Genomic DNA, 115,343 nt, shown 5'->3' with positions numbered 1-115,343 from the left:
CCATATTTATGATAAGAAACGATAAGCAACTTTTTAATTAGAAGTTAAACGTACAATGTGCAGCCAAACCATCTAAATATGCTATCACCGTTATCTAATCGTTTATGTTTTTCTATATAATAAAACAATTTTTCTCTTTTTCGACGCATTATGATGATATTATAGCATGTATTTCGGGTAACTCAAAAAAAAATTGTGAACAGATCTTGAAAGCCTATGCTATTATGTTGGTATTGCTTCTTTTTGGTTCATAATTAGGAAGTTTATGTAAGATATACTTTTTATAGTTTGTACTCATGCTTAATCCTTTATTCGGATTTTATTCATAGAAAAAGGTTGTTAGCCTTATTATGATTGTTTAGTATTAAAAAAGGGGGCGAAAGTATGAAAAGAAATGGAATCTTTCCAGGCATACTTCTAATCGGGGTTGGTTTATTCTTTTTATTACGGCAACTGAATCTTCCATATGTTAATCAACTCTTCACATGGCCATCTATCTTACTTGTCATCGGTATTGCCTTTTTAGTGCAAAGCTATGTTGGCAGAGAATCAAATAGCTTATTTCCAGGTTGGCTTTTATTTCTATTAGGACTACACTTTCACTTTCTCATCATGTTCTCATTTTGGCCAAATCACTGGGCAATGTTTACTGTTATTGTTGGTCTATCATTCCTTATGGTGTATAGTCGAACGAATAAAGATGGACTCATTCCGGCTATCATCCTGTTACTGATCTCAGCGCTTGGATTTTTTTATTCAGGCTTTATTGGTTGGTTTCAATCGTTCTTCCATGTCATAGAAGGCTTTTGGCCTATTGCTCTAATTGCTGTTGGTTTGTATTTAATTTTGAAAAAGAAATAGAGGATGTCTTAAAAGGTATATGGCCTTTTAAGACATCCTCTATATTTTTATTCTGGCGTTTCTGATTTCTTTTCGTTAATAAACTTTAAAATCGTATTCCATATTTGCTCTTTTCCTATAGCCGTTTCAGATGAAAAGATTAATAATGGATCATCTGGGTGTTTATTTAGGCAAGTACGAATCTCTTTTAGATGCTTTTCATACTTCCCTTTTGGAATCTTGTCTGCTTTTGTTGCTACAAGAATTACCGGCATTTCATAATGCTTTAACCACTCGTACATCATTTGGTCATCGGCAGAAGGTTTGTGACGGATATCAATGATCTGTACAACTGCTTTTAGCTGTTCTCTTTGCTGTATGTACGTCTCAATCATTTTCCCCCAAGCTTCTTTTTCTTTCTTCGGCACTTTTGCAAAACCATAACCAGGAACATCCACTAACATTACCATTTCATTAACCATGTAAAAATTTAATGTTTGCGTTTTACCTGGTCTCTGTGATGTACGAGCAAGTCCTTTTCGGTTAATCATCTTATTAATAAAAGAAGACTTCCCAACATTTGAACGTCCCGCAAGAGCTACTTCTGGTAACAGTGTTTTTGGGTATTGTTCAGGTTTTACTCCAACCGTATGGAGTTCTACATTTGTTACTTTCATTTTTTCTCTCCCAATGCATGCTTTAATACTTCATCTAAGTGTGATACTAAAATAAACTCTAGCTCATCGCGGACACTTTCTGGAATATCTTCTAAGTCTTTTTCATTATCCTTAGGCATGATTATTTTTGTAATACCTGCTCTATGAGCACTCATTGACTTTTCCTTTAAGCCTCCAATTGGTAGAACACGACCACGAAGTGTAATCTCTCCTGTCATACCAACCTCTTTTTTTACTACTCTTCCTGTAAGAGCAGAAATTAAGGCTGTTGCCATCGTTATCCCTGCAGAAGGACCATCTTTAGGTGTAGCCCCTTCTGGTACATGGATATGGATGTCACTTTTTTCATGAAAGTCAGGTTCTATATTAAACTCTTCTGAGCGAGAACGAATATAGCTAAATGCTGCTTGTGCAGACTCTTTCATTACATCGCCGAGCTTCCCAGTTAAAATCAATTTGCCTTTCCCTGGTGTTACTGATACTTCAATTGATAGTGTATCACCACCAGCTGTTGTATAGGCTAAGCCAGTTGCTGCTCCTACTTGATCTTCTTCCTCAGCTTGACCGTAACGGAATCTTGGTTTCCCAAGCATTTCATCTACCATTTTCGTTGTAAGAACAACTTTCTTCTTTTCACCAGAAACAATCATTTTGGCTGCTTTACGACAAAGTGTTGCCATTTGTCGTTCTAAGCTACGTACACCTGCTTCTCTCGTATGATAACGGATAACTTTAATTAATGCATCATCTTTCACTTGAAGCTTCCCTTTCGTCAGACCATGCTCCTTAACTTGCTTCGGTAGTAAATAGTCCTTAGAAATGTGTAGCTTTTCAAGCTCAGTATAGCCAGCAATTGAAATAATCTCCATACGGTCAAGTAAAGGCCCTGGAATAGTGCCGATATTATTGGCAGTCGTGACAAACATGACTTTTGAAAGGTCATAAGACTCTTCAATATAATGATCACTAAATGTATTGTTTTGTTCAGGGTCAAGGACCTCTAGCAACGCTGCAGCAGGGTCTCCTCTGAAATCATTTGCCATTTTATCAATTTCATCTAATAAAAATACAGGATTTATCGTTCCAGCCTTCTTCATTCCTTGAATAATTCGACCAGGCATTGCTCCTACATACGTACGACGGTGTCCTCGTATTTCTGCCTCATCACGAACACCACCAAGTGAGATTCGAACAAATTCCCTTTGTAATGAACGAGCAATCGAACGAGCTAGAGATGTCTTCCCTACCCCTGGAGGTCCAGCTAAGCATAGAATAGGCCCTTTTAACTCATTCGTTAATTGTTGTACTGCTAAATATTCAAGTACACGTTCTTTTACCTTTTCTAAACCATAGTGGTCCTCATTTAAAATTTCTTCTGCATGATTTACATCTAAGAAATCTTCTGTTTCCTTCGTCCACGGCAGATTAATAAGCCAGTCAATATAATTTCGGATAACGGAGCTTTCAGCTGAACTTGCTGGCATTTTTTCATAACGCTCAAGCTCTTTAATTGCCTTCTCTTTTACATTTTCAGGCATATTCGCTTCTTCAATACGCTCTTTTAATGTGGCAATCTCACCAGTTTTACCTTCTTTATCGCCTAGTTCTTTTTGAATTGCTTTCATCTGTTCACGCAAATAGTATTCCTTTTGCGTTTTTTCCATTGATTTTTTTACACGCTGACCAATCTTCTTCTCTAGACCAAGAACCTCTTTTTCATTATTTAAAATCTCAATTAATTTTAAAAGACGTTCTTTTACAATTGTCATCTCTAATATTTCCTGCTTTTCAGCAATCTTTAATGGTAGATGAGAAGAAATTACATCAGCTAATCTTCCTGGCTCTTCGATGTCAGCTACAGAAGCCAGTGTTTCTGCCGAAATCTTTTTCGATAGCTTAATGTATTGTTCAAATTGCTGGAGAAGACTTCTCATTAGTGCTTTCTCTTCAGTACCAGCCTCTACAATATCATCTTCTAGGATTGTCATTTCCACTTCAAACATATCTTCGTTGTCTTGAAAAGAATCAATTCTTGCTCTGCTTAATCCTTCTACTAAAACACGAATTGTGCCATTTGGTAGCTTCAGCATCTGTTTAACCTTAGCAAGTGTACCTATGGAAAAAATTTCTTCTTGTTTGGGCTCATCAATTGATATTTCTTTTTGTGTTGATAAAATAATTTCATGGTCTTCAACCATTACTTTTTCTAGGGCATTTACTGATTTACTACGCCCAACATCTAAATGAAGAACCATTGAAGGAAATACAAGTAATCCCCTTAACGGTAATAATGGTATTACCCGTGTTTTCTCATCAGTCATACGAAAAACACCTCCAAACAACCTAATACGTATCCTACAATATTGTTATAAATATATCGATCAAAATTATAGCATCTTGTACAATTTTATCCTATCAATGACTCTTTGTCTAATTCAAAACAGTGTTGCTTCCTTAATATCTATTACTTTTCTTATAATTTCGAAAATAAACAGGTTCTCTTTGGCTTACTTATTGAATTTTGAAGAATAAGAAAAACCGCAAAGCGGTCTTTTCTTATACTTGAGTAGCTGGAGATTGGAATGATTGGCTAGCCGGAATAACTTCCTCTTCTCCAACTTCTTCATAAATCGAATGCTCTAACACTTCTTCTAAACGAGTTACAGGAATAATTTCAATTCCTCCAATTTCTTTCAGAATTGCTTGCTCATTGTCTTTCGGTATAATAACTTTCGTTGCTCCAGCCTGTTTAGCTGCCTCTATTTTTGCTACGACACCACCAATTGGTTTTACCGTTCCATGAATACCAATTTCACCAGTCATTGCAACAGTATTAAGAACTTTTTCATTATTAATAGCTGAATATATACCTACCGCAATTGCAACACCTGCTGAAGGTCCATCAACTGGTGTACCACCAGGAAAATTAATATGGATATCAAAATCGGCTGTAGGTACGCCCATTTTTCTAAGTACTGTTACTACGTTTTCTACAGAGCCTTTAGCCATACTTTTTCTTCTTATTGAACGAGTTTGATTTCCTGTGCTTTCTTCTTCGGCAATCCCTGTTATATTTATCTGTCCTTTACCCTTTGTTGGGATAACATTAACCTCAATCTCTAATAAAGCCCCCATATTAGGTCCGTAGACAGCAAGCCCATTAACAATACCAACTTCAGACTTTTCACTAATGCTTCTTTCTGGACGTGGAGACAATTGACTAGAATGTATTACCCACTCGACATCTGAATTTGTGATTTTTTCTCTATCATCACCAGTTGCAATCCCAGCAGCAATTTGAACAACATTTACTGCTTCACGACCATTAGTAGCATATTTCGAAATTCTTTCTAATACTCCATCCTCTACAGCAAAATTTATTTTATCAGCTGCTTTTCTCGCGATTGAAATAATCTCTTCAGGCTGAAGTGCTCTAAAGAAAACTTCAAGACAGCGTGAGCGTATAGCTGGAGGAATTTCATCAGGCGTTCTTGTTGTAGCACCAATTAAACGAAAATCTGCCGGCAATCCTTTTTGAAAGATTTCATGAATATGTCTTGGAATCTGTGTATTTTCTTCATTATAATAAGCACTTTCTAAGAATACTTTACGGTCCTCAAGAACCTTTAGTAGTTTATTTAATTGGATCGAGTGAAGCTCACCAATTTCATCAATAAATAACACACCACCATGAGCTTTGGTAACAGCCCCTTGCTTCGGTTGTGGTATTCCAGCTTGTCCCATTGCACCAGCACCTTGATAAATCGGATCATGGACAGAACCTATTAACGGATCCGCAATCCCTCTTTCATCAAAACGAGCTGTTGTCCCATCTAACTCAACAAAAACGGCTCCAGGCTTAAATGGTGTTTTCTCATTTTTCTTTGCTTCTTCAAGTACCAATCTTGCAGCCGCTGTTTTACCAACGCCTGGAGGTCCATAAATAATCACATGCTGTGGGTTAGGTCCGCACAGTGCTGCACGTAAAGAGCGAATACCTTCTTGCTGACCTACAATCTCATCAAAGCCTGTTGGTCGGACTTTCTCCGATAAAGGCTCACTTAATGTAATTGAACGCAATTTACGAAGTTGGTCCATTTCTTTTCTTGACTCTCTGTCTACAGAGACCTTTTGAGTACGTTGATTTTTTAACAAGTTCCAAAAGTATAGACCAATAATCACACCGAAAAATAATTGAATGAACAAGGCAATCCCTGTTAAATTCATATGTGTCCCCCCTAAGATGTTTGTCATTTTCTCTTAGTATCTCCGAGAAAATCCCTAGTAAACAAAAAATCCCTAACCAACATATGTCAGTTAGGGACTTCTATTCACAACCTTAAGGTTATCGTAATGCTAAAAAACATTATCTTTTAAGCACTTTCCTTAGGTTCTTTTTCTAATTTAATTTCTTTACCATCTTCAGTTTTCAAGATAGGCATCTCATTGTCTGTTACGCACTTGTCATGGATGACACATGTAACAACATCTTCTCTTGATGGTAAGTCAAACATTACGTCTAACATGATACCTTCAATTATTGAACGTAGTCCACGAGCACCTGTTTTTCTTTCAATTGCCTTCTTAGAAATTTCTCGAAGGGCATCATCAGTAAACTCAAGCTCGACGCTATCAAGTTCTAATAATTTTTGATACTGCTTAACAAGCGCATTTTTTGGCGCTGTTAATATTTCAATTAACGCCTCTTCATCTAATGGCTCTAAGCTTGAAATAACTGGTAGACGTCCAATGAATTCAGGGATTAAACCGAAACGTAATAAATCTTCAGGTAGAACCTTTGCTAAGTATTCACCTGGCTTTAAGTCTTCCTGTTTCGTTTCAGAGCCAAAACCAATGACTTTTTTACCTAAACGGCGTTTAATAATTTGTTCAATTCCATCAAATGCTCCACCACAAATAAATAAAATATTTGTTGTATCAATTTGGATAAATTCTTGATGTGGATGTTTACGACCACCTTGAGGAGGAACGCTTGCTGTCGTTCCTTCAAGAATTTTCAGTAGTGCTTGCTGTACACCTTCACCTGATACATCACGAGTTATTGATGGATTCTCTGATTTACGTGCTACTTTATCAATTTCATCAATGTAGATAATTCCTTTTTCTGCCTTTTCTACGTCATAATCAGCTGCTTGGATTAGCTTTAATAAGATGTTTTCTACATCTTCCCCTACATAACCAGCTTCTGTTAATGAAGTTGCATCCGCAATCGCAAATGGTACATTAAGGATTCTTGCAAGTGTTTGTGCAAGTAACGTCTTACCACTACCTGTTGGACCAATCATAGCAATGTTACTTTTCGCAAGTTCAACATCATCTGATTTACTCAATGAATTGATACGTTTGTAATGGTTATAAACAGCGACTGAAAGTGATTTCTTCGCTTGCTCTTGACCTATTACGTAGTCATCAAGGATTTCTCTAATCTCTTGAGGCTTTGGAATTTCTTGAAATTCAACTTCTTCCTCTGTTCCAAGCTCCTCTTCAACGATTTCCGTGCAAAGTTCAATACACTCATCGCATATATAAACACCAGGTCCTGCGACCAGTTTACGTACTTGGTCTTGTGTTTTACCACAGAAAGAACATTTAAGCTGTCCTTTTTCATCGTTAAATTTAAACATTCTATCACCCCTTACAATTTTTGTGGAAAAGCTAAATTTGTATGCTTATGCCCATCACATTTTTTTACAAAACCAGATTTATGTATTGAATTGTATCACAGAATCCTTTTCGAGCGTTAATAGAACACTCATATTAATATGTATACAGTGAAGACACAGCAAACATACATGCTTTTACACGATAACAAAATAAAATCCTATTTCTTAGTAATTCAAGACGGAGTCGAAAAACTCCTTTTTTTACATTATGTAGTTTTTTACTAAACTTTTCCTTGAACTAAAAATTTATCCAAGCATTAAATTGATTATAAATGTTTCCATAAAAATAAACTTGTACTACATTTTATAAAAACCCTATGCGACTCATTTTGCACAAACTATGGAAACTTCATACTACCTAATTACAACCTAGTACAATCATTTAAAGAATGCTCTTTAATTATCCATAAAGGTGTAGAAAACAAGGCACGAATGATTCGCGCCTTGTTTTCATATAACATATTAAGCTACAGTAGCACTTTTGCTATTTTCTATTAAGAAATCCACTGCTTTTTGAATTTTAAGATCACCTTTGATTCCATCATATCCACCTTGTGCTGCGAAGATTTGCTTTAACTCTTCAACAGTACGTTGGTACATTTCAGCCATTTTTTCTAACTCAGCATCTACATCATCATCAGAAACTTCAATGTTCTCAGCTTCAGCGATTGCTTCTAGAGTTAGGTTAATGCGTACACGCTTTTCAGCATCTGTTTTGAACTGTTCACGCATACCATTTTCGTCTGTACCTGCAAATTGATAGTACATATCAAGGTTCATACCTTGCATTTGTAAACGTTGGCCGAACTCTTGAAGCATACGATCTGTTTCAGTTGTTACCATTGCTTCTGGAATATCAATCGTTGCGTTTTCAGCTGCTTTTTCAACAACTGTATCACGCTTGTTATGCTCAGCTTCTTGCTCTTTGTTTTTAACTAAATTGTCTTTAAGCTGTGTTTTAAGCTCGTCCAATGAAGCAACTTCTTCGTTTACATCTTTAGCAAACTCATCGTTGATTTCTGGAAGCTCTTTACGCTTAATGTCATGAATTTTCACTTTGAAAGTAGCAGGCTTACCAGCTAAATCTTCAGAATGATATTCTTCTGGGAAGTTAACCTCAACGTCTTTTTCTTCTCCAGATTTTAGACCTACTAATTGCTCTTCAAATCCAGGAATGAATTGACCTGAACCAATTTCAAGAGAATAGTTCTCAGCTTTTCCGCCTTCAAATGCTTCACCATTTACGATTCCTTCGAAGTCAAGTACAGCTGTATCTCCATTTTCGATAGTACCATCTTCAACAACAACTAGCTCAGCTTGTTTTTCTTGAAGTTGCTTTATTTCGTTATCAACATCTTCGTCAGTAACTGTTACGTCAACTTCTTCAACTTCGATTCCTTTGTAGTCACCAAGTTGTACAGCTGGCTTAACGATTACTTTCGCTTTGAAAATAAGGTTTGAACCTTTTTCCATTTGCTCAATATCGATATCAGGACGATCTACTGGCTCAATTCCAGTTTCGTCAATTGCACTTGCATATGCTTCTGGAAGTAAGATATCAAGAGCATCTTGGTATAAAGATTCTACACCGAAACGTTGCTCGAACATACCACGAGGAATTCTCCCTTTACGAAATCCAGGTACATTTACTTTATTCTTTACTTTGTTGAAAGCTTGGTCTAAAGCTGCGTTTACTTTTTCAGCATCAACGTCAACAGTTAAGACGCCTTCATTTCCTTCTAGTTTTTCCCATTTTGCAGTCATTTATTATTTCCCTCCACAATCTTTTAATTCTTACTTAATTAAGGTAAATTCCGATTTTGTATATCATTACATGATTGACAACCATTACATTATAACATATCAACCATTCATTTCAAGAAATTCTTATCTCTCAATCCCTTGAAATACTTGATGTTGGACATCCATTAACTGATTCATATTATGTAATACTTCTTTAAGAGGAACTTCATATGTGTTAGATATTTCGACTTCATCAAAATCAAATCCGTGACTTTCTAGCGCAGTTATGTGAACTGCTGCTGCCCAGACATCTGCATCATCAGTTGAAGACTCTATTGGATAAATAGCAAACAAGTAATGCCACCATATTTCTAGTGAATTCTCGAGTAAGGTTGGGTTTTCACTCTCTAACTCCATTCGAAGCTTTTGTTCAACACTCTCACCAAAGGAAGAATGTTCTAAATCCGATAAGTTAGAAGGGATAACTGAAATTGTTTGATTCAATTTCGTCACTAGAATAGGATCATCTACATTTCTATCCTTTAGTAACTGTAAAGCCATACTTTTTAATAGGATGTCATTTTTCTCCTCTTGTAAAAAAATAGAAATATTCTCAACTAATTGTGGATGTTCACTGTTTTTTAGTGTCTGAATACCTTTCCACTGACGAAGAGGATCATCTACCTTCAAAAGTTCAAATGCTTCATCTACTAATTGCTCATTAAAACTAGCCTCTCCAATTACGGCATCGTCTAAAAGGGGTTCTTCAATCATTTGACGACTAAAGTGTAATAAATGATAGAACGATTCAGCAAGATGAGATGGTATTCTGTCCTCAGCAATAACAGCCTCAAGCATTGTCACAACCTCTTGATATTGTCCTAATTGTACTAGTAAAGAGATATGGACTTGCAGGACATCATAGTAATCACCAATATCTTCTCTCAACATTGTTTCGCTAGCCTCAACTGCCTCCTGGAGTCGTCCAAGTTCAATATAACTTAGAACTATTCCAAGCCTTCCTTGAGGATGATCTGGCTCAAGCTTTAACGTTTCCTCAAAAGATTTAAGAGCCATGTGATAGCTTTTTTCTTTTAAGTAGCCCATTCCCTTGTCAACATACTTTGAGACGAGACCTGGGAACAAAATCACATTTTCTTTTTGGTTGTTTTGTTCGTCGCTCATGAAATCTCTCCAATTTTGACTAAGTCATCATAGTCAGTATAATCGGTCCTTCATATTAGTTTATCAGTTCGTATTTTGAAAAACAATGAATCTAAGTCGTTAGCCTATAGTTTTTTCAATTTAGTAACTAGATATTCTACAGTGTATAGAAAAAGGTAGCTACAAACTCTAGTCTACTTTCAATTATCTGAAAAAGAACGTCACGGAAAATTTTCCGTAGACGTTCTTTTTAATCTTACACGTGTACTTTTTCTTCATATTCTTTGATTTTATCTTGATAACGAAGAGTTAAACCAATCTCATCCCAACCATTTAATAACATTTCTTTCCAATAAGCATCAATTTCAAATGATGATTCAAAACCTTCACTATCAGAAATTTTTTGCTCTTTAAGGTCAACTGTACACTCATAAATATCTTTATCAGCCTTATCCATTAGTTCATAGACTTTTGCCTCATCTAAGCGAATTGGTAAAATCCCATTTTTAAAGCAGTTATTATAGAAGATATCTGCAAAGCTCGGGGAGATAATTACTCTAAATCCATAGTCCTGTAATGACCAAGGAGCATGCTCACGAGACGAACCACATCCAAAATTATGATCAGCAACTAAGATTGTAGAGCCCTGGTTGTGCGTTTGATTTAATTCAAATTCAGGGTTATCTGTCCCATCCGCATTATAGCGCCAGTCGAAAAATAAAAACTTTCCGAAACCAGTACGCTCAACACGCTTTAGAAACTGCTTTGGTATAATTTGGTCTGTATCTACGTTTACGCGGTTCATTGCCGCCACTTTCCCTGTATGAACAACAATTGGTTCCATCTATTCTACACCTTCTATCCTTTTTTATATTAAACTGGTGATTTTACAAATGTACGAACATCAACAAACTTACCTTCAATAGCTGCTGCCGCTGCCATCGCCGGACTGACTAAGTGAGTTCTTGCTCCTTTACCTTGACGACCTTCAAAGTTACGGTTTGAAGTAGAAGCACAGCGTTCTCCTTCTGGTACGAAGTCAGGATTCATACTTAAGCACATACTACAGCCAGATTCACGCCATTCAAATCCAGCTTCAGAGAAGATTTTATCCAAACCTTCACCTTCTGCACGCTTTTTAATCTTTTGTGAACCTGGTACAACGATTGCACGAACGCCTTCTTTTACTTTACGTCCTTTTGCTACCGCAGCTGCTGCTCTTAAATCACTCATACGTGAATTTGTACATGAACCGATGAACACATGGTTAATTTCAACATCTGTCATTTTCGTTCCTGGTTCAAAGCCCATATAATCTAAAGCTTGTTGAATCGCTTTAGTTTCTGAGCCAGTCTTTCCATCTTCAGGGCTTGGAATTGCTTCATCAATACCAATACCTTGTGATGGATTCGTTCCCCAAGTTACCATAGGTTGAATTTCATCCCCTGAGATTTCAACTGAACGGTCATATACAGCACCTTCATCAGTAGCTAATGCTTTCCATTCGGCAACAGCCTTATCAAAATTCTCGCCAGAAGGGACAAATTCTCTTCCTTTTAAGTAATCAAACGTTACTTGGTCAGGACTAATTAAGCCTGCTTTTGCACCCGCTTCAATTGACATATTACAAATTGTCATTCGCTCTTCCATCGTCATACCACGAATCGCATCTCCAGTAAATTCAATTACTGAACCAGTACCGAAATCTACTCCAAATTTAGCAATGATAGCAAGAACAACATCTTTTGCAGTGATTCCTTGCGAAAGTCTTCCTGTTACTTTAACTTCTAGCGTCTTAGGAGTTGATTGCCATAATGTTTGTGTAGCTAGAACATGCTCTACTTCACTCGTACCGATACCAAAAGCTAAAGCTCCGAAAGCTCCATGAGTAGAAGTATGACTATCACCACATACAATTGTTTTACCTGGCTGTGTTAATCCTAGCTCAGGCCCAATAACGTGAACAATTCCATTATCAGGACTATCTAAATCAGCAATTTTTATTCCGAATTCATTACAGTTTTGCGAAAGTGTATCCATTTGTTTTCTAGCAATTTCATCCGTAATATTATAACGGTCAACTGTTGGAACATTATGATCCATTGTTGCAAACGTTAAATCTGGACGACGTACTTTACGGTCACTAAGGCGAAGTCCTTCAAAAGCTTGCGGAGACGTAACTTCGTGTACCATGTGTAAGTCTATATAAAGTAAATTGGGTTTTCCCTCTTCTTCAAGAACGGTATGTTTTTCCCAAATTTTTTCAATAATCGTTTTTGGACTCATTCTCCTCTTCCTCCATCTGAAAACAATATAAGGCGCTACAACCATATTGCTTTCTAATATATTTAATATAAATTAGCTAACTGTCTTAGCTACGTTACTAGTAATTACTTCAATTACCTTTTCTGTCATTTCAGTTGTTGTAAGTACCTTCTCACCTGGTTTAGCGATATCTCCAGTACGATGTCCTTGCTCTAGTACTGTGTTAACTGCATTTCCAACAGATTCTGCTTCTTCTTGAAGACCAAATGAATATTTTAACATCATTGCTACAGAAGAAATCATCGCTAATGGATTGGCTTTGTTTTGACCTGCAATATCAGGTGCAGAACCATGAATCGGTTCAAATAATCCAGGACCGTCACTACTTAAGCTAGCTGAAGGAAGCATTCCAAGTGAGCCTGTAAGCATAGATGCTTCATCACTTAAAATATCACCAAACATATTTTCAGTTACCATTACGTCGAACTGTTTAGGATCGCGGATTAACTGCATAGCTGCGTTATCTACTAGCATGTGCTCTAGCTCAACATCTGGATAGTCTTTACCGATTTCAGTAGCTACTTCTCTCCATACTCGGCTTGACTCTAATACGTTTGCTTTATCAACAGATGTTACTTTTTTACGACGAACTCGTGCAAGTTCAAAAGCTTGTTTTACAATTCTCTCAATTTCACTACGTTTGTAGTAAAGTGTATCAACAACAGCTTCTCCGTCAGCTTCTTGACGACGTTCACTAGGCTGACCAAAGTAAATACCACTTGTTAATTCACGAAGGATCAATAAGTCAACCCCATCTATTACTTCCTTTTTTAGCGTAGAAGAATCAGATAAGCTAGAAAAAGCTACAACAGGACGTAAGTTATTAAATAATTCTAACTCCTTACGGATTCCGAGTAACCCTCTTTCAGGACGCATATGACCTGGTAGGTTATCCCACTTGTAGCCTCCTACTGCTCCTAAAAGTACACTATCACTTTCTTTACATACTTTTACTGTTTCTTCAGGTAATGGTGTGTTATATTCATCAATCGCAACCCCACCAAGTTTTGCGTAAGTATATTCAAATTCATGATTATATTTTTCAGCAATGACATCAAGTACAGATACTGCTGCTTTTGTTACTTCTGGACCAATCCCATCTCCTGGTAATACTGTAATTTTCTTTTTCATTTTAACCTTCCTTTCTTTGTATAAATAATTGAATGTTCAGTAAATAAAGAACGTAAGTATACGCGATTAAATGTATTTGTGGCAATGGCTCCGATCGCTGCGCGTCAACTATGAGAAACCCACTCATAGTTAACTTAAAAGATGGCAGCGTCTTTGCTCATTGCTTCGATTCAACTAAAAAAGGTAAAAGCGACCTTTTTTAGTTGAATCTTAAATATGCACTTCTGTTTCTGTTTCTTCTTCTCGCATTTTTCTGTTAACGATTCGGTTAACAGCGTTTATATAGGCTTTTGCTGACGCTTCTAAGACGTCATGTGCTGTGCCTCGGCCTGTGGATTCAGTACCATCGTAAAGTACTTTTACAAATACTTCTGCAAGGGCATCTCTTCCGCCAGTTATTGATTGAATTCGGTAGTCTAATAGTTTCACTGGAGAGTCTATAATACGCTCAAGTGTATTATAAATTGCTTCGACACTACCTGATCCAGTTGCAGCTTCTTCGACCACTTCATCATTCGGAGTACGCATTGTAATCGTTGCAGTAGGAATGTTTGTTGTTCCATAGTTAACTTGAAGTGTGTGCACTTCATAGTATTTAACTGCTGCGCCGATTTTTTCGTCTGTCATAAGAGCGAAAATATCGTCTTCCGTAATTTCCTTCTTTTTATCTGCAAGCTCTTTGAAAGCTTTGAATACTTTATTTAACTGCTCATCAGTTGCTGTATAGCCAAGTTCTTTAATTTTTTCTTTAAATGCATGACGACCAGAATGTTTTCCAAGTACCATACGATTTGATGAAACCCCAACTAGTTCAGGAGTAATAATTTCATACGTAGTCTTTTCTTTAAGAACTCCATCCTGATGGATTCCGGATTCATGAGCGAAGGCGTTATTACCAACAACAGCTTTATTATTAGGTACAATCATACCTGTTAATTTACTTACTAATGAACTCGTACGTTTAATTTCGTTTAACGTTAATCCAGTTTCTGCCTTGTAAGCATCGCCTCTAATTTTTAATGCAACAGCAATCTCTTCTAATGAAGCATTCCCTGCACGTTCACCGATTCCATTAACCGTACATTCAACTTGGTCAGCACCTGCTTCAATTGCTGCTAGTGAATTGGCAACAGCCAACCCTAAATCGTCATGGCAGTGGGCTGATAATTGCGCTTTGTGGATATTAGGTACATTTTCTCTTAAGTAAGTAAAAATGTGAGTGATTTCTTTCGGCGTAATATACCCTACTGTATCTGGAATGTTGATAACTGAAGCACCAGCATCAATTACCTGCTCAATAATACGGACTAGGAAGTCCAAGTCTGAGCGACACGCATCTTCAGCAGACCATTGAATAATTGGGAATCGTTTTGCTGCATATTTCACAGAAGCTACTGCTGTCTCAACAACCTCATCAGGAGTCATTCGTAATTTGTGTGTCATATGAATTGGAGATGTGGCTAGAAATACGTGAATTCTTGGCTCAGCTCCACCCTTTAATGCTTCCCAAGATATATCAATCTCTTTTTCAAGAGAACGAGATAGCCCAGTTACTGAGCTACCTTTCACTGTATCAGCTATTGCTTTAACAGCTCGAAAGTCCCCTTGGGACGAAGCTGGAAACCCAGCTTCGATGATATCGACACCAAGACGTTCTAATTGTTGTGCAATCTCTAATTTTTCTTCGAAATTAAGATTGACCCCAGCAGATTGCTCTCCGTCTCTTAAAGTAGTATCGAATACATTAATTTTTCGCACTACCTACCACTCCCTTTGATTTGGCTTTTACAAATGGCATCATTTCACGTAGTTCGCGACCAACAACTTCAATTGGGTGCTCACTTTCAGCTTTAGTAATAGCAGTAAATTCTGGACGGTTTGCTTGGTTTTCAAGAATCCACCCTTTAGCAAACTTACCTGTTTGAATGTCAGTTAAAATTTTCTTCATAGCCTTTTTCGTATCTTCAGTTACGATTTGTGGACCTGCTACATAATCGCCCCATTGTGCAGTATCTGAAATTGAGTAACGCATTCCTTCAAGTCCACCTTCATACATTAGGTCAACGATTAGCTTTAACTCATGTAAGCACTCAAAGTATGCAACTTCTGGTTGGTACCCAGCTTCTACAAGAGTTTCGAAACCAGCTTTTACAAGTGCTGAAGTTCCTCCACATAATACTGCTTGCTCTCCGAATAAGTCTGTTTCAGTTTCTTCTTGGAATGTAGTTTCAATAACTCCACCACGAGCAGAACCGATTTGCTTAGCATAAGCTAATGCAAGATCCTTTGCTTTACCAGTAGCATCTTGATATACAGCGATTAATCCAGGTACTCCAGCACCTTCAGTGTACGTACGGCGTACTAAGTGACCAGGCCCTTTAGGAGCTGCTAAAAATACGTCAACATCTGCAGGTGGTTTGATTTGGTTAAAATGAATGTTAAATCCATGAGCAAATACTAATGCTTTACCAGCAGTTAATTCAGGTGCGATAGACTCGTTATATACTTTTGGTTGGTGCTCATCTGGAAGTAGGATCATAATTAAGTCACCTTTAGCTGCTGCTTCACGTACAGGAAGTACTTCAAATCCGTCTGCTACTGCTTGATCCCAAGATGCACCAGGGCGTAATCCAACTACTACGTTTACTCCACTTTCACGTAAATTTAATGAATGCGCATGACCTTGTGAACCGTAACCGATTACTGCTACTGTTTTCCCTTGTAATAAACCTTCGTTGATATCTCCGTTATAATATACATTTGCCATAATAAATCTCTCCTCTAATTTAAATTATTTTTTATTTTGAATTTTTTTAATACACATGTTTAGTTATTTAAGTACTCGACTTGGTTATAATTTTTAGTTAATTAATGTAACACGGTTAGGGTCTATAACCGATTTCTTTGTTCCTCGCTTAAAGGCTGTTATACCTGTACGAGCGATTTCCCTAATTCCATATGGTTGTAACAAATCAATAAATGCTTCAACCTTTTGATGATCCCCAGTTACTTGAACAGTAATACTTTCTCTCCCTACATCGATGATCGTTGCACGGAAAGGATTAACCAACGCTGCAATTTCCCCTCGTTGTTGAGGATTTGCATTGACTTTTACTAAAGCCAATTCCCTAGCAACAATCGGTTCATCAGTTATGTCATGTACCTTCAATACATCAACTTGTTTATGAAGTTGCTTTAAAACTTGTTCTATATTTCTATGATTATCAACTACTACAACAAATGTCATTCTTGAAATAGCAGGATTTTCAGTAATACCAACAGTAATACTTTCAATGTTAAAATTTCTTCTAGCAAACATTCCTGTGATTCGATTTAAAACACCAGATGTATTATTTACAAGTGCTGTAATTGTACGTTTCACGGTTTTACTCCCTCCATTTCGTGATGACCTTTACCAGGAGCAATCATTGGGTACACATTTTCATCACGAGCAACTCGGAAATCCATTACTACTGGTCCTGGATAAGCAAGCGCTTCTTCTAAAGCTTGGTGAACCTCTTCTACTTTCTCAATTTTCATTGCCTTAATATCATAAGCATCTGCAAGCTTTACGAAATTAGGTTGAATTGGGAACAGCGAATTTGAATAACGCTCATCGTAGAAAAGTTGTTGCCATTGTCTAACCATTCCAAGTGCTGCATTGTTAACAATAATAACTTTTACCGGTAAATTAAGTTCTTGTAAGATTGATAGCTCTTGAGCTGTCATTTGAAAACCAGCGTCACCTACGATACTAATGACTGTGGATTCAGGCTCAGCAAATTGTGCTCCAATTGCAGCTGGGAAACCAAAGCCCATTGTACCAAGTCCACCTGATGTAACCCATCTGTTTGGTTTATTAAACTTATAGAACTGAGCCGACCACATTTGATGCTGACCTACATCGGTTGTAATAATTGCTTCACCTTTTGACACTTCATGAATCGCTTCGATTAGCATTTGAGGTTTGATTATTTCTCCCTCTTTTGAATACCATAAAGGATACTCTTGTTTCATTCCTTCAAGAGTTGCTATCCACTCTTTATGTTTTCCTTGCTCTCCAGCCTCTGCAAATAGCATGCTAAGTGCTAATTTCGCATCCCCTACAACCGGAATGTGTGTTTCAACATTTTTACCTATTTCTACAGGGTCAATGTCTATATGAACTACTTTTGCATTAGGAGCAAAGTATTCTAAATTCCCTGTTAATCGGTCATCGAAACGTGCTCCAATGTTAATAAGTAAATCCGTTTCATGAAGTGCCATATTAGCTGTATAGGTACCATGCATCCCAGCCATACCTAGACATAATTGGTGTTCACTCGGGAAGCCACCTATCCCTAATAAAGTAGTAGCAACAGGAATTTCTTGCTGCTCAACGTACTTCAGTAATTCGTCATACGCATGACCATGAAGTACACCAGCTCCAGCTAAAATCACTGGTTTTTTCGCTTGAGTTACCGCTTCTACGACTTTACGTATTTGTAATTTGTTTGGTTTAACAGTTGGTTGGTAGCCAGGTAATTCGATTTCCTTATCGTAATCAAAAATTCCAGTTTGAACTGAGATATCTTTGGGTAAATCAATTAATACTGGACCTGGACGCCCCGTTGTCGCAATATGAAATGCCTCTTTTACAATACGAGGTAAATCTTCAACTGAACGTACTTGATAATTATGTTTTGTTATCGGCATTGTAATTCCAATCATGTCTGCTTCTTGGAATGCATCTGTTCCTATTACTGATGTTGCTACTTGCCCAGTAATAACTACTAGAGGAAGAGAATCAATCATCGCATCAGCAATTCCAGTTACTACGTTCGTAGCTCCCGGACCCGATGTAACAACACAAACACCTGGCTTGCCTGATACTCTCGCATATCCTTCTGCTGCATGGATAGCACCTTGCTCATGCCTTGCTAAAATATGGCGAATCCCTGTTTTATAAATCTCGTCATAGGTTGGTAAAATAGCTCCTCCCGGATAACCGAAAATTACATCAACATTTTCCTTAGCTAATGCCTTAATTAACATACTAGACCCTGACATTACACTGTTCTCTTCAGTTACAACATTATCCACTTGTTTCAACTTGGTACTCACCTTTGTTTCCCCCTTATTACCAGTTGATGTATTAATAAGGAATCACTAAACAAATCGATTTTATCGAAATTTTTAGCTATCCAACAGCATTATAAATAGTAAGTTATTTATTTATGGAAGTATAAAAAAACCTTTCCACCCCAGAAGAAACCAAAATCTATTGGTCTTAAGGGGCGAAAAGATTTTCTTTCCACGGTACCACCCTTATTCATGAACTCTTTACAGAGATCATCTCGTGAACGACTTCCTAGGGTCGTTCTATTTTTAGTAACGAGTGCAGTGAACACCCGACCAACTCTACTCGAAAAATCTTTCAAGCTGATACTCAGAGGTGAGTTCATTAAAGGTGCATCGCCACTTCTCAGCAACAGTGACTCTCTGTACATGCATAAGCTTTAATTACTTTTCCTCATCGACGTTTTGGATATTAGATTTTCATTACTGCTCCAGTATTTGCAGAAGTAACTAGTTTTGAATATCTTGCTAGGTAGCCTTTCTTAACTTTTGGTTCAGGCTCAACCCAGTTTTCTTTTCTTTTCGCTAATTCTTCATCGGATACTAATAGGTTCATTGTTCTATTTGGCAAATCAATTAGAACACGGTCACCATTTTCAACAAAGGCAATTGGACCACCTTCTGCTGCTTCTGGTGAAATATGTCCGATTGAAATCCCTCTTGAAGCACCTGAGAAGCGGCCATCAGTGATTAGCGCAACATCTTTACCTAAGCCTCTACCCATAATAGAAGATGTTGGAGCAAGCATCTCAGGCATCCCTGGACCACCTTTAGGTCCTTCATAGCGTATAACTACTACATGACCTGCTTTTACTGTTCCTTCATCAATTCCTTTAAGAGCTTCATCTTGAGATTCAAAGACAATTGCTTCACCTTCGAATGTTTTAATTGATGGGTCTACCCCACCAACCTTTATTACAGCTCCATCTGGTGCAATGTTACCAAAAAGTATTGATAGACCACCAACAGGGCTATATGGATTATCTTTACGACGAATAACTTCATCATTTGTTATCTTTCCATGGCTTACATTTTCAGCGATAGTCTTACCGGTAATCGTTATTCTTTCAGGGTGAATTGCCCCTTCAATACCACATAATTCGTTAACAATTGCCGTAACACCACCCGCTTTATGAACGTCATCCATTGAATAATCCGATGCTGGACTAATCTTAGATAAATAAGGTACACGCTCAGCAACTTCATTAATTCTATTTAAGTCATATTCAATCTCAGCTTCATTTGCAATGGCAAGTAAGTGAAGTACTGTATTAGTTGAACCACCCATTGCCATATCTAACGCAAATGCGTCATCAATTGCTTCTTTCGTGATGATGTCACGAGGTTTAATGTCATTCTTTATTAAATTCATTAAATGCTTAGCAGCATCTTTAATCAAGTTATGGCGATCTTTTGATGTAGCAACTAATGTACCATTACCTTCTAAAGCCACTCCTAGCATTTCCATTATTGTATTCATTGAGTTAGCAGTGAACATTCCAGAACAAGAACCACATGTCGGACAAGCTGATTGTTCAATTTCTAGTAACTCTTCTCTACTCATTCGACCTGATGCAAATGCTCCAACACCTTCAAACACAGATGCTAGTGATAGACTTTTACCATCTTTCGTTCTTCCTGCTTCCATCGGGCCTCCTGATACGAAAACAGAAGGTACATTTGTACGAACAGCAGCCATTAACATTCCTGGTGTAATCTTGTCACAGTTAGGAATATAGAACACTCCGTCAAACCAGTGTGCATTAATTACAGTTTCTGCTGCATCACAGATTATTTCACGACTTGGAAGGGAATAACGCATTCCGATATGCCCCATCGCGATACCATCATCAACACCGATTGTATTGAACTCAAACGGAATTCCACCTGCTTCAATAATTGCTTCTTTAACAACTTCAGCAAATTTATTCAAATGTACATGACCGGGAATAATATCAATATAGGAGTTACATACACCAATGAATGGTTTATCCATATCCTCGTCTTTTACACCCGCGGCACGAAGTAAACTACGATGCGGGGCTCTGTCAATCCCTTTTTTAATCATATCGCTTCTCATATTCTCTCTACCCCTCTTTCTTCAATTGCTCTCTATGTTAGTTTGTCATTGGGTTATCTGCTACAAGTTTTATGCAACTAAAATTATTTAGATTGAATATTTCGACAAATATACACATAATCATTTGCTTCTTATAATAATTACGAGCCAATGGAGAGTGTTAAATCACCTTACAATATTCGCTAAAATTCTTGTTTCAATATTACTTATTTGAGCTTTATAATACGCCCATTCTATTAGATGGTCAACCACTTTTTCATAAATTATTCGACTATTTTGATTAGTAAGAAATGATGAATACGCTTACACTACTAGTAATATTGGATATTTTCAAAATAAAATAATTTTTTATTTTGTTTATTCTTTTTTTGTGAATAGTAATATTCCATGTAAAATTTGCAAATGCTACTGTATGGTGATGAATATATGGTAAAAGTAGAATGGTTTAACTATCAGTTGCATCGATTGGATATTTCAATTCCTTTTGTTCGCTTAAAAAAGTTTGCTAGACCTCATATTTGCTTAGTCAAAGAGGTGAATGATGAACAATGTAGTAACGAATGGGAGCGCAAGTTATACACTGCTCTTACGAAACAAAATATTTATGTCACGCCCAACTATAACTTCGGTAGACATAAAGTTAACTTGGTCCTCATTCCATTTCGCATTGCAATCATTGATAGTGACACGCTAAATGCAAACCGGATTAAGCGAAAGTTACTAAGAAAAGGATGGCAGGTTGTATGCTATTCTAAAAATGAGGTTAGTAATGATTTTTATGAAGTGATGAGAAGAATCAACCGAGTAATCAAAAAAACGTAGCCGTTCAAAGGTTTGAACTGGCTACGCTTTTTTTTTTGATTTGTACATCTGAAGAATTTTCACAAAATAAAAAACACCCTTCTATGGATGTTATACTTAAAAGCTATATGGCGTCCCAGGAGAGATTCGAACTCCCGACCCTGGCATTAGAAGTGCCATGCTCTATCCAGCTGAGCTACTGGGACTATTTGGAGCGGGTGATGGGAATCGAACCCACGACATCAGCTTGGAAGGCTGAGGTTTTACCATTAAACTACACCCGCATTTTAATTAATATATACCATAATTTCAAATCGCCACTAACATGTCTCTTCCTCTGCTAGTATCGCTCTGAAGTTTATCCGTCGAGACAACTCGAAGAATAATCATTGAAGTAACGCTCGTGGCTGAGGTTTTACCATTAAACTACACCCGCATTTATTACTTCTGTATGTTTTGACAGTTATTACTATACAATAACTACCCTCTATTGTCAACAACTTCCTTAGACTTTTTTCTAATTAATAATTGAGCATAGGGAACAGCTATTATAAGGGCTTCCATTCCTTATGCTCTTTAAACCAACTATTAAAATAAAAAAGTTTCTGATAATTCTTCTATTAAAGCTCCCGTCTCTCTTTCATGAAAAGAGACCTTTACTTCGTTAGTTGATAGCTCACAAATTACATATGTTTGCTCGCTCCTATTTCTCGGTAAACGAAGGCTACCTGGATTAATATACACAATCCCGTTTTCGGAAAAGGACGTCGCTACATGTGAATGCCCAAAGCAAACAATATTTGCCCCTACTTCCTCACCCTTGTAGCTTATCGGTACGTATGTCATTTTAACATTATAATGATGCCCATGTGTAACATATAATACGTAGTCACCTAGTTCTTTACGAATCTCTTCAGGAAATTGATCATGTTGGTAATCACAGTTACCTTCTACTACTGACACACCATCTAATTCTTTTGAGTTTGCTTCAAGTTCTGAATCTCCACAATGAATAATGAGATTGACCTCTTGACGATGGCGAGTAATTACATCAGATAATTCCTCTGTTTGACCATGACTATCACTTACTATTAAAACTCTCATTATTCATTACCTCCTAGGCCTATAAAATATCAGAAATTTCGTTTTCAAGCTTTTTAAGGGCTGCTTTACGATGGCTTATTTGGTTCTTCTCTTCTTGTGACAATTGTGCCATCGTTTTATTTAACTCAGATATGTACATAATTGGGTCATAGCCAAATCCATTTTCACCTACTGGAGTTTCCGTTATTATCCCTTCACACGTTCCATCCACAATAACTGTTTCCTTGTTAGGTGAAGCCACTGCTAAAGAACAGTGAAATCTCGCAGTCCTTCTTTCTGTTGGTACTCCACTTAATTCTTCTAATACCTTTTGATAATTCTTTTCATCGTCCTTTTCGATACCCGCATATCTAGCTGAATAAACACCAGGACGTCCATCTAGGGCATCAACGATTAAGCCCGAATCGTCTGAAATAACCATCTTTTGAAAATGTTTTGCGATCGTTTCTGCTTTTTTCGCAGCATTTTCTGCAAACGTTTCACCATCTTCTATTACATCAGGAACGTCAGGATAGTCTAATAGCGACTGAATAGTAATTCCCTTTTCAGAAAATAGCGCTTCAAACTCACGTACTTTTCCTTTATTCTTAGTCGCTATAATAATCTCCTTCTCCATCTCACTCTTCCTTTTCTTTTCCAACTATTTTTTTCGTGATCTCTTCACCTAGTACTTCCTTTTGAATCTTAACTAGTTCGTCTATTCCTATTTCAGCTAAATCCAATAGTTCATTTAACTGTTTTCTAGAAAACGTTGCTTCCTCTCCAGTGCCTTGTATTTCTACAAATTCCCCACTACCTGTCATAATAACGTTCATATCTACAAGTGCAGCCGCATCTTCTACATAACACAAGTCAAGAATTTCACCATGCTTTGGCTCAACCCCAACAGAAACAGCTGCAAGGAAGTCTTTAACTGGAATACTAGATAATTTCTTTTTTTCTAGACATCGATTTAACGCAATAACCATTGCAACGAAAGCACCTGTTATAGAGGCAGTTCTCGTTCCTCCATCTGCTTGAATGACATCGCAATCAATCCATAATGTGCGCTCACCTAATCGTTCTAAATCGATAACTGAACGCAATGCACGACCAATCAAACGTTGAATCTCCATCGTTCTTCCACTTACTTTTCCCTTTGAAGACTCTCTAATATTACGTTGCTCTGTTGCTCTTGGTAGCATTGAATATTCAGCTGTAATCCACCCTTTTCCTTGACCTCTCATAAACGGCGGAACACGTTCCTCCACACTAGCCGTACAGATTACTTTCGTATTCCCAACTGAAATTAATACTGACCCTTCCGGATGCTTTAAATAGTTAGTTTCTATTTGAACTGGTCTAAGCTGACCTTTCTTTCTTTCATCAACGCGCATAATTGAGCCTCCTTGTTTTTTTCACTTTATGTATTATCAACGTTTTTAAGTTAAACTATAACAATAACGGTATAGTCTGTTAGAATAGCACATCTTTAAAACACATTAACGATTATAGCAAAATATAGCTATTTTTCATAAAAATACGTAATCAATTTTATTATACGACTGTTGAAAATAATAAAAAGATAGCAACGAAACAAGTAAAGAATGCTTGTTCATTGCTATCCAAATCAAATTTAGACTGTAGAAAAAAGTCCAACTTCCTTAAAATTTACCAGTGTTCACTAGTGTTGGTCTTGAAACTGGTTCAGCTAAAAACTCACCTGACGTTTGCAAAATTTTACTGTCTCCATTTACTTGTACTGCCACTTGTTCAACACCTTCCTGTTCTGTTAAAGATAAAACAAGAAGATTTAATACGTCATTAGAAATTGCAGTACCTTGTAAATTATTTAATAGTGCCTCGTTGAAGTTTAGCGTGACGACACCATTTTCATACTGTGGGCTATCAAGTAATTGAACACCTTGACTAAAGTCAGTTAGTAAGTTTGAGTGCATTGAAGGGCCAGTTAGTAGTTGGTCAACTACTGTCTGGATAGCATCTTCACTTCTCTCAACACGTCTTGTTACTGGAACATAGTATGTGTTGTCCCCATTTTGGCTAAGAAAGTAAAGAGTCACCCCCTTACTATTTGACATATCAACGATTGAATCTGTTTCTAAGTTAATTCCATTGGCACGAGTTAATTTTTCACCAATTGGTGTATTGTTCACTGGCATTGTTTCTTGATCGTAACCATTAATGCGAATTTTGACACTTTCTACACTTTCAAACTGTGTTAACGTCCATGTAATTGCTTGTAAAATTTGTAGCTCTTGTTCTGGATTATAATTTTGGAATTCCTCAGAAAAATCAGCGATTGCTAATCCATCTTCAGTTAAATTTACATCTATTAATGTACCTGCAGGAAGTACAGCTTTGAATCCATTTGGTAGCATATTTGATACTGGTCCACCCTCCACAAGATACTCTAATGATTGCTTAATAACACCTTCAGTTTTCGGTAAATCAACTGTTTGTGGCACGACCATTCCATTCGAATCGATTAAGTATAACTCTCGTTGCACAGTTTCCGATATCATCTCTTGTTCCGTATCGACAGACGCATCAACCTCTTCTTCTAAATCAAACTCGATTGTTTCATTCTCGTCAACGTAATTTATCGGAGGTGCATCCATTTCCTTTGCAGCCTCCTCTGAATTCGATGAACACCCTGTAACAAGAAGTGTTAATACTAACATTGATGGCACTCCTACTCTAATAAATCTGCGCATGATTTTCCCTCCTAAGGTAGTTTGTACTAGTATGTATACGAGCTTTAAATAAAAATAGACCAAGTTTATTGAAACAATTATGAATTACGAGTTATGAGTTATGAATTTTAATGGCAAATTGCGAATTGCAAATTGAGAACAAAAACATTCGTAATTCATAACTCAGCATCCATAATTAAAAAAGCCTCCCTAAAAAAGGAAGACTAGTCGAGTTTGATTGTGTTGACGTGTTCAATTTCAATTTCTAACCATTTATTTGCTATGTTTTTGAATGTGTCACTTTGGCCTGTTGTATAGAAATAGTTCGTTGGGATTCTTTCCCCTGTATACAACATATTTTTATGGTATAAGAGAGCACTTACTTCGCGAGCCGTTTCATCACCAGAGCAAATTAATTCGATGTTTTCGCCTACTACTTGTTGAATTACATCTCGTAGTAGAGGGTAATGGGTACATCCAAGTATTAACGTATCATATGTCTTATCTAGTAACGGCTGTAATGAATCTGTTATTATCTCTTCTGCTTCTTCCCCATCAAAGATACCCTGTTCCACCAAAGGAACAAATCGTGGACATGCTAAGCTCTCAACAGCAACATCATTATTAATACTTTTTAAAGCCTTTTCATACGCTTTACTTTTAATCGTCCCTGTCGTTCCAATAACAGCTACATGGTCTTCTTTCGTCACCTTAAGAGCTGAGATAGCTCCTGGATGAATAACACCAATAACAGGAATAGGTAATGTCTTCTTTACCTCGTCAAGGACGACTGCTGTTGCTGTATTACAAGCTATGACCAACATCTTAATTCCCTTTTCCATTAGGCTATCAATCATTTGCCAAGTATATGTTCTTACTTCTTCACTAGGACGAGGCCCATACGGGCAACGTTCCGTATCACCAATATAAATAATTTCTTCCTTAGGTAGCTGTCTAAGTATTTCTTTCGCTACTGTTAAACCACCTAAACCCGAATCAATAACTCCAATAGGTTTATCCAAAAAAGTTCCCTCAATTTCTCTTTATCTCGTTACTTATCCTTTGATTTCTTCATTTCATCATAAAGAACATCTAGACTTCTCTCTAGGAAATTCACATCTTCTTTCGAGAAGTTAGTCAGAATTTCAGCTAAATAATCCTGTCGTTTACGAATAACCTCTTCAATGATCGTTTTTCCCTTTTCTAAAAGGTGAATGCGTACAACACGGCGGTCATTTTGGTCTTTTACACGCTCTAACAATTCATTTTTTTCCATACGGTCAATTAAGTCTGTTGTCGTACTACATGCTAAATACATTTTATTGGATAATTCACCAATGGTCATATCACCATATTCATTTAGCCATTGTAAGGCAACGAATTGAGGTGGGGTAATCGGAAATTGGGTTAAAATTTCTCTTCCCTTTTGTTTAATTATATCAGAAACCATTCTAAGTGATTTCTCAATCACCTCAACTTGGTCATGACTCTCGTTCATAACAAGCTCCCTCCCAATCTAGCAACCATCTATCACAACTGATTCTAAGAAAATTAGTGGATATACTGTATCCTTCTTATTTTCTCTTTTTTCAAAAGTAATTGCAAGAGTGAGTAGGTAATCCACAATAGTTTGTAAATTTATTTTTTTGAGCATACATAATAAAAGTCACCACATAGCGGTGACTTTTAAACGTTATCGACCTAAAAACTGCTCTACTTCTTGTTTCACTTCTTCTGCCGTTGATTTCGATAATAATTTTTCAGTAAAGTTTGAAAGCTCTTCTTGTGATAGATGACTAATTTGACTTCTAGCTGGTAAAATGGATGAGGCACTCATACTAAACTCATCTAGTCCTAGACCTAATAGGATTGGAATAGCTATTTCGTCTCCAGCCATTTCGCCACACATGCCAGCCCATTTCCCTTCTTTATGAGCAGCTTTTATGACCATATTTACTAAACGCAAAATGGACGGATGATACGGTTGATATAAGTAGGTGACACGTTCATTCATTCTATCTGCAGCCATTGTATATTGAATTAAATCATTCGTTCCAATACTAAAGAAGTCGACTTCCTGTATGTAAATATCAGCACATACAGCTGTAGACGGAATCTCTACCATTATGCCAACTTCAATTGTATCAGAGACCTTGGCATCCTCTTGAAGTAACTTATCTTTTTCATCTTGTAGTAACGCTTTTGCAGCACGCAGTTCCTCAAGAGTTGCAATCATTGGAAACATGATTTTTAAATTTCCATACACACTTGCTCGTAGCAATGCTCTTAGTTGGGTTCTGAAAATTGTTTCCTCTTCTAAGCACAAACGAATAGCCCGGAACCCTAAGAATGGATTTAATTCTTTCGGAAGATCAAGGTAAGATAATTCTTTATCTCCACCAATATCTAGTGTACGAATAACAACAGGTTTTCCATCCATTTTTTCAAGAACTTCTTTATATGCTTCAAATTGCTCTTCCTCTTGAGGCAATTCATTACGCCCCATATAGAGAAATTCAGTTCTATATAAACCAATACCTTCTGCTCCATTATTGATAACTCCAGTTAAATCCTTTGGTGTCCCAATATTTGCAGCTAACTCTACATGAACCTGATCCTTAGTTAACGTTTTAGCATGAACTAGCTTTGCCCATTCTTGTTTCTGTTGTTCATAGTTTTCTACTTTAAGCTTGTACTCAGCAATAAGTTCATCACTTGGATTCACAATCACATCACCAGTTAATCCGTTAACAATAACAGTCATTCCATTTTCAATCTTATTGGTTACTTCTTTCGTACCTACAACTGCAGGGATCTCCATTGAACGTGCCATAATTGCTGAATGAGACGTTCGCCCACCAATATTAGTCGCAAAGGCTTTTATCACCACAGGATTAAGCTGAGCTGTGTCAGAAGGTGTTAAATCATGAGCAATTACGATTGTTTCCTCTGTAATCTCTGCAAGCGACTTTGTTTCAATTCCTAATAAATGTCCAAGGACACGATTTGATACATCTCGAATATCAGCAGCTCGCTCCTTCATGTATTCATTATCCATCGACTCAAACATTGAAATAAACATATTTGAAACGTCCTGAACGGCACTTTCTACATTTAATTTTTCACCTTCAATTTTTTCACTAATTCCGTTAAGAAATTCCGGGTCACTTAGTACAAGAAGATGAGCAGCAAAAATCTCAGCCTTATCAGATCCTAGTTCTACTTCTGCTTTGTTTTTTATTTGCTCTAATTCTTTTTTGGATTTTTCCAATGCGCTAGTTAGTTTTTCTATCTCTTTATTCGTATCTTCAATTTTCCTAACTTCTATCGAATAATCTTGTTCTTCCATTACAAAAGCTTTCGCTATCGCAATCCCTGCTGAAGCTGGAATACCTGATAATTTTTCACTCATTACTCTCCAAGCCCTTCCTTAACTACTTCTTCAATTGCTTGTAATGCTCTATCCGCATCGTCACCCTCAGCCTTAATTGTAACTTCTGAGCCTTGACCAATTCCTAATGACATGACGCCCATGATCGATTTCAAATTTACCGATTTTCCTTTATACTCCAAAAATAAATTTGAAGAATACTGACTTGCTTTATTTACTAATTGTGTTGCTGGGCGTGCATGAATTCCAGTTTCACTTGTAATTTTAAATGTTTTTTCTGGCATAGATAATCAGCCTCTTTCTTTATTTTTTTATACATTAGATAAGTCATTCAGTAATTAAAATAGATGTAGGATAACACAAAAAGGCATGAATAAAGAAAGCTCGTAATTGAATTTGAACATTACTGTTAGAGTGTCCAAAGACGCTTACATTTACACTTTCTTTACTCATGCCTGATCGAATCAGTTACACGTACAATCTATTTATTTATCTAAAATATAGCATAAGGTTTTCCACTATTTCAACAAAAATGAGCTTCTTTTAGGGTAGACATTCTTGTCAAATTTATGACTTACATTTTTTAGAGAAAATAAATGAATAATTCCACTCCATTATTTTCATACTAAGATTGGTATTTATATGAAATAGAACTAGATTAAGGGGGTTTCCTATTTGAATACACCGATTGAAACGTCAGAAGTAAAAAAGGAAAAGAGTGTTTTATGGGACTGGCTCACAACTGTCGACCATAAAAAAATTGCAGTGCTTTATTTAGTTGCAGGTACTTTGTTTTTTGTTAAGGCTGGGGTTATGGCACTGCTCATCCGTATCCAGCTTATGTATCCTGAAATGACATTTCTAAGCGGACAAACCTATAATGAAATGTTATCAATGCATGGTACAATCATGCTATTTCTAGCAGCAACTCCTTTACTATTTGGATTTATGAATTATATTGTTCCCTTACAAATCGGAGCTAGGGACGTAGCTTTTCCTTTTCTCAATTCACTTGGGTTTTGGATTTTCTTCTTTGGAGGACTTTTAGTAAGTTTAAGTTGGTTTTTTGGTGGAGGTCCTGATGCGGGCTGGACAGCAAAAATACCTTTAGCAAGTCGAGACTGGGCAGGTCTTGGACTCGACTTCTATGTCATCGGTTTACAGGTAAGTGGTATCGGTACACTTGTAGCAGCTATTAATTTTTTAGTCACTATTGTTAATATGCGCGCACCTGGTATGACAATGATGAGACTACCACTGTTCGTGTGGACAACATTTGTTTCTTCAACTTTAATCTTATTCGCCTTTACTCCTTTAGCAGCCGGGCTTTTATTATTAATGTTGGATCGATTGTTTGGCGGACAAGTATTCATCCATGAACTGGGTGGAAATGTTTTAATCTGGCAACATATATTTTGGATTTTTGGTCACCCTGAAGTATACTTACTTGTTCTACCAGCATTTGGGATTATTTCAGAAGTTATCCCAGCTTTTACAAGAAAACGATTATTTGGTTATACTGCGATGGTATTTGCAACGATCGTCATTGCTTTCCTTGGTTTTATGGTATGGGCTCACCATATGTACACGGTCGGTATGGGACCAATAGCAAACTCAGTATTTGCTATCGCAACTATGACAATCGCTGTACCAACAGGTGTTAAAGTATTTAACTGGCTCTTTACTCTATGGGGTGGAAAAATAACCTTCAATACCGCAATGCTATTTGCTACATCTTTTATTCCAACCTTTGTATTAGGTGGTGTGACGGGTGTTATGATGGCGATGGCTCCAGTAGACCACCTTTATCATGATACGTACTTTATTGTTGCACATTTTCATTACATTATTGTTGGTGGAATTGTCTTAGCATTATTCTCAGGACTCTATTACTGGTACCCGAAAATCTTTGGACATAAGTTAAACGAAACGATTGGTAAGCTCATGTTTTGGGTTTTCTTTACTGGATTTCATTTAACATTTTTAATACAACATTTTTTAGGTTTGTACGGTATGCCAAGACATGTCTATACATATCTAGGTGACCAAGGGTTTGACGCCTTTAATTTCATTAGTACAATCGGAACATTCTTTATGTCTGTAGGTGTTATCTTACTAGTCATAAATATAATCTATTCTGCTTACAAAGGTGAGCGTGTAACTAATGGTGATCCTTGGGATGCAAGAACGTTAGAGTGGGCAACCGAAAATCCTGTACCAGAATATAACTTTGCTCAAACACCTTTAGTACGTTCATTAGATCCTCTTTACTACGAAAAGATTTATGGTGATGGGAAAATGCAGCCAAGTGAACCTATTAAAGATATTCACATGCCAAACAGCTCAATTATTCCACTATTTATCTCTATTGGTCTGTTTATAATGGGCTTTGGTTTTATAATGATGAATATGGATGGTACACTTTTATCACCACTATTAGTTATTTTTGTAGGTGCTATTGTGACATTTGGTGCGATGATAGCTCGTTCCGTAAAAGAAGACCACGGATTTTATATACCTAAAGAAAAAATACAAGCTGATGTAGATTCACAAAACAAATAAGAACAAAAATCGCAAAGAGGTCATTATCTAATTGTCTTCTTTGGATGTTCAATTTATCATCACATTCCATTCAGATAGAGCTAGTACCCAATAGACGAAATAAAAAAACGAACCAAAACCGACTTCCTTCAACGGAAGTCGGTTTTGTAATTGAAATGACTAAATCTCAAGTTCACCTAAACGAACAAGCTCGATAACAGCTTGAGAGCGCCCCTTTACCCCAAGCTTTTGCATTGTGTTGGAAATGTGATTTCGTACAGTTTTCTCACTTATAAATAGTTTCTGAGCAATTTCTCTCGTTGTTTTGTCTTGAACCAATAATTCAAATACTTCTCTCTCCCTTTTTGTAAGTAGAGCTTTTGGTCCATATTCTGCTCCCTTCAATGAGTTCACCCCTTCATGCTTGGGCTGTAGAGCTCGAGTCTTCTAAACTACAACGCTTCTTCAAGAATGAAGTATTGAAGCCCCTATCAGAAGGTATTTAGTCAAGATAGTATATGTAACCAACTAGCAGGGTGTGAATAGAAACGGACCTGATATTCTTTACTGATAATTAACAATTGCCTCTTGAAGTTTGTCTTTCATTACATCATTCCATGGCGATGATTTTCCTGTCCGCTTTGAAAGTTGAACAATTAATCCACGACCAGTGAGACATATATCTCCCTTTTCATCTTTTATCATGTAATGCAAATCTATGGAGGATTGACCAATAGTAGCCACTTTCACATATGCCTTTAATTTTTCGTCAAACATTATTTGCTTCGTATAATTGCATTGCATATCAGCAGTGACAATGATATGTTCACTATTTTCATCGGCCCATTCACTCATAAAACCCATCTCTTTAAAAAAGTCTATTCTTGCTTCTTCAAAGTAAACAAAGGAATTAGTATTATTCACGTGTCCAAATGCATCTGTTTCAGAAAATCGTACTTTAATCGGACAATAAAATGAAAATGATTGCTCCCACTCTTTTAGGTTATCAATATACGAAATTTTCGACATAAATTAGAGACCTCCAGATTTTTGGATTAGATATCTGTTTGACACTTCACAAAACTGAATACTCATTCATTATGCCATAATATGGTCTTTAAATCTACCAAAAAAAGAGACCTCCATAATAGAGATCTCCTTTAATAAAATATTAGTTTGTGCTACCGAAGAAGTTTTTAAACGATTGAATCGTTGTAGAACGGTTTAAAGCAGCAATTGAAGTTGTTAATGGAATCCCTTTTGGACAAGACTGCACACAGTTTTGAGAGTTACCACAGTTAGCAAGTCCACCGTCTCCCATAATTGTTTCAAGACGCTCAGCAGCATTCATTTCACCAGTTGGGTGAGCATTGAAAAGACGTACTTGCGAAAGTGGCGCTGGTCCAATGAAATCAGCATTGCTATTTACATTCGGACAAGACTCTAAACATACTCCACAAGTCATACATTTTGATAGCTCATAAGCCCATTGACGCTTTGATTCAGCCATACGTGGTCCAGGCCCTAAATCATACGTACCATCAATCGGAATCCATGCTTTAACCTTTTTCAATGAATCAAACATACGGCTACGATCGATCATTAAGTCACGAATAACCGGGAATGTCTTCATTGGCTCTAACTTAACCGGTTGTTCAAGCTGATCAATTAATGCTGTACAAGATTGACGTGGTTTACCATTAATAACCATTGAGCAGGCTCCACAAACTTCCTCTAGACAGTTCATATCCCAAGTAATAGGAGTTGTTTCTTTCCCTTGAGCATTAACAGGGTTACGACGAATTTCCATTAATGCAGAAATTACATTCATATTAGGGCGATATGGAATATCAAACTCTTCTGTATATGAAGCACTGTCAGTACTATCTTGACGTGTGATTACAAAACGAATTGTTTTATCGCTCATTATTTACCAGCTCCTTGCTTTTTTTGCGAGTAATCGCGCTTACGTGGCTCAATTAATGATACATCAACATCTTCATAGTAGAATTCTGGAGCTCCCTTAGAAGGATTGTACTTCGCCATAGTAGTCTTTAGGTAGTCCTCATCATTACGGTCTGGGAATTCAGGCTTATAATGAGCTCCACGACTTTCATTACGATTGTATGCACCTAATGTAATTACACGAGCAAGCTCTAACATACCTTTTAACTGACGTGTAAATGATGCACCTTGGTTGCTCCATTTAGCTGTATCAATAATGTTAATATCTTTATAACGTTCAAGTAGCTCTTGAATTTTGTTATCTGTAGCAAGAAGTTTATCATTATGACGAACAACTGTTACATTATCTGTCATCCACTCACCAAGCTCTTTATGAAGAACATATGCATTTTCTTTACCATCCATTTTCAGGATGTTATCATATTGCTCTTGCTCTTTCTTAACAGCTTGATCAAATGTAGATGAAGAAATAGCATCAGCAGATTTTTCAAGACCATTCATATATTCAACAGCATTAGGTCCAGCTACCATACCACCATAAATAGCAGATAATAATGAGTTAGCACCTAAACGGTTACCACCATGCTGTGAATAATCACACTCACCCGCAGCAAATAAACCAGGGATGTTCGTCATTTGGTTATAATCAACCCACATACCACCCATTGAGTAATGTACAGCAGGGAAGATTTTCATTGGTACTTTACGTGGATCGTCACCCATGAATTTCTCATAGATTTCAATGATACCACCTAATTTAATATCAAGTTCTTTCGGATCTTTATGAGAAAGGTCTAGATACACCATGTTCTCACCGTTAATACCAAGCTTCTGCTCAACACATACATCGAAAATTTCACGAGTAGCAATGTCACGAGGTACTAGGTTTCCATAAGCAGGATACTTCTCTTCAAGGAAGTACCAAGGCTTACCGTCTTTATAAGTCCAAACACGTCCACCTTCTCCACGAGCTGACTCACTCATTAAACGTAGCTTGTCATCACCTGGAATTGCCGTTGGATGAATTTGAATGAACTCACCATTTGAATAAATAACCCCTTGTTGGTAAAGACTAGAAGCAGCAAAACCAGTGTTAATAACAGAGTTTGTTGATTTACCGAAGATAATCCCAGGTCCACCAGTAGCCATAATAACAGCATCTGCAGCAAAATGCTGAACTTGCATTGTACGAAGATCCTGAGCTACGATACCACGACATACGCCTTCATCATCAACAATAGCAGATAGGAACTCCCATCCTTCATACTTAGTAACTAGACCTGACGTTTCGTGACGACGCACTTGCTCGTCTAGTGCATATAGTAATTGTTGTCCTGTAGTAGCCCCAGCAAATGCAGTTCTAGAATGCTGAGTACCTCCAAAACGACGGAAATCTAGTAACCCTTCAGGTGTACGGTTAAACATTACACCCATACGGTCCATTAAATGGATAATCCCAGGTGCAGCATCACACATTGCTTTAACTGGCGGTTGGTTCGCTAAGAAGTCTCCACCATATACTGTATCGTCAAAGTGCTCCCATGGAGAGTCACCTTCACCTTTTGTATTAACAGCGCCATTCATTCCACCTTGTGCACATACAGAGTGAGAACGTTTGACGGGAACAAGTGAAAATAAATCGACAGGTACGCCTTTTTCTGCAGCTTTAATTGTAGCCATAAGACCTGCTAAGCCACCACCGACTACAATAATTCTTCCTTTACTCATACTAAACTCACTCCTTAAAGATTAGCTAAATCTGGATTAATAAATGCTAAGATTGCGCGAATACCGATAAATGTTAACGCAAAGAAAATAGCCAATGTTACATATGTTGAAATCACTTGTGAACGAGGTGTTACAGTAAGACCCCAAGACACAGCAAATGACCATAAACCATTAGCAAAGTGGAACGTTGTAGAAACAACCCCAATAATATAGAAAGCTAGCATAAATGGACTACTTAAAATATCAGCCATCATGTTATACTCTACAGTTGCTCCAAAGAATACTTGTACACGTGTTTCCCATACATGCCAAACAACGAATATTAATGTGATAATACCTGTTACACGTTGTAAGAAAAACATCCAGTTTCTAAAGAAACCATAGCGCCCTGCATTATTTTTCGCTTGAAACGCAATATAAACACCATAGATTGCATGATAAAGTAATGGAATGTAGATTACAAAAATTTCCATAACATACTTAAATGGTAGGTTATCCATAAAGTTTGCTGCTTGGTTAAATGCACTTGCTCCTTGAGTAGCAAAGTAGTTAACTCCTAAATGCATAATTAAGAATAAACCTACTGGAATGACTCCTAATAATGAATGTAGTCTTCGATTCATAAATTCCCGGTTACCGGCCATACCAATTTTCCCCCCAGATATTAATTTTTTTTACACTTCTAGCAACTGCTCTCTTACTCTTTCTTTTAAACTTATAAATTTGAAACCTCCCCGTATTTATCTCGTTGCTACCAAATTAAGAATAATATGAAACTTAGGTTAAGTTTCTGTGAATAAAATCCGACAAATTTATTTTACTCCCATCCCTTAGTATCGTCAAGAAAACGTCTACAAAATTTAGTCGAAAAATTCCGATATATATAGGCACAAAAAAATGATAGTACACATTAAACCCTTATTTTAAAAGGGTCTCAAACCTTCAACTACTTTTATTCACTAAATAAATAAAGTGAGAAAAAGATTGTCTTTAGGTAATTAATGAGTAACTATCATTTTTACTTTCTATTAAATCTTTACCTAATTATTTACTACTAACCGATAATTATTCGCTCAGTTGGATATTTATAGTAACTCTTCGTCTCTTTACGACGTACTGAAAATAAGAAGACGATCAGTCCAACTCTCCCTATAAACATAAGAATCATTAGAATAAATTGACTCGGTAATGAAAGCTCTGATGTAATTCCCATCGATAAGCCACAAGTTCCAAATGCTGATGCAGTTTCAAAAATTATGGCTACTAATGGGATTTGGTTCCCCTGCTCAAATGCAGAAATTAATATGACAGCCGCAAAAAGCATGACGATAAACACTGAAATTACGATAAATGCCTTTTGACTATCCTCTGGATGTATTTCACGACCAAATACTTTTACATCGTTTTTTCCAAGAGCAAAGCTCTTTATTGTTAAGAACATAACCGCTAAAGTCGTCGTTCGAATTCCCCCACCTACACTTGATGGACTTGCCCCGATAATCATCAATCCTGATATAAATAATAGCGTTGCTAAGCTTAATTCGGAAACATCCATTATCGATAGACCACCACTTCTAGTTGTTGCTGAATTAAACAACGAATGGAATAACTGCTGATGCCATTCAAGACCTACATAATAATGGTTGAACTCCAATGCCCAAATTCCAACGATACCAATTGCAAACACAATAAAATAGGTAGTTGTTGTTATTTTTGTAAATAAAGAAAATCTAAAGTTTGGGTTTTCCTTTGAAAAATATTCTTTCAATTCTAATAATACAGGGAATCCAATTGCCCCTGCGAATATTAAAAGAATCGTTACTAACTGGACATAATAGTCATTTGCAAATGGTATGAGTGACTGTCCAGTAATGTCAAATCCAGCATTTGTAAAAGCACTTAACGAGGCAAAAGCCCCCTGATAATACGCTTCACCTACAGTATCAAAATAACGTATGTAATATGTACCTAAAATTGCAGCTCCAATTAATTCAATGATGATAGCTACAAGTAGAATACCTCTCATCAAATTAACTAACCCTGAAAAGGAATTCTGATTTTGGTCAACCATAATGAGCATGCGTTGTGAGAGGATAATTTTCTTACCAAACAACATCCATACAAATGTTCCTAATGTCATAATCCCAATTCCACCGAGCTGAATGGCTAGGGCCAGAAAGATAATTCCTATTGTGCTATATGTTTCAGAAACGTTCACAACCGTTAGACCAGTTACACTTACGGCACTAACAGACGTAAATAACGCTTCACTATATGATAAAGTTACCCCACTCTGTTGAGATATTGGTAAAAATAGCAACAAGCTAAAAAGAATCATTGCTACAATATAAGAAATGATAATGATACGAAATGGAGTTAAAAATTGATTTAATGATGATTTCATAATATTACCTCCAACTTAGTTCGGAGTTCAGTATATCACTTCCTAGATAACGAATCTATAGAGAAAAAAGTGCTTTGAGATTATAATTAACTTATATAGAGAGGGGTTACATGTATGGCAAAATCAAAAGATCCAATCTTGGAAAGTGAACAGACAGTGCCTGTTTATGGTTACCATCTTATTCGAAATGTATTACTAGAGGAATTTTTAGGTAAAGAACATGAACAGACTTTATACTGGGCTGGTAAATCACTAGCTCGTAAAAATAAAAAAGAAGCGATTGATGACATTATACTATTCTTTGATAAGGCAGGGTGGGGAACACTTACCTTTGTAAAAGAAAAAAGAAATGAAATGATGTTACAATTAACATCTTCCTTGCTAGAAGAAAAAATCCCTTTATGCTATCAATTAGAGGCAGGATTTCTTGCTGAACAAGTCCAGTATATAAAAGGATACATAACTGAGGCGGTCTATACGACGAAGAAGGATAAAGTTCTCTTTACTCTCCATTGGGATGAAAAGGACAGCATTAAATAAAATCAATAAAAAAGTCTGGGACAAAAGGTCCGTTTTTGACCTTTTGTCCCAGACTCTCATTTTTGCTTAAACTGTTAGTGCTACTTCTTCAAGCTCAAATGCACGATGAAGGGCTTCAACAGCTTGAATCATACTAGTCTCATTTACAACTGCAGATACTTTAATTTCTGATGTGCTAACCATTTTAACCATTACATCACTTTCAGATAACACTTGAAACATCGTTGCTGCTACACCAGGGTTAGATACCATACCCGAACCGATAATTGATACTTTTGCTAAATCCTCTTCGTGATATACATCCTCAAATTTCAAAGACTCTTGATTCATATTCAGTAACTGCAAAACTTCTTCTAGTGCTGCCCCATTAATAGAAAAAGAAATATTGGTTGTACCTTTACTACTTTGATTTTGAATAATGATATCTACATTAACCCCTGCTTCAGATAGAAGGGTAAAAACTGTTGATAGAGTTGTTAATTCATTTGGTAAGCCCGCAATTGTTACCTTCGTTACATCATTTTCAAACGCAATTCCTCTTACTATTAGATTTTTCTCCATCGATACTTCCTCCTCAATCAAAGTTCCTTCTTCTTCAACCATACTTGAAGCAACCATTAGCTTTACATGATGATTCTTTGCAAACTCAACAGCTCGAGGGTGTAGAACACCAGCTCCTAAGTTTGCCATTTCTAGCATTTCATCATAAGAAATTGATAATAGTTTTCTAGCATCTTTAACAAAACGAGGGTCTGTTGTGAAAACTCCCGTTACATCTGTATAAATATCACAGCGTTCTGCTGAAAGTCCCGCTGCTAATGCTACAGCTGTTGTATCTGAACCACCTCGACCAAGTGTTGTAATCTCACCTGTATCTGAAACCCCTTGGAACCCAGCAACAATAACAATTTTGCCAGATTCTAAATGCTTTTCGATTCGCTCTGGCTTTATTTCTGTAATACGAGCATTGCCATGAATTTCCTCAGTCATCATTCCTGCTTGCCAGCCTGTCAGTGATACTGCTTCATGACCTCGTTGCTGAAGTGCCATTGTTAATAACGAAATTGAGATTTGCTCACCTGTTGTTAATAGCATATCCATTTCTCTTTTACTCGGTTTTTTAGATATTTGTTGAGCAAGTTCTACCAATTGGTCCGTCGATTTCCCCATAGCTGAAACAACTGCCACCACTTGCTTCCCGCTGTTTACTGTTTTAATAATTCGGTCTGCGACATGCTGAATTCTTTCCACAGATCCAACTGATGTTCCACCGTACTTTTGAACGACTACTGACATCTTCTCCATCCTTTCATTTAGGTAAATAAGGACACAAAAAAACAACAGAAAAGAGAAACCCCCTCACTGTTGTTGTCATACCTATCCGGTACCACACTTGTTCCCTTACTCACGTGAGATAGTTCTCCACACAACTTTTAGGTTGGCTGTGTGACAGCCCTGCACTTATTTAATACAGGTCCAGCTCAAAGAGTATTGAGACTCTTATCACTTCGGCAAATTCCCCTTTCAATATTCTTCTTAGGTACTCAATCACCTCAGAACATTTACTAATGGTCTTCGCTCCTCTACCATCACTTCAAAATATGAAGCGCGGCTTATTAAGTTAGTTTTCATAATAACAAAATTTTATCTATCTGACAATAAGTTTTACTTATTTACTTTTCACTTAAATGTTTAATAATTTCTTCAGCTACTTTTTCAGGTATTTTAAGTTTTTTAAATTCCTCCATACCCGCTTCCTTCATTTTTTTCACTGATCCAAAATGCTTAAGTAGCTGTTGTTTTCGCTTTTGTCCAACTCCTGGAACTTCATCTAACACTGAGGATATCATCGACTTCCCTCTCGTTTGACGATGAAAGCTAATCGCAAATCGGTGAACTTCATCTTGAATGCGCTGTAATAAATAAAACTCATGACTATCTCTTTTTAACGGGACTTCCTCTGGTGGATTACCTATCAATAGTTGTGACGTTCGGTGCTTTTCATCTTTTGCTAGTCCACATACTGGAATCGAAAGACCAAGCTCATCCTCAATAATACTTTGAGCTGAAGAAATTTGACCTTTACCACCATCAATGACAATTAAATCAGGTAGTGGAGCACCCTCTTTTAATAGACGAAAGTAGCGTCGTCGAACAACTTCACGCATCGATGCGTAGTCATCAGGACCTTCTACATCTTTGATTTTATATTTTCGATAATCTTTTTTACTTGGCTTTCCATCTAAAAAGGACACCATTGCCGATACTGGATCGGTTCCTTGGATATTAGAATTATCAAATGCTTCTATTCTATACGGAGGGCTAATTTGCAGAACTTTTCCTAGGTTTTCTACAGCCTTTACCGTGCGCTGTTCATCTCTTTCAATTAAAGAAAATTTTTCTTTAAGAGCAATTTCAGCATTTTTATGAGCTAATTCAAGAAGCTCTTTCTTTTTCCCTCTCTTTGGCTGTAGCACTTTCACTTGTAACAATTCGCTTAGTAAGTCGCTATCGATATTATCAGGTAAAAGAATTTCGGAAGGTTTAATATGCTCCTTTTTCATATAAAACTGTCCAATAAACGTTAATAAATCTTCTTCCGGCTCTTTATAAAAAGGAAATATCGAGACATCCCTTTCAATTAACTTCCCTTGTCTAATAAAAAAGACCTGTACACACATCCACCCTTTATCATAGGCAAATGCGAACACATCTCGATTCACTTGATCATTTATTGTCATTTTTTGCTTTTGCATGACCATATCGATATGCTGAATTTGGTCTCGGAGCTCTTTTGCTCTCTCAAAATTTAAATCTTCAGAAGCTTTAAGCATTTTTTCTGTTAACTCTTTTTTTACTTCCTCGTGTCCCTGGTTTAAAAAGCGAGTAATTTCTTGGACCATCTGTTTATTTTCATCTTGATTGACTTCATTAACACACGGGGCCAAGCATTGATTAATATGATAATAGAGACAAACACGATCAGGGATCGTACTACACTTTCTTAATGGATATAATCGGTCTAATAATTTCTTCGTCTCTGTAGCAGCACCTGCATTAGGATATGGACCGAAATATTTCCCTCCATCTTTCTTTACTTTTCTAGTCGTAATTAGACGAGGTTGTTCTTCAGATGTAATTTTCAAATACGGATAAGATTTATCGTCTTTCAACATGACGTTGTACTTAGGGTCATGCTTTTTAATTAAATTCATCTCTAGGATTAATGCTTCGATATTAGAGGATGTAATTATATATTCAAAGTCAGTGATTTCACTAACTAATCTCTGTGTTTTTCCATCATGGGATCCTGTGAAATACGATCGAACGCGATTTTTTAAAACCTTAGCTTTTCCTACATAAATAATCGTACCTTGATTATCCTTCATTAAATAACAACCAGGTTGGTCTGGTAATACAGCCAACTTTTGTTTTAGTGACATAGCCCTTCCTCCCCTCACTTTTAATTATGAGTTATGGGTTATGAGTTATCAATAATAAGTAAATGTAAATGTCTCTTATTAATATCATATCAAAAGTTAAGTATATTATAGTTTCCATTCAAACAGAAAAAAAGTCTGTTACCAGAAGTAACAGACTTTTCATATTATAGATGTTTGTTAAGTAACTCTGCAAGTGCTTCTTTTGGTTGGAAACCTACCACTTGGTCTACTTTTTCACCATTTTTGAAAACCATTAGTGTAGGGATACTCATTACACCATATTTACCAGCTACTTCTTGGTTTTCATCTACATCAAGCTTAACTATTTTTACTTTTTCTCCCATTTCACCATCTAATTCTTCAAGTACAGGAGCAATCATTTTGCAAGGTCCGCACCAAGGTGCCCAGAAATCTGCAAGAACTACACCTTCACTTGTTTCGTTTTGGAATGTTTGGTCTGTTACATTTACAATCGCCATTGGAAAATCCTCCTTAATTTGTCGTGCTTTACTTCATATTGAATTATACCACCTGAAAAATACGCATGCTAATATCTTGCTCATTGATACCAGATCTCACAAACAGTATGTATGATTTAACAATGTAGGTAATAATTAATGAAGAAAGCTGTATTTAATTAGTATATTCGTCATAAAATATTCCTTTTCCTTCTTATTAATTAAGAAAAAGTAAAGCGACTCTTATTAGATTTACTTTTTCTTATACTTTCTTATATAAAATAAGATAAGCACGGAATATTCCATGCTTATCTTTTCCCATTATACCTTAAGATACAACTACTTTTTTCAATTCTTCTGTTAAAATTGGCAATACATCAAACAAGTCTCCAACAATACCATAATCAGCTACTTCAAAAATTGGAGCTTCTGGGTCTTTGTTAATTGCAACGATTACCTTAGAGTTACTCATTCCAGCTAAATGCTGAATAGCTCCTGATAAACCTACTGCAATATATAAGTCAGGTGTTACAACCTTACCAGTTTGACCAATTTGAAGTGAGTAATCACAATACTCAGCGTCACACGCGCCACGTGAAGCACCAACTGCTCCACCAAGAAGTTCAGCAAGCTCTTCTAATGGTTTAAAGCCATCTTCACTTTTGACACCACGGCCACCAGCAACAATAATCTTTGCTTCTGATAAGTCTACACCACCAGTTGTCTTACGAACGATTTCTTTAATTTGTGTACGTAAATCTTTAATATCAACGTTTACACTACTAACATCACCTGAACGAGACTCATCTTTATCTAGTGCAGGAACGTTATTTGGACGAATTGTAGCTAGGACTTTCCCAGCTTCAATAGTCTTCTTTTCAAAAGCTTTACCTGAGTAAATTGGGCGCGTAAATACTACTTGGTCTCCCTCAACCTCAACTTGTATTGCATCTGAAATAAGGCCAGCCTCAAGTTTCATTGCAAGACGTGGAGAAAGGTCCTTCCCTAGTGCAGTATGTCCCATAATAATGCTATCTGGATTTTCAACATCTGCCACTTGTAATAGTGCTTGCTGGTATGCATCTGTTCTATAATCTTTTAAGTCACCGTGCTCTACAGTAATAACACGATCTGCTCCATATTGAATCATTTGTTCTGCTAATGCAGAAACACTTTCACCAAATAATGCTGCAACTACTTCTCCACCTTCAGATACTACCTTTGCTGCTGCAATTGCTTCAAATGATACATTACGTAATTCTCCGTCACGAACTTCACCTAGAACTAATACTTTTTTAGACATATTGATCCCCCCAATTTATATGACTTTTGCTTCTGATTTTAGCAATGAAACAAGCTCTTGAACTTGAGCATCTAATTCACCTTCAAGGATTTTTCCTGCTCCCTTTTGTGGCGGTAAAAAGATATCAATTGTTTTTGTTTTTGCTTCAACATCATCTTCATCAATATCAAGATCATCTAAATCTAATGTTTCTAACGGCTTCTTCTTCGCTTTCATAATCCCTGGAAGTGAAGGATAACGTGGCTCATTTAAACCTTGTTGAGCTGTTACTAGAACTGGTAAAGAAACTTCTACTGTTTCTTGGTCCCCTTCAACATCTCGAACGATAGTAGCGGTTCCACCATCAATTTCAATATTTGTAATTGTAGTTACTTGTGGAATTCCTAGAGCTTCTGCCACTCGTGGACCAACTTGTCCAGAACCGCCATCAACTGCTACATTCCCTCCAATAATTAGGTCATACTCTTGCCCTTTCAAATATGTAGCAAGTAGTGAAGCTGTAGTGAATTGGTCTAACTCATCAAGTTCTTCGCTATCGATTAGAACTGCTTTATCTGCTCCCATCGCTAATGCAGTACGTAATTCTTTTTCTGCATCCTCTTCACCTACAGTTACTACCGTTACTTCTCCACCATGCTCGTCACGTAATGTGATAGCTTCCTCAATTGCATACTCATCATATGGATTAATAATAAACTCAGCGCCACTATCATCTATCTGACCATTACTTATAGCAATCTTTTCTTCAGTGTCAAATGTACGCTTCATAATAACAAAAATATTCATCATATTCCCTCCCAATAATAGTAAAACTGTTTATAATTTCAGAATTAAATTTATTTATTTTTAAATTCTGGTTTTCTTTTTTCTATAAATGCATTGATACCTTCTTTACCGTCATGAGAATCAAATGCTACTCCAAATGCTTCTGCTTCCTTCGCAACACCTTCAAGGTAGTTTTTATCCTTTGAATATGAAAGAAGGTTTAAAGCTAGTTTCATAGTTAATGAGCTCTTTTGAGCGATTTTCTCCGCTAGCTTAGTAGTTTCTTCTAACATCACTTCTTGATTTGGATAAGCGTAATTTAGTAAACCTAAGGAAACTGCTTCTGTACCTGTAATTGGATCACTAGTTAACAGCATCTCAGTCGCTTTTGCTTGCCCTACTAATCTTGGTAAACGCTGGCTTCCTGCAAATCCTGGTACTAATCCAAGTTGCAATTCTGGTAAACCAAGCTTTGTATCTTCAGTTGCAATTCGTATGTGACAAGCCATTGCTAGTTCTAGTCCACCACCAAGTGCTGCTCCATGAATCGCAGCAATAACTGGTTTAGGAAAATGTTCAATACGTTCAAATAAATCTTGACCGTATTTTGCTAGTTCAGCAAACTGCTCACCACTCTCAACTGTTGTAAATTCCTTTATGTCAGCACCAGCTGCAAAAAAGCGTCCTTCTCCTTGTAATACAATGACCTTTACTTGCTCGTCTTGTTCGACTTGGTCTAGTGCACTCGACAGTTCTTTAAGAACAGTAGAAGATAGAGCATTTGCTGGTGGACGATTTAAAAGAATCGTTGCAATGTGATTTTCTGTCTTTACTACGAGGTTTTCCATTATTCTCAATCACTCCTCTCAAATTCAGAAATCTTGTTAGTTCGTTGCTAAATTTTATAGTTGATTGCGAAAACCATTTAATAATGTGTTATGTAATGGTTTTGCAAGTGCTACCAAATCATATTTACACTCTTTCATGACCCAGTTAGTAACTACTTCATCCAGAGTACCAAAGACCATCTGTCTAGCTAAGCGAACATCTAGTGTTCCAGAAAAGTAACCGCTTTCTTTTCCTTCTAATAAAATATTATCCATTAAAGCTAAATATCCTTTAAGAACATCATTAATTTTAAATCTTAGCTTGGTATTTGATTGTCGTAACTCTAATTGAGTTACGATTGCTAGTGGTTTATCAACTGATAGTTGTCGCAAGTGCATAGTTACTAGTACTCCTAGCTTTTCATCGACTGACATTTCATCAGTTAGTTCGCTCTGAATACTTTCTACAAACTTACCCATCTTCTCTTCAAAGAGTGAGACTAAAATATCCTCTTTGTTCTTAAAGTAAAGATAGATTGTTCCATCAGCTACACCAGCTTGTTTCGCAATCTTTGAAACTTGAGCTTGATGATAGCCATTGTCAGCAATTACTTTTACAGCAGCTTCAATTATCTGGTCATATTTAGGTCCTTTTTTCTTTCCCACAACATTCTTCCTTTCAACTCAATCAATAATGAATGAGCATTCACTCGTATTTCATATTTTAAAGGAAGACAATTAAATTGTCAATGTGTTAAAATCGGAACTGTTTGAAAATTTAGACCACTCTACATTGATATGCCCTATGCTTGTATCATATAACGAACAAGAGAATAAAGCAAATATTTTCAAAAGTCCCTCTTTTGTCCCCCAGAGAAATACTGTCGGTAGAATTCTTACACCTAACTTACCACTGAAATCTCTTTACTAGTAAGTAAGGTGTAAGTCCATTAATGATGTTAACTTGATTTTCTCTGTTCATTTTTTGACTTTTTTTCCTCTTCTTCTATTAAAACTCTTTTTAATATTTTTCCTACCATTGTCTTCGGTAGCTCTTCACGGAACTCATACAATCTAGGTACTTTATAAGCTGCTAAATGTTGACGACAATATTGGTTTAGTTCTTTCTCTGCTAATGTCTTTCCTTCTTTTAATACAACAAATACTTTTACAGTTTCTCCGCGGTATGTATCAGGTACACCAATTGCTACCGCCTCTTGTATACTTTCATGTTCATATAGCACTTCTTCAATTTCTCTTGGATATATATTAAATCCACCTGCTATAATCATATCCTTTTTACGATCAACAACATAAAAATATCCGTCCTCATCCATGTATCCCATGTCGCCTGTTAATAACCAGTCTTGATGAAAAGATGCTTGTGTTTCTTCAGGTCTGTTCCAGTAGCCTTTCATTACTTGTGGACCACGAACAACAAGTTCACCTACTTGATTAATCTCAGCTTCTTCACCAGTTTCAGCAGATAAAATCATTGCTTCTGTATTTGGCCATGGTAATCCAATGCTTCCTTGACGTCGATCACCCCAAATTAAATTACAATGAGTCACTGGTGACGCTTCTGTTAATCCATACCCTTCTACTAATCGTCCACCTGTAATTTCCTCAAACATTTGTTGAACTTCTTGAGGTAAGGATGCAGAGCCACTTATACAAGCTTCAATTGATGATAAATCATATTTTTGAATATCTGGATGATTAATAAGAGCAATATACATTGTCGGTGCTCCAGGAAAAATCGTTATTTTATGCTTATCAATGATTTTTAGTATTTCTTTAGGGTCAAACTTAGGTACGATGTACATCTTAGAACCATTGATAACAGAAAGATTCATAGAAACAGTCATCCCATACACATGGAAGAATGGAAGCGCTGCCAATGTTCTCTCTTCTCCACCTCTCATTTTATACATCCAATGTCTACACATAATCGTATTTGATAATAAATTATGGTGAGTAAGCATAACACCTTTAGCTAAGCCAGTTGTTCCCCCTGTATATTGTAGTAATGCAATATCATCTTTTGGTGAAATTTCTACCTCGATATGATTTGTATTACCTTCAGCAATAAAGTTTTGGAATAATGTCGTTAGCTTATCTTCCTTTACGTCAACTTTAATTCCTGTATTCTTTTTTTGAATAAATGGGTAAATTAAATTCTTAGGGAATGGTAAATAATCTTTGATAGCGGTTACAATTATATGTTCAAGACTTGTCTTACTCTTTACTTTCATAACACGTGGATACAGTAACTCGAGGCAAATAATCATCTTCGCTCCTGAATCACTCATTTGATGCTCTAATTCTCTTTCCACATACAATGGATTTGTCTGTACAACAATTCCACCTGCCATTAAGATACCATAATAACTTATAACAGCCTGCGGACAATTTGGTAGCATAATAGCTACACGATCCCCTTTTTCTAACCCTCTTTGCTTTAATGCATTGGCGAACTTGTGAACTAATGTATATAGCTCAGTATAGCTTAATGTCTTTCCAAAAAAATCAAGTACGTCATTTGTTGGATACTTTTCCGTTGTTTCCTTTAGCATTTGATGTAATGTCTTTTCTTGATAATCAATTGAATGTGGAATTTCTTCTGAATATTTATTGAACCATTTCTTCTCTAATACAGAGCTCAAACAAAATTCCTCCTTGTGTTCTCCCCTTTCGCATTAGCCTCTCTCTCTACCTCTATTGTAATGAATGTTGATTCATTTTTAAAGACATTTTTTAAAAATTAAAAAAATTCCTATTAAACATTATATGTTTAATAGGAATTTTTCTTTGATTTCATAAAAAGTATAAGGGATTTATCCAGCGCCTTGATGCCACTTTAACTGCTTTCTTTCTCCTCTACTTCTGTATACTTTCTCTTTTCCTCTTCTACTAATACTCTACGTAACACTTTTCCTACCAATGTTTTTGGTAATTCATCACGGAACTCATATATTCTTGGTACTTTGAAAGCTGCTAAATTCTTTCTACAAAAAGCTTCGATTTCTTTTTCAGTAACATGAGAACCCTCTTTGCGTACGATATATGCCTTCACAGTTTCTCCACGGTACTCATCTGGCACACCGAGGACGACAGCCTCTTGAATACCTTCATGTTCAAAGAGAACTTCTTCTACTTCCCTCGGATAAATATTAAATCCTCCTGCAATAATCATATCTTTCTTCCTATCCACAATATAGAAATATCCTTCTTCGTCCATATAACCCATATCACCGGTAACAAACCAGTCTTCTTTGAAACATGCGGCATTCTCTTCAGGACGATTCCAGTATCCTTTCATAACCTGTGGCCCTCGAATCACTATTTCTCCAACTTCATGAGGCTCAGCAAGTTCACCTGTTTCCTGTGATAAAACCGCGACTTCAGTATCCGGCCATGGAATACCAATACTACCTGATTTTCGTCTATCCCAAATTGGATTCGCAACTGCTACAGGAGAAGTTTCAGTTAATCCATACCCTTCTACTAACCTTCCACCTGATAGCTCTTCAAACTTCTGTTGTACTTCTAATGGCAAAGGAGCTGCTCCACTAATACATGCCTTAATAGAAGATAAATCATAATCATGAATGTTAGGATTATTAATTAATGCAATATACATCGTTGGTGCACCTGGAAACAGGGTAATTCTTTGTTTCTGTATAGTTTTTAGTACATCTTTTGGATCAAATTTCGGTAAGATAATTAGCTGAGAATGATACATAATAGCTACATTCATCGCTGTTGTCATTCCATACACATGGAAGAATGGGAGCGCGGCAAGTATCTTTTCCTTCCCCTTCTCCATTTTGTACATCCAGTTTAAACACTGTGTTGTATTAACAACTAAATTGTAATGAGTGAGCATAACACCTTTTGCAGGGCCTGTCGTACCACCTGTATATTGAAGAAGTGCAAGATCTTCTTTAGGCGACACTGACACTGAAGGCTCACTATCACTACCTTCTTTTAAAAAGTTCATAAACGGAAGTGTCTTGTTATCATATGTGATTTCAACTTTAATTCCTGTTTGCTTTTTCTGGATAAATGGATAGATAAGGTTTTTTGGAAATGGTAAATAGTCTTTAATACCGGTGACGATAACATGAGTTAATTCTGTCTTATTCCGGACCTTTGCAACTCTCGGATAAACTAAATCCAAACAAACAATAACTTTTGCCTGTGAATCAACTAATTGGTGCTCTAATTCTCTTTCAACATAAAGGGGATTCGTTTGAACAGCAATTGCCCCAGCCATTAGTACTCCATAATAAGAAATCACTGCTTGCGGGCAATTAGCTAACATAATTGCAACTCTATCACCTTTTTTTACTCCAATTTCTTGCAACTGATTAGCAAACTTCTTTGCTGACGCATATAGCTCTCCAAAAGATACTTCTTTCCCTATGAAATGAAGCGCAGACTTCTCAGGACTTTCTTCAGCAGCTTCCTTTAAATACGAATGCAATGTACGTTCAGGATATTGTAAAGTTGTCGGTACTGATTCTGGATAACTGCCTAACCACCTTTTTTCAATAGTAATCGTCAAGGCTATTACCTCCCTTTTTCTTCCTCTCCTTTCTTAAGCAAACATTCTCCTCTAAACCTATTGTATTGTAAACGCTTTCAAATTTGAACACTTTTTTTATTTTTTTCAGAATTTTTATTTTATTTCAATTTGAAAGAGGGTATTCCAAGTTAAAAAACTTAGAATACCCTCTCCTTTTAGCTCGCTGCAAAAAATAACATATAAACGATTCCCGCTATTACAAAACCACCACAACATGCATATAATACTTTCCATAGGGTTTCCAAAACAAACCTCTCCCATAAAAAAATTCTCCAAAACAATGGTGAGCCCATTGCGTTTATCTACTAAAGTTAAATGTAACTGACTATCTTAAGAAATACTACTGCCGACAATAAATGAGATACTAATAGAAATAATCATAGCGATAAAGCCAACTGCTCTATTATCATTAGCTATTTCTTCATCTACACGAAACTTAGGAGTGAGAAACTCAAACATAAAATAACAAAATAATAAAAGGAAAAATCCGAATACACCCCACCCAAGCATCTCTAAAAGAGAGTCATGAGATTGTATTGAGAAACGAAAAATATTAGCTACTCCAAATATTTTCCCCCCAGTTGCCATTGCAACTGAAAGATTCCCTTTCTTTATCTCATCCCAATTATTATACTTCGTTAGCAGTTCAAATACAGCTAAAAAGATAATAATGGCAAGAACTGACACACTGTAATAAGCGGCAGTCTGGACAAATTCATACTCAAACAATCGTGCCATAAACATACCGCCTCTCTTTACTTGAATTCAACTACAGTGTTTCCAAGCCCACCTTCTCTTGCTCCTGCATCCTTCGCACTTTTCACATGGCGATGCTTCTTTAATAATTCTTTAACACCTTTTTTTAATGCTCCAGTACCCATCCCATGGATAATTGAAACTTGGTGATAGCCAGCAAGCAATGCATCATCTAAATATTTTTCCACCATTAGCATTGCATCCTCAAATCGCTCTCCACGTAAATCAAGCTCTGGTTTCACGTGGTGACTACTTCCTTTGACTGTTGCAAGTGGTTTTTTCTCTATCTGTTTTGGTCGATCGATATATTGTAAATCATCAACATGTACTTTCATTTTCATAACACCAATTTGAATTTGAAACTCTTTTTCGCTAATTCTATCAACAATATGACCTTTTTGTCCAAAGCTAATTACCTTAACTTCATCACCAGGACGAAGCTCATGCTTTGTTGCAACTGCTTTTTTCTTTGATTTTTTCTTTTTCTGTAGATTCGGCGTTGCTTCCTCTAAACGCTTCTTCGCATCTATTAACTCATGCTCTTTCACTACAGCCTGCGACTCTTTTTGCATATGACGAAGATTTTTAATGATACTTTCAGCTTCAGCTTTTGCCTTTTTAACAGCTTCTTCTGCCTTCTTTTCCGCTTCTGCAAGAACTGCTTCTTTTTCTTCTTCTAATTGCTCAAGCTTTGCTACAAAATCATCTCTCAGTAGTTCTGCCTCTTTCCTCAAAGAAAGAGTTTGTTCCCATTCAGCTGCTGATGATTTCTGTGTTTCTTCTAATGATGCAATCATATTTTCAACTTGCGTATTATCACTACTAATTTGACCTTTTGCTTTTTCTATAATCGTTTCATTCAGACCTAACCTTCTAGAAATTGCAAAGGCATTACTTCGACCTGGTACACCAATAAGAAGACGATATGTTGGACTTAATGTCTCGACATCAAATTCAACACTCGCGTTTAATGCTCCTTCATGGTTATAGGCATACCCTTTTAGCTCACTATAGTGGGTCGTTGCAACAACTCTTGCCCCTCTTTGATAAACATCATCTAATATTGCAATCGCTAACGCTGCCCCTTCTGTTGGGTCAGTACCAGCTCCTAACTCATCAAAAAGTACGAGACTTTCGTGGTCAACTTTATCAAGAATACCGACTATGTTTGTCATATGGGATGAAAATGTACTTAAACTCTGCTCAATGGATTGTTCATCTCCAATATCAGCAAATACATTTTTAAATACTGCCATTTCAGACTCTTCTTCAGCTGGTATATGAAGTCCAGACTGAGCCATTAAAGTTAATAGCCCAATTGTTTTCAGAGTTACCGTTTTCCCCCCTGTATTAGGACCAGTAATAATTAGAGAAGAAAAGCTTTTTCCTAAATCGACATCAATAGGGACAACCTCTTCTCCAGGAATTAACGGGTGACGAGCCTTTGTTAATGAAATTTCTCCATCTCCATTTAGAATTGGCTGTGTTCCTTTTATCTTCTGACTATACAGTGCCTTGGCGAAAAGAAAATCAATTTCCGCTAGTACATCTACATTTTCTAATAATTCTTCTACATGTTCAGCAACTTGTTCGGTTAGTTCTGCAAGGATTCGCTCTATTTCCTGAGCTTCCTTGACTCTCGCCTCACGCAATTGGTTGTTCATTAAGACAACCGCTTGTGGCTCAATGAACAACGTTGCTCCGGAAGATGATTGATCGTGAACGATACCACCAAATGAATGGCGATATTCCTGTTTCACTGGTACAACAAATCGGTCATTTCGAATTGTAATAATTGAATCCGATAGCATCTTACTTGAAGAACGAGTAATATTTTCAAGCTTTGAACGAATACCTGATTCATAGCTACGAATTTGGTGACGGAGTGTTCGCAGTGCTGGACTTGCTGAATCGAGTACTTCTCCATTGTCATCAATACATTGCTTAATTGCTCTCTCTAAATCTGTAAATGGGATAATTCCTTCAACCATTTCCTCTAAGTGAGGTATTTCTACTTCTTCTTCAACCATTGTATCAATGAACTTTTTAAATTGTCGTCCACCATATATTGTACTCGCAACTTCTAATAGCTCCGAGGAATTTAACATTCCACCAATTTTTGCTCTTTTCAAACTTGCTCGTATATCAAAAATTCCACCTAATGGAGCTCTTCCTCTTAGTCGAAGGACTTTTGCCCCTTCATAGGTTTGCTCTTGCCATAATTGGATTTTCTCTAGGTCTGTTGATGGAACTAATCGCTCTATCTTATTTCTTCCTAATGATGATGCAACATGCTGAACTAATTGCTTCTTCATCTTGTCATACTCTAATACCCTTAATACTCTGTCCTGCAAGCTTTTCGCTCCCTTCCAGTAGCGCCTAACATTTGATTCTATTAGTGCGTTAAGACCATTTCAAAAGAGAGTTTCTCTCTTTGAAATATCCTCTATTGTTTTCGCTTTAGCCAATTACTTAATTCTTCACTTGTCCATGTATTAATAACAGTTTCTTTTTTTATCATTCCTTTTTTTGCAACTCCGATACCGATTCCCATATAGTCTAGCATATCATCTCTATGTGCATCAGTATTTATCGACAGCTTCACTCCAGCATCTTGTGCTTTTTTAAGCCAAGTAGGAGATAAATCAAGTCGATGTGGGTTCGCATTCAGCTCTAATGCTGTGTCTGTTTCTTTTGCCACTTCTATTAGCATGTCCAGATCAACATCATAGCCTTCCCTTCTCCCAATTAGCCTTCCTGTTGGATGAGCAATCAAATTCACATGATGGTTAGTCAGAGCATTCTTCAACCTCTTCATGATTGTTTCTCTATCTTGACTAAAAGAAGAATGAATTGACGCAATGACAAAATCCACTTCTTCTAATATCGAGTCATCATAATCAAGCGTTCCATCTGGGAGAATGTCCATTTCAATACCAGTAAAAATCGTAAAATCATCCATCGTTTCATTTAATCGCTTAATCTCTTCATGTTGCTCCTTCAGTCTTTCTTCGGTTAATCCATTAGCAACTCGAAGAAATTTTGAATGATCAGTAATTGCGATGTAAGAGTATCCACGCTCTTTCGCTGCTTCCACCATTTCAATAATTGAATTTGCACCGTCACTCCATGTCGTATGCATGTGCAAATCCCCTTTTACATCTTCCATCTCAATTAATTGAAGACTTTCTGAAGCTGCTTCTACTTCTCCTTGATCTTCCCTTGCTTCAGGAGGTATAAAGGCAAGCCCGAAATGCTCAAAGAATTCTGCTTCGGATTCAAAAGTTTTCACTTCACCTGTCTCGGTATTTTCGACTCCATACTCGCTAATCTTTTCTCCTCTTTGCTTTGCAAGCTGTCTCAGCTTTACATTATGGTCCTTTGACCCAGTAAAATGATGTAATGTAGTTGCAAACGCCTTTTCTTCTATCAGACGGAAATCGACACTTATTGGGTAATCATAAGCTAGCTCAACAGATACCTTTGTTTCTCCGTTCGCTATTATTTGTGATACTCGATCTAGGTTAACGAGTTGTTCTCTTACTTCATCAATATTGTTCGTCGCAATGATAAAGTCTAAGTCCTTTACCGTCTCTCTCATTCGACGCAGACTTCCAGCTCTAGAATAGCGAATTATACCTTCCATTTGAGACAGTTGAGCTTCTACTTCTTCTGCAATCGGTAAAACAAACGCAATTGGTAAACGCTCAGGCCTTGTTTCAACTTCATCTATCGCTGCTAAAATTTTTTCTTCTGATTTTTTACCAAATCCAGCTAACTCTCGAATTTTTTCGTCTTGACAGGCTTGCTTTAACGAAGCTAAATCTGTGACATTCAATTCTTGATAAAGTTTACCGATTTTTTTACCACCTAGACCAGGAAGCTTTAATAATGGTAAAAGTCCGGACGGTAGCTCCTCTTGAAGCTCTTCTAGTAACGAAGACTTTCCTTCCTGACGAAGTTCGTTAATCACTTCAGCAGTCCCTTTACCAATACCTTTTAGCTTTTCAGGCTCCTCAATTTCATTCATCGTTCGATTATCAGATTCAAGAGCTGCCGCTGCTTTCCTGTAGGCAGATATTTTAAATGGATTTTCTCCTTTTATTTCAAAATAAATAGCAATAAGCTCTAGTGTTTTAATGACATCCTTTTTATTCATTCCGCACGTTCCTTTCTACTTTCCATACTGCTTATGATCATAACGATATTTCCTAGAAAAAATCAACTAAGGTCCTCTAGTACAATCAAAAAGTTTAACGATGTAAAGAAGGTGCCCTAAAAGGTCATTACTTACCTTTTGGACACCCTCCTACGAAAATTTATCTTTTATTTAAAACTTATTTTGAATCCATAAATCTTTCAGCCAATCTGATAAAAATGGAGTATGATTTATTATGAGTTGGGCTAGTAATGACCGGTTCAGCATTGATTGTATAAACTCAATTGGAATAAGTGCAGCTACATTTAATAAGACAAAAATAATCAGATACACTTCTAGAAAACCTAGCACTCCACCCGTCCAGCGATTAAATGTCCGTAAAATCGGAAGTCGAGCTAAGAAATCAAGCATAGAACCTATAATTTGCATAAAAATTTTCGTTGCAATAAATAATATTGCAAAGGCAATACCAGAGTAATAAACCGTTTCAAAGTTGAGTGCTTCTATTAACATAGTAACTGGACTATCTGGTGATAGCTGAGGATATGGAATCCATAGTCTAATATAGAATGCTAAATCCTTATAAAAAACATATGCTACTATAAGAGCGGCAATGAATCCTACTAAATGGACCAGCTGTAAGATAAGACCTCTACGTAACCCTATAAAGTAGCTACTAATTAATAAGATAAGTATAAGTAAACTGAGCATGTTAATCGTCGTCCTCTTCAGTTTCTTGTTTGTTTGTAATCTCTTCTAACTGATTTTTTAACTTAATATAGTCATCGACAATATTAAGTGCTGTTAATACAGCTAATCTCGTTGTATCGAGATACGGATTCAATTTCTTTATTTCATTCATTTTTTTATCAACTAAGTTAGCTACTTCTTTTACATGCGTCGGTTTCTCATAGCCAACAATCGTATACTGTTGTCCATAGATGGAAACTGTCGTCCGTTTTTTCTCTATCTGGTCTGCCACCAAAAAGCCCCCTAACATAAGAAAACCGACTTTGTCGATTTTTCTAAAACACTCCTATATTTTATCATACCATGAACCTGACATTAAGAAAATATGTGGAAGTGGTGGAATTTGGGTACCCACTTTATTATCAATTATATTGAGTACTTACTTGTCTCATGATAATGTTAGCCTCAGTCAACTTACATCTGTTATGCTATAAGAAAAAGGCAACCTAATTTTTTCTAAAATTTCTACATAAGGAGTTGGATATATGGCTACTGCAGTACTAAAGGTTTCACCAAAAATAATGGATACTATGAAGCAAAAATACGCAACTCACATCCAACCAAAAGTTCCACAAGGTGGCGTATTCGCGGCTAAACCACCTGGGTGTACAATTACTGCCTACAAATCAGGCAAGGTTCTTTTCCAGGGGCAGAATGCAGAAATTGAAGCAGCAAAATGGGGAACTGTCGAGGAGAAAAAATCTTCACCTAAGAAAGCAGCTAGTAGTGCATTTTTGCCTACAAACGTATCCAAACTTTCACTAATAGGTTCTGATGAAGTAGGCACTGGTGATTATTTCGGTCCGATGACCGTCGTCGCAGCTTATGTACAATCAGAGCAAATCGAGCATGTAAAAGCGTTAGGGGTTCAAGATTCAAAGAACTTAAAGGACCCACAAATTGTCTCTATTGCTCAAAGACTTATTAAAGAAATCCCTTATGCCCTTTATGTACTTCATAATGAAAAATATAATGAACTACAAGCACAAGGAATGTCTCAAGGGAAAATGAAAGCTATCCTACATAACAGAGCATTGTTAAAGGTGATCGGTAAAATTGATAATGATACATGTGAGGGAATTCTCATTGACCAATTTGCACTTCCCCAAACCTATTTTAACTATTTAAAAGGGGAAAAGAATGTTGTAAAGGACCGAGTATACTTTAGCACAAAGGGAGAAAGCGTTCATTTATCTGTTGCGGCAGCCTCAATTATTGCAAGATACGCCTTTTTAATGGAATGGGATAAGCTAAGTCAATTAGCAGGCGTTCAACTTCCAAAAGGAGCTGGCTCGAAAGTTGATGATGTAGCAGCACTATTAATAAAGCAGCATGGAATTGACTTCGTTAAGAAACTAACAAAATTCCACTTTGCCAATACGGAAAAAGCAAAGAAACTTGCTAGATAATGCATGAAAGGGACTGAAAAAGTGAATACCACACTTTTTCAGTCCCCTCGATTGTACTCACTCTGGGTTTTGATTTTGATTAAATAATTGTACCCACTCTTTTTTGTTATTTACATATTGGATTTGCTCAAAGCTAAAATCATCCTCAGAACTAGCTAACACATTATCTCGAAATTGTTTACTAGCCAATACGCTTGGCATAATTTCATTATGGTGCTTACTTGCTACCGTACAACTAATTCTATCATCTTCACATAGAGGACAAGTTTGTTGCTCCAGTAAACTTGTTAATTCATGTGGAATCATTTTCGTACAAATCCATGTCTGTGTTTCCTTCACATATAATAAATCCGTCATATAACCAAAAGATTTATTATTAAGTTCAAACACAATACTCCAAACAAGTGGCTGAACTTCTTTCATTTGACGTATATTGCTTACTTGAAACGTCATTATCTCCCACCGTTAGGCACGTAAAGTCGCACCAATTGTTTCTTGTAATTGCGTTAGTACTTGTTCATGAACTTTCGTCACTTCTTCATCTGTTAGTGTTTTCTCTGGGTCAAAATATGTTAAAGAAAATGCAAGGGATTTCTTCCCTGCTTCCATATGCTCTCCTTGATACAAATCAAACAGGTGAACATTCTTAAGTAATTCTCCTCCTGCTTTTACAATAACTTCTTGAACTGCTCCTGCCTGAACATCTTCGTTCACAACTAGTGCAATATCTCTAGTAATTGCTGGATGGCGTGGTATTGCTTGATAGAAAACATCACTAACTTCATACCCTAGTAATACCTCTAAATCCAATTGGAACACATACGTTTCATTTAGGTCATTATCTTTTTCAACAGTTGGATGGAGCTGACCGATGTATCCAATTTCTTTCCCAGCTAGTAATACAACGGCTGCTCTTCCAGGATGCATACCTATTTTGTTCCCTTGTTGATAAGTAATAACATCCGTTAATCCTAATTCAGCGAACAGGCCTTCTAATACTCCTTTAGCTACATAGAAGTCAACTGCTTTCTTTTCACCTTGCCACGCATGCTGTAACCATTGTCCTGTGAACAGACCAGCTACCATTTCTTTTTCAGTCGGTTGCTTTGTAATTTGATCTTCCTCTGATAAGAAGATTGAACCTACTTCATAAGCAAAAACATCAGCCACTTTACGATTTATGTTATGCGTCGCTAAATCCAGAAGATGTGGAATTAGACTAGTACGAAGTGTACTTCTATCCTCACTCATAGGCATTGAAAGTTGTACAGGGTTTATATTCGTTTGCTCATCACCAAATCCCTTTGCCTTTTCAGGGCTCGTTAGTGAATAAGTAACCGTTTGAGCTAGTCCAGCTTTTTCTAAATAACGACGTACTTTGCGTCGTTTGGCTTGATATGGTGTTAACGCACCAGGTGTTGTTAAACCAATAGGTAATGTTGTAGGGATTGCATCATATCCATACAGTCTAGCTACCTCTTCAATGACATCCTCTTCGATACGAATATCAGCTCTTCTAGTTGGTGCTGTAATCTCAAATTGATTTCCGTCTTGTTTATATGAGAATTGTAGACGCTCAATGATTGAAGCAACTTCCGAACCATCAATCGCTGTACCAAGCACTTGGTTAATACGTTCTACTGAAATTGATACTACGTTTTCTTGTATATCTATTGTTTTATGCTCAACGATACCATCAACAACAGTACCACCAGCTAATTCAACAATTAGAGATGCTGCACGTTCTGCTGCTTCTGAAGCACGTTTAGGATCAACACCTTTTTCATAACGAAGACTAGCTTCACTTCTTAACCCTAAATCTCTTGAAGCTATCCGTACTCTTGTCCCTTCGAAATAAGCTGCCTCTAACAAAATAGTTGTAGTATCATCATTTACTTCTGAGCTTGCTCCACCCATAACACCAGCAACTGCTACAGGTTCTTTACCATTTGTAATAACAAGATGCTCTGAAGAAAGCTTTCTTGTTACGTCATCTAATGTAACAACCTCTTCCCCTTCAGTTGCCCGGCGTACTAGTACTTCCTTCGAACCAAAACGGTCGTAGTCAAAGGCATGAAGAGGTTGTCCGTATTCAAGTAGTACATAGTTTGTTACGTCAACAACATTGCTAATTGGACGAATTCCAGCTGCCATTAGACGATTTTGTAGCCATAATGGTGATGGACCTATTTTTACCCCTTTAATCATTTTTGCTCCATAGTATGGGTTGTCCTCTGTCGCTTCTACTTTTACAGATACATAATCAGATGCTGTTTCACTAGAAGTTTCCGTTTGGATTTGTGGAAGCTTCACATCTTGTCCAAGAAGGGCAGCTACCTCATAAGCAACACCCATCATATTTAAGCAGTCTGCACGGTTTGGTGTTAAATCTAACTCTAGTACTTCATCGTTAAGCCCTAATAGTTCTAGAGCATCTGTTCCTACTTCTGCATCAGTTGGAAAAACATAAATCCCTTCAGAGTATTCCTTCGCTACAAGCTTACCTTCAATTCCTAACTCTTGTAGTGAACAGATCATTCCATGAGATGCTTCACCACGAAGCTTAGCTTTTTTAATTTTAAAATTACCAGGTAATACTGCTCCAACTTTCGCCACTGCTACCTTCTGTCCTGCTCCAACATTCTTCGCACCACAGATAATTTGAACTGGCTCTTCTTCACCAATATCCACCTTACAAACATTTAATTTATCTGCATTTGGATGTTGATTACATTCTAGAATATGTCCAACAACTACACCTGTAATTCCTTTATTTAAGTTATGGATGATATCTACCTCGATACCACCTCGTGTTAATTTTTCTGCGATATCATTAGCAGTTAAACCTTTTAAATCTACGTACTCTTGTAACCAGCGGTATGATACTAACATGAACTCTTCCTCCTTTACGCTCGTTTAAATTGATTTAAGAATCGGAAATCGTTTGTATAGAAATGACGAATATCATCTACTCCGTATTTAAGCATTGCTAGACGTTCTACACCCATTCCAAATGCAAATCCACTGTATTTCTTCGGATCAAATCCACCCATTTCAAGAACTCGAGGATGAACCATTCCTGCTCCTAATACTTCGATCCAGCCTGATTGCTTACAAACTCGACATCCTTCTCCCTCACACATAACACATGTTAAATCAACCTCTACAGACGGCTCTGTGAATGGAAAGAAGCTTGGACGTAGGCGAATTTTTTGATTTGGACCAAAGAATTTTTTTGCAAATGTCTCCAAAATTCCTTTTAAATCACTCATTCTTACGTTTTCGTCTATGTAAAGACCTTCAATTTGCATAAATTGATGTGAATGTGTTGCATCATCATCATCACGACGGAATACTTTTCCGGGACAAATAATTTTTACTGGACCTTGGCCTTTATACTTCTCCATAGTTCTTGCTTGTACTGGTGATGTATGTGTACGGAGTAATAACTCATTTGTAATATAAAACGAATCCTGCATATCACGTGCTGGATGATCCTTAGGTAGATTTAATGCTTCAAAATTATAATAATCTGTCTCTACTTCAGGGCCTTCTGCTACTGTAAAGCCCATTCCAATGAATACATCCTCCAAGTGTTCTACAACACTAGTTAACGGATGACGGCTTCCTAGTTGAACTGGACGTCCTGGAAGAGTTACATCAATACTTTCTTCAGCTAGCTTACGCTCCACTTCAGCCCTCTCAAGCACTATTTCCTTTGCTTCAAGACTTACTGTAATTGCCTCACGAACATCATTTGCGATTTGCCCTACTACTGGACGTTCTTCAGCAGAAAGCTTCCCCATACCACGAAGTACTTCAGTAATCGGACCCTTTTTACCTAAATAAGCAACGCGAACATCTTGTATTGCCTTCAAGTCTGATGCTTTTTCAACTTTTGCTAAAGCTTCATTTTTCAACTCGTTTAAACGCTCTTGCATCTTCAAATCCCTCCAGTTTTAAAATTAATAATGAATTATGAGTTATAGATATTAATTATGAATTACGAGTTATGAGTTATAAATTGATGGAAGGTGCTATATTTAAGTTCTTCTCGCTGTTCACTTTTTTCCATTTAATTCATCACTCATTATTCAGCACTTAGCAAAGTACTAGCTCATTTAATTCATCACTTATCATTCATAACTCAGTATTACAAAAAGAGCCTTCTTCCCAGAAAGGGACGAAGACTCGCGGTACCACCCTAATTAGCAACAGATCTGTTGCTCACTCGTGTATTGATAACGGCTTTATTGCCGGTTCATCCTTAATAAGGAAATCCTTATTATCCGGTGACAGCTCCAGAGTGAATTCATCTGCTCCTACTATAGAAATGCTTTCAATCTAAGACATTTCCTCCCTACATAGCGGTATTCAGGCTACTACTCTCTTTCATCGCTTCAAATTCTTTTTAGTTATAGTTTACTCAAAAAGGGAAAAACGACCTTTTTCAACAAACAAATTCTATTATAGAAAAAAAAACTAATCAGTGCAAGTGTATCAAGTTTGATTACGCTAACTAATTGGATGTTTAAAGTAAAGCTCCAAGGTTGAGTGGAGTAATTACAATGTCTCTGCTCATTACTTCATTTGAACAATAAAGTAATGAGCACATTATAGTTCAAACTCTATCCGCGCAAATAGTAAAGTAAGATTCCTGTTGCTACTGCCACATTTAATGATTCTGCCTTACCATAAATCGGGATGTAAATGTTCTGGTCAGTTTGCTGTAATATATCTTGCTTCACTCCTTCACCTTCATTACCAACAATTAAAGCAAAATGTTCTTGTGGTTGAATCGCTGTATAAGTGCTTGCTTCTGTAAGAGATGTGCCAAAGACAGGGACCTTATTTGATTTAAACGACGTAATCCATTCCGTCAAATTCCCTTTTACAATTGGTAAATGAAAAAGGGAACCTTGAGTCGCTCTTATTACTTTACTATTATAAACATCAACTGAACCCTCACCTAGAATTACTGCGCTAATACCGGCGCTATCTGCGGTACGAATCATCGTACCGACATTCCCTGGATCCTGTACCCCATCTAATAAGAGAAATTTACCTTCTTCCGTTCCAATTTCTGTACTTTTCAATTGGTGACAGATCGCAATATAGCCTTGTGGTGTTTCTGTTTCAGATATTTCTTTAAACACTCTTTCTGTAACTTGTATGACTGACTTAGAATCTATTTGCCATTCGTTAGGAATTTCAACTGATTCCTCGACGATTAACTCTTTGAGCTTCACCTCTGACTTGAGGACTTCTTCGACAAGATGCAGGCCTTCTACAATAAACAAGCCTTCCTTGTCACGACCTTTTTTAGAGTGAAGCTTTTTCCATACCTTCACTTTAGGGTTTTGTACTGATTCAATTCGATTCATATGGTTCTCCTTCTTACGGTCCATTTACTTTCAAATAGTTAAGTCATGAAAAGGTAAAGTTCGACCTTTTCATCTTACCCATGTTTCTTGCAATGGCTTCTCTCGTTGCGCGCCGTTATAAGAAGACCACTTAAAACGGACTTAAAACATGCAACGGTTCCGCTCATTGCCTAGTTAAGTCATGAAAAGGTAAAGTTCGACCTTTTCATGACTTAACTAGTATACTAACGTTTTTTCACAATTGCACCAGTTCTAATCATATATACATGTATTTTTTTCTTTTTATTTAGTAAAAGGTGTAATGTTCTTACATAAAATGTCCTTCTACTCTACATACTATTAGTACAAGGGATGGATATAACTTCGTTCATCACCTATACATAAGTAGTGAAAGAGAGGTGTTAAGAATGAGTTTCAACCTTCGTGGTGCTGTCTTATCAAATGTTGCTGGGAGTAACGAGCAACAGGTCGAGTCAACTATTGTAGATGCTGTTCAGAGTGGTGAAGAAAAAATGTTACCCGGATTAGGGGTATTATTCGAAGTTTGCTGGAATCAAGCTAGTGAACAAGATAAAAAGCAAATGGTTTCTCAAATTACACAAGGGTTAAAGGGTTAATTAAGAAAAACGCATAGCATTTTTCTTGTAAGTAATGTGCTAAGCCATTGCCCCTCTTGGAATATGCTATCAATTACCCCCATTACAGTATTTATTTTTAAAGCAAAAAAACCGATGAACATTTCATCGGTTTTTTGAGTTAGTTAATTTACTCACTTAGTCAAAAGTGATTTCTTTTACAGTATCCTTGTCTAACTTCTTAATTACTTCGACAATTAGCTTAACTGCATTTTCAAAGTCATCACGATGTAAAATTGCAGCGTGTGTATGAATGTAACGTGTAGCAATAGTAATTGAAAGCGCTGGTACACCGTTAGCTGTTAAGTGAATTGCACCTGAATCTGTTCCTCCACCTGCTACAAAGTCAAATTGATATGGAATACCTGCTTCATCTGCTGTAGTCGTTACAAAGTCACGTAGACCTTTGTGAGAAACCATTGATGCATCATACATGATGATTTGAGGTCCTTCTCCTATTTTTGCAAGTGCTTCTTTTTCAGTAACACCTGGAGTATCTCCTGCAATACCAACATCAACTGCAAATCCAATATCAGGCTTAATTTGATGAGCGGACGTTCTTGCCCCACGAAGCCCAACCTCTTCTTGAACTGTACCTACACCGTAAACTGTGTTAGGGTGGTCAGCTTCTTTCAATTGACGTAACACCTCGATAGCAATCGCACATCCAATACGATTATCCCAAGCCTTTGCCATTAAATATTTTTCATTTTTCATTACTGTAAAATCACATACTGGTACGACTGAATCTCCGGGTCTTACACCAAATTCCATTGCTTCTTCTTTGCTTGACGCACCAATATCAATAAACATATCTTTTTTATCTACTGATTTTTTGCGTGCCTCTGGAGCTAAAATATGTGGTGGCTTTGAACCAATGACACCAGGAACGTTTCCTTCCTTTGTCATAATCGTTACGCGCTGAGCAAGCATTACTTGCTCCCACCAGCCACCAACTGTTTGGAATTTCAAGAATCCTTTATCATCAATATTCGTTACCATAAACCCTATTTCATCTAAGTGACCAGCTACCATTATTTTTGGACCATCTTCTACTGAGCCAGTCTTTTTAGCAATTAAGCTACCTAAGTTATCTGTCGTTACCTCATCAGCAAATGGAGCTATGTATTTCTTCATTACCTCTCTTGGTTCCTTCTCATTACCAGGAACACCATTTGCATCAGTTAAATCTTTCAACATTTGTAATGTTGCATCTAGCTTTGTCATGTAATAACCTCCTTCAAATACTTTTTAAAACACTATCTTAGTATAAGCCAAATATGTTTAGATACTCAAACGATCCACTTAAACCGTAGTAGTAGGTAGTAATAACACTATTACATTCATATAGCTTTTAATACCCTTCGTCCTGACGTTGATGATTGATCTCATTCTTCTTATAATATGCTTCTTCAATATCATTAGTCGTAAATCCTAGTATTTCACCTAACACTAGGTACTCATTGAATAGATCTTCAAATGTTTCAATTGTAGATTGGTGAACAAATGCACTAATTTTAGAAAACACTACTTGAAACTGCTCTACAAGATTCGTACTTTTATGCTCCCGTTGAATATCATTAATAGTGCCTGTGTAATTCAACGACAATCCTATAGAAAGGATAAAATGAACACCATCAACATACTCCTCTAGTATTTTTTCATGAGGAGCTGCTGATTTATGGCTCCAATACTTAAAGCAACGTGTTTCATTCGCAAGCTCTCCTACCTCCACTTGCAATGCGAGGATTTTTTCTTTAAATACGTTCCGTCCCTCTAATCGATGCTCCTCGATAATTCGGTTGTCCAATTCAAGCTGAAGTGAAAATAGTTTTTTTAGGTTCATTGTAATTCTCCTATGTATCCTTTATTCTCATGTTTGAGAGTGGGATGTGTTGATTTGTCTTATCTATAAAATATTATAACAAATGCAACCTCAACACGTCTTATTTCGTATAGAATAAGAGAAAGTTAATTGAACTATTGTGAATGACTAAGAAACAATTGTAAAATATATATATAAGGAGGCATCGTATGGTTATTATGTTTCGGCTTTTGTTGATTGTCGCTATTATTGTTCTTATTTACAGTGTTATCAAATACATCCTTAATCCTAAGCGGAAGCTCGAGCTTGCCCATGAGAAAAAAGAATTCTACTTCCATGATGAGAAACAAAATGTGAGAAAGAACTTTTTAATCACTTATAAAGGTGTAATGTTTGAGGGAGAGAAATACCTTGGAACGACGGAGCAATCTTTTGAGGTCGTTTCTGTTTATATGTGGGCAAAGAACACACAACTGCTTCAAGGTCTAGATCGTCAGGACTTTTACTTTATTGAGCAAGAAGTTCTAATCCACTACCCAAATGCAACGATTGAATGGAAGAGCCCTGTTAAAGAATTTTTGAAAAATTAAACAAAAAAGCAATGACCTAATACAAATAGTACCCACACTCATTGCTAAAAAGCCGGGAAGATTAAACCTTTCCGGCTTCTTGATTATGTTGATTTAGTTTCAAAAAATTCATTCCACTTATACTGTGTTTCCTTTTTTCCAACAAAGTAAAACAATGCTGCTAGCATACATACAAAAGCAAGACCTACTTGTAATGGCAGTTCAGAAATAATATGTCCAAAAGCAGTGTACGCTAATGCTGGAGGAATACAAGCATAAAAGGAATACTTACAATACTCTCTAAAATCTTTCGTCGTCTCTATTAAATAAAGAGAGACTAAGTGAAAATGAATAAGGGGCATTAATCGTAAAATCATGATTTGCGCTAGATTTAATTGCTCACGTTCCCCTAACCATTTATTCTTCATTTTTGATAATTTCTCAAGCCAACTTGGAAAGGCTTTAACAATATAATAGAATACAATACTGACAGCAGTTAATCCAATTATAGAATATATCGTACCGTAAACAATGCCAAACAAGTAGCCACCTAATAAACAAATAATTACAACAGGTATAAAGAATACTTGTCTAAATACGTGTAGAAAAATAAATAATAACGGGGCAAGCCAGCCACTATTCTCGATGACAGGAACCATTCCTTCGACAACATGTTCCATTTTCGATTCCCCCTTTGTCTATGTTTATGACATAATGAGTGAAAGGATGTTAGAGAAATAGAGAAAAAGGACAATTAATTGAGCCCAAATTATTAAAGGAACTCCAATCTTAAATAGACGACGTTTCGTCTTATGTCTAAACTGCTTCATCCCAAGAAAAATCCCTATAGAACCGCCTATTAAAGCGACATACATTAGTGTTTTTTCAGCAATACGCCACTCATTCTTCCTTGCTCGTCTTTTGTCTATTCCCATTAAGCTAAAAGCTAAAGCATTTACAACTATAAAATATATTAGTAACATTGTAAACTCCTACACGGTTATTTTTTCATTACTGATTTGGTATAATATACCAAGATTTTTTTTGCTGAACGAGCTCCTTACAATCTCTCTCACTGATCCTTCTTTTAAGAATTATATAGTTTCCAAGCAAAAAAAAGAATGTAGTCGTTAGTGACTACACTCTTTATTTCAACTTATTTTAAGTTTGATTTTGCTTGTTCAGCTAATTGTGCAAACGCTGCTTCGTCGTTTACAGCTAAGTCAGCTAGCATTTTACGGTTTACGTTAACACCAGCAACTTTTAATCCGTGCATCATACGGCTGTATGATAGTCCGTTAATACGAGCTGCCGCGTTGATACGAGTGATCCATAATTTACGGAAATCACGTTTCTTTTGACGACGGTCACGGTATGCATAAAGTAATGATTTCATTACCTGACCTTGTGCTGTTTTAAATAAACGGTGCTTCGAACCACGGTAACCTTTAGCTAATTTTAATACTTTCTTACGACGACGACGAGCGACATATCCGCCTTTTACTCTTGGCATCGTTAAACCCTCCTTTTAACTTTCCCTTAGTGTTATTACTTTTTCTTGTACGTTAACATTTCACGAATACGCTTGAAATCTCCTGAAGTAACCACTGCAGCCTTACGTAATTTACGTTTTTGCTTTTGTGATTTGTTTCCGAATAAGTGACTAGTAAAAGCGTGTGCACGCTTTAATTTTCCACTTCCTGTTTTCTTGAAACGCTTTGCAGCGCCTCTGTGAGTTTTCATTTTAGGCATTTGTCATTTCCTCCTTTAAGAAGTTATTCGAACTTTTCATTGGCTGATATTATTTTTCAGCTTTAGGAGCTAGTACCAAAAACATACTACGACCTTCCATTTTTGGTTTTGCTTCTATTGTAGCAATATCTTCGCATTCCTTTGCTAGACGCTCAAGAACAACTTTACCAATCTGTGAATGAGTAATCGCACGTCCACGGAAACGAATTGCAGCTTTCACCTTGTCTCCTTTAGAAAGAAACTTTCTTGCGTTGCGAAGCTTTGTATTAAAGTCATTGTCCTCAATTGTCGGGCTTAAACGAACTTCCTTAATATTGATAACTTTTTGATTTTTACGAGCTTCTTTATCTTTCTTTTGTTGCTCATATCTAAACTTTCCGTAGTCCATAATACGACATACTGGCGGTTTAGCTGTCGGTGCAACCATAACTAAGTCTAGATTCGCATTCTGAGCCATTTCTAAAGCTTCTTGACGAGACTTGACTCCAATTTGATCTCCATTGGCACCTACGAGACGTACTTCACGGGCACGAATGCCCTCGTTCACTAACATGTCCTTACTAATAATGAGCCACCTCCATGGTTTTTTAAAACGGATCAAAGCATTATTTAGCGCTGCTACTCAATCATTAACGATATAACGATAACATTTGAATACCGGAATATCAGTTTAAGATTATCACTTTATTTATCAAAAAAACACCTGTTTTTTTGACAACAACATAAAAAGCGTCGGCATACTTCGCCCACACTACTCCCATTAAAAAATGTCAACCTGTCAACTACACTATTGCGTCAATCAGGTGAGAAGCGGGCGCTCCTGCTTGCTTTATATCCTATTAATTTACTTACTAAATTTATCATACTTCATTGGAGGTGTCAAATTATTTTTTTTGACTTTACTATCGTAACTAAATTTATTGTTTTATGCAATGGTTATTTTTTCATAAAGTAAACAATTCCTACAGCAAACGACAAAACAAAAAGGTCGACTTACATGCAACACTAACATAATAAGTCGACCTTTACTCACTATTCTTGCTATATCGCATTCACTTTTTTTATAAATGGAATTAAATCCTCTTCCTGCAATGGCTTACTAAATAAATACCCCTGCATTTCATGACACCCTTCACTTCTCAAAAATTGGAGGGTTTCTTCTGTTTCAACTCCCTCAGCGATTACCTTCATCCTAAGATTTTTTGCTAAATTAATAATCGTTGTTACAATTGCGCGATCATCTGAATCCTTTACTAAATCACGTACAAATGATTGATCTATTTTAAGAGTTGTAATTGGAAATGACTTCAGGTAACCAAGAGAAGAGTATCCTGTTCCGAAATCATCAATCGAAATATCAATACCAACTTCCTTCAATCGTTTCAGTACCTTCGCTGAGGATTCTGTATTTTCCATCAAACTATTTTCTGTAATTTCTAATTCTAAACTACGGCTCTCAAGACCTGTTTCTTTCAATACACGTAAAATCATCTCGACGAAATCTGGTCGTTGAAAATGACTTGTAGCAATGTTAACAGACACTTTAATATCTTGAATACCATCTGTCTTCCATTGCTTCATTTGCTGACAAGCTCGTTTTAATACCCATTCCCCTAAAGGAATAACTAACCCTGTATCTTCCGCAACAGGAATAAACTCTCCAGGTGAAACAAAGCCTCTAGTAGGGTGAATCCAACGAATCAATGCTTCTACACCTACAATTTTATTTGATTGCAAATCAATTTGAGGTTGATAAAATAATACAAATTCATCTTCCTTCGTTAACGCTTTTCTTAATTCGGTTTCTATTTGAAGCTTCTTTAAAAGGTTTTTATTCATCTCTGGACTATAAAGTCGATACGTATTTCTACCGTTATACTTTGCTTCAAACAAAGCTGTATCTGCGTTTTTCAGAAGTTCTTCTGCACTATCTCCATTTAAAGGGTACATACTGACTCCGGCACTTACCGAAAGATAAAATTCAATATCTTTGTACGTAAATGGAACCTCAAAGACGGATAAGATATTTTTAACTATTTTATCAATATCCTTCTGTTTAAACTCTTGTAATAGAATAATAAATTCGTCGCCACCTAAATGATAGACAGCAGATTGTCCTACTTTAAGCTTAAGGAAGTCTATTTGCTCTAGACGTTTAGCGATCTTCAGTAGAATTGCATCACCAACAGAGTGTCCTGAAGAATCATTAATATGCTTAAAGTGATCCAAATCAAGCATAACAATCGACATTGACTGCTTAAATTTACGGACTGACTCTAAACTACCAACTAAATCTTCATCAAACATCTGACGATTAGGTAGATTCGTTAATTGGTTGTGATACGCCATATGTTTAATTTTTAGCTCTGATTTCTTTAAATCACTTATATCACTTACCGAACCAACAACCGATACAACCTCTTCTCCCTTTTTTATTGGTGATAAAGTTGTATGAAAAAATCGACCTTTAAAAGAATTTTCAAATCGTACCGATTCACCTAGATAAGCTTGTTCAATACTAAGGTTTAGCTGTTCAGCCAGTTCCTTATGCAGAATTTCAAAAGGTGTTTTACTAAAAACAATTTTTGTATTTAAACCAATTTCTTCAGCCAATTTCCCTTCAAACAATGTAAAAATGAATTTACCATCAGAGTTCTTTTTTACTTTAAAGACAAAGTTTTGGAGACTCTTGACAATGGTAGTGAAGTCATTTTTTAGCGCAGTACGCAACCGTTCCTCATAGCGTTTTCCTCGAGTAATATCTGAACGAACGGAAATATATTTATAGGGCACTCCATTTTCATTAAAGAAAGGATAGATTTTTGTCTTAACCCAATAGTAGCTACCATCTTTCGCCTTGTTTTTTATTTCACCTTCCCAAACTTCCCCACTAGAAATCGTATCCCATAAATTTTTATAAAACTCATTGGAATGATATCCTGATTTAAGAAGGCTATGTTTTTGTCCAATTAACTCTTCACGTGTATATTTAGAAATCTCACTAAATGTTTCATTAACATCAATGATAATTCCGCACGTATCTGTTACAGCAAGAATGGAGGAATTATCTAATGCTAAAATATAATCTTCAAGTTCATTTAACAATGGTTTCAATACGACTTTATCTTTGCTTTCAACCGTTTCTATCAGTTGCTTAAGTTCTTGAAAACTACTGATTAGTCCATCTTTGGTTGGCTGCCAACTCATAATCCCCCTCCTCATTTTCATTAATGAGGCAATAGTTATATCTGTATCTTACACATTAGCTTTTCAGTTTTTAGTTATAAGATTTTCTATTTTCTCATGTTTTATTTTATTGTTGTCTTTCTCTTAATTTTACTTGTTTTGGTTAGAACTAGCAACGATATTCTCTTTTTTTCAATGAATATCACTAGTACTAATTTCAAATGAAAAAAGTCGCACATTTAGTATAGTAATCACTAAATGTACGACTTTCCTGTGGTCAAAGTACTATTTAACGCTTTCTAGTTTTAATTTCTTCCGTCATTGTTTCAATAAATGATTCTAAACCTAGTGATTGTGAATCTTGCTCACCATATTTACGAACATTAACACCGGCAGCTTCGATTTCTTTATCTCCTAGTACAAGCATGTAAGGAATTTTTTGCATTTGCGCTTCACGAATCTTATAGCCGATTTTCTCATTTCTTGTATCTAAATGCACTCGAATATCAGCTTGCTGAAGCTTCTTCTTCACTTCTTTTGCGTACTCTAAATGAACGTCTGATACTGGAATAACTTCAACTTGGATTGGAGCTAACCATGTTGGGAATGCCCCCGCAAAATGCTCAACTAAAATACCGAAGAAGCGATCAATTGAACCATAAATCGCACGGTGAATTACTACCGGACGAACCTTTTGATTGTTTTCATCAACGTATGTTAAATCAAACTTCTCTGGCATTTGGAAGTCTAACTGAATCGTTGCACATTGGTGTGAACGTTTCAGTGCATCTTTGATGTGGAAGTCAATTTTCGGACCGTAGAATGCTCCGTCTCCTTCATTTAGATGATAATCAATTTGAAGGTCAGTTAACACATTACGTAACGCATTTTCTGCTTGTTCCCATAGATTTTCGTCTCCCATAGAATCTTCCGGACGAGTAGATAGCTCAACTGAATATTCGAAGCCAAATGTGCTATAAATTTCATCAATTAACTTAAATACATCCTTAATTTCTGCCTCAATTTGTTGTGGTGTAACAAAGATATGAGCATCATCTTGAGTAAATGTACGTACACGAAGCATACCATTCAGTGCACCACTTAGCTCATGTCGATGAACTTGTCCAAATTCAGCCATACGAATTGGAAGATCACGATAAGAATGTAGCTCATTTTTGAATACCATCATGTGACCAGGACAGTTCATTGGCTTCATCGCAAATTTTGTTTCATCTACATCTGAGAAGTACATGTTTTCATGGTAGTGATCCCAGTGTCCAGATTGCTCCCATAAACGTTGGTTCATCATTAGCGGCGTACGAACTTCATCATAGCCTGCTTTTCTCTGTAGGCCACGCGAGAAGTTTTCAAGCTCTGTACGGATGATTTGTCCTTTTGGTAAATAGAACGGCATACCAGGAGCCTCTTCTGAGAACATAAATAATTGTAATTCTTTTCCTAACTTACGGTGGTCACGCTTTTGTGCTTCTTCAATGAAATGTAAATGCTCATCAAGCTGTGCTTGCTTAGGAAATGATGTACCGTAAATACGTTGAAGCATTTGGTTGTCACTGTTTCCACGCCAGTAAGCACCAGCAATACTTAGTAGTTTTATCGCTTTAATTTTTCCTGTAGAAGGTAGATGTGGTCCACGACATAAATCAAAGAACTCTCCTTGGTCATAAATCGTAATAGACTCACCCTCAGGTAACTCACGAATTAACTCAAGCTTTAAATGATCACCAAGCTCTTCATAAATTGCTAACGCCTCTTCACGAGTTACTTCTCTACGCTTAATTTCATGATTTTCGTTGATGATTTTCTTCATTTCTTTTTCAATCTTTGGTAAGTCTTCTGGTGTTAATGTATGTGGCATCTCAATATCATAATAGAAGCCATCTTCAATAATTGGACCAATTCCAAGCTTTACTTCTGGATAAAGACGCTTAATCGCCTGTGCCATTAAGTGAGCTGTACTGTGACGGTACACTTCTAGACCTTCCTTATTATCTAACGTTACAAGTTCAATCGATGCATCCTCTTCTATTCCACGAGTTACATCGATAACTTTTCCGTTCACTTTCCCTGCAATTGTTTTCTTTCTTAATCCTGGACTAATAGACCCTGCAATCTCTTCTGGAGTTACACCTTGTTCAAACTCCTTAACTGCTCCGTCTGGAAATGTAATTTGTACTTGTCCCATCTGTTTTCCACTCCTCTTGTGTTTGTAAATGCATAAAAAAACACTCGATCCCTGCTACAAATATAGCAAAGGGACGAGTGTTATCTCTCGTGGTTCCACCCTTGTTTCCAATAAATCGCTAAATAAACATAGCTCACCTATTGGCTCATGGTTCAAGAATAACGGTCTGTAGCCGTCAGCAGATACTACAAGTTGGTTCCCTGCTGAAGTTCAGAGGTGGTAAGTCCATTTCTCGTATTAGGAAGCTCTCAGCCATGACTTCCCTTTCTGTAAAACCGTAAAAAAAGACTATTGTCCTCATCGACACTTTGTACAGTTATTTTCACTAACTATGTAGTATTATAGAAATTTCGACTAAGAAAATCAACCCTAATACAAAAACAATATTTTCATATTACATTTTATAAAGAAAAGCCTTTATAAAAGTTGAGATTTTATTCGAAAGGCCTCTAACGGTTGCAGGACAACTCGTTCTTCAAATAACGCTTGAATCGTCAGTAAGATTCCATGATCAACGTCATCACTATACACATTTAAATGAGAAGGAAGCATGCTTACTAGCGGACTTATAACCATTTCACTTACTTCCAAATCCTCTTCAAACACCAGCTCTTCTCTCAAATGTTTCGCTAATTCGTTTACATGAATTTGTTTGTATACCTTATCGTAAAAAGTAAATTGCTCCCCATCGTAAACTAAATGCAATGTATCATGAATCGATGGTGTTATTCTTAAAAATTGACGTAAATTTTCGATCATATTTTGGTATTCTTGTTCTAGAAAGTATTCATCAATCGCAATTTCTACACAGTCAATAAGCATTTCGCCATAATCCTTTAGACGAAATGTTAAAAATGGCTCATAATAGAACGTTGTATTGTGATCAAGGCTTGATGAAAATGCATCATAAATAAACGTATCTCGTTTAAAGAACGGTGTAATATTTGGTAAGTCCTCTCGGTCGCCTTCTAAAATAGAACGGGCGATTATCAAAATTTGTTCTTGCTCCTCAGGATCTGTAAAATAAAACATATTCTCAATAATTTCAGTTAACCACTCGCTTTCTTTTGTAGCAATTACATGATTGGTCAAAATCGATACTAGGAGCGGCTGGAATGAATTATAAAATACATATTCGTCTGTATAGTTAATTGTAATGACATCGATATCATTACAAATGACCTCTCCTTTCAAACCAAGGTGTTTATACTTCTCTAAGTACGACATAATTTTTTTGAATAATTGCTGGCAATCTTGCTCTTCTTCAAAATGTATTGAAATCAACAGATATTCCCCCTTGTCCATAAAGTGAAACTTCAGTAGGCTCTTGCCTATTGATGGAATGATTTGCTGCATCCTCTATATGCGATTTCTTAATTCCGTTTGTCGTTCTATACCATTCCTATGACAAGCTAGAGGCAATTATGAATTATGAGTTAGGAATTATTAATTAAATAGACAAAAAAGGAGAAATAGCAGTGCAAAAGCGCACACTATTTCTCCTTACATTTGCAATTCTACATTTATCCCTAGTTTTGCATAATAAAGTCTTTATCAGTTGTTTCTTCATCTGCGAAGTTCCGGACGATATTATACTTCGTATTACGTTGAGCTGGTATCTTCCCAGCTTCACGTATAAGTTGTAAAATTTGATTCGTGTTAACCTTATGTGTCGTCCCCGCCGCAGAAACTACATTTTCTTCCATCATTGTGCTTCCAAAATCGTTACATCCATAAGAGAGAGATTCCTTACCTACTTCAGGTCCCATTGTAACCCAAGAAGATTGAAAGTTTGCAATATTATCTAAGAATATTCTTGAAATAGCAACATTCTTTAAATACTCTCTAGGAGATGTTTTCTCACCTTTAAGATTCGTATTTTCAGGCTGGAATGTCCAAGAAATAAAGGCTAAGAAGCATTCTGTTTCGTCTTGTGCATCACGAACACGTTGTAAGTGAAGAGCACGTTCCTCTATCGTTTCTCCTAATCCAATCACCATTGTGGCAGTCCCATGCATTCCAACTTTCTTTACCATCTTCATACAGTCCATCCACTCAGTCCATGAACTCTTAATACGACTGACACGATTACGTGTTTTATCAGTTAGAATTTCTGCTCCTCCACCTGGTACAGAATCTAAGCCCGCCTCTTTTAACTCTATCAATACTTCTTCTAGAGTTTTTCCTGACACTTCAACTATTTTCCAGATTTCCGCAGGGGAAAATGAATGCATTGTTATATTAAAACGTGTTTTAATATTACGTAGTAAATCAGTATAGTAGCTTAATGGAAGGTCGGGATTTGTTCCACCTTGCATTAAGATTTCTGTACCACCTACATCTACAGTTTCTTGAATCTTATTATATACTTCTTCATCACTTAATACGTAACCATCCTTGTGTCCAGGTGGGCGGTAAAAAGCACAAAATTTGCAATAAGTGTCACAAAAGTTTGTATAGTTCACATTTCGTCCAATAACAAACGTTGTTATTGGTTCTGGGTGCCACTTTTGCATAATTATATTTGCTACTTCCCCCATTTTCTCTACTTCATCACTTTCATATAATTTGATAGCATCTTCCATAGAGATACGTTCACCTTGAATAGCCCGTTCGAGAATTAGATCTATGCTCATTGAGATTCCTCCAAAATTGTAAACTAGTTTAATACTAACATAGATTCAAAATCTTTTCTTGCACTACGCTGATTACTTTCGACGATTATGGCCACCAACATTTACGCATGTAGCATAGTGACGTATTCTTTCCATAATTCGCTTAGCTTTAAGTTCTTCAATTCCACCCTTATCGGAATAAGCCAGATGCTCTTCTAGCTCATCTTGATCGTAATTTGATGTAAATAACGTAGGTAATTTCTCTAACATACGATACTGTAAAATAACCCCGAGAATTTCATCCCTTACCCAGCTAGACATATTTTCCGCTCCTATGTCGTCTAGAATAAGTACTTGTGCTCGTTTGATTCTATCTAATTTTTCATGGAAACTTCCGTCGGAAATACCTTGTTTCATTTCACGGAAGAAATCTGGTGTATAGACGAGATGCGTTTCGATATTACGGTCTTTTAATTCGTTAGCAACGGCTCCCATAATATATGTTTTACCAACACCAAATTTCCCATATAGATAAAGCCCACGACTTTCTTCACCTGGCTTAATTGAAGTAGCAAATTGAAAGGCGATGTGAATTGCTTCTAGTCTTACTTCGTTATCAGTTTCAATCTGATCAAAACGTGCATCCAAAATCTCCTTTGGAATGTACAAACTCTTAACTAACTCTTGTTCTTTCTTCCGTTCATCATAAGCCTGTTTTAAAGAACAAGGTGTATAATTTGTGCTCAAACGATTCCCATCAATAAATAATGATGGCTGGTAACCAGATATCATGTTTGAACACTTCTCAAGTCCAGGACATTGTTCACAATTTCGAATCTCACTTCGATATTCAAACATTTTGGCCATGCTACGCTCGATCATGTCATTTGTTACATTTGTGTTCTTTTGCAAAAATTCTTGTATTCTTACATCACTAAGTAATTCTCTCTGCATATCTTCAAGCTTGTTACCAAGCTTTCGACCATTCATTAATTCCCCAAAAGCTGATTGAATAGATTCCATAGGTTACTCCTCCCTCTTTTGCTTCTCCTCCATACGTTGCTTCAACATCATTTCAAATTGAAGCTTCTTCTCTGCAAAGTCTTTACTAGTTTTTTGACTTTTTTCTTCTTTTTTCTCTATCGTCTGCTTTTTATTTTCTTCTATTAACCATTTAGGTAATTTGTCTTTTTTTACATTTTTAGGTTTAGGTGTCCATGTACCTTTAGGTTTCTCTTTTCCCTGTTTATATTCTTGTTGTTTTTTATTTTCAAGCCTTGCTAATTCCATTGCTTCCTTCACTGTTTTCACATTCTTCCTTGACCAATGACCAGCAATTTTATCAACTAGTGGTTTTGAAAGTTTCATATCATTCACTGTTAAGATGTAATCAATTAATACGTTCACAACACCTGCTGGCAATTGAAAGTCTAATAAAAGAACTTCTACAATCTTCACATCAGGTAGAGGTACCATTGCACCAGCTGAGCGACTCTCTAATAATTCTAAAGGGGATTTCGTTTCAAAGTGCTTAATCATCTTTTCTTCAGCTGTTACTGGCTCTTTATCAATCATAGTTTGATACTCAAGCGGTTGTTTTCTAAGAGCCAAAGAGGGTGGCTCACTACCATGTTCAATTTTGTACCACTCTTGAACCCTCTTACGAAGAAGGGCTAAATCAACTTCATCGTCATGAATAATCGATTGCTGTAAAATACGACTCATTTCTAATGGGTCAATTCGATACACAAACGAAAGTCGAATTATTGCCTCTCTTACTTCCTCTGTTATCATTTCCTTCGTCACAACAAAAGAAGATAAATCATGTAGCATCAAATCAAAATCAAACTGACTGTTTTCAATTGTAATGTCGTCTTCTGCCGTTCTTTGAATAACTTCCTTTTGCTTATCTAATTCTAATCCTTGCATCAATTCAGATTGATGGTTTGCTACAATTTCTGAATGATGAAGTGACGAAAACACCTCATCGAACGAACGGGTTACAGCACTATATTCTTCTTTATCAATTTTCTCTATCATAAATCGATCACGTATTTGTCGAAATTTGTTTTTCCCTAATCGATTATACAAATAAACACTCAATACGTCATTGTTAAAAAATGCTTGTGATGACATCGGTGGCTGCAATTCATACAAATAGACAGTCGACTCATCTTCTTTTTTCTTAAACGTTTTTAACAGACCTATAGCTTCTAGCTTATTTCTTTCTTGATAAATAAGATCTAATGGAGCATCCATCATCGTCATAAGATAGCGATGATTGTTCTCATCACTCCAATAACTATCCTTTTCAAGTTCACTCCATAAAGTCATGTACAAGCTATATGCAAATGCCCCGATTAACGGTTGATATAAAAGGGTTAATACTTTTTGATCCATTTCATGCAAATAATCCCCTGTACGAACAGTATAACGATCTACAGGAAGTAATTCTTTCCAATGCCAGTTCATTTTGCCTCACCTTTTACCTATTAGAGGATTGTTAAATATCAGTCATCAATAAAAAACACAAGCGAGTAGTCAAAAAAAGAGCTTTAAGCAGATTGCCTTAAGCTCAACATTACGATTGTTTTGAACGATTTCTATTAATTAATTCCTTTAATTCACTAATAAATACATTGATATCCTTAAATTGTCGATACACAGATGCAAAACGAACATAAGCAACATCATCTATAGTAGCTAAACGCTCCATTACAAGCTCCCCAACATCCTGACTATTAACCTCACTCGTTCCTTTATTACGTAATTGGCTCTCTACTTCATTCACTATCGTTTCTAACGTTTCAATTGAAACAGGTCGTTTTTCACAAGCTCGAATTAAACCTCTTAATATCTTCTCACGACTAAACTCTTGTCTCGTACCGTCTTTCTTGACAACAATTAAAGGGATTTCTTCTACAGTTTCAAATGTTGTAAAGCGATAATGACAAGACTCGCATTCTCTTCTCCGACGAATTGAACGGCCTTCGTGACTTGGTCTAGAATCAAGAACTTTAGAGCCATTATATTGACATGCAGGACAACGCATAATATCATCTCCGATAAGCATCTGATCTTATCTTAATAATAAAGAAAATTGTCGATAAAAACAAGGAAGAAAGAAAATAGTCTACTTCTTTCATAGAGTAAGACCTATGTTTATTGTCCACAAGAAAAGGTGGGACTATTCATATCGAATATCGCCCCACCTTTTTACTCTTTTTTCAATTAAGCGTTACAAGTTGATTTTTCAATAATTTCTTTACCTACTAAGCTCACTAGGTCTAAAACTCTGCAAGAATAACCCCACTCATTGTCATACCAAGCTAATACTTTAATTTGTCTTTCTCCCATTACCATTGTTGATAAACCATCAACGATTGAAGAGTGTTCATCACCATTAAAGTCAATAGATACTAATGGAGAAGTAGTGAATCCTAGAATTCCTTTTAACTTACCGTTAGCTGCTTTTTCAAGAGCTCCATTTACTTCTTCTACTGTTACATCACGCTTAACGTTAACTACTAAGTCAACAAGTGATACATTTGGGGTTGGAACACGTAGTGCCATACCATTTAATTTACCTTTAAGAGTAGGTAATACTTTTGCAATCGCTTTCGCAGCACCTGTTGAAGTTGGAATAATAGACTGACCACACGCTCTTGCACGACGTAAGTCTTTATGTGGGTTATCAATATTCTTTTGGTCGTTTGTATATGAATGAACTGTTGTCATTAATCCTGTTTCAATTCCGAATTCATTTTCAATTACTTTTGCTACTGGAGCTAAGCAGTTTGTCGTACAAGAAGCATTTGAAATAACATCATGTTTCTCATGGATATACTCTTCCTCATTAACACCCATAACGATTGTTACATCCTCATCTTTACCTGGTGCTGTAATTACTACCTTCTTAGCACCAGCTTCGATGTGGTATCCAGCTGTTTCTTTTGATGTAAATTTTCCTGTTGCTTCGATTACAACATCGATACCCATTTCTTTCCAAGGTAAAGTCTTAGGATCACGAGAGTGTAATAATTTAACGACCTTTTCCCCAATTACAATCTCGTCATCCCCAGGTGTAACGTCCTCAGAGAACGTACCGTGGATACTATCATACTTAATTAGGTGAGCTAGTGTTTCTGCAGGATAGCTTGCATTGATTGCAACTACATCCAATTTATCATCAAGAATTGCTTTTCTAAATACCATTCTACCAATACGACCAAAGCCGTTAATCGCTACTTTTACTTTCATTTTAAAATTCCCCTCTCATCATTTGTGCTATACTAAATGACCTTATATGAGAAATAGTATAACATATAATATGCAAAGCGGACGAATAAATTTAATAAAATATTAAAATAAAAATAATTCAACTATTCAATCAAAGATAAAGGTTTAATTAGTGGGAAATTGTCAATGGTTAATGGATCATTAAAGTTCAAAAAAGCGCCATAGTAAGCCCGTTTTTTACGGCTTTCTTTGGCGCCTTATTATTCAATCATCATTAAATCATTAACTAATTTATGCTTTTATAATAATGTTCCATTTCTTTAAAATTGCTTGCAGCTGGGCTTCTGTTTGTTCAATTGTTCCATTGTTGTCGATAACCTCATCTGCCAAGCTCTTTTTTTCTGTTAGTGGCATTTGTGAATTAATTCGACTTTGTGCTTCTTCTTTTGTTGTTTGATCACGGTGAAGGAGTCGTTCAAATTGAACATTGTCATCAACATACACAAGTAGAGTTTTGTCTACCATATGCCTCAAATCACTTTCAAATAAAAGTGGTATGTCATAAACAACGACTTCTTCTCCTTCTTCAAAATAACGGTCCTTTTCATCCCTCATTTTCTGTCTTATCGCAGGATGGACAATTCCATTTAACGTTTTGCGCTCTTTAGGATCATTAAAAATAACCGTTCCTAGCTTCTTTCTAGCAATGGTTCCATCAGTTTCTAGTATTTCCGTTCCAAAATGCTCTACAATTTGTTTATAAGCATCGTTTCCTGGCTCTACTACATCTCTTGCAATTTGATCTGCATCAATTACTGCAATGCCATAGGTTTTGAGTAAATTAGAAATAGTGCTCTTACCACTGGCAATGCCACCTGTTAACCCTATTATCATGATTATTTACCTCATTTACAATAACTTTACAAACTCCATATCCCAAGCAATATCAATAACACACCTGGAATAAATGAAAATTTCTGCATTAAATATGAATCAGAGAACTTAAATCCACTCTTCATTCCTAGAGTTACGAAGGAAGCACTCATAATCGCAACCGTAATCGCCATCCATATTGGTGAAAATCCGATCAGAGCTGCCCCAATCCCTGCTCCAAATGCATCTAGTGAAAGGGCAACACCTAATAAAAAAGCCTCTCTACCTGTAATTGTACCAGATTTATCAAAATCTGCATCCATCGGTTTACGTAAAATACGAATCACTAACCCAAACATTTTGATTTCAAAATTTACAAGAAGTTTCTTTTCCGTTTCTTTCGCTTCTTCATTTATCCTTTCTTGTTTAACCGCTTCTTCTAGTACTTCTTCAGACTTACTATCTCGTCTAAATACTTGGTACAAAGCCCATGAACCAATTAGGATTAGGATAATCCCACCAAGTGACTCAGCAAAAGAGGGAGAGATATAATTCTGAATTAGAGTACCAAAACCCATAGCAACTAATATCGAGATAGCGGAACAAGAGGCTATGAACATTAAAGACATGAAAGGTAACTTCATCTTACGTAATCCATACGTTAAGCCAACCCCAAAACTATCAAGGCTAACTGCTAAAGCTAAAAGGAGTAAAGATAATATTTCAACCATAGTGAAAAGCTCCTCCCACTTACTGATACGATAGTATATGGGAGGAGCCTATCCAATGTACTTTATTTTTGGCATTTCGGACAAAAATGAGTCCCTCTTCCACCTACTACTGTCTTTTCAATTTCCGTCCCACACCTTGTACAATGCTCCCCTTTTCGTCCGTAAACAAGGAGTTGTTGTTGAAACATTCCCATTTCTCCTTGTCCATTAACATATGATTTAATTGAGCTACCACCTAGATTGACTGCTTGCTCTAGTGTGTTTACGATAGCATCTCTTAAAGCAACAATTTGCTTCTTCTTTAACTCATTTGCTTTTGTCTCAGGATGGATTTTCGCTTGAAATAATGCTTCATCTACATAGATATTTCCTAAACCTACAACATATTTTTGATCAAGCAGTACAACCTTTATCTTCCGGTTTGTTTTCTTTAGTATTTTTTCAAGAAAATCTGCTGTAAATTCATTTGCGAACGGCTCTAGACCTAATTGGGACAAAGGTAAGGAGCTATCCTCTTCTCCTTTATGAAACAAATGCATTGTCCCAAACTTTCTTACATCTTGGTACCTAAGCTCTGTACCATCTGTAAAACGAAACACAACATGTGTATGTTTGTTGGATTCTTCACCTTGCTCAAACAATCCATAACGCCCTTCCATTCTTAAGTGAGACACAAGAACATCTTCAGATAACACAAACTTTAAAAATTTGGCGCGTCTTTCAACAGCTTCAATTCTTTGGCCTTGTAAACGTTGTTGAAATTGAATCACATCATCCGGTTTTTTTATCATTTTCGGCCAAGAGACTTCAACTTCTTTAATTACTTTACTAACTACTAATGTTTCAAGGGTCCTCTTGACCGTTTCCACCTCAGGTAATTCAGGCATACTATTCTCTCCTTATTTCGCGTCATACCAGGTTTGTCCAACTGAAACATCAGCCTTAAGAGGAACATCTAGTTTAACTGCCTGCTCCATAACCTCTGGTACTAGTTTTTCCATTACACTAATTTCATGCTCGGGTACTTCAAAGATTAATTCATCGTGTACCTGTAAAAGCAGTCGACTTTCTAACCCCTCTTCTTCCATTCTCATTGCCATATCTACCATTGCCTTTTTTATAATATCAGCTGCTGTCCCTTGAATAGGTGTATTCATCGCTGTTCTTTCAGCAAAGCTCCTTAAATTAAAGTTACGACTTGTAATTTCAGGTAAGTACCTGCGACGATTTAGTAAGGTCGTCACATATCCTTGCTCCCGTGCAGTATCAACTATTTTTTCCATATATTCTTTTACTCGAGGATAACTATCCAAATAACGCTCAATGAATTGACCGGCTTCTTTACGTGTAATATTTAAGCTCTGTGATAAACCGTAATCACTAATCCCGTAGACAATTCCAAAGTTTACAGCCTTTGCACTTCTTCTCATCAATGATGTCACTTCATCTTTAGCTACATGGAATACATCCATCGCTGTTTTCGTATGAACATCCATATCCTTATTAAAGGCTTCTAATAATTTTTCATCACCCGAAATATGAGCCAATACTCGAAGCTCTACTTGAGAATAATCTGCTGCAAGGATGACCCAATCCTTCTTTTCAGCAACAAAAGCATGACGAATTTTTCTCCCTTCCTCTAAACGAATTGGGATGTTTTGAAGATTTGGCTCCGTTGAGCTTAGACGCCCTGTTTGAGTAATCGCTTGATTAAACATCGTATGAATCTTATTTGTATCTGGATGAACGACTTTTAATAATCCATCTATATACGTTGATTTTAATTTGCCTAGTTGACGATAGTGGAGTATTTTTTCAATAATTTCATGGTCATCCTTTAGCTTATCTAATACTTCAGCAGATGTGGAATAACCAGTCTTCGTCTTCTTCACAACAGGGAGCTCTAATTTGACAAATAAGATTTCTCCTAGTTGCTTAGGTGAGTTAATGTTAAAGCTTACTCCAGCTAGTTCATGGATCTCCTTTTCTAAAATGGATAGCTTGTCATTAAGACCTTCTCCCATCTGCTTTAACTCTTCTACATCTACTTTAATCCCTGTTGTCTCCATTTTTGCAAGGATTAATGACAATGGCATTTCTAATCCATTACATAGCTCTGCTTGCTCATTTTCCCTTAGTTCTGTTTCTAACTCTGGCTTCAACTGATATAAAGCATCTGCCTTCCGGATAAGGTGAGCTGCAAGGATTTCTTCATCAGGAACCCTTTGTTTAGCCCCTTTTCCGTATATTATCTCATCATCCTCTACAAGTTGCTTTCCTTTTCGTTTTGAGATGTCCGCTAAATCATGCGAAGATAGTGATGGATCAATTAAATAAGAAGCAATCAAAGCATCAAATATTATCCCGTTAATCGCTACATCTTTCCACTTAAGAGCAACTGCTGCTCTCTTTGCATCAAATACCCACTTTTCTTTTGCTGAGTCTGTAAGCCATTGAGTAAAACTATCTGATGCTAAGCCAACCTCTGTTGGTATATAAAATCGTCCTGCATTATTTACCAATGCAAACCCAGTTACGTCTGCTTCGTGGTAGTTTTCAGCTAGTACCTCTACAACTAATGCTGATGGAGAAATAAGCATGCCTTCCTTGATGTCTGTTACAACGTCGAACTCTACTTTTTCTAGTTCGACAGGGGCAGTAGATTCCCCATTACCACCAAACCTATTTAATAGTGAATTAAATTCTAATTCCTTAAAAAGAGTTATTATTTTTTCGTTATCATAGTTTCCAAATGATAAGTCTTCAATCGAAAGTGTAACAGGAACTTCACGAAAGATAGTCGCTAGTTTCTTACTCATTGTTGCTTGTTCTTTATTTTCCTCTAGACGTTCTTTCATCTTCTTCCCAGACACTTTATCAATTGAATTCAATACTTCCTCTACTGAACCAAAGTCCTTCAATAGCTTTAATGCCGTCTTTTCTCCGATACCAGGAACCCCAGGGATATTATCTGATTTATCTCCCATTAGCCCCTTCATATCAATGATTTGTTCTGCCGTTATGCCATATTTATCAGCGATGGCTTTTTCATCGTATGTATCTACATTCGTTATACCCTTCTTCGTAAGAGCTACAGTTACTTTATCTGAAACAAGTTGGAGTAAGTCATGATCACCTGAGAATACTTTCACATCCCAGTTACCATCTTCCTCTGCTTTTTTTGTTAGAGTGCCAATAATATCATCAGCTTCATAGTTTTGAACCTCAAATCTACGAATGCTAAACGCATCTAATAACTCACGAATTAAAGGGAACTGCTCCGATAATTCTGACGGTGTCTTTTGTCGACCACTTTTATATTCTCCATATGTTTCATGTCGAAATGTTGTTTTACCAGCATCAAAGGCAACAAGCATATGTGTCGGCTTTTCTTCTTCAATAATCTTTAAAAGCATAGTTGTAAAACCATACACCGCATTTGTATAAACACCTTTATCATTATTAAGTAACGGCAATGCAAAAAAAGCACGATACGCGATACTGTTCCCATCAATTAATACTAATTTATTCACAGAGTTACCCCTCTCTCTACTACATATATGTTCCTTATTTTAGCATAACGGCAATTGGAAGAACAAAATTCTAAAATAAAAACAGCTATACCACAATTATGGCATAGCTGTTTCTCACTTAATCAATATATCCCATTAAAATACGTGCGTATGGTGAATCTGCGGGGAGTACAATAACTGTTTTCTCATCAATTGTTTTCTCATACGTTTGAAGTGTTCTATAAAGGTTATAGAACTCTGGGTCACGACTGAACGCTTCATTATAAATTTGAGCTGCTGCACCTTCACCTTCACCCATAATTTCATTAGCATCTGCATTAGCAGTTGCTAATATCTCCTGAACTTCACGGTCAGTATTTGCTTTAATACGGTTCGCTTCCGCATCCCCTTGCGAAAGATAATCTTGAGCTGTTGACTGACGCTCTGAAATCATACGGCGATATACCGCCTGCTCATTTTCCTCTGGTAAATCTGTTCTCTTCATTCGAACATCTGTTAATGAAATACCATAGTTATCACGTTCAAGTAGCATATTTACATGCTCTAGCACTCGGTCATTAAAGCTTCCTCTTGTTGCTTGCTCATCATTAATAATTTCATCATAGTCTAATTGACCTAACTCAGAACGAATTGTCGAGAAAATAAAGTTTGCCATAATTGTCTCTGCATTTCCTATTGTTCTAGCATTAGAAATCATTAACCTAGGGTCATCAACTTTCCAGATAGCAAAATTATCAACAAGCATACGTTTTTTATCACGAGTATTAATTTCCGCTGGAGTTACATCGTAAACCATCTGATATTTCGGTACAGATGTTACTGATTGAATAAACGGAATTTTATAGCTTAATCCAGGTTGGTCTTCAATTCGAACAACTTCACCAAATTGACGGACAACCTTATATTCACCTTGTTCAACAATAAAAAGATTACTAATAATCGTACCAAGAATAACTAAGAAAAGGACAATTCCTATAGCAAGTCGTGTATATTTCTTCCACTCATCACTAGGACGACGTTCATTGAAATCTACGATGTTATCATCACTCATTGACTAGTACCTCCTTCTGCAGTCTCAGGACGTCTTTCCAATGGACGTATTGGTAAATAACTAACTGAGTCGTTGTTACTATCCATAATATAAATTTCTGTGCCAGGAAGAACATTTTCAATAGTTTCTAATACTAAACGCTGACGCGTTACTTCTGGGCTTGAAATATATTCATCATAAAGAGCTGTAAATTTAGATACGTCACCACGCGCTAACTCAACACGTTCAGTTCTTGTACCTTCTGCTCTAGATATAATCGCATCCTTTTCCCCTTCAGCTTCGTTTATCAACTGATTACGGTATCTGTTTGCTTCATTTATTTTTGTTAAACGCTCTTCACGGGCATCTGTTACTTCTGTAAATGCACGACGTACTTCGTCATTTGGAAGCTCTACGTTTTGCAACTTAACATCCATAACCGTAATTCCAATATTATATGAATCAATTAATTCTAATAAATACTCCCTGACTCTCGCTTCAATTTCAGGACGCTGATCTGTAAGTGCATCATCAATTCTTGAGCTACCGATGACACCACGTAATGATGCAGATGTAGCATTGAATAACATTTCCTGAGGGTCATTAGAATTAAATAAATACTCTTCTGGATTTGTAATTCTATACTGTACAATTAAATCTGCTAATAAAATATTCTCATCACCAGTAATCATTTTTGCTTCATCTGTATAATTTGTTACTTCCCCATCATTTTCTTCATAGCCTACTCGGAGACTATAAGTTTGTCTCGAAAGAATCTCTACTCTTTGAATTGGCCAAGGTAGTTTAAATTTCAACCCAGGCTCTACAACCGTTTCTTCGACTTTACCAAATGTAATTAATGCCGCTTGTTCCGATTCATCGACAATGTACCAACCAGTGGCTAAAAATAACGCTAAAATACCAATACCAATAATAGAAATAAATCCGATAATCATTTGTTTAATTGTTATCATGACATCCCCCTTCTTTCTCGTTACAATTAGTTACGAAACCCACGAGAAAAGGTTTCATAATTTTTCTAACTTGTTCTATTAAAAAAAAACTGTTAAAGAAAGTATATGAAGCAATGATGTAGAATAATAGGGTAAAATAAGGAGAGCAAAAAAAGAGTAACAGACAACTAATATTATAATATAGATCGCTTGAGGATTATAGCCATTTGATTTAATTTCCTAACTTTCACTAATACAAAAAAAAATAGACGAAAGCAAATGCTTCGTCTATCAAGGGGATAGTAACAATTAGGTAAACTACCTACTTGTGATGAAATACTAATAGGCTGGTTACCATTGCACGATGAAACCGTTCTAATTTATTATAACTTTATATTGTTAACGTAAAATAAAGCTAATATGAAGTTATTGTAAAGGTCCATCCTACACTCTTTTTTTATTAAAGATAATTGTAAAAGTTGTTCCTTCCCCTACCGTACTCGTTACTAAAATTCTTCCATCATGTGCTTCTACCAAATGCTTAACGATCGCAAGTCCTAATCCTGTTCCACCTGAATTTCTACTTCTTGCTCTATCTACTCGGTAAAATCGTTCAAATATTCGCGGTAGCTCTGTTTCACTAATTCCAATCCCGGTATCTTCAACTTTGACGATTACTTTATTACTACTTTCTTTAACCGACACAGCCACTTTCCCTCTCGCAGGAGTATACATAATACTATTATTGATTAAGTTTATTGCTATCTGCTTTATTCGAACTGAATCTCCATCAACTATTGTTTCACCTTCTGAATTATAGGATAAAGCTATCTCTTTCTCCTCTGATTTATGCTGAAGTACTTGGACTGCCTCTTCCACAATTTTAGCTAAATTCGTCGGTTGCCAATTCAAAGTAAAATACTGCTGTTCGATTCGAGATAATTCTAATAAATCGCTAATTAAACTCTCCAACCGTTCACTTTCCTTCGAAATAATCGTAAGGAATTTATTACTTAAATCAGGACTGTCCTTCGCACCATCTAGTAAAGTTTCCGTGAAACCTTTAATCGAAGTGACTGGTGTTTTCAGTTCGTGCGAAACATTCGCAACAAAATCTTTACGTACTTGTTCAAGTTTTTTCAATTCAGTGATGTCATGAAAAACTAAGGCGATGCCTTTTAATTTTTCATTTCTAATAATTGGTGCACCATGAACGTCAAAATAACGTATCTCGATATTAATAGGCAGTTTTATTTGTCTGCGCTGTCCTTTTTCAGTAATAAATATATCTTGAACAATTTTCGTAACTTCTTTATATTGAAGCACATCATGATAAATATGATTTAACCATAGATCTGTATTTTCTTGAAAAATCTCTTTACAATAACGGTTAATTAACGTAATTTCTCCACGAGTACTAATGAGAATTAGTCCACTTCCCATGTTTTCTATTAATGTTTCTAATCTTTCTTTTTGAACTTGATTGCGCTTTGTCACTTGGTCTAGGTTTTTCGCCAAGACATTAATTGAACGACTTAACTGCCCAACTTCATCTTTCCGTCCAACTATTGTTCGAGCATGGAAATTTCCTTCAGCTAATTCATTTGCAACCTTTGTTGCTTCCTCAATTGGACGGACCATCTGATTAGCAACTCGATAAGTCACCAGTACGATTACACCGAAGGCAATAGTGAAACTGAAGATTAACAATCCCCAAATTTTTTGACTCATGTGATTTAATTCTTCTATTGGAATTCCTAAACGTAAATATCCGTATAAGTCTCCTACACTATTTATCAAAGGAACAGCAATATAAAGTAACTCAGCTTTTACTGTTTCACTATATCTAATCGAAAGCTCTTTTTTACCATCTAATACCGCTTTTATTTCTGGACGATCGAGATGATTATCAAGCAAGTCTGGATCTTTAGCAGATTCCCCAATGACCGTACCATCTTCTAAAATAATCGTTACTCTTGCATCTAGTTTTTCACTAATAACCAACGTTTGCTCTTGTATAGCTAGATGGTCATTTAAATGGTCAATCACTGTATAGCCTGCTAATTTAGCTTCTTTGTCCATTCTATTTGTTAACTGTTCAAAATAAAAATCCTTAAATAGTTGTCCTATAATTAATCCGAGTCCGCTTAAAACTAATAATGTAATTGATAGTACGGAAGCAATTAATCTAAAGCGGTATTTAGACATCTAGATTAGGCTCCTCCAACTTATACCCTAATCCTCGTACCGTTTTAATATAAATAGGCTTTCTTGTATTCGGTTCTATTTTTTCTCGAAGATGGCTTATATGAACATCAACTATTCTTGTATCACCAACAAATTCATAATTCCAAACAGCATTTAATAGTTGGTCCCTAGTTAATACTCTCCCTTTATGATTCGCTAGATAAAGAAGCAACTCAAATTCCTTTGGTGTTAAATCAAGGGCTTGATTTTTATACAATACTTCATAGTTATCAGCATGAATTATTACTTCCCCTATTTGAAGTAATGAGCTTGTAATTTCTTTTTCTTTATCTACTTGTTGAGCTTGTCCAACTCGGCGTAATATAGCTCGAATTCTAGCAACTACTTCTCTTGGACTAAATGGTTTAGTCATATAATCATCTGCACCTAGCTCTAGACCTAGTACTTTGTCAAACTCTTCATCCTTAGCTGTTAACATTAATATAGGAGTCATGACTTTGTTTAAACGCAATTGTTTACATACATCTAATCCATCCATTTCTGGAATCATTAAATCTAACACAATTAAGTCAAAGCCTTTCGTTTGAGCCAAGTTCAAAGCAGTAACTCCATCCATTGCTGTTGTTACGTCATAGCCTGCCTGTTCTAAATTGAATTGAATTAAGGTTACAATTGATTCTTCGTCATCTACCACTAAAATCCTTTGAGACATAAACATCCTCCATTGTTGCTTTGAAAATAAATTTTTCAAAGATAATATTTGAACGGTTACAACAATGTTTTTCCCCAATTTGTCTAATTTCTACGTATAGTTAGCCTAACATACTATATGTAGTTCTTTTTTTGTTATTATAGCACATTGCTTTGAACAGAAATACAGAGTCTATCACCTACAGAAAAGAATAAACCATTTTTATTAGCTTTAGTTGACGATTTATATCAAACTAAGATGTCTATACTATAAGACCATATTAATAAGTTTCTTAACACAGAAAAGAACAGAGGATGAGTTTCTCATCATCCTCTGTTCTTTATTATACGTCTTATGGTAATGCACTCATCACACTACGAACTGATTCTACAGATTTAGCTAATTCAGTTTTTTCTGACTCAGTTAAGTCAAGCTCGATTACTTTTTCAATACCATCTCCACCAAGGATTGTTGGTACTCCAACATAGATATCATTGTAACCATATTCTCCTTCTAAGTAAGCGATAGTTGGAAGAATACGCTTCTTATCTTTAAGAATAGCTTCAGCCATTTGTGTTAGGGCAGCTGCTGGCGCATAATAGGCACTTCCGTTTCCAAGAAGTCCAACTATTTCACCGCCACCTTTACGAGTACGTTCCACAATTGCATCTAAACGTTCTTGTGGAATTAGCTTTTCTAATGGTATTCCTCCAGCATATGAATAGCGTACTAGAGGTACCATGTCATCGCCATGTCCACCTAATACGAAACCAGTTATATCTTCAACTGATATATTAAGCTCTTGAGCAACAAACGTACGGAAACGAGCAGAATCTAGAACTCCCGATTGTCCGATTACACGGTTCTTCGGGAATCCAGACTCCTTGAATACTGTATACGTCATTGCATCTGCAGGGTTTGTAAGTACGATGATGTAACAATCAGGCGAGTGTTTAACGATTTCATTCGTTACAGCCTTCATAATTCCGGCATTTGTGTTTACTAAATCATCACGGCTCATTCCAGGCTTACGAGCAATACCTGCTGTAATGATAACAACATCAGAACCAGCAGTATCCTCATAGCTAGAAGTACCAATGATGGTAGAGTCGACGCCTTGTATAGGTGCTGATTCAAGCATATCTAACGCTTTACCTTTAGTAGGACCTTCCATTTGTGGAATATCAACAAGTACTACGTCACCAAGCTCTTTTTGAGCTACCATTAATGCTGTAGTAGCACCAGTGAATCCTCCACCAATAACAGATACTTTTCTACGTTTAATTGCCACCTTCATCCACTCCCACTGCAAGTTTTAGAAAATTATAGGTTTTTAATTAGTTCATCAGCGAATTCTGAACATTTAACTTCTGTCGCGTTGTCCATAAGACGAGCGAAATCATAAGTTACAACCTTGCTAGCGATCGTTTTATCCATTGAACCCATAATTAGGTCAGCAGCTTCAATCCAACCAAGGTGACGAAGTAATAACTCACCAGATAGTAATACTGATGAAGGATTTACTTTATCAAGTCCAGCATACTTTGGTGCTGTACCATGAGTTGCTTCAAAGATAGCATGTCCTGTATCATAGTTAATGTTTGCTCCTGGAGCAATTCCAATACCACCAACTTGTGCAGCAAGAGCATCAGAAATATAATCACCATTTAAGTTCATAGTAGCAACTACATCGAACTCATTGGGACGAGTTAAGATTTGTTGTAAGAAGATATCAGCAATTGAATCTTTGATGATGATTTTACCAGCTGCTTCAGCATCAGCTTGTGCTTTGTTAGCTGCATCTTTACCATCACGTTCAACCATTTCATCATACTGAGCCCAAGTAAATACTTTTTCGCCAAACTCACGCTCTGCTAATTCATAACCCCAGTTCTTGAAAGCACCTTCAGTAAATTTCATGATGTTTCCTTTGTGAACAAGAGTTACGCTCTTACGCCCGTTGTCAATTGCATACTGAATAGCAGCACGAACAAGACGCTCAGTACCTTCTTTAGAAATTGGCTTAATTCCTAATCCAGAAGTTTCAGGGAAACGGATGTTTTTAACTCCCATTTCATTTTGAAGGAAAGCGATCAATTTCTTAGCTTCATCAGATCCTTCTTGATACTCAATACCAGCATAAATATCTTCAGTATTTTCACGGAAAATAACCATATCAGTATCTTCTGGTTTTTTTACTGGAGATGGAACACCAGTGAAATAACGTACAGGACGTAAGCAAGTGTATAGATCAAGCTTTTGACGTAATGCTACGTTTAAAGAACGAATTCCTCCACCGATTGGTGTAGTTAAAGGTCCTTTAATTGCGATTAAATATTCGCGGATAGCGTCTAAAGATTCTTCTGGTAACCACTCACCTGTTTGGTTAAATGCTTTTTCACCAACAAGAATTTCTTTCCACTCGATTTTCTTCTCACCATTATATGCTTTTTCTACTGCAGCATCTAATACGCGTGAAGCAGCTGCCCAAATATCAGGACCAATTCCGTCACCTTCAATATAAGGAATCACCGGGTTGTTGGGTACATCAAGTACTCCATTGTTAACTTTAATAACTTCTGCATTTGCCATACTAAAATTCCTCCCTAACTAAGAATGAATAAATAAGAAAAATATGTACAAGGAGGGTTTCCCCTCCTTAGCACTCAATTATTATTATCTTTGCTCGATTGGTACATACACTTGCTTATCAGGACCAACATACTCAGCACGTGGTCTGATTAAACGGTTGTTGCTATATTGTTCTAGAATATGAGCTAACCAACCTGATGTACGACTTACAGCAAAAATAGGTGTGAATAGGTCATGCTTGATACCTAAACTATGGTATACGCTAGCAGAATAGAAATCAACATTTGGTAATAAACCTTTTTCACCTGATACCATCTCATCAATTTTGATAGACATATCATACCACTTAGGTTCACCAGTAATTGTTGTTAACTGCTTAGACATTTCACGTAAGTGTTTTGCACGTGGGTCTCCATCTTTGTACACACGATGACCGAAGCCCATGATTTTTACTTTATTATCCAGTGCACGACGAATGTATGAATCAACATTGTCAACATCACCGATATCCATAAGCATTGCCATAACAGCTTCATTAGCACCACCATGTAATGGTCCTTTTAATGCACCAATAGCCGCTGTGATTCCAGAATACATATCAGATAAAGTAGCCACACAGACGCGAGCAGTAAATGTAGATGCATTTAACTCATGGTCAGCATGTAATACTAACGCCTTGTCAATTGCATTTACAGAAATCTCGTCCGGCTCTTCACCATTAAGCATGTATAAAAAGTTTGCTGCTACTCCTAAGTCACTGCGAGGTGCTACTGGTTCTTTCCCTTCACGAATGCGAGAGAAACCAGCTACAATTGTAGGCATTTTCGCTTGTAGGCGAATTGCTTTACTCTTGTTTTCCTCTTCATTTAACTCATCAGCATTTTCATCATATAACGCTAAGCTAGAAACAGCTGTACGAAGAGCTGCCATTGGGTGAACCTTATCGTTTGGATACGATTTCATTTGTTCAAAGATTTCTTTTGGAACCTCTGAATTAACTGCTAATTGCTTTGTTAATTCAGTTAGTTCATCTTGCTTAGGAAGACGACCATTCCATAGTAAGAAAATAACCTCTTCAAAGCTAGCATTATCAGCTAAGTCATCAATGTTGTATCCTTGGTACGTTAAAACACTATCAATAATCGAACTAACACTTGATGTAGTTGCTACGATACCCTCAAGACCTTTAGTTGTACTCATTTCAACCTCTCCTTTACCCAATTAATAATAATAATATCATTTCAACAAAAAAGAAAAGAAAATGCTTACATTTCTCTCTAAAAGACACGTTATGTAGGAAGGATGTTTCAATCAACTTAATTATAAACATATTTTAAACTTTTGTGAACGTTTTTAAGAATAAACATTCTAAAGTAGAAAAAATGCAACTACTCATAATTTTCAGAAAAATTAGTGCTGGATGGTTACTTATCCACCCATTGAACTTATAAATTGAACAACTCTCATTGATAAATAGGCAATTCCTGCCCCAATTAACGGACCTACGGCTACACCGTTAAACAGTGCTACTGCTAATATTGTCCCGAAAACGAGTGCAGCTGTAATATGCGGGTCATTTTGTAATAAATCAATCCCATTTGCAGCAATTATCGCAACTAAAATCCCCGATGCCAGGGCAATCCAAGCATAAGAGGATTTCATTGCTTCAGTAAGGTGTTTTAAACCGATATCTCCAGTAACAATAGGTACGAGAACAGCTATTGTAATGATAGTAACTCCCCAATTTATTCCTTTTTGTTGAATTAAAGGGAACAACTTATCTCCAATACCTACCCATTTAATAACCAATAAGACAAGTACCGCGACCATAAGGGATTGATTCTTTGCAAGTAAACTGATCGCTAAAAGAATTAACATAAACACTGTCGCACTAGAGATCAAGTTAAAAGTCCTTTCCTTCCACATATGCATTTAGTTACTGTAATCATACCATACTTTATCATATTAATCTATGTTTCATAATAGAATAGAGTTTTCAAAAACTATTATACAACAGTTAATTATAACAATTTATTAACTCATCTTTTTTCTCATCCATCATAGAGTAATACTAAGGAGTTTGTCCTTTCTTATTACTTAGGAGGTGAAAAATGAATAAAGAAGCTCTGATGATTTTTATAAGAATTACACTTATGCTTGCCATAATTAGTATACTCATTCTAACTTCCTATTATGTGACAGCAGTTATATACCCTTTTATATTAGGACTTGCATTAGCGTTTTTAATAAACCCTATCGTGAACTTTTTAGAAAACTCATTTAAACTGAAACGGGCGATAGCTGTTCTTTTGACACTAGCAATTGCTTTTACCGTGTTAACAGCTCTAGTAACACTACTCATTGCAGAAGTGATTTCCGGTTCTAATTATTTAGCTACCACTCTACCTCTTCATATAAAAAAACTCATGAATTACTTAGACGTGTTTTTCATCACGACTCTTATGCCATTGTATGAACAGTTCATTCGAGTTTTTAACAATCTTGAAGTAGAGCAACAATCGACTATTATGAATTATGTTCAAACGTTCAGCTCACAATTAGCTTCTAACATCGGTACAGGGATCCAACATTTATTTAATGGCCTTTCAGATTTATTGCTTTCCTTGCCGAACCTTGCAACAGTGATTATCTTTTCCTTTATGGCGACGTTTTTTATTAGTAAAGATTGGTATCGTCTAAGAGGTTATTTAATTAAAGTAACTCCTGAAAAAGTAGCTACAAGTATTTCACGTGTGATGCATGATTTAAAGAGAGCTATGTTTGGCTATATGTTTGCACAACTTACACTCATTTCAATCACTTGTGTCATCGTACTTAGTGGATTGCTAATCATAGGTGTAGATTATCCAATTACAATTGCTATTAGTATTGCGGTTGTTGATTTAATTCCCTATTTAGGGACTGGCTTAATCTTTATACCTTGGATTATTTATACGTTTTTTGCAGAACAGCATACACTGACAATTGGGTTATCGATTTTATACGGCATCGTTGTCATCCAAAGACAAGTAATGGAGCCTAAGATATTATCTCAAAATATTGGTGTAGACCCCTTAGCAATGCTACTAGCTCTTTTTGTTGGCTTTCAACTATTTGGACTTTTAGGATTAATGTTAGGACCTGCCTTTCTCGTTTTCCTTCGAACACTTTACAGAGCTAAGGTCTTTCACGATATGAGAGACTTTATATTGAAAAAATAATTTTCTCCTCAGAATAAGTCCGAAGCATTTTTGGAGAAGCTACTTGTTAAAAGTATTCCTAAATAGTACTTCCAATGTAGGAGTAGTAGAGTACGTCCTGTTGAGATAGCTCCGAATAGAAAAGCCTGGACATTTATGTCCAGGCTACATTCATTATTAACGACGTGAAACATAAACAAAATTACCCTTTTGTATTATTTTCTCTAAAATCTTTTTCATCAGAGCTTTCACAGTCCCTCTAGTCTGAGGAATTAACAGATAGAACCCTATGAAGTCAGTTATAAATCCAGGAGTTAGTAAGACAACTCCCCCGATAAGAATACAAATACCATCAAGGATAACACCACTTGGTAATTCTCCTTGTTGTGTCTGAAGCTGAGCGACACGAAGCGCATTCAAGCCTTCCCTTTTCGCTAACCACGCTCCTAGAACACCAGTAAAAACAACTAGAAATATAGTAGGCCACACGCCAATTACATTTCCCGCTAAGATTAAAACAAGCATCTCAACAGCAGGAACAATAATAATTAATAATAACAGAATACGGAACATTTAATTCTCCTTCACTGCGTTATTAAAATAAAATTACAAAAAAGAAGGGAGTCATCTCCCTTCTTTATATTAAAACATAAACATATCTATTAGCAAAAGTGAAATATACAAATTAACAAGAAGTAATACTCTCATTAATACTATAATACACTCGCATGTCCACGATAAATATCGCCACGAGTACTGTCTACAGTAACCTCTTCTCCATCCTCGAATAGCTCTAGAGCTTGCTCAACCCCAACAATTACTGGTTTTCCTAAATTTAAGCCAACGACTGCCGCATGAGAAGTAAGCCCACCTTCAACAGTAATGACAGCTGCAGCCCTTTCAAATGCAGGGACCATATCTTTATCAGTACTATACGTAACTAGAACATCCCCTTCTTCTACTTTCGAGTTAGCTTCCTCTGCTGTTTTACCAATAACAACTTTCCCAGTCGCTGTTCTTCTTCCTATACCTTGTCCTCTTGCAATAACTTCTCCAATAACATGTACTTTCAGTAAGTTTGTGGTACCTGTTTCACCTACTGGTACACCTGCAGTAATGACAATTAAATCACCATGCTTAACATGACCAGATTTAAGAGATGACGATACAGCTACTTCTAACATTTCATCGGTAGTTGTCGCTTCCATTCCTAGTTCAGGAATAACACCCCAGACGAGCATTAATTGACGAATAACTTTCTCAGAACTTGTCACAGCAAGTACCGGTGACTTAGGGCGGTATTTAGCAGTAACACGCGCTGTATAACCACTTTCAGTCGCTGTCACTATAGCAGCTGCATGTAAATTAAAGGCTGTGTGTGCAACTGCTTGACTAATCGAATTTGTAATCGATGTTCTGCTCTCTTTTGTATGCTTGGACAAAATTTCTTTATAATTTAAAGCCTGCTCTGTACGAGCAGCAATGTTACTCATTGTTTGAACAGCCTCAATTGGGTAATCCCCTGCCGCAGTTTCACCAGATAGCATGATAGCATCAGTTCCATCGAAGATCGCATTGGCTACATCACTAGCTTCTGCTCTAGTCGGTCTAGGGTTACGTTGCATTGAATCAAGCATTTGTGTAGCTGTAATGACAGGCTTAGCCGCTGTGTTACACTTTTTAATTAAATCCTTTTGTACAAGCGGAACCTCTTCTGCAGGGATTTCCACTCCTAAGTCTCCTCTTGCTACCATTAAACCATCAGAAACTTCTAGAATTTCGTCGATATTATCGACACCTTCTTGATTTTCAATTTTAGGGATAATGTGAATAGAAGCTCCGTTATTACTATCTAATAACTCACGTATTTCTAGTACATCAGTCGCTCTTCTAACAAAGGATGCAGCAATAAAGTCCACTCCTTGCTCAATCCCAAATTTAATATCTTCTGCATCTTTATCTGTAATCCCAGGAAGATTAACAATAACATTTGGGATATTAACACCTTTTTTATCTTTAAGTGTGCCACTATTTAAAATTTTCGTTCTAAGTTGCTTGTCTTCTATTTCAATTACTTCTAGCCCAATTAAGCCATCATCTAATAAAATTTTTGAGCCAACTTGAACGTCATTTACAAGTCCTGGATATGTAACAGATATTCTTTCTTTATCACCGATTACCTCTTCCATAGAAATAATTAGCTCTTCGCCCTGTTGTAGTTCTATCGCACCTTCCTTTAGCGTTTGCGTGCGAATTTCAGGACCTTTCGTATCAAGAAGGATCGCTACAGGCTTACCTGTTTTTCTTGATGCTTCTCTAATATTAATTATTCTTTTCCCATGCTCTTCAAAGTTACCGTGAGAGAAGTTAAGTCTAGCAACATTCATACCTGCCTCAATTAACTCCACTAAAATCTCTGGTGTTTCACTTGCCGGCCCGATTGTACATACAATTTTTGTCTTTCTCATCATTTCCTCCTAATGTCATACATTCCTGTATTAACTACTACTTTTATAATACCTTATTATATTGAAAGTTCTTGTGAAAGTTGGTACATTTTCTTATCAATCGTATGATTAACATTTAAAATTTCATCTATATCATGATCCACTAGTTTGTTACATTCAATTCCTACTGTTCTTCCAGCTTTCCCTTCAAGTAAAAGCTCTACCGCTTTTGCCCCTAGTCTACTTGCAAGAACTCGGTCAAACGCTGTTGGAGAACCTCCACGTTGAATGTGCCCTAGTACAGTAACTCTTGTATCTAGACCGGTTGCATCTTGTATTTTCTTACTGAATTCAAATCCACTTTCTACACCTTCTGCAACAACAATAATACTGTGTTTCTTACCACGTTTATGTCCACGTTCTAATCTACTTATAATTTGCTCCATGTCATAGCTTTCCTCTGGAACTAAAATCGTCTCAGCACCATCAGCAAGTCCAGCCCAAAGTGCTAGATCACCCGCATCACGCCCCATTACCTCTACGACACATGTTCTTTCATGCGAAGTTGCTGTATCACGAATTTTATCAATCGCATCGATAATCGTATTTAGTGCTGTATCAAAGCCGATTGTAAAATCTGTTCCAGGTATATCATTATCTATTGTTCCCGGTACACCTATAGTAGGGAAACCATGTTGAGTAAGCTTCTCTGCTCCACGGAATGATCCATCGCCACCGATAACGACTAACCCTTCTATACCGAATTTATTTAACTGTTGAATTGCTTTTTCTTGACCTTCTTCCGTTCTAAATTCTTCACATCGAGCTGTATATAGCATCGTTCCACCACGATGAATAATATCACCTACAGAACCTATTTCAAGCTTTTTGATATCACCAGAAATTAAACCAGAGTAACCATAGTAGATACCATACACCTCAATATCATGGAATATCGCTTTACGAACAACCGCACGAATAGCAGCATTCATCCCTGGGGAATCTCCACCACTCGTTAAAACGCCTATACGCTTCATAAATAAGTCCTCCTCTAATGATTATGTATTATTCAAAGTACCACTTTATAAGCATGAAAACAATATTTAGTACCAATTCATATTTAATGAAGAATACTCTTACTTATTGTTAGATTCCCGATAAAAAATATTCTAAAGCGAGAGAAAAAGTGCTTCCTTAATTAAAAGAAAGCACTTTTGTTAATTGACTCCAATGGAATCGTTTACAAACGAATATTGGCCTATACTTTTGTATTTTTCATATCGCTGTTCAACTAACTCTTCCTCAGACATATCAGAAAGTTTTTTTAACGAATTAGTTATCGCTTCATCAATAGCATTGGCTTGTTCCAATACATCTCGATGTGCTCCACCCTTTACTTCTGGAATGATCTCATCAATAATGCCTAATTCCTTCAAATCTGGCGCTGTAATTTTCATCGTTTCAGCCGCACGTTGCGCTAGACTTGCATCCTTCCACAACAAAGCTGCAGCCCCTTCAGGAGAAATAACAGAGTATGTAGAGTTTTCAAGCATATGAATATGATTTCCGACACCAAGAGCAAGTGCACCACCGCTTCCACCTTCTCCAATTACAATACAAACTACAGGAACAGTAAGACCAGCCATCTCGAGTAAATTACGAGCAATTGCTTCACTTTGTCCACGTTCCTCCGCTGCTTTACCTGGGAAGGCACCCTTAGTATCAATAAAACAAATAATTGGACGATTGAACTTCTCCGCCTGATACATTAAACGTAATGCCTTACGGTACCCTTCTGGATGAGGCATTCCGAAGTTACGACGAATATTTTCTTTCGTATCTTTTCCTCTTTGGTGACCAATTACAGTAACTGGTTTCCCTTTATATTTTGCTATTCCACCAACGATTGCTTCGTCATCACCATATAAACGGTCTCCATGCATTTCAAGAAAGTCTGTAAATAGATGCTCTATGTAATCAAGAGTTGTAGGTCTATTCGTATGTCTAGCAATTTGCACTCGTTCCCAAGGCTGTAGGTTTCCATAAATATCTGATTCTAGTTGATGAAGTCTTGTTTCTAACTTCACAATCTCATCAGAAAGGTCAATATCTTTTTCTTCTGTAAATGCCTTTAGTTCAGCAATCTTGTTACGTAATTCAATAATCGGTTTCTCAAAACTTAAGTCTGCCATTGAATTCACCTCCAACCATGTTTAGCTTTGGTGTATATCTAATATTGTTGTTAACTCGTCTTTCATTTCTAAACGATTTATAACTCTATCTAATTGACCATGTTTAAGAAGAAATTCTGCAGTCTGAAAGTCTTCTGGGAGCTCCTCGCGAATTGTCTGCTCAATAATTCGACGTCCAGCAAATCCAATAAGAGCTTTTGGTTCAGCAAAATTATAATCTCCTAATGATGCGAAACTAGCTGATACTCCACCAGTCGTTGGATGAGTCATAATTGAAATAAAGAGACCACCTTGGTTACTAAGCTTTTTCAATGCTGCACTCGTTTTTGCCATTTGCATTAAGCTTAATACACCCTCTTGCATCCTAGCTCCACCAGAAGCAGAAAACAAGATAAATGGCTTTTTCTGTTCAATTGCTCGCTCAATTGCTCTAGTAATTTTTTCACCAACTACTGAACCCATACTGCCCATACGGAACCTAGAATCCATAATACCAATAACAGTAGATAAGCCATTGATGAAACCTTCTCCTGTTACGACAGCTTCGTTAAGGTTAGACTTCTTACGATCAGCTTCTAGCTTCTCCATGTAAGTCGGGAAACCTAACGGGTCAGCTCCGATCATGTCATGATCATATTCTACGAATGTTCCTTCATCTAATAGACTGTCAATCCGTTCAAATGCAGTCATCCTGTGATGATGTCCACATGATGCACAGACCATCAAGTTCTTTTTTAATTCTTTTGTATACATAATAGTTCGGCATGAAGGACATTTGGTCATTAGACCTTCTGGTACCTCCTGCTTTGCACGCTCAGAAGGTATCGTTGCATATTTTTTCTTTTTCGGAAAAAAGTTTCTTAACACAATCACACCTCTTTAACCTTAAGATGAGTTCCTCATATTATTTCTATCAAAATTTATCCTATCATATCATATTACAGTTGCTAGTATCAATAAACTGGGGAATAGCATCGTATAAGAAAAATCGATTAAAATCGACTATTTTCTAAGTGTTTACGAAGGGCTGAGACTGCTCTTTGAACATCTCTTTCTACTAGCCCCATATATATTTCTTCATGCTCTGCAATTGACTCTAGCGGGCGCCCTTCTCTAGCTAACGACTCTTTGATTGCCACCTTGTTATACGCTACTAGTGGAACCCATATATTTAATAGTAGGCGATTTTGACAAGCTTCTACAATTGTTTTATGGAATAAATAGTCTTCTTCGACAGGAAAATCTCCATGGCTCCACTCTTTTTTTGACCGTTCTATTAATCCTTCTAGCTTATTCAGTTGTTCACTAGTAATACGCTCACTAGCTAGCTTTAATGCTTCTACTTCCACTATCCATCTAGTTTCAGTTAAATCTTGCCTTGCACCATCATCATTTAAAATAAATCCAAGGATGACTTCAACTAAGCGATGACTCCCGGCTTTTTGAATAAAAGTACCTTCACCACGTCTAGTTTCAATTAAATCGAGAAGCTCTAACGCACGAAGAGCTTCTCGAACAGAAGAACGCCCCACCTGAAGGCGTTCACTAAGTTCGCGTTCAGATGGGAGCTTGTCTCCACTTTTTAAATTATCAGCTTGAATGATATACCGTATCTCTTTGACAATTTCAATATACATTTTAGACGGCTTTTCTGACATAAGGTACGTCACCTTCTCTCCTCATGTTCCAGCTGTACTTTATTACTCAATAATTGCCAACCTTCTTGTTTTTTCAGCCACTTCTTCTGGATCTACATTTCTTCTTGCCACTCCAGTTTCCATAGCAGCCTTTGCTACTGCAGCTGCTACAGCTGGTGCTACTCTAGAGTCAAATGGTGCTGGGATTACATAATCAGCATTTAATTCATCATCAGATACTAAGCTCGCAATTGCATAAACAGCAGCTACCTTCATCTCTTCGTTAATATGAGTCGCACGTACGTCTAGAGCACCACGGAAAATACCAGGGAACGCTAACACATTATTAACTTGGTTAGGGAAATCAGAGCGACCTGTTCCAATCACCTGGGCGCCAGCTGCTTTCGCATCATCAGGCATTATTTCTGGATCAGGGTTCGCCATAGCAAATATAACTGGTTTGTCATTCATAGTTTCAACCATTTCTTTTGATAACGCTCCAGCTACAGATACACCGATAAATACATCTGTATCAACGATAACATCAGCTAATGAACCTTCTTTGCGCTTAGGGTTCGTGTACGTAGCCACGTCAGCTTTCACATCATTCATTCCGTAAGAACGTCCTTCGAAAATAGCACCCTTAGAATCACACATGATAATATCACGTACACCCATACGATGTAACAACTTGATAATTGCAATACCAGCTGCTCCTGCACCATTAGCAACTACTTTAATTTCAGAAAGTGACTTTCCTGAAATCTTAAGTGCATTAATTAATCCTGCAAGTGTAACAATCGCTGTACCATGCTGGTCGTCATGAAAAATTGGGATATTTGTTTCTTTCTTTAGTCTTTCTTCTATTACGAAGCAGTTAGGCGCTGCAATATCTTCTAAATTAACGCCACCAAATGTAGGTTCAAGTAGCTTAACTGTCTCAACAATTTTATCTACATCATTTGTATTTAAACAGATTGGGAACGCATCTACACCTGCAAATGATTTAAATAGTACTGCCTTCCCTTCCATAACTGGGAGTGCCGCTTCAGGACCGATGTTTCCTAAACCTAATACAGCTGTACCATCTGTTACAACAGCAACCATGTTCCCTTTCATTGTATATTCATAAACATCTTCAACATTATCGAATATTTCTTTACAAGGTTCCGCTACTCCGGGAGAATAGGCTAAGCTTAAGTCTTTGCCATTACGAACCTGTACTTTAGATTTCGATTCTAGTTTCCCTTTATTCACTCGGTGCATATGTAACGCTTCTTCTCTCAATGTTGACAATTTCCTTCACTCTCCTTCTCTTTCCATTCCAAGTCTTACAGACGACAAATTGGTCTGACCACTTAAAGGTGTCCCTATTATAACAGACATTAAATTGATTTACATATTTAAATTATTTTGTTCACAACATTTTTTTTACCTAATATGTCCTTAAGCTCTAAAATACATTCTTCACAACTAGTAATGGAGAAATTCGAAGAGAGACGAACTGTTTGCTGTTTCGTTTCGTAGTATAGAATTACCTCGTCATCGCCTGGGTACTTTTGTAGTACTTCTTTCACTCGTAAAAGCGTTCCTTGCTCTTCATGCTTTTGTTCTATTTTAAGATAAGTTTTTACTTTACTTTGTTTTATTGTCAGGCTTTTTAAATCAGCTACTTTCTCCACTACAAAAGAGGATTGCTGTCCATTTTGGTCAAGCTTCCCCTCAATAAAGACTAAGCTTCCCTCTCTAAATTGTGAGTAGGATCTCTTCCATACATTCGGAAACATAACAAGGGGCATTTCACCGCTTTCATCGCTGACTGTTGCAAATGCCATTTCGTCCCCTTTTTTTGTCTTTATTTTTCTTATTGACGTAACTAGTCCACCTATTCTTGTTGACCGCCCCTTTTCTTCCACTTCACTAATCAATTGTCCACCATTTAAATTCAGCTTTTTTTTATATGTTGATGCTGGGTGACCTGACAAATAGAAACCTAGCATATCTTTTTCAAACGATAATAGTTCCTGGTTTTCAAAGGGAGGTACATCTATATAGTCAGGCTTTTCAACCTGTAACGAAAAAAGCTGCTCTTCTGTTTGAGACTGATTCATTTTCTCCGCAAATTCAAGTGCATCATCCAAACTAGCTAATAATTGTGCACGATGAGCTCCAAATTCGTCGAAACAGCCTGAAATAATTAGTGCTTCTATCCCTCGTCTCGTCACAAGACTTCCGTCAACTCTTGCACAAAAATCAAATATATCTTCATATGGAGTTGACATTCTCTTTGAGATAATTTCTTCCGCAGCCTTGGAGCCTACATGGCGAATAACTGACAGACCAAAACGAACTCTTCCCTTGTCCATTGTAAATCCGTAATAACTTTGATTAATACTTGGAGGAAGTATTTCAATATGCTGTTTTTTTGCTTCAGTCATGTATTGCATTAATTTTTGCTGATGAAAAACTGCACTTGATAATAGAGCCGCATAAAAAGCAGACGGGAAATTTGCTTTTAAATAAGCGAGTTGGTAGGAGATAATACTGTACGCTACTGCATGACTCTTATTAAAGCCATAATCAGCAAAACGTACAATTAAATTATATACCGCTTCAGCCACACTCTCTTCATAGCCTTTTTCGGTTGCACCGTTCACAAAATGTTGCCTTTCTTTCTCTAATACATCTCGCTTTTTTTTACTTACCGCTCGTCTTAGCAGGTCAGCTTCACCTAAAGAAAAACCAGCCATTTTAGAAGCAATTTGCATAATTTGCTCCTGATAGACGATAACACCATATGTCGGTTTAAGGATTGACTCTAAATCTCGATGCGGATAATGGATTGTTCGTTTACCGTGCTTTCCTTCGATGTAGGTAGGTATATTTTCCATTGGCCCTGGTCGGTATAATGCATTAACCGCTACAATATCTTCAAAGGCTGTAGGCTTTAAATTTTGTAAAACCTTTTTCATACCAGCAGATTCTAATTGAAAAATCCCTGTTGTTTCTCCAGCACTTAACATGTTAAACGTAGCTTTATCATTAAAAGGAATTTGATGTAGATTAATAACTTCCTGTTTATCTAACTTAATCAAATGAACGATTTCTTCTAAAAGAGTTAAGTTACGCAAGCCAAGAAAGTCCATTTTTAATAATCCTACTTCTTCAAGAATATCCATTGAATATTGAGTAAGTAAAATGTCCCCTTGTCCTTCTTGTAAGCCTACATAATTGATGAGAGGCTCGTCACTAATTACTACACCAGCAGCATGTGTTGACGCATGCCTTGGGAGCCCTTCCACTTTTGAAGCATAATAAAAAAGAGATCTCGCTTCCTCAGATTGCTGTAAAACCTCCTGTAATCTTGTTACTTCTTTATATGCACGCTTTAAAGTGATTCCAGGGGTGCTAGGAATGAGCTTCGATACTTTATCAACGATTTGTGTATCTATATCTAACACCCTCCCTACATCTCGTAAAGAGGCTTTCGCTGCTAACGTACCAAACGTAATAATTTGCGCAACATGATTTCTTCCATATTTTCCTTGCACATATTGAATCACTTCATCCCTTCGAATATCAGGGAAGTCTATATCTATATCCGGCATTGATATACGCTCAGGGTTTAAGAACCGTTCAAATAAAAGGTCATGCTTAAGTGGGTCTACATTTGTAATATTTAAAGCATATGCAACTAAAGAACCTGCCGCCGAACCCCGTCCTGGACCTGTTATCATTCCTTGGCTATGAGCATATTTCATAAAGTCCCACACAATTAAGAAATAGTCACTATATGTCATCTTTGAAATAATTGATAGCTCATACGTTAGTCGTTCCTGTATTTGAGGAGATATTTCATTATATTTGTCTGAAATTCCTTTCTCACACAATTGCGCTAAATAGTCTTCACTACTTATTCCCTCTGGAGTAGGATATTTTGGCATATAAGTTTGTCCAAATGATAAGTTAACTTGGCATGCTTCAGCAATCATTTCACTATTTGTTATCGCATCAGGATAGTTTTCAAACAGAGCGTTCATCTCTTGTTCTGTTTTTAAATAAAACTCTTTTTCCTCGTGATACTCACCGCTTTTTATTAATTTCCCCTCACTAATCGCGTTAACAACTTGGTAAGCATCGACATCATCCTTCGATACAAAATGAACATGATTACTTGCTACAACTTGGCAGTTTGTTTCAGCCGCTATCTGATAGATGAGCTTATTTAATTCTTTATCCTCACCTGCACCATGATTCTGTATTTCTAAGTAAAAATTTTCATCACCTAGGAGACCCTTGTATTGGTTGATTCGTTCTACTGCCTTTTGAAGGTTTTGTTCTCTTAGAAACTGTTGTACTTCTCCACTAGCATATGGGGAAACCACTAGAAGGTCTTCGGAGTACTCTATAATATTACGACTATGTAAGCCTTTTATTCTGTTTTTACTAAGTTGAGAAATGGACGATAGCTTCAATAATTGACGATAGCCTTTGTTAGTTTTCGCATAAAACAGCAACGTTGTTGGTTTAGCTTTTTCGTCATTTGGCAGAATTGTAAGCTCAACTCCAAGGACAGGATGGATCCCTTCCCTTTTGCACGCCTTATAAAAAGGAATTAATCCATAGACTGTATGTAAATCCGTAATAGCAAGAGAGGTATAGCCATTGTTTCTTGCTGTTTTGACCAATTCCTCAATACGACATGTCCCTGTCAATAAGCTATATTCACTATGTACATGCAAATGAACAAACCCCATCGGTAACCATCCTTTCCGTACTCATCTTTTCTAACTCTATACACGAATCACTTTTTATAATAGTTCTAGTATGTAACTGCCTGTCTAGAAAAACAAGCATATTGTCCAGCTTTTTAATCTATATATTATATAAGAGTTTTTTTATTGTGTAAGTTATAAAACGGGAGACTTTCTATGAGGAATAACAGATAGCCAACAGTAAATTGAACATTTTATATGGAAGATGAAGTTTGACTAGTGATAGGAGGAAAAATATGAGTCGAGATTTTCTTGCTACATTAATAATGGACTTTTTTGTCGCATTTGGCGTTATTATTGGTGGAGCTGTCATTGGTGGTATTGGTGCTTTTCTTATTGGTAATCCCCCACTGAAGACAATGTATGACTTAGCAGGCAGCCTAAAAATTTGGGCCCTCGTCGCTGCAATAGGTGGGACATTTGATGCAATAACAAGTTTAGAACGTGGGTTATTTTACGGTACACATGATGATATTTTCAAGACATTATTTATGATTTTCGCGGCGTTATGTGGAGCACATTCTGGCACGACCATTGTCCAATGGTTAACTCAGGAGCATCTAGGACCATGAGAATACCAGAATACTATAAGCGCCCTGGATGGCAACGATTCTTTGCAGGCGTTATTATCGGGATGCTCATTGGGTGGGGATTTTTCATATACAATTTTGGCACAATTCATGAACGACTTGTCATTGAAATTAAGAAGCAGCAATTAACGATTGATGACCAGAAAAAAACAATCAAAATTCTACGAAGCGATCAAGAAAAGTTGAATGAAGAAAACCAAAAAAAGCTAACTATTCAAGATATCGAAATTCAATTCACTAATGAAGAAAAATTAAAATTAAATGAATTAACCTTATATGAGCTAAAGCAAAATGCATTAAGTGAATTAGAATTCCTAAAAGGGAAAGACATTGAAACCGTATCACGAACGAAAGATTTAATGATACGGACGATTGAAAACAAAATGTTTACAATCGGTGAAAGTAGATTTCAATTAAAAACTGTATACGTCTCCTTGTACACAACAATCGAACTTCATATGAAAATAGAATTTGTTAACTAAACAATAAACGTCTGTCCTCCTCCACAAATCTAAAGATAAATAGATTAGAATGAAATATTTCGGTATAATAAAATTATCATAGCTCATTTAAGGAAGTGATAAAAATGGACAACGTAAAAGATGATAAAACTGCTCTAGAAAAAGTAGAAAATATTAAAGCCGGATATTCTTCTTATGCTGAATCTTCTGAAGTGATTAATAAAATTAGATTATTACTCGAACAAGACAAAGTAGAATTTACTGAAGATAAAATCGAAGTTGGATCTTGGTTCATTCCTGTAAATAAAAAAGGCTAATATAAAAAACAGCAAGGATTATCATCAAATAACTCCTTGCTGTTTTACCATTCACTCATGTTATTCCTTACATACTCTACGTAAATCGGCAATAATGTCCTTCGTTTCCTCCCAAGAAAATGCCTTTGCACCCGACGCCATTGGGTGTCCACCACCATGATACTTTTGAGCAATTTTATTAATAACAGGGCCTTTAGAGCGGAGGCGAACACGAATTTCTCCATCCTCGTCCTCTACAAAGAATACCCATGCTTTTAAGCCTTCTACGTCAGAAAAACAACCTACTAATTGTGATGATTCACTTGTTGATACATTAAATTCAGCTAATTTTTCTTTTGATAGGTTCATTACACCTATTATTCCACCTACCACTTCAAAGTTCTGTAATACGTAGCCTTCAAGTCTCTTCATTTTTAAATCACGCTTATAAAGCTCAGTATAGAAAGCCGATTGGTCAATTCCCATATCAACAAGCTCACTTACATAACGATGGGTTTGTCCTGTAGTGTTTGGAAAGCGAAACCGTCCTGTATCTCCTACAATCCCTGCATACAAAAGGAAGGCCGCTTTCTCATTCAACTTCCAGCCTTTTTCTTGACCTGCTTTGTATAATTCAATGATCATTTCACTCGCGCTACTAAATGTCGTATCGACCCATACAATATCGCCATAAGGCTCCTCATTCGGATGATGGTCAACCTTAATAAGGAAGGCTCCCTTACTGTAACGTTGGTCACTAACTCGCTCAGTATTTGCTGTGTCACTGACAATGATAAGGGCACCTTCAAATTCTTTATCCTCTATTGTATCCATTTGATTTAAATAGAGTAATGAGGGCTCTTCCTCCCCAACAACGTAGACCGTTTTAGAAGGATAATTGTATTGAATGATTTCAGCTAACCCTCCTTGAGAGCCAAGTGCATCTGGATCAGGCCGTTCATGTCGATGAATTATAATTTTTTCATACTTCTCTATTTTCTCAATTATTTCATGAAGCATTGTCAATCTCCTTTTCATAACAATTTTGCCTTCTGCCTATACTAGCTTTTCCAATAAAGAAACTGTACAATAAAAAAGGTTGTATATATAGCAACCTCTTAACTCGTAATACTAGGAGGAATTTCATTGGCACAATCATTTGTTATTCTAATTGTTATAGCTCTTGCTTTCTTTATTTATTTTAAAGTGAAGTTTTGGCGTACAAAGTCACCAGTAGAAAAGAATTGGATCCAATCAAAAGCAAACATGTCTTTAGGTGCTTTCTTAGCTTTCTTTGGTCTAAATCTATTACTCTTTCCTCGCAGTAATATTGATATTACAATCGGGATTATATTCACATTACTTGGTGCAACTAATACATTCTTAGGATATAGAAATTATAAACACTTCCTACCTCAAGTACTAGATGAAGCAAGTCAAAATCGTTAATATGTAATAGTAAGGAGATGTCCCAAAAGGGTATAAAATACCCTTTTGGGACATCTCTTTTTGTATAACTATCTATCAAGCAATTGTGCCATCATTAATGCTTTCCCTACTATCTCACCATCATGGTAGATTTCTACATCAATCTTTCCATGCTTTCGTCCTATTTCTAGAACTTTTGGATAAATATCAATCATACTTTCAATTTGAACAGGCTTTATAAAATATACTGTTATATTCTCTACCACTAAGTCACCCTTTTTATACTTACGAAGAACTCTACTTCCCGCCTCAGTCACTATCGTTGTAATTACACCATATGAGATTGTCCCTAAATGATTTGTCATTTGTGGTGTTACCTCACATTGATAGATTGGATCGGTAGTAGACTTGTCCACAAAACGACTTGTTACAATATCATCTATCGTCTCCCCTACATGCGGCTGACGTTGAATCATTTGTAATGCTTTCAATACGTCCTGACGACTGATTACACCTAGGAGCTTTCTATTATTATCAATTACAGGCGTAAGCTCGATACCTTCCCACACCATAACATGAGCTACAGAAGCAACTGATGTCCGCTCATTAACGGTAATTGGATTTTTCGTCATTACTTTTTCGATTGGAGTTTGGGGATTGACTCCCATAACATCTTTCGCTGCAACCATCCCTTGAATTCGTAAGCTATCATCGATAACCGGATAACGACTGTGCCCTGTTCTTGCATTAAGCTCATGCCATTTTTCTATTAGGTTTGATGTTGTTAAATAATACGTATCCTGTAATGGGATAAGCACATCATCGACTAACACTATTTCTTTTTTGATCAACTGGTCATAAATTGCCCGATTAATCATTGTTGCTACTGTAAACGTATCATAACTAGTTGAGATAATCGGTAATTCTAACTCATCAGCGAGCTTGATTACTTCATCACTTGTATCAAATCCACCTGTAATTAATACCGCGGCTCCTGCTTCAAGAGCTAGCTTATGTACTTGATAACGGTTTCCAACAATTAAAAGGTTCCCAGCTTCTACATAACGCATCATTGCATCTAACTTCATTGCACCGATAACAAACCTGTTTAGCGTCTTATATAATCCTTGTCTTCCACCTAGAACCGTTCCATCTATTATATTGATAACTTCAGCAAATGTTAGCTTCTCTATATTATCCTTTTGCTTCTTTTCAATCCGTATTGTTCCGACTCTTTCAATTGTACTAACAAAGCCTTGGTTTTCCGCTTCCTTTATTGCACGATACGCTGTTCCTTCACTTACATTTAAGGCCTTTGCGATTTGACGAACAGAGATTTTTTCGCCAATTTCTAAATTATTAATGTATTGAAGAATTTGCTCGTGTTTCGTTGCCATGATATCCACCACACTTTCGTTCTTTCAACTGTATTTATCAGGATTGAAAGCTCTGTATTATAATATATTATACAGTTGAAAGAACAGTACATCAAGGCTACCTACTATATCTCTTGATTTTACGAGGGTTTAACTCTTTTCTATCCTTCTCAGCACTTTCCCCTTGGACTAATTTCTTTGAGTATAACAGCCCTGATAAATTCCCACCTAACACAATAAGTGCAAATACCGCCCAAGAAATTGCAAAAATCCCTGCAAGTCCATCTGCTCCAAACGGTAAATGAGGAATAGCAAGATACAACATTGCTAACGTAAACAATAGACAGAGTACTAATCGTTGCTTCATCTTGTTTCTCCTTTCTGACCATCGTATATTTCTAAAGTAATAAAGTTGTCCTACCATATCTTATGCCTTGTACATAAAAAAAGAAGTAAGATTTGTCAGCAAACAAATCTCACTTCTTTTTTAGAACATTTATAGCTCAATCGATTGCCCTACAGCAATAACTTTACCTTGACCTTCTGCTAGTAACTTAACGAAAGACTCTGGATCCTGTTCAATTACAGGAAAAGTATTATAGTGGATTGGTACAACAGTTTTCGCTTGAAGCCAATTTGCTGCTAGACTTGCATCTTCTGGCCCCATTGTAAAGTTGTCACCAATCGGAAGAAACGCTATGTCGATTTCATTTCTCTCACCAATTAATTTCATATCAGAGAAAAGCGCCGTGTCTCCCGCATGAAAAATCGTCTTTCCTTCTGCACTAAATAAAATCCCACTTGGCATTCCCGTATAGATAATTTGTTTTTCTTCCTCAACCACATAAGCTGATCCATGAAAGGCTTGTGTCAGTTTGACCTTTCCGAAATCAAACTCATGCGCTCCACCAATATGCATTGGATGGGCAGTAACACCTTGCCAACCTAGGTAGGTAGCTAGTTCAAATGGTGCAACGACTAATGCATCATTACGTTTCGCTAAATCTACCGTATCCCCAACATGATCATTATGTCCATGAGTTAGTAAAATAACATCTACAGACAGGTCATCAGCCTTTAAATCTGTTTCTCCATTACCTGTAATAAAAGGGTCAATTATAATTTTTTTGTCATTCACTTCAATCAAAACAACTGAATGTCCATGATATGATACTTTCATAAATCTCCACTCCTTTATCAGATTCTATTAGTTCAATACTAGATTACTAACTACTTTTCCTTCTTTTGTTGTCTCCCTGATGAAAAAATATGATTCTTTTTTATTCCTGCCGTTTCTGTTACGTACGATGCTTCTAATACTGCTCCAGGGTCAATCGTGAGAACTACTTCTTTTAATTTAGGATACATAAAGCGATTTGTAATACAGTAGATAATTAACCTCTCATCACCTGTATACCCACCTTGACCATATAAATACGTAATTTGTACATCTAATTCTTTAAGTAAATTTTCTCCAACCTGATGGGGACTATCAGAAATAATCATTACCGATTTTCCTTGATTCAAACCATCTAGTACAAAGTCAATCATTTTTGATACGATATAAAAGACTGCGATTGAAAACATCGCCTGTTCTAATGTAAATACAAATGCTGCTCCGAGAAGAATTATTGCATTAATTGAAAGTAAAAATGTACTTATTGAAATATGGAATCTTTTTTGTGCCCATATTGCAATCATTTCTGTACCATCAACCGCTCCACCCGCTTTCACTACTAAACCTATACCTGCACCAAGTAACAATCCACCGTATAACACAATTAAGACTTCAGAGGAGGTGATTGCTGACATCGGTGCCAACCAAATAAGGGCAAATGTTGTCACAATATTCGCATATATCGTTCGAATGACAAAGCGCCTTCCCATTAATTTTGCAGAAAACAAAAGAGTAGGTAAGTTGAGACATATGTAAACAACCCAGATCGGAAACCCTCCAACAGCGTTAGCCATAATAGCAATAGCTGTAACGCCCCCATCAACTAGGCCATTAGGAGCCAGAATTAATTCCAATCCGGCAGCAACAATAATGGAACCAATTGTTAAGGTAATATATTCAAGTAATCTCTTCATTCTTTCCTCCTCTACCTCCTATTATCTTTCTAACATACCATCTCACTCTTTATTATATAAGAAAAAGGGCTTATCAGTACGAGAACTCTGGAAGAGTATTCACTTTTTTTGTGCTTATTGAGTCGTCTATTTTAGATTTTGCAGCGCCGTTTAATGCTTTTATAATAACCATAACAAAAAAGCCACCCTGAATTTATACAATTCAGAGCGGCTGCCACCATTATTCTTTTCCAACCTTTTTCTTTAGAGCCATTAGCTCAGATTCTAGTTCATTGTTTCCTTTTAACGCTGCAACTTCATCATCTAATGAGGTAGTAGATACCCTGTCAAAATCTCCACTTGTTGTTTCGGCTTCTGCTTCATACTGCAGCACTTTTTCTTCAATACGTTCGAAGCTCTGCTTTGCTTCATCGCTTCCAATTGAAGAGATTGAACGATTTAACTTAGATTTCATTTTTGCAGATTCTGCACGGACTTTTAGTGAATCCTTCTTTAGCTTCATGGAATGATATTCTTCTTTCATTTCCTTAAGCTTTTCCTTTAGACTATCTACATCTGCTTTTGCTATCTCATAAGAATCCTTTAACTCATAATAATTTTTTTGTTGCTTTTGTTTATCTTCTAATAACCGACGAGCAAGATCCTCATTATCTACTTCAATAGCTTCTAACGCTTGTTTTTCTCGTTTTTCTACTAATCGAAGAGCATCATCCACTTTTTTCTCAAACATTTTACATGTAGCCATTTGTCTTGAAACCGTTGTTTCTGCCTCCTGTAAGTCTTTTTCCATATCTCGTAGCAATTGGTCTAGCATCTTCACTGGGTCCTCTGCTTTATTAAGTAATGCATTTAACTCTGAGCTCATAACAGTACTTACTCGTTTAAAAAAAGCAAACATATCAATCGCCTCCATTAGTCATTCTACTACTTATGTACGAATGACATTCATTTAGGTTTCACCTTTATGAAAATTTTATAAGAGGTTGTTCAAAAAGGTCAGTTTTACCTTTTTGAACAACTTCTATAAACGAATTTACTAAAGAAAAAGACACAAAGGGCATTGCTTCAACTACTATATACAGCAGTTGAATAGCCACCTTTGTGTCGCTTTGAATTAGAGTACTGATTCTACACTTTCATATGGAAGTCCTTGTGCCTCAGCAACCGCTTGATAAACTAACTTTCCTTTTAACGTATTAAGACCCATTAGTAATGCGTGATTTTCCTGACATGCACGGATGTAACCTTTATCTGCAATTTGCAATGCATATGGAATTGTTACATTTGTAAGAGCAATTGTAGACGTCCTCGGTACAGCTCCAGGCATATTGGCCACAGCATAATGAAGGACTCCGTGCTTCTCATACGTTGGGTTATCATGAGTTGTAATTCTATCCGTTGTTTCAAATATACCGCCTTGGTCTATCGCAACATCGACAAGTACTGAACCAGGCTGCATATTCTTAATCATCTCTTCTGTTACTAATCGTGGTGCCTTTGCCCCTGGAATAAGAACGGCGCCTATGACTAAATCTGATTCTTTCACTGCTTCTGCTATCGTTAACGGATTGGAAACAAGAGTGTTAATGTCCGTTCCAAAAATATCATCTAGCTGTCTTAACCTTTCTGGGCTTAAATCTAAAATTGTCACATCTGCACCTAACCCTACGGCAATCTTAGCTGCATTAGTACCAACAACTCCACCACCGATAATAGATACTTTCCCTCTTTTCACACCAGGTACACCTGATAAAAGAATTCCTTTACCCCCACGAGTCTTCTCTAAAAATTGAGCACCAATTTGAGAAGACATTCTTCCAGCTACTTCACTCATAGGAGTTAATAACGGTAGTGAACGATTTGGCAACTGAACCGTTTCATAAGCAATACCTACCACTTTTTTTTCTAATAACGCTTTCGTTAAAGCAGGCTCTGGAGCTAAATGTAAATAAGTAAATAAGATTAGCCCTTCATGAAAGTAATCATATTCTTCTGGTAATGGCTCTTTAACCTTCATGACCATTTCCATTGACCAAGCTTCAGCTGCAGAATCGACAATCTTAGCACCAGCAACTACATATTGTTCATCTGTAAACCCCGACCCTAATCCAGCGCCTTTCTCTATAAAAACCTCATGACCATGCTTCACCAACGATAACACCCCAGCAGGAGTCATCGCAATTCGGTTTTCATTATTCTTTATCTCCATTGGTACACCAATACGCACAAAGCTACCCCCTTGCTAATTGCTAATTGCTAATTGCTAATTGCTAATTGCTAATTGCTAATTGCGCGGCTGATAAATCAGCCGCGACAATTAGCAAAAGTTCGTTCTAGCCTTGCTAGAACATCAAAGCCTTCAATTCGCCATTTGCAATTCGCAATTCTAAATTAATCATTACCCATTAACCATTAATCACTATATTCCTTCCCTATTCACAATGATATCAATCATTAGAGCATTAATCCGTTTTTTCTTCTTTTTCCCAAATCCATGTAAAGAGCTTACCTTCCCCATTCATGAGTCTGGCATCAAAGCGTTCTAGCTGGGGGTACTTGACCAGTAGCTTTTCAACCATATCTTCAACATTTGCATCTTCTTTAAGCTTAATCAAAGCGATGATTTCATCTACTTTTTCTTTTGCTTCATTGCCTCTTACAATTGTATTCCCTTTTTCAAATTCATATTTATCAGGATTATCGAATTCCCATTCGTATATCGTTCCATTCTCAACGATATGAATTCTAACAGCAAATTTATTCATTAATTCAGTTGCATAAACAAATGTACCCGCTACTTGTGCTAACAAAAATACTAGTAATAATCCAGTCACTTTTTTATTCATAGTATCACCTCATATTCATAAGGTGCACATAAATTGGTAATATATACATTTTATCTATAACGGTGGATAACATTTACTCCACCTGTGACATCAATGACTGTACCTGTTATCATATCAGCGTTATCCTCACATAAGAAGGCAACGGTTCTTGCGATATCCTCACCTGTACCTGAGCGACCTACAGGGGTATTCTCATCTTTTATCAATCTAGACTTTTCAATTGTTGTTTCCTTCATGTCACCCATAATGTGACCAGGAGAAACCATATTAATTGTTATTCCATTTTCAGCTTCTTCAAGTGAAACTGTTTTCATTAGTGATACTAATCCAACCTTTGCTGCTGCATAGGCAGAACGATAAATCCAACCTGGAGCATCATTCACACTTTGAAAGCCGTACGTAACAATTCTTCCAAAGCGTTGTTTCCGCATAATCGGAATTACCTCCTTGAACATATGAAAACAGGCACTTAAATTTCCTTCAATCATTTCGTACCACTCATCCTCGGTATAATCCATTAATTTTTTTCGTTCAAAAATATATGGACCTGCATTATTTACAAGGATATCTATTCTTCCAAAGCGTTCATAAGCTT

At 36.6% G+C, this 115,343-nt stretch carries 102 protein-coding genes, 2 tRNA genes, 1 riboswitch and 3 other annotated features (1 of these 108 running past the window's edge); of the genes, 12 read left to right on the top strand and 92 right to left on the bottom strand.

From position 1 onward, the window contains the following. Positions 1 to 384 precede the first annotated feature (384 nt). Entirely contained in the window at positions 385 to 861 is a 477-nt protein-coding gene (locus CD003_RS18850; RefSeq protein WP_096202786.1) for a LiaF transmembrane domain-containing protein, read from the top strand. A gap of 47 nt (positions 862 to 908) precedes the next feature. On the opposite strand, the gene yihA is transcribed toward CD003_RS18850, so the two are convergent. From yihA to ilvD, 14 genes are all read right to left on the bottom strand, one after another. Continuing rightward, positions 909 to 1,517 (bottom strand): ribosome biogenesis GTP-binding protein YihA/YsxC, encoded by a 609-nt coding sequence (gene yihA, locus CD003_RS18845; protein WP_096202785.1) that lies wholly within the window; start codon positions 1,515 to 1,517, stop codon positions 909 to 911. Next, complete coding sequence (gene lon / locus CD003_RS18840) at positions 1,514 to 3,838, bottom strand: endopeptidase La (protein ID WP_096202784.1); 2,325 nt, start codon at positions 3,836 to 3,838, stop codon at positions 1,514 to 1,516. Before lon ends, yihA begins: the two co-directional genes overlap by 4 nt. A gap of 235 nt (positions 3,839 to 4,073) precedes the next feature. Further along, positions 4,074 to 5,744: an ATP-dependent protease LonB gene (gene lonB / locus CD003_RS18835; RefSeq protein ID WP_096202783.1), complete on the bottom strand. Its 1,671-nt coding sequence runs from the start codon at positions 5,742 to 5,744 to the stop codon at positions 4,074 to 4,076. A 146-nt stretch (positions 5,745 to 5,890) separates the two neighbouring features. Next, a complete protein-coding gene (clpX, locus tag CD003_RS18830; RefSeq protein ID WP_096202782.1) occupies positions 5,891 to 7,162 on the bottom strand; it encodes an ATP-dependent protease ATP-binding subunit ClpX in 1,272 nt (423 codons plus the stop codon). Between the two features lie 501 nt (positions 7,163 to 7,663). Continuing rightward, complete coding sequence (tig, locus tag CD003_RS18825; protein WP_096202781.1) at positions 7,664 to 8,965, bottom strand: trigger factor; 1,302 nt, start codon at positions 8,963 to 8,965, stop codon at positions 7,664 to 7,666. 123 nt (positions 8,966 to 9,088) lie between these two features. Continuing rightward, a complete protein-coding gene (locus CD003_RS18820) occupies positions 9,089 to 10,129 on the bottom strand; it encodes a tetratricopeptide repeat protein (protein WP_096202780.1) in 1,041 nt (346 codons plus the stop codon). A 235-nt stretch (positions 10,130 to 10,364) separates the two neighbouring features. Continuing rightward, the gene (gene leuD / locus CD003_RS18815) at positions 10,365 to 10,952 is read right to left on the bottom strand and encodes a 3-isopropylmalate dehydratase small subunit (protein ID WP_096202779.1); all 588 of its coding nucleotides are present in this window, start codon (positions 10,950 to 10,952) and stop codon (positions 10,365 to 10,367) included. A 29-nt stretch (positions 10,953 to 10,981) separates the two neighbouring features. Then, complete coding sequence (gene leuC, locus CD003_RS18810) at positions 10,982 to 12,394, bottom strand: 3-isopropylmalate dehydratase large subunit (RefSeq protein ID WP_096202778.1); 1,413 nt, start codon at positions 12,392 to 12,394, stop codon at positions 10,982 to 10,984. A gap of 72 nt (positions 12,395 to 12,466) precedes the next feature. Further along, entirely contained in the window at positions 12,467 to 13,564 is a 1,098-nt protein-coding gene (gene leuB / locus CD003_RS18805; RefSeq protein WP_096202777.1) for a 3-isopropylmalate dehydrogenase, read from the bottom strand. Between the two features lie 210 nt (positions 13,565 to 13,774). Next, complete coding sequence (locus tag CD003_RS18800) at positions 13,775 to 15,322, bottom strand: 2-isopropylmalate synthase (protein WP_096202776.1); 1,548 nt, start codon at positions 15,320 to 15,322, stop codon at positions 13,775 to 13,777. Further along, positions 15,309 to 16,331: a ketol-acid reductoisomerase gene (ilvC, locus tag CD003_RS18795; RefSeq protein WP_096202775.1), complete on the bottom strand. Its 1,023-nt coding sequence runs from the start codon at positions 16,329 to 16,331 to the stop codon at positions 15,309 to 15,311. The genes CD003_RS18800 and ilvC overlap by 14 nt, the downstream gene beginning before the upstream one ends. Before the next feature lie 93 nt (positions 16,332 to 16,424). Beyond that, the gene (gene ilvN, locus CD003_RS18790; RefSeq protein WP_096202774.1) at positions 16,425 to 16,946 is read right to left on the bottom strand and encodes an acetolactate synthase small subunit; all 522 of its coding nucleotides are present in this window, start codon (positions 16,944 to 16,946) and stop codon (positions 16,425 to 16,427) included. After that, positions 16,943 to 18,613: an acetolactate synthase large subunit gene (ilvB, locus tag CD003_RS18785; protein WP_373558588.1), complete on the bottom strand. Its 1,671-nt coding sequence runs from the start codon at positions 18,611 to 18,613 to the stop codon at positions 16,943 to 16,945. Before ilvB ends, ilvN begins: the two co-directional genes overlap by 4 nt. Positions 18,614 to 18,833: 220 nt before the next feature. Next, positions 18,834 to 19,092, bottom strand: a binding site (T-box leader). Between the two features lie 2 nt (positions 19,093 to 19,094). Then, positions 19,095 to 20,762 (bottom strand): dihydroxy-acid dehydratase, encoded by a 1,668-nt coding sequence (gene ilvD / locus CD003_RS18780; protein WP_096202772.1) that lies wholly within the window; start codon positions 20,760 to 20,762, stop codon positions 19,095 to 19,097. Positions 20,763 to 21,188: 426 nt separating this feature from the next. Here ilvD and CD003_RS18775 point away from each other — a divergent pair, with 426 nt between their 5' ends. Continuing rightward, on the top strand, positions 21,189 to 21,584 hold the full coding sequence (locus tag CD003_RS18775) for a hypothetical protein (protein WP_096202771.1): 396 nt from the start codon (positions 21,189 to 21,191) through the stop codon (positions 21,582 to 21,584). 108 nt (positions 21,585 to 21,692) lie between these two features. Here CD003_RS18775 and CD003_RS18770 read toward each other — a convergent pair. From CD003_RS18770 to CD003_RS18725, 10 genes are all read right to left on the bottom strand, one after another. Then, positions 21,693 to 21,769, bottom strand: a tRNA-Arg gene (locus CD003_RS18770). Positions 21,770 to 21,773: 4 nt separating this feature from the next. Continuing rightward, positions 21,774 to 21,847: transfer RNA gene (locus CD003_RS18765), tRNA-Gly, on the bottom strand. Between the two features lie 304 nt (positions 21,848 to 22,151). Next, positions 22,152 to 22,667 (bottom strand): metallophosphoesterase family protein, encoded by a 516-nt coding sequence (locus tag CD003_RS18760; protein ID WP_096202770.1) that lies wholly within the window; start codon positions 22,665 to 22,667, stop codon positions 22,152 to 22,154. A gap of 19 nt (positions 22,668 to 22,686) precedes the next feature. Next, on the bottom strand, positions 22,687 to 23,283 hold the full coding sequence (locus CD003_RS18755) for an XTP/dITP diphosphatase (protein WP_096202769.1): 597 nt from the start codon (positions 23,281 to 23,283) through the stop codon (positions 22,687 to 22,689). A gap of 1 nt (position 23,284) precedes the next feature. Then, positions 23,285 to 24,043 carry a ribonuclease PH gene (rph, locus tag CD003_RS18750; RefSeq protein ID WP_096202768.1) on the bottom strand — a complete coding sequence of 253 codons (759 nt, stop codon included), beginning with the start codon at positions 24,041 to 24,043 and terminating at the stop codon, positions 23,285 to 23,287. 267 nt (positions 24,044 to 24,310) lie between these two features. Then, a complete protein-coding gene (locus tag CD003_RS18745) occupies positions 24,311 to 25,381 on the bottom strand; it encodes a GerMN domain-containing protein (protein WP_096202767.1) in 1,071 nt (356 codons plus the stop codon). A gap of 203 nt (positions 25,382 to 25,584) precedes the next feature. Then, positions 25,585 to 26,382, bottom strand: a complete 798-nt coding sequence (gene racE / locus CD003_RS18740; RefSeq protein ID WP_096202766.1) for a glutamate racemase — start codon at positions 26,380 to 26,382, stop codon at positions 25,585 to 25,587. 29 nt (positions 26,383 to 26,411) lie between these two features. Beyond that, positions 26,412 to 26,858, bottom strand: a complete 447-nt coding sequence (locus CD003_RS18735; RefSeq protein ID WP_096202765.1) for a MarR family winged helix-turn-helix transcriptional regulator — start codon at positions 26,856 to 26,858, stop codon at positions 26,412 to 26,414. Between the two features lie 195 nt (positions 26,859 to 27,053). Continuing rightward, positions 27,054 to 28,772, bottom strand: coding sequence for a phosphoenolpyruvate--protein phosphotransferase (gene ptsP / locus CD003_RS18730; RefSeq protein ID WP_096202764.1), 1,719 nt, complete (start codon positions 28,770 to 28,772; stop codon positions 27,054 to 27,056). Then, a complete protein-coding gene (locus tag CD003_RS18725; protein ID WP_096202763.1) occupies positions 28,772 to 29,035 on the bottom strand; it encodes a phosphocarrier protein HPr in 264 nt (87 codons plus the stop codon). The genes ptsP and CD003_RS18725 overlap by 1 nt, the downstream gene beginning before the upstream one ends. Before the next feature lie 391 nt (positions 29,036 to 29,426). On the opposite strand from CD003_RS18725, the gene CD003_RS18720 reads away from it, so the two are divergent. Beyond that, positions 29,427 to 31,313: a cytochrome c oxidase subunit I gene (locus CD003_RS18720; RefSeq protein ID WP_257008387.1), complete on the top strand. Its 1,887-nt coding sequence runs from the start codon at positions 29,427 to 29,429 to the stop codon at positions 31,311 to 31,313. A gap of 159 nt (positions 31,314 to 31,472) precedes the next feature. Here CD003_RS18720 and CD003_RS18715 read toward each other — a convergent pair whose 3' ends face one another. The 6 genes from CD003_RS18715 to CD003_RS18690 all read right to left on the bottom strand — a co-directional run bounded on the left by CD003_RS18715 (position 31,473) and on the right by CD003_RS18690 (position 37,389). Then, positions 31,473 to 31,697: a helix-turn-helix domain-containing protein gene (locus CD003_RS18715; protein WP_096202762.1), complete on the bottom strand. Its 225-nt coding sequence runs from the start codon at positions 31,695 to 31,697 to the stop codon at positions 31,473 to 31,475. A 159-nt stretch (positions 31,698 to 31,856) separates the two neighbouring features. Beyond that, positions 31,857 to 32,321 (bottom strand): acyl-CoA thioesterase, encoded by a 465-nt coding sequence (locus tag CD003_RS18710; protein WP_096202761.1) that lies wholly within the window; start codon positions 32,319 to 32,321, stop codon positions 31,857 to 31,859. 142 nt (positions 32,322 to 32,463) lie between these two features. Beyond that, positions 32,464 to 33,222, bottom strand: coding sequence for a succinate dehydrogenase iron-sulfur subunit (gene sdhB / locus CD003_RS18705; RefSeq protein WP_179295628.1), 759 nt, complete (start codon positions 33,220 to 33,222; stop codon positions 32,464 to 32,466). Beyond that, complete coding sequence (sdhA, locus tag CD003_RS18700) at positions 33,219 to 34,985, bottom strand: succinate dehydrogenase flavoprotein subunit (RefSeq protein ID WP_096202759.1); 1,767 nt, start codon at positions 34,983 to 34,985, stop codon at positions 33,219 to 33,221. The genes sdhB and sdhA overlap by 4 nt, the downstream gene beginning before the upstream one ends. A gap of 14 nt (positions 34,986 to 34,999) precedes the next feature. Further along, on the bottom strand, positions 35,000 to 35,629 hold the full coding sequence (locus CD003_RS18695) for a succinate dehydrogenase cytochrome b558 subunit (RefSeq protein WP_096202758.1): 630 nt from the start codon (positions 35,627 to 35,629) through the stop codon (positions 35,000 to 35,002). 410 nt (positions 35,630 to 36,039) lie between these two features. Continuing rightward, on the bottom strand, positions 36,040 to 37,389 hold the full coding sequence (locus CD003_RS18690) for a TrkH family potassium uptake protein (protein WP_096202757.1): 1,350 nt from the start codon (positions 37,387 to 37,389) through the stop codon (positions 36,040 to 36,042). A gap of 114 nt (positions 37,390 to 37,503) precedes the next feature. Between CD003_RS18690 and CD003_RS18685 the strand changes: the two genes are divergently transcribed. Continuing rightward, a complete protein-coding gene (locus CD003_RS18685; protein ID WP_096202756.1) occupies positions 37,504 to 37,929 on the top strand; it encodes a YslB family protein in 426 nt (141 codons plus the stop codon). A gap of 66 nt (positions 37,930 to 37,995) precedes the next feature. Here CD003_RS18685 and CD003_RS18680 read toward each other — a convergent pair whose 3' ends face one another. The 14 genes from CD003_RS18680 to zapA form a co-directional block, all read right to left on the bottom strand. Continuing rightward, positions 37,996 to 39,225 (bottom strand): aspartate kinase, encoded by a 1,230-nt coding sequence (locus CD003_RS18680; protein WP_096202755.1) that lies wholly within the window; start codon positions 39,223 to 39,225, stop codon positions 37,996 to 37,998. Positions 39,226 to 39,336: 111 nt separating this feature from the next. Further along, positions 39,337 to 39,523: riboswitch (Lysine riboswitch) on the bottom strand. Between the two features lie 79 nt (positions 39,524 to 39,602). Next, entirely contained in the window at positions 39,603 to 41,372 is a 1,770-nt protein-coding gene (uvrC, locus tag CD003_RS18675; RefSeq protein WP_096202754.1) for an excinuclease ABC subunit UvrC, read from the bottom strand. A gap of 164 nt (positions 41,373 to 41,536) precedes the next feature. Then, positions 41,537 to 41,851, bottom strand: coding sequence for a thioredoxin (gene trxA / locus CD003_RS18670; RefSeq protein ID WP_096202753.1), 315 nt, complete (start codon positions 41,849 to 41,851; stop codon positions 41,537 to 41,539). A gap of 307 nt (positions 41,852 to 42,158) precedes the next feature. Beyond that, positions 42,159 to 43,133, bottom strand: a complete 975-nt coding sequence (locus CD003_RS18665) for an electron transfer flavoprotein subunit alpha/FixB family protein (protein ID WP_096202752.1) — start codon at positions 43,131 to 43,133, stop codon at positions 42,159 to 42,161. Between the two features lie 15 nt (positions 43,134 to 43,148). Further along, positions 43,149 to 43,919, bottom strand: a complete 771-nt coding sequence (locus CD003_RS18660; RefSeq protein WP_096202751.1) for an electron transfer flavoprotein subunit beta/FixA family protein — start codon at positions 43,917 to 43,919, stop codon at positions 43,149 to 43,151. 50 nt (positions 43,920 to 43,969) lie between these two features. Then, positions 43,970 to 44,746, bottom strand: coding sequence for an enoyl-CoA hydratase (locus CD003_RS18655; protein WP_096202750.1), 777 nt, complete (start codon positions 44,744 to 44,746; stop codon positions 43,970 to 43,972). A 54-nt stretch (positions 44,747 to 44,800) separates the two neighbouring features. Further along, positions 44,801 to 45,391, bottom strand: a complete 591-nt coding sequence (locus CD003_RS18650; protein ID WP_096202749.1) for a TetR/AcrR family transcriptional regulator — start codon at positions 45,389 to 45,391, stop codon at positions 44,801 to 44,803. A gap of 293 nt (positions 45,392 to 45,684) precedes the next feature. Continuing rightward, positions 45,685 to 47,391, bottom strand: a complete 1,707-nt coding sequence (locus tag CD003_RS18645) for an AMP-binding protein (protein WP_257008386.1) — start codon at positions 47,389 to 47,391, stop codon at positions 45,685 to 45,687. 194 nt (positions 47,392 to 47,585) lie between these two features. Further along, positions 47,586 to 49,295 (bottom strand): long-chain-fatty-acid--CoA ligase, encoded by a 1,710-nt coding sequence (locus CD003_RS18640; RefSeq protein ID WP_373558582.1) that lies wholly within the window; start codon positions 49,293 to 49,295, stop codon positions 47,586 to 47,588. Between the two features lie 351 nt (positions 49,296 to 49,646). Beyond that, entirely contained in the window at positions 49,647 to 50,054 is a 408-nt protein-coding gene (locus CD003_RS18635; RefSeq protein WP_096202748.1) for a DUF350 domain-containing protein, read from the bottom strand. 17 nt (positions 50,055 to 50,071) lie between these two features. Further along, positions 50,072 to 52,426 (bottom strand): endonuclease MutS2, encoded by a 2,355-nt coding sequence (locus CD003_RS18630; protein ID WP_096202747.1) that lies wholly within the window; start codon positions 52,424 to 52,426, stop codon positions 50,072 to 50,074. Between the two features lie 92 nt (positions 52,427 to 52,518). Then, positions 52,519 to 54,231 (bottom strand): DNA polymerase/3'-5' exonuclease PolX, encoded by a 1,713-nt coding sequence (polX, locus tag CD003_RS18625; RefSeq protein ID WP_096202746.1) that lies wholly within the window; start codon positions 54,229 to 54,231, stop codon positions 52,519 to 52,521. Positions 54,232 to 54,402: 171 nt separating this feature from the next. Continuing rightward, positions 54,403 to 54,942: a CvpA family protein gene (locus CD003_RS18620; RefSeq protein WP_096202745.1), complete on the bottom strand. Its 540-nt coding sequence runs from the start codon at positions 54,940 to 54,942 to the stop codon at positions 54,403 to 54,405. A 1-nt stretch (position 54,943) separates the two neighbouring features. Continuing rightward, on the bottom strand, positions 54,944 to 55,231 hold the full coding sequence (gene zapA, locus CD003_RS18615) for a cell division protein ZapA (RefSeq protein WP_096202744.1): 288 nt from the start codon (positions 55,229 to 55,231) through the stop codon (positions 54,944 to 54,946). Positions 55,232 to 55,466: 235 nt separating this feature from the next. Here zapA and rnhC point away from each other — a divergent pair, with 235 nt between their 5' ends. Continuing rightward, positions 55,467 to 56,390 carry a ribonuclease HIII gene (rnhC, locus tag CD003_RS18610; RefSeq protein WP_096202743.1) on the top strand — a complete coding sequence of 308 codons (924 nt, stop codon included), beginning with the start codon at positions 55,467 to 55,469 and terminating at the stop codon, positions 56,388 to 56,390. A 57-nt stretch (positions 56,391 to 56,447) separates the two neighbouring features. Here rnhC and CD003_RS18605 read toward each other — a convergent pair whose 3' ends face one another. The 4 genes from CD003_RS18605 to CD003_RS18590 all read right to left on the bottom strand — a co-directional run bounded on the left by CD003_RS18605 (position 56,448) and on the right by CD003_RS18590 (position 61,774). Next, positions 56,448 to 56,843 carry a hypothetical protein gene (locus tag CD003_RS18605; RefSeq protein WP_096202742.1) on the bottom strand — a complete coding sequence of 132 codons (396 nt, stop codon included), beginning with the start codon at positions 56,841 to 56,843 and terminating at the stop codon, positions 56,448 to 56,450. 12 nt (positions 56,844 to 56,855) lie between these two features. After that, the gene (gene pheT / locus CD003_RS18600; protein WP_096202741.1) at positions 56,856 to 59,282 is read right to left on the bottom strand and encodes a phenylalanine--tRNA ligase subunit beta; all 2,427 of its coding nucleotides are present in this window, start codon (positions 59,280 to 59,282) and stop codon (positions 56,856 to 56,858) included. A 14-nt stretch (positions 59,283 to 59,296) separates the two neighbouring features. Continuing rightward, positions 59,297 to 60,331, bottom strand: a complete 1,035-nt coding sequence (gene pheS, locus CD003_RS18595) for a phenylalanine--tRNA ligase subunit alpha (RefSeq protein WP_096202740.1) — start codon at positions 60,329 to 60,331, stop codon at positions 59,297 to 59,299. A gap of 235 nt (positions 60,332 to 60,566) precedes the next feature. Continuing rightward, positions 60,567 to 60,795, bottom strand: a binding site (T-box leader). 223 nt (positions 60,796 to 61,018) lie between these two features. Further along, positions 61,019 to 61,774, bottom strand: a complete 756-nt coding sequence (locus tag CD003_RS18590) for a TrmH family RNA methyltransferase (RefSeq protein ID WP_096202739.1) — start codon at positions 61,772 to 61,774, stop codon at positions 61,019 to 61,021. Between the two features lie 407 nt (positions 61,775 to 62,181). On the opposite strand from CD003_RS18590, the gene sspI reads away from it, so the two are divergent. Then, on the top strand, positions 62,182 to 62,391 hold the full coding sequence (gene sspI, locus CD003_RS18585) for a small acid-soluble spore protein SspI (RefSeq protein WP_096202738.1): 210 nt from the start codon (positions 62,182 to 62,184) through the stop codon (positions 62,389 to 62,391). 156 nt (positions 62,392 to 62,547) lie between these two features. Here the strand turns inward: sspI and CD003_RS18580 are convergent, their stop codons facing one another. After that, positions 62,548 to 63,636 carry a M42 family metallopeptidase gene (locus tag CD003_RS18580; RefSeq protein WP_096202737.1) on the bottom strand — a complete coding sequence of 363 codons (1,089 nt, stop codon included), beginning with the start codon at positions 63,634 to 63,636 and terminating at the stop codon, positions 62,548 to 62,550. 127 nt (positions 63,637 to 63,763) lie between these two features. Next, positions 63,764 to 64,255: a dUTP diphosphatase gene (locus CD003_RS18575; protein WP_096202736.1), complete on the bottom strand. Its 492-nt coding sequence runs from the start codon at positions 64,253 to 64,255 to the stop codon at positions 63,764 to 63,766. Between the two features lie 188 nt (positions 64,256 to 64,443). Between CD003_RS18575 and CD003_RS18570 the strand changes: the two genes are divergently transcribed. Beyond that, the gene (locus CD003_RS18570) at positions 64,444 to 64,824 is read left to right on the top strand and encodes a sigma-w pathway protein ysdB (RefSeq protein WP_096202735.1); all 381 of its coding nucleotides are present in this window, start codon (positions 64,444 to 64,446) and stop codon (positions 64,822 to 64,824) included. An 83-nt stretch (positions 64,825 to 64,907) separates the two neighbouring features. Here CD003_RS18570 and CD003_RS18565 read toward each other — a convergent pair whose 3' ends face one another. From CD003_RS18565 to CD003_RS18445, 25 genes are all read right to left on the bottom strand, one after another. Next, a complete protein-coding gene (locus CD003_RS18565) occupies positions 64,908 to 65,483 on the bottom strand; it encodes a TVP38/TMEM64 family protein (RefSeq protein ID WP_096202734.1) in 576 nt (191 codons plus the stop codon). A 24-nt stretch (positions 65,484 to 65,507) separates the two neighbouring features. Beyond that, on the bottom strand, positions 65,508 to 65,786 hold the full coding sequence (locus CD003_RS18560) for a DUF1294 domain-containing protein (protein ID WP_096202733.1): 279 nt from the start codon (positions 65,784 to 65,786) through the stop codon (positions 65,508 to 65,510). Positions 65,787 to 65,959: 173 nt separating this feature from the next. Beyond that, positions 65,960 to 66,316 (bottom strand): 50S ribosomal protein L20, encoded by a 357-nt coding sequence (gene rplT / locus CD003_RS18555; protein WP_096202732.1) that lies wholly within the window; start codon positions 66,314 to 66,316, stop codon positions 65,960 to 65,962. Between the two features lie 35 nt (positions 66,317 to 66,351). Further along, complete coding sequence (gene rpmI / locus CD003_RS18550) at positions 66,352 to 66,555, bottom strand: 50S ribosomal protein L35 (protein ID WP_096202731.1); 204 nt, start codon at positions 66,553 to 66,555, stop codon at positions 66,352 to 66,354. Between the two features lie 49 nt (positions 66,556 to 66,604). Beyond that, positions 66,605 to 67,123 carry a translation initiation factor IF-3 gene (gene infC / locus CD003_RS18545; RefSeq protein ID WP_179295627.1) on the bottom strand — a complete coding sequence of 173 codons (519 nt, stop codon included), beginning with the start codon at positions 67,121 to 67,123 and terminating at the stop codon, positions 66,605 to 66,607. 473 nt (positions 67,124 to 67,596) lie between these two features. After that, positions 67,597 to 69,762 carry a sensor domain-containing protein gene (locus CD003_RS18540; protein WP_179295617.1) on the bottom strand — a complete coding sequence of 722 codons (2,166 nt, stop codon included), beginning with the start codon at positions 69,760 to 69,762 and terminating at the stop codon, positions 67,597 to 67,599. Positions 69,763 to 70,030: 268 nt separating this feature from the next. Beyond that, positions 70,031 to 71,944, bottom strand: a complete 1,914-nt coding sequence (gene thrS / locus CD003_RS18535) for a threonine--tRNA ligase (RefSeq protein WP_096202728.1) — start codon at positions 71,942 to 71,944, stop codon at positions 70,031 to 70,033. Positions 71,945 to 72,010: 66 nt separating this feature from the next. After that, positions 72,011 to 72,257 (bottom strand) — a binding site (T-box leader). 104 nt (positions 72,258 to 72,361) lie between these two features. Beyond that, a complete protein-coding gene (ytxC, locus tag CD003_RS18530) occupies positions 72,362 to 73,228 on the bottom strand; it encodes a putative sporulation protein YtxC (RefSeq protein ID WP_096202727.1) in 867 nt (288 codons plus the stop codon). Positions 73,229 to 73,473: 245 nt separating this feature from the next. After that, on the bottom strand, positions 73,474 to 74,580 hold the full coding sequence (gene mqnC, locus CD003_RS18525) for a cyclic dehypoxanthinyl futalosine synthase (RefSeq protein WP_096202726.1): 1,107 nt from the start codon (positions 74,578 to 74,580) through the stop codon (positions 73,474 to 73,476). Positions 74,581 to 74,652: 72 nt separating this feature from the next. Further along, on the bottom strand, positions 74,653 to 75,582 hold the full coding sequence (gene dnaI, locus CD003_RS18520; protein WP_096202725.1) for a primosomal protein DnaI: 930 nt from the start codon (positions 75,580 to 75,582) through the stop codon (positions 74,653 to 74,655). 3 nt (positions 75,583 to 75,585) lie between these two features. Then, on the bottom strand, positions 75,586 to 77,031 hold the full coding sequence (locus tag CD003_RS18515; protein WP_096202724.1) for a replication initiation and membrane attachment family protein: 1,446 nt from the start codon (positions 77,029 to 77,031) through the stop codon (positions 75,586 to 75,588). 109 nt (positions 77,032 to 77,140) lie between these two features. Further along, on the bottom strand, positions 77,141 to 77,611 hold the full coding sequence (gene nrdR / locus CD003_RS18510) for a transcriptional regulator NrdR (RefSeq protein WP_096202723.1): 471 nt from the start codon (positions 77,609 to 77,611) through the stop codon (positions 77,141 to 77,143). Between the two features lie 179 nt (positions 77,612 to 77,790). Continuing rightward, positions 77,791 to 78,819 (bottom strand): glyceraldehyde-3-phosphate dehydrogenase, encoded by a 1,029-nt coding sequence (locus CD003_RS18505; protein WP_096202722.1) that lies wholly within the window; start codon positions 78,817 to 78,819, stop codon positions 77,791 to 77,793. A 270-nt stretch (positions 78,820 to 79,089) separates the two neighbouring features. Further along, positions 79,090 to 79,698: a dephospho-CoA kinase gene (coaE, locus tag CD003_RS18500; protein WP_096202721.1), complete on the bottom strand. Its 609-nt coding sequence runs from the start codon at positions 79,696 to 79,698 to the stop codon at positions 79,090 to 79,092. Positions 79,699 to 79,718: 20 nt separating this feature from the next. Continuing rightward, positions 79,719 to 80,402, bottom strand: coding sequence for a sporulation membrane protein YtaF (ytaF, locus tag CD003_RS18495; protein WP_096202720.1), 684 nt, complete (start codon positions 80,400 to 80,402; stop codon positions 79,719 to 79,721). Positions 80,403 to 80,464: 62 nt separating this feature from the next. Beyond that, the gene (mutM, locus tag CD003_RS18490) at positions 80,465 to 81,289 is read right to left on the bottom strand and encodes a DNA-formamidopyrimidine glycosylase (protein ID WP_096202719.1); all 825 of its coding nucleotides are present in this window, start codon (positions 81,287 to 81,289) and stop codon (positions 80,465 to 80,467) included. Positions 81,290 to 81,301: 12 nt separating this feature from the next. Beyond that, the gene (gene polA, locus CD003_RS18485; RefSeq protein WP_096202718.1) at positions 81,302 to 83,935 is read right to left on the bottom strand and encodes a DNA polymerase I; all 2,634 of its coding nucleotides are present in this window, start codon (positions 83,933 to 83,935) and stop codon (positions 81,302 to 81,304) included. Between the two features lie 118 nt (positions 83,936 to 84,053). Further along, positions 84,054 to 84,986 carry a protease modulator HflC gene (gene hflC, locus CD003_RS18480; RefSeq protein ID WP_096202717.1) on the bottom strand — a complete coding sequence of 311 codons (933 nt, stop codon included), beginning with the start codon at positions 84,984 to 84,986 and terminating at the stop codon, positions 84,054 to 84,056. Continuing rightward, a complete protein-coding gene (gene hflK / locus CD003_RS18475; RefSeq protein ID WP_096202716.1) occupies positions 84,983 to 85,939 on the bottom strand; it encodes an FtsH protease activity modulator HflK in 957 nt (318 codons plus the stop codon). Before hflK ends, hflC begins: the two co-directional genes overlap by 4 nt. 423 nt (positions 85,940 to 86,362) lie before the next feature. After that, entirely contained in the window at positions 86,363 to 88,126 is a 1,764-nt protein-coding gene (pnpS, locus tag CD003_RS18470; RefSeq protein ID WP_096202715.1) for a two-component system histidine kinase PnpS, read from the bottom strand. Further along, a complete protein-coding gene (locus tag CD003_RS18465) occupies positions 88,119 to 88,838 on the bottom strand; it encodes a response regulator transcription factor (RefSeq protein ID WP_096202714.1) in 720 nt (239 codons plus the stop codon). The genes pnpS and CD003_RS18465 overlap by 8 nt, the downstream gene beginning before the upstream one ends. Positions 88,839 to 89,169: 331 nt before the next feature. Continuing rightward, a complete protein-coding gene (gene mdh, locus CD003_RS18460; protein ID WP_096202713.1) occupies positions 89,170 to 90,108 on the bottom strand; it encodes a malate dehydrogenase in 939 nt (312 codons plus the stop codon). 32 nt (positions 90,109 to 90,140) lie between these two features. Further along, on the bottom strand, positions 90,141 to 91,409 hold the full coding sequence (gene icd, locus CD003_RS18455; protein ID WP_096202712.1) for an NADP-dependent isocitrate dehydrogenase: 1,269 nt from the start codon (positions 91,407 to 91,409) through the stop codon (positions 90,141 to 90,143). An 84-nt stretch (positions 91,410 to 91,493) separates the two neighbouring features. Next, the gene (citZ, locus tag CD003_RS18450; protein WP_096202711.1) at positions 91,494 to 92,609 is read right to left on the bottom strand and encodes a citrate synthase; all 1,116 of its coding nucleotides are present in this window, start codon (positions 92,607 to 92,609) and stop codon (positions 91,494 to 91,496) included. A 228-nt stretch (positions 92,610 to 92,837) separates the two neighbouring features. Next, entirely contained in the window at positions 92,838 to 93,335 is a 498-nt protein-coding gene (locus tag CD003_RS18445; RefSeq protein WP_373558587.1) for a DUF441 domain-containing protein, read from the bottom strand. Positions 93,336 to 93,520: 185 nt separating this feature from the next. On the opposite strand from CD003_RS18445, the gene ytvI reads away from it, so the two are divergent. Continuing rightward, entirely contained in the window at positions 93,521 to 94,630 is a 1,110-nt protein-coding gene (ytvI, locus tag CD003_RS18440) for a sporulation integral membrane protein YtvI (RefSeq protein ID WP_096202709.1), read from the top strand. 156 nt (positions 94,631 to 94,786) lie between these two features. Here ytvI and CD003_RS18435 read toward each other — a convergent pair whose 3' ends face one another. From CD003_RS18435 to dnaE, 8 genes are all read right to left on the bottom strand, one after another. Beyond that, the gene (locus tag CD003_RS18435) at positions 94,787 to 95,182 is read right to left on the bottom strand and encodes an FxsA family protein (protein ID WP_096202708.1); all 396 of its coding nucleotides are present in this window, start codon (positions 95,180 to 95,182) and stop codon (positions 94,787 to 94,789) included. 140 nt (positions 95,183 to 95,322) lie between these two features. Next, positions 95,323 to 97,077 (bottom strand): pyruvate kinase, encoded by a 1,755-nt coding sequence (gene pyk, locus CD003_RS18430; RefSeq protein ID WP_096202707.1) that lies wholly within the window; start codon positions 97,075 to 97,077, stop codon positions 95,323 to 95,325. Positions 97,078 to 97,133: 56 nt separating this feature from the next. Next, entirely contained in the window at positions 97,134 to 98,093 is a 960-nt protein-coding gene (gene pfkA, locus CD003_RS18425; RefSeq protein ID WP_096202706.1) for a 6-phosphofructokinase, read from the bottom strand. Between the two features lie 180 nt (positions 98,094 to 98,273). Next, a complete protein-coding gene (accA, locus tag CD003_RS18420) occupies positions 98,274 to 99,248 on the bottom strand; it encodes an acetyl-CoA carboxylase carboxyl transferase subunit alpha (RefSeq protein WP_096202705.1) in 975 nt (324 codons plus the stop codon). A gap of 21 nt (positions 99,249 to 99,269) precedes the next feature. Beyond that, positions 99,270 to 100,115, bottom strand: a complete 846-nt coding sequence (gene accD, locus CD003_RS18415) for an acetyl-CoA carboxylase, carboxyltransferase subunit beta (protein WP_096202704.1) — start codon at positions 100,113 to 100,115, stop codon at positions 99,270 to 99,272. Positions 100,116 to 100,240: 125 nt separating this feature from the next. After that, positions 100,241 to 100,906, bottom strand: coding sequence for a FadR/GntR family transcriptional regulator (locus CD003_RS18410; protein WP_096202703.1), 666 nt, complete (start codon positions 100,904 to 100,906; stop codon positions 100,241 to 100,243). A 42-nt stretch (positions 100,907 to 100,948) separates the two neighbouring features. After that, entirely contained in the window at positions 100,949 to 102,151 is a 1,203-nt protein-coding gene (locus CD003_RS18405) for an NAD(P)-dependent malic enzyme (protein WP_096202852.1), read from the bottom strand. Between the two features lie 137 nt (positions 102,152 to 102,288). Further along, positions 102,289 to 105,642: a DNA polymerase III subunit alpha gene (gene dnaE / locus CD003_RS18400; protein ID WP_096202702.1), complete on the bottom strand. Its 3,354-nt coding sequence runs from the start codon at positions 105,640 to 105,642 to the stop codon at positions 102,289 to 102,291. A gap of 254 nt (positions 105,643 to 105,896) precedes the next feature. On the opposite strand from dnaE, the gene CD003_RS18395 reads away from it, so the two are divergent. The 3 genes from CD003_RS18395 to CD003_RS18385 all read left to right on the top strand — a co-directional run bounded on the left by CD003_RS18395 (position 105,897) and on the right by CD003_RS18385 (position 107,028). Next, positions 105,897 to 106,232 (top strand): YtrH family sporulation protein, encoded by a 336-nt coding sequence (locus tag CD003_RS18395; protein ID WP_096202701.1) that lies wholly within the window; start codon positions 105,897 to 105,899, stop codon positions 106,230 to 106,232. Next, a complete protein-coding gene (ytrI, locus tag CD003_RS18390; protein ID WP_096202700.1) occupies positions 106,229 to 106,732 on the top strand; it encodes a sporulation membrane protein YtrI in 504 nt (167 codons plus the stop codon). Before CD003_RS18395 ends, ytrI begins: the two co-directional genes overlap by 4 nt. A gap of 104 nt (positions 106,733 to 106,836) precedes the next feature. Continuing rightward, positions 106,837 to 107,028: a hypothetical protein gene (locus CD003_RS18385; protein WP_096202699.1), complete on the top strand. Its 192-nt coding sequence runs from the start codon at positions 106,837 to 106,839 to the stop codon at positions 107,026 to 107,028. 60 nt (positions 107,029 to 107,088) lie between these two features. Here the strand turns inward: CD003_RS18385 and CD003_RS18380 are convergent, their stop codons facing one another. Beyond that, complete coding sequence (locus CD003_RS18380; protein WP_096202698.1) at positions 107,089 to 108,027, bottom strand: DHH family phosphoesterase; 939 nt, start codon at positions 108,025 to 108,027, stop codon at positions 107,089 to 107,091. Positions 108,028 to 108,153: 126 nt separating this feature from the next. On the opposite strand from CD003_RS18380, the gene CD003_RS18375 reads away from it, so the two are divergent. After that, positions 108,154 to 108,456 carry a YtpI family protein gene (locus CD003_RS18375; protein WP_096202697.1) on the top strand — a complete coding sequence of 101 codons (303 nt, stop codon included), beginning with the start codon at positions 108,154 to 108,156 and terminating at the stop codon, positions 108,454 to 108,456. A gap of 68 nt (positions 108,457 to 108,524) precedes the next feature. On the opposite strand, the gene CD003_RS18370 is transcribed toward CD003_RS18375, so the two are convergent. The 8 genes from CD003_RS18370 to CD003_RS18335 all read right to left on the bottom strand — a co-directional run. Next, positions 108,525 to 109,832: a CBS domain-containing protein gene (locus tag CD003_RS18370; protein ID WP_096202696.1), complete on the bottom strand. Its 1,308-nt coding sequence runs from the start codon at positions 109,830 to 109,832 to the stop codon at positions 108,525 to 108,527. A 97-nt stretch (positions 109,833 to 109,929) separates the two neighbouring features. Further along, positions 109,930 to 110,178, bottom strand: coding sequence for a hypothetical protein (locus tag CD003_RS18365; RefSeq protein ID WP_096202695.1), 249 nt, complete (start codon positions 110,176 to 110,178; stop codon positions 109,930 to 109,932). Between the two features lie 129 nt (positions 110,179 to 110,307). Further along, complete coding sequence (locus CD003_RS18360) at positions 110,308 to 110,991, bottom strand: metal-dependent hydrolase (protein WP_096202694.1); 684 nt, start codon at positions 110,989 to 110,991, stop codon at positions 110,308 to 110,310. A gap of 50 nt (positions 110,992 to 111,041) precedes the next feature. After that, entirely contained in the window at positions 111,042 to 111,902 is an 861-nt protein-coding gene (locus CD003_RS18355) for a YitT family protein (protein ID WP_096202693.1), read from the bottom strand. Between the two features lie 220 nt (positions 111,903 to 112,122). Continuing rightward, positions 112,123 to 112,800: a PspA/IM30 family protein gene (locus CD003_RS18350; RefSeq protein WP_096202692.1), complete on the bottom strand. Its 678-nt coding sequence runs from the start codon at positions 112,798 to 112,800 to the stop codon at positions 112,123 to 112,125. A gap of 216 nt (positions 112,801 to 113,016) precedes the next feature. Continuing rightward, positions 113,017 to 114,129 (bottom strand): alanine dehydrogenase, encoded by a 1,113-nt coding sequence (gene ald / locus CD003_RS18345; RefSeq protein WP_096202691.1) that lies wholly within the window; start codon positions 114,127 to 114,129, stop codon positions 113,017 to 113,019. Between the two features lie 235 nt (positions 114,130 to 114,364). Beyond that, entirely contained in the window at positions 114,365 to 114,748 is a 384-nt protein-coding gene (locus tag CD003_RS18340; protein ID WP_096202690.1) for a hypothetical protein, read from the bottom strand. A gap of 50 nt (positions 114,749 to 114,798) precedes the next feature. Then, positions 114,799 to 115,343, bottom strand: the 3' portion of a protein-coding gene (locus CD003_RS18335; protein WP_096202689.1) for an SDR family oxidoreductase. 214 nt of this gene lie beyond the right edge of the window; only the last 545 of its 759 coding nucleotides appear in the window; the start codon falls outside the window, past its right edge; the stop codon is at positions 114,799 to 114,801.

The organism is Bacillus sp. FJAT-45350, from assembly GCF_002335805.1.
GTDB lineage: Bacteria > Bacillota > Bacilli > Bacillales > NISU01 > FJAT-45350.
This window is presented reverse-complemented; position numbering and strand designations above follow the sequence as displayed.

Bases quoted from the DNA above. Each gene is read 5' to 3' on its own strand.
- CD003_RS18685 (WP_096202756.1), top strand. From the start codon at position 37,504: ATGGCAAAATCAAAAGATCCAATCTTGGAAAGTGAACAGACAGTGCCT.
- CD003_RS18745 (WP_096202767.1), bottom strand. From the start codon at position 25,381: ATGCGCAGATTTATTAGAGTAGGAGTGCCATCAATGTTAGTATTAACA.
- CD003_RS18775 (WP_096202771.1), top strand. From the start codon at position 21,189: ATGGTAAAAGTAGAATGGTTTAACTATCAGTTGCATCGATTGGATATT.
- rpmI (WP_096202731.1), bottom strand. From the start codon at position 66,555: ATGCCTAAAATGAAAACTCACAGAGGCGCTGCAAAGCGTTTCAAGAAA.
- thrS (WP_096202728.1), bottom strand. From the start codon at position 71,944: ATGGGACAAGTACAAATTACATTTCCAGACGGAGCAGTTAAGGAGTTT.
- lon (WP_096202784.1), bottom strand. From the start codon at position 3,838: ATGACTGATGAGAAAACACGGGTAATACCATTATTACCGTTAAGGGGA.
- CD003_RS18385 (WP_096202699.1), top strand. From the start codon at position 106,837: ATGGACAACGTAAAAGATGATAAAACTGCTCTAGAAAAAGTAGAAAAT.
- pheS (WP_096202740.1), bottom strand. From the start codon at position 60,331: ATGCAAGAGCGTTTAAACGAGTTGAAAAATGAAGCTTTAGCAAAAGTT.
- hflK (WP_096202716.1), bottom strand. From the start codon at position 85,939: ATGATAACAATTAAACAAATGATTATCGGATTTATTTCTATTATTGGT.
- rplT (WP_096202732.1), bottom strand. From the start codon at position 66,316: ATGCCAAGAGTAAAAGGCGGATATGTCGCTCGTCGTCGTCGTAAGAAA.
- ilvD (WP_096202772.1), bottom strand. From the start codon at position 20,762: ATGAGAAGCGATATGATTAAAAAAGGGATTGACAGAGCCCCGCATCGT.
- citZ (WP_096202711.1), bottom strand. From the start codon at position 92,609: ATGAGTACAACTAAAGGTCTTGAGGGTATCGTAGCAACTACATCAAGT.
- CD003_RS18515 (WP_096202724.1), bottom strand. From the start codon at position 77,031: ATGAACTGGCATTGGAAAGAATTACTTCCTGTAGATCGTTATACTGTT.
- sspI (WP_096202738.1), top strand. From the start codon at position 62,182: ATGAGTTTCAACCTTCGTGGTGCTGTCTTATCAAATGTTGCTGGGAGT.
- CD003_RS18680 (WP_096202755.1), bottom strand. From the start codon at position 39,225: ATGTCAGTAGTCGTTCAAAAGTACGGTGGAACATCAGTTGGATCTGTG.
- CD003_RS18660 (WP_096202751.1), bottom strand. From the start codon at position 43,919: ATGAATATTTTTGTTATTATGAAGCGTACATTTGACACTGAAGAAAAG.
- ytvI (WP_096202709.1), top strand. From the start codon at position 93,521: ATGAATAAAGAAGCTCTGATGATTTTTATAAGAATTACACTTATGCTT.
- sdhA (WP_096202759.1), bottom strand. From the start codon at position 34,985: ATGAGTAAAGGAAGAATTATTGTAGTCGGTGGTGGCTTAGCAGGTCTT.
- CD003_RS18710 (WP_096202761.1), bottom strand. From the start codon at position 32,321: ATGTCGAAAATTTCGTATATTGATAACCTAAAAGAGTGGGAGCAATCA.
- CD003_RS18665 (WP_096202752.1), bottom strand. From the start codon at position 43,133: ATGTCTAAAAAAGTATTAGTTCTAGGTGAAGTTCGTGACGGAGAATTA.
- uvrC (WP_096202754.1), bottom strand. From the start codon at position 41,372: ATGTCACTAAAACAAAAGTTGGCTGTATTACCAGACCAACCTGGTTGT.
- CD003_RS18465 (WP_096202714.1), bottom strand. From the start codon at position 88,838: ATGTCTCAAAGGATTTTAGTGGTAGATGACGAAGAATCAATTGTAACC.
- CD003_RS18365 (WP_096202695.1), bottom strand. From the start codon at position 110,178: ATGAAGCAACGATTAGTACTCTGTCTATTGTTTACGTTAGCAATGTTG.
- CD003_RS18690 (WP_096202757.1), bottom strand. From the start codon at position 37,389: ATGAAATCATCATTAAATCAATTTTTAACTCCATTTCGTATCATTATC.
- mqnC (WP_096202726.1), bottom strand. From the start codon at position 74,580: ATGAGCATAGATCTAATTCTCGAACGGGCTATTCAAGGTGAACGTATC.
- rph (WP_096202768.1), bottom strand. From the start codon at position 24,043: ATGCGCGTTGATGAAAGAAAGAAAGGTCAGCTTAGACCAGTTCAAATA.
- ytrI (WP_096202700.1), top strand. From the start codon at position 106,229: ATGAGAATACCAGAATACTATAAGCGCCCTGGATGGCAACGATTCTTT.
- ilvC (WP_096202775.1), bottom strand. From the start codon at position 16,331: ATGGCAAATGTATATTATAACGGAGATATCAACGAAGGTTTATTACAA.
- CD003_RS18360 (WP_096202694.1), bottom strand. From the start codon at position 110,991: ATGAAAGTATCATATCATGGACATTCAGTTGTTTTGATTGAAGTGAAT.
- ytaF (WP_096202720.1), bottom strand. From the start codon at position 80,402: ATGGTTGAAATATTATCTTTACTCCTTTTAGCTTTAGCAGTTAGCCTT.
- polX (WP_096202746.1), bottom strand. From the start codon at position 54,231: ATGAATAAAAAGGATGTCATTAAAACACTAGAGCTTATTGCTATTTAT.
- CD003_RS18445 (WP_373558587.1), bottom strand. From the start codon at position 93,335: ATGTGGAAGGAAAGGACTTTTAACTTGATCTCTAGTGCGACAGTGTTT.
- CD003_RS18590 (WP_096202739.1), bottom strand. From the start codon at position 61,774: ATGAATCGAATTGAATCAGTACAAAACCCTAAAGTGAAGGTATGGAAA.
- nrdR (WP_096202723.1), bottom strand. From the start codon at position 77,611: ATGCGTTGTCCTGCATGTCAATATAATGGCTCTAAAGTTCTTGATTCT.
- CD003_RS18570 (WP_096202735.1), top strand. From the start codon at position 64,444: ATGGTTATTATGTTTCGGCTTTTGTTGATTGTCGCTATTATTGTTCTT.
- icd (WP_096202712.1), bottom strand. From the start codon at position 91,409: ATGGCAAATGCAGAAGTTATTAAAGTTAACAATGGAGTACTTGATGTA.
- CD003_RS18350 (WP_096202692.1), bottom strand. From the start codon at position 112,800: ATGTTTGCTTTTTTTAAACGAGTAAGTACTGTTATGAGCTCAGAGTTA.
- CD003_RS18410 (WP_096202703.1), bottom strand. From the start codon at position 100,906: ATGTCAGAAAAGCCGTCTAAAATGTATATTGAAATTGTCAAAGAGATA.
- CD003_RS18755 (WP_096202769.1), bottom strand. From the start codon at position 23,283: ATGGAGAAGGAGATTATTATAGCGACTAAGAATAAAGGAAAAGTACGT.
- accA (WP_096202705.1), bottom strand. From the start codon at position 99,248: ATGGCAGACTTAAGTTTTGAGAAACCGATTATTGAATTACGTAACAAG.
- ptsP (WP_096202764.1), bottom strand. From the start codon at position 28,772: ATGAGTGAAAAATTATCAGGTATTCCAGCTTCAGCAGGGATTGCGATA.
- CD003_RS18735 (WP_096202765.1), bottom strand. From the start codon at position 26,858: ATGAACGAGAGTCATGACCAAGTTGAGGTGATTGAGAAATCACTTAGA.
- CD003_RS18435 (WP_096202708.1), bottom strand. From the start codon at position 95,182: ATGTTCCGTATTCTGTTATTATTAATTATTATTGTTCCTGCTGTTGAG.
- CD003_RS18380 (WP_096202698.1), bottom strand. From the start codon at position 108,027: ATGCTTCATGAAATAATTGAGAAAATAGAGAAGTATGAAAAAATTATA.
- CD003_RS18635 (WP_096202748.1), bottom strand. From the start codon at position 50,054: ATGGCACGATTGTTTGAGTATGAATTTGTCCAGACTGCCGCTTATTAC.
- CD003_RS18760 (WP_096202770.1), bottom strand. From the start codon at position 22,667: ATGAGAGTTTTAATAGTAAGTGATAGTCATGGTCAAACAGAGGAATTA.
- trxA (WP_096202753.1), bottom strand. From the start codon at position 41,851: ATGGCGATTGTAAATGTAACAGACCAAACATTCCAAAACGAAACAAGT.
- CD003_RS18505 (WP_096202722.1), bottom strand. From the start codon at position 78,819: ATGAAAGTAAAAGTAGCGATTAACGGCTTTGGTCGTATTGGTAGAATG.
- leuB (WP_096202777.1), bottom strand. From the start codon at position 13,564: ATGAAAAAGAAAATTACAGTATTACCAGGAGATGGGATTGGTCCAGAA.
- CD003_RS18695 (WP_096202758.1), bottom strand. From the start codon at position 35,629: ATGGCCGGTAACCGGGAATTTATGAATCGAAGACTACATTCATTATTA.
- leuD (WP_096202779.1), bottom strand. From the start codon at position 10,952: ATGGAACCAATTGTTGTTCATACAGGGAAAGTGGCGGCAATGAACCGC.
- CD003_RS18355 (WP_096202693.1), bottom strand. From the start codon at position 111,902: ATGAAGAGATTACTTGAATATATTACCTTAACAATTGGTTCCATTATT.
- mutM (WP_096202719.1), bottom strand. From the start codon at position 81,289: ATGCCTGAATTACCTGAGGTGGAAACGGTCAAGAGGACCCTTGAAACA.
- lonB (WP_096202783.1), bottom strand. From the start codon at position 5,744: ATGAATTTAACAGGGATTGCCTTGTTCATTCAATTATTTTTCGGTGTG.
- leuC (WP_096202778.1), bottom strand. From the start codon at position 12,394: ATGAGTCCAAAAACGATTATTGAAAAAATTTGGGAAAAACATACCGTT.
- CD003_RS18370 (WP_096202696.1), bottom strand. From the start codon at position 109,832: ATGGCAACGAAACACGAGCAAATTCTTCAATACATTAATAATTTAGAA.
- CD003_RS18340 (WP_096202690.1), bottom strand. From the start codon at position 114,748: ATGAATAAAAAAGTGACTGGATTATTACTAGTATTTTTGTTAGCACAA.
- tig (WP_096202781.1), bottom strand. From the start codon at position 8,965: ATGACTGCAAAATGGGAAAAACTAGAAGGAAATGAAGGCGTCTTAACT.
- pheT (WP_096202741.1), bottom strand. From the start codon at position 59,282: ATGTTAGTATCATACCGCTGGTTACAAGAGTACGTAGATTTAAAAGGT.
- dnaE (WP_096202702.1), bottom strand. From the start codon at position 105,642: ATGGGGTTTGTTCATTTGCATGTACATAGTGAATATAGCTTATTGACA.
- pfkA (WP_096202706.1), bottom strand. From the start codon at position 98,093: ATGAAGCGTATAGGCGTTTTAACGAGTGGTGGAGATTCCCCAGGGATG.
- dnaI (WP_096202725.1), bottom strand. From the start codon at position 75,582: ATGGAATCTATTCAATCAGCTTTTGGGGAATTAATGAATGGTCGAAAG.
- pnpS (WP_096202715.1), bottom strand. From the start codon at position 88,126: ATGTCTAAATACCGCTTTAGATTAATTGCTTCCGTACTATCAATTACA.
- CD003_RS18405 (WP_096202852.1), bottom strand. From the start codon at position 102,151: ATGCACCGAGTGAATAAAGGGAAACTAGAATCGAAATCTAAAGTACAG.
- CD003_RS18575 (WP_096202736.1), bottom strand. From the start codon at position 64,255: ATGAACCTAAAAAAACTATTTTCACTTCAGCTTGAATTGGACAACCGA.
- yihA (WP_096202785.1), bottom strand. From the start codon at position 1,517: ATGAAAGTAACAAATGTAGAACTCCATACGGTTGGAGTAAAACCTGAA.
- CD003_RS18820 (WP_096202780.1), bottom strand. From the start codon at position 10,129: ATGAGCGACGAACAAAACAACCAAAAAGAAAATGTGATTTTGTTCCCA.
- hflC (WP_096202717.1), bottom strand. From the start codon at position 84,986: ATGAGTGATGATAACATCGTAGATTTCAATGAACGTCGTCCTAGTGAT.
- ilvB (WP_373558588.1), bottom strand. From the start codon at position 18,613: ATGTCAGGGTCTAGTATGTTAATTAAGGCATTAGCTAAGGAAAATGTT.
- clpX (WP_096202782.1), bottom strand. From the start codon at position 7,162: ATGTTTAAATTTAACGATGAAAAAGGACAGCTTAAATGTTCTTTCTGT.
- CD003_RS18620 (WP_096202745.1), bottom strand. From the start codon at position 54,942: ATGCTCAGTTTACTTATACTTATCTTATTAATTAGTAGCTACTTTATA.
- rnhC (WP_096202743.1), top strand. From the start codon at position 55,467: ATGGCTACTGCAGTACTAAAGGTTTCACCAAAAATAATGGATACTATG.
- CD003_RS18580 (WP_096202737.1), bottom strand. From the start codon at position 63,636: ATGACAAAGCTAGATGCAACATTACAAATGTTGAAAGATTTAACTGAT.
- zapA (WP_096202744.1), bottom strand. From the start codon at position 55,231: ATGTTAGGGGGCTTTTTGGTGGCAGACCAGATAGAGAAAAAACGGACG.
- CD003_RS18395 (WP_096202701.1), top strand. From the start codon at position 105,897: ATGAGTCGAGATTTTCTTGCTACATTAATAATGGACTTTTTTGTCGCA.
- CD003_RS18850 (WP_096202786.1), top strand. From the start codon at position 385: ATGAAAAGAAATGGAATCTTTCCAGGCATACTTCTAATCGGGGTTGGT.
- CD003_RS18605 (WP_096202742.1), bottom strand. From the start codon at position 56,843: ATGACGTTTCAAGTAAGCAATATACGTCAAATGAAAGAAGTTCAGCCA.
- CD003_RS18560 (WP_096202733.1), bottom strand. From the start codon at position 65,786: ATGTTACTAATATATTTTATAGTTGTAAATGCTTTAGCTTTTAGCTTA.
- CD003_RS18655 (WP_096202750.1), bottom strand. From the start codon at position 44,746: ATGGAAAACCTCGTAGTAAAGACAGAAAATCACATTGCAACGATTCTT.
- CD003_RS18540 (WP_179295617.1), bottom strand. From the start codon at position 69,762: ATGAGTTGGCAGCCAACCAAAGATGGACTAATCAGTAGTTTTCAAGAA.
- CD003_RS18725 (WP_096202763.1), bottom strand. From the start codon at position 29,035: ATGCCAGAAAAAACATTTAAAATTACAAGTGAAACTGGAATTCATGCA.
- CD003_RS18565 (WP_096202734.1), bottom strand. From the start codon at position 65,483: ATGGAACATGTTGTCGAAGGAATGGTTCCTGTCATCGAGAATAGTGGC.
- pyk (WP_096202707.1), bottom strand. From the start codon at position 97,077: ATGAGAAAGACAAAAATTGTATGTACAATCGGGCCGGCAAGTGAAACA.